This window comes from uncultured Desulfovibrio sp., assembly GCF_944324525.1.
Classification (GTDB): domain Bacteria; phylum Desulfobacterota; class Desulfovibrionia; order Desulfovibrionales; family Desulfovibrionaceae; genus Desulfovibrio.
This window is the reverse complement of record NZ_CALUWS010000003.1, coordinates 1-114,830: the sequence shown is the minus strand read 5'-3', so window position 1 is coordinate 114,830 and position 114,830 is coordinate 1. Positions and strand designations below refer to the sequence as shown.

Sequence of the window (114,830 nt, the reverse complement as noted above, 5' to 3'; positions counted from 1 at the left end):
ACCACCACTTCGATGCCGCCGGTGACCAGATTGGGATTGGTCATGCCTTCGGGACGGGGACGCACGCGGCCCTTGATGGCGAGCACGTATTCCGCGCGCAGGATATGGGCATCCTCATGGGCCTTGGGGGCGATCTCGGGGCTGAACACCACCTGGGTCAGGCCTTCGCGGTCGCGCAGGTCCACGAAGATGAGACCGCCGTGGTCGCGGCGGTACTGCGCCCAGCCCATGAGGCAGACCTCAGCGCCGTCGTCGGCTTCGGTCAGCTGGCCGCAGGAATGCGTACGGGTCCAGTCGCCCACTTCCTCGATATATTTCTGGTGCTCCTGCTGGAGATCCTGGGATTGGGTCTGCTCACTCATGCTCAATACCGCCGGGGGTCGAGGCCAGATGTTCCACCACTGCGGACTGCGGCACGGCCTGCTGTTCGCCGCTGTCCATGTTTTTCACCATAACCGTGTCGGAAGCCGCTTCGTCCTCACCCACGATGAGGCAGTAGCGGGCCCCGGATTTGCCGGCCTGACGCATGCTGCTCTTGAAACCGCCGTCGCCGGTGTGCACTTCGCCCGTAAGACCGGCCTCGCGCAGCCGCTGGGCCAGCGAAAAACAGACGTCGCGCCCGGCCTCGTTCATGCCCACGGCATAGAAATCCAGCCGTGGCGCGGGACGTTCCGGCAGGAGCAGCGCCAGCCGTTCCATGCCGCAGGCAAAACCCACGCCCGGCACGTCCGGCCCGCCCAGACTCTTCACGAGACCATCATAACGACCGCCGCCCGCCACGGCGGACTGCGAACCGATGTTCCCGCTTACCACCTCGAAGGTCGTACGGCAATAGTAATCAAGCCCGCGCACCAGGCGGTGATCCAGTTCATAGGGGATCTTCTCCGCCTCCAGCAGACGTACCACGGTGTCGAAGTGGGCGCGGCAGTCCGGGCAGTTATAGTCCAGCAGACGCGGCGCGGCGTCCGTCAGACGGCGGCAGCCTTCCTGCTTGCAGTCCAGCACGCGCAGGGGATTGGTCTGCATGCGGCGCGTGCAGTCCTCGCACAGGCCGCCCTCTCCGGCAAGCCCCTTCAGGTAGTCCACCAGCGCTTCCTTGAAGCGCGGACGGCAGCTGGCGCAGCCCAGGGAATTGAGCTTGAGCGTCAGCTCCGTAAGTCCCGCTTCCCGCAGGAAGCGCATGAGCATGATGATCATGTCCGCATCGGCATAGGGGCTGTGCGAACCGAGGCATTCGCAATTGAGCTGATGGAACTGCCGCATGCGTCCCTTCTGGGGCCGCTCGTAACGGAACATGGGGCCGGTGGTGAAGAGGCGGCTCACGCTTTCGCGGGTATGCCGGGCGTCTTCGATATAGGCGCGCATGACGCCGGCCGTGGCTTCGGGCCGCATGGTCATGAGACGGTCGTTCCTGTCCGGGAAGGTGAACATCTCCTTCTGCACCACATCGGTCTCTTCACCGATGGAGCGCCGGAAGAGGTCGGTATATTCCAGGACAGGCGTCCGCAATTCCACAAAGCCGCAACGCGAAAAGATGCGCCGCGCCGTTTCTTCCAGGAAGAGGAAGGCGTCGGAATCCGGCGGAAACATGTCCGCAAAGCCTTTGATGCGTGTAACGTGAGCTGCCATGATGACCTCAGGAGTTGACCGCCGCGCAGGGCTGTTCGAGTCTGTGCTTGCCCGCCTCCCGGCAGGGAACGGGATAATCGCCATTGAAACAGGCAAGGCAGTAGCTGTCGGAGTGCATGACCGAACGCAACAGCCCGTCTATGGAAAGATAGTGCAGGGAATCCACATCCAGCTCACGCACGATTTCCGGCAGATCGAGGGAAGCCGCGATGAGCTCGCCGCGCGAGGCGAAGTCGATGCCGTAATAGCAGGGGAATTTCACCGGCGGGCAGCTGATGCGGATATGCACTTCCTTCGCCCCCAGTTCGCGCAGCTTCTTCACGCGGGTGCGCATGGTCGTGCCGCGCACGATGGAGTCGTCCACGATGCAGATTTTCTTGCCTTCGATCATGGAACGCACGGGATTGATCTTCACCCGCACGCCGAAGTTGCGCATGCTCTGGGTGGGCTGGATGAAGGTACGGCCCACATAGTGGTTGCGGATCATGGCGTGTTCATAGGGCAGCTCGGCGCACTGGGCGAAACCCACGGCCGAATAGACGCCGGAATCGGGGAACGGCATGATGAAATCCACATCCGGCGTGGACTCGTGGGCCAGCTGCCAGCCCATCTGCTTGCGGCACTGGTAGACCTGCTCGCCGAAGACGAAGGAGTCCGGCCGGGCGAAATACACCAGCTCGAAGATGCACTGGCGCGGCTTGTCCGGCAGCGGGCCGTGCAGCTGTTCGCTGCGTTCGCCCTGCTCGTCCACGATGTACATCTCGCCGGGAGCGATACTGCGTTCATAGTCGGCTTCCATGAGGTCGAAAGCGCAGGTCTCCGAGGCGAATACCGGGCTGTTGTCCAGACGGCCCAGCGCCAGCGGATGGAATCCGTGCGGGTCGCGTACCGCCACGAGGGTATTGCCGCTCATGACCAGCAGGCAGTACGCGCCGCGCACGCGCGAACAGGTGTCGCGCACGGCCTCCACCAGCGTCTTGGTGCGCAGGGCCCGCGCCAAAAGATGCATGAACACTTCCGTATCATTGGTCGTGCTGAAAATGGAGCCGTCGCTTTCCAGCTCCTCGCGCAGCTCCGCCGTGTTGACGAGGTTCCCGTTATGGGCCACGGCGATGTCCTGCCCGCGGAAGTGGGCCACGAAGGGCTGGGCATTGCGCATATGCGAGCGTCCGGTCGTGGAGTAGCGCACATGCCCGATGGCCGTATTCCCCGAAAGCGTACCGAGCGCCGCTTCCGAAAAGACGTCGGGAACGAGGCCCATGCCCTTGTATTCGTACATGGCGCCGCCGTCCCAGGTCACAATGCCCGCGCTTTCCTGTCCGCGGTGCTGCTGCGCGTAGAGGCCGAAGTAGGTCAGCCGCGCCGCGTCTTCATGGCCGTAAATGCCGAAAAGTCCACACTCGTGACGAATCATGCCAAACTCCTCATGCCGTCCGCACGTCCCGCCGCCCGCCGCTGCGTGCAGGCAGGGACACGCCCGGACGCCCTATTTCCTTTCCGCCGCCCTCGCCTGACGGCGGGAGGGATTCTTCATCTTTTTTTTCAAATACGCAATGCGATTTTCCACCACATCGGTATTGGGATACGTTTCCCGGCAAAGCTCGAACTGGGCCAGCGCCTCGTCCTGGCGGTCGAGCTGCTCCAGCGCATCCCCCAGCAGAAAAAGCGTCAGCGCGCGCAGGCGCTCGCCGGGCTCGCTGTCCAGGATCTGTTGCGAGAGGTCGGCCGCTTCCTGCCAGCGTTCCCGGGCAGCGCTCTGGTCCGCCAGATCATACATGCAGTTGAGCTTGGCCTTCTCGTTGACCGGCAGGGCCAGACACTGCTGCAGGGCATCTTCCGCGGCCTCGTAGCGATGGAGACGGAAGTTCATGGCCGCCAGATGGCGGTAGCCCTCCACGCTGTCCTGTGGGCTGAGCCCTTCCAGATCCAGATAGGCGCTCCAGATATCCACCGCGCGCTCATGGCGGCGCTGGCGCTCCATAAGCTGCCCCATGCGCCAGAGGATGTCCTTGCAACGGGCGTCGCTGTCCGCGAATTCCTCAAGCATGGTATCCAGATAGTCCAGCCGTACCCGCGTGGTGACCCCCGTGGCATTGGCCACGGTCAGCAGGAGCTGCCAGGCCTCCCAGCGCTTGTCGGACTCCGAGGATTCCCGCAGGAAACGCTCAAGCAGTCGCTCGGCCCGCGTCCATTCATGGGCGGCCACCGCGCTTCTCGCCTCGCTGAGGTCGTCCCCCAGCGGCGAACGTTCGCAGCCCGGCAGGCTGAAGGCCAGCAGACAGCAGAGCAGCAGGCCGCCTGCGCGCCTGCCGCCCCGCCGTCCCCATTGGCGGCAAACATCTCGCCCCAGGCGGAAGGCCCAGCGCATTACGCTTCTCCGTTCTCCTCGGAGGGCGCTTCCGGCGGCGTGCCGTCCGGGCTTTCCTCCGTCGCGGCTTCACCGCCGGCATCCTGGGGAGCTCCATTTTCGACGGACGGATCGTCCGCCTCTTCCTCATCCAGCCTGCGGCCGCTCTGTCCGCCTTCATCCACGCGGTCGAAGCCCACCACGCGGGCGCCCTCGTCCAGACGTACCAGCATGACGCCCATGGTGGCCCGGCCCTTGCTCCGCACGTCGTCCACGCCGATGCGCACGATCTTGTTGGCCGAGGTCAGCAGCACGAGGCCGTCATTGTCCCGTACGGGCATGGCGCCCACCACATGGCCCGTCTTGCCCGTCACCTTGAAGTTGATGATGCCCTTGCCGCCGCGCGTCTGGAGGCGGTAGAGGTCCACCCGCGTACGCTTGCCGAAGCCGTTGGCCGAAATGGACATGATCTCCGTGGTCTGGTCATCTTCCTTGAGGATGACCCCGGCCACCACCACGTCCTGCCGCCGCAGGGCGATGCCCTTGACCCCGGTGGCCACGCGGCCCATGGGCCGCACGTCCTTGCAGGAGAAACGGATGGAATAGCCGTCCGCCGTGGCCAGCACGATGTGGGTATCGTCCCGGATGGGACGCACCACCACGAGCTCGTCGTCCTCACGCAGGCCCACGGCCATGAGGCCGCTCTTGCGGCAACGGGCATAGAGCGAGGCCGAGGAACGCTTGACCATGCCGCGCCGGGTCACGAAGAGGAAATACTTGTCCTCCGCGAATTCGCGCAGGGCCAGCACCGTGGTCACCCATTCGCCCTCTTCCAGCGGCAGCAGATTGTTGATGTGCACGCCCTTGGCCGTGCGGCTGCCCTCGGGGACCTGATGCACCTTGAGCTGATGCATGCGACCCTTGTTGGTGAAGAGGCAAAGGTACTGGTGATTGGTGGTGGTCAGAAACTCCTGCACATAGTCGTCCTCCGCCGTGTGCAGGGCCGCGATGCCCTTGCCGCCGCGCTTCTGCTGCTGGTAGTTCTCCAGATTGGTGCGCTTCATGTAGCCGCGGCGGGACAAGGTGATGACCACCTCGTCATCGGGGATGAGATCCTCGATGTCTATGCCGGACAGGGCGTCCGTCACCACTTCCGTACGGCGCGGGGTGGCGAAGGTCTCGCGGATCTCCGCGATCTCCCGCTTGAGTTCGCCGCGCAGCACTTCGGCATTCTCCAGGATCGAGGTATAGAACTGGATCTTCTGGAGCAGATCGCGATATTCGGCAAGCAGTTCCTCACGCTGCAGGCCGGTCAGGCGCTGCAGACGCATGTCGAGGATGGCGCGGGCCTGGACTTCCGACAGCTCGAAGCGGGCCATGAGGCCGGCACGGGCCTCGTCCGGGCTGGCGGACGCCCGGATGAGGGCCACCACCTCGTCGATGTTGTCGATGGCGATGCGCAGGCCCTCAAGGATATGGGCGCGGGCTTCGGCCTTGGCCAGATCGTAGCGCGTGCGGCGGATGACCACCTCCCGCCGGTGATCCACAAAGCAAGCCAGCGCGGTCTTGAGGTTGAGCAGCACGGGCCGGTTGTCCACCACGGCCAGCATGTTGATGCCGAAGCTGGTCTCCAGCGGCGTATACTTGTACAGACCGTTGATGACGATGTCCGGGATGGTGCCGCGCTTGAGGTCGATGACGATGCGTATGCCCTTCCGGTCGGATTCGTCCCGCAAGTCCGCAATGCCGTCTATCTTGTGGTCATTGATGAGAGCGGCGATCTTCTCCACCAGGGCGGACTTGTTGAGCCCGAAGGGGATCTCCCGGATGACCACGGCCTGCAGGCCCTTCTTCCGCTCTTCCACTTCCACGCGGCCGCGCACCTTCACCGTGCCGCGCCCGGTATGGTAGGCGTCATAGAGGCCCTTGCCGGCGTAGACGAAGCCGCGCGTGGGGAAGTCCGGCCCCTTGACCACCTCCATGAGGTCGTCCACGCTGGCCTGCGGATTGTCCAGCAGGATCTGCAGAGCGTCGCAGAGCTCGCCCAGGTTGTGCGGCGGAATGTTGGTGGCCATGCCCACGGCGATGCCCGAGGAGCCGTTGAGCAGCAGATTGGGCACCTTGGTGGGCAGGACGGACGGTTCCTGCAGGGTGTTGTCGTAGTTGGGACGAAAGTCCACGGTCTCCTTGTCCAGATCGGCCAGGAATTCCCCGGCCAGCCGGGACATGCGCACTTCGGTGTAACGCATGGCGGCCGGCGAGTCCCCGTCGATGGAGCCGAAGTTGCCCTGCCCGTCCACCAGCGGGTCCCGCATGGAGAAGTCCTGCGCCATGCGCACCAGCGCGTCATACACGGCGGAGTCGCCATGCGGATGATACTTACCGATGACGTCACCCACGATGCGCGCGGACTTCTTGTGCGGACGGTTGTAGGTATTGGCCAGTTCCGACTGCGCGAAGAGTATGCGCCGGTGCACGGGCTTCAGACCGTCGCGCGCATCGGGGATGGCGCGGCCGATGATGACCGACAGCGAATATTCCAGATAGGATTTCCGCAGTTCGTGCTCAATACTGATTTTCGGTTGCTCGGACACGTTTTCCTCGTTGCTTGGGTAGCAGGGAGGCCCCCGCCAGCTAGATATCCAGATCCTGCACGCTCAGGGCATTGCGTTCGATGAACTCGCGGCGCGGGGCCACCCGGTCGCCCATGAGTTCCTCGAAGGCGTCGGAAGCCTCGTTGGCATCCTCCACGGAGACCTGGAGGAGCACGCGGTTCTCGGGATTCATGGTCGTCACCCAGAGCTGTTCGGGATTCATTTCCCCAAGGCCCTTGTAACGCTGGATGTTGATGCCGCGGCGGGCTTCTTCCAGCGTCAGGCGCAGCAGGCTGAACACATCGTCCACGCTCTGCTCGCCGTCTTTGCGGCGCAGGCTGAAGCCGAAGCCGCCGCACTGCTCCCGCAGTTCGTCGAAGAGCTGCCGCGTCTGCCGGTAGAGGCGGGACGCGAAGAACTCCATGCCGCGCCGGGTATGGTGGCTCCCGGTATTCTCGAAGACCGCAAAGACGCGTTCCTCGCCGTCCTCGTCGGCCTCGCGGGAAAGGGTCAGCAGATAGCCGCGCTCATTGAGCCAGGCGAGCAGCGCCTCGTCCCCGGACTGGATGAGGTCCGCGTCCACGAAGCGCGGATAGGTCGTCAGCGCCAGGAAGAGGTCGCGGGCCATGCCCGTGCTCTCGGCGTCCGTCACGCGGCTTTCCAGCTTCTCGATGTGCCGCATGAGCTCCAGCAGCTTCGCGCCCGTGTATTCCGTGCCGTTCTCGGCGACGATGGTCACGTCTTCGCTCACGCGATTGAGCAAAAAGTCGTTGAGTTCCGCGTCGTCCTTGATGAACTTCTCGAAACGGGCGTTATGCGCGCGGTAGAGCGGCGGCTGCGCGATGTAGACGTAGCCCTTTTCCACCATTTCCTGATACTGACGGAAAAAGAAGGTCAGCAGCAGGGTGCGGATATGCGCGCCGTCCACATCGGCGTCGGTCATGATGATGATCTTGTGGTAGCGCAGCTTGTCGAGGTCCATATCCCCCTCGCCGATGCCCGCGCCCATGGCCGTGATGAGGTTTTTCACTTCCTTGTTGGCCAGCATTTTGTCGAAGCGCGTGCGCTCGGTATTGAGGATCTTGCCGCGCAGGGGCAAAATGGCCTGATTGCGAGGATTGCGCCCCTGCTTGGCCGAACCGCCTGCCGAATCGCCCTCCACGATGAAAAGCTCGGACTCGGCCGGGTCCTTGCTCTGGCAGTCGGCCAGCTTGCCCGGCAGGGCATTGTCCGACAGCGCCCCCTTGCGGCGCACCAGCTCCTTGGCCCGCCGGGCGGCATCCCGCGCGCGGGCGGCATCCATCGCTTTTTCCACGATGGTACGGATGTCCTTGGGGTTCTCCTCGAAATATTCGTTGAGCTTGTCGTAGACGACGCCCGCCACGATGCCCGCCACCTCGCTGTTGCCCAGCTTGGTCTTGGTCTGGCCCTCGAACTGCGGTTGCGGCAGCTTGACGCTGATGATGGCCGTCAGGCCTTCGCGCACGTCGTCGCCGGAAAGCACCGTGCCCTTGAGCTTCTTGGTCAGGTCCGGCTGGTTCTTCACATAGCCGTTGATGGCGCGGGTGAGCGCCGTACGGAAGCCCACCAGATGCGTGCCGCCCTCGGCCGTGCGGATGTTGTTGGCAAAGGTGTGGATGTTCTCCTTGTAGGCCGTGGTGTACTGCATGGCAAAGTCCACGGTCACGTTGTCCTGGAGCCCTTCGCAGTCGATGACCGGATGCAGGGGCGTTTCCCCCTCGTTGAGGTCGGTCACGAACTGGCGGATGCCGCCCTCGGCATGGAAGATGTGCTCCTGCCCCGTGCGCTCGTCGATGCACTCGATGGTCAGGCCCCGGTTGAGGTAGGCCAGTTCCTCGAAACGCTTCTTCAACGTCTCGTAGGAGAATTCCAGCACCTCGAAGATCTCCTCGTCCGGCTTGAAGGTCACGGTGGTTCCGTGACCGTCCACGCTTTCGCCGATGACGGTCAGCTCGTCCTGCGGCACGCCGCGTGCATAGTGCTGGCGGTAACGCTTGCCGTCGCGCCGCACGGTCACGGTGAGCGATTCGGAAAGAGCGTTGACGCAGGAGACGCCCACCCCGTGCAGGCCGCCGGAGACCTTGTAGCTCGTGTTGTCGAACTTGCCGCCGGCGTGCAGCTTGGTCATGACCACCTGGACGGCGGGCACGCCTTCCTTGGGATGGATATCCACCGGGATGCCGCGGCCGTCGTCGCGCACGGTGACGGAATTGTCCGCATGCAGGATGACGGTGATGGACGTGCAGTAGCCCGCCATGGCCTCGTCGATGGAGTTGTCCACCACTTCATAGACGAGGTGATGCAGGCCGCGAACGTCCGTGGAACCGATGTACATGGCCGGACGCTTGCGTACGGCCGAAAGGCCCTCGAGAATGGTGATGGATGCGGCATTGTAGCCGCCGGCATTTTCGGGAGCCATTAGACGTCTTCCTCGCTGTAATAGGTCGTTTCGGAAACCTTCATGGGCATGATGATCACCGTGTAGTCCGGGTCTTCCTCGCCACGGATGCCGCAGGCCCCTTCCGCGCCGGTCATGGTCATGGTCACCGAGGCCGAGACGAAGTGCCCCAGCACGTCCATGAGATTGCGCGTGGGGAAGGCGATGCGCTCTATGTCGCCCTCATAAGTCACTTCCAGGCTCTCGCTGGCCGAGCCGATCTCCTGTCCCTGCGCATGGAGCACGGCTTCCTGCGCCGAGAGGTCGAGGTAGGTGCAGCGGTCGCTCTCGGTATTGAAGATGAGGATGCGGCCCAGCGCTTCCATGGCGTCCTTGCGGGTCAGGGTAAGGCGGCTCGCGCCCTCTCCTTCCAGACGGCTCAGGAAGACATTGTAATCAGGATACTGATGTCCGGCGCGCGGCAGGCTCAGACTTTCCGCGCCGTCCAGCGTGCGCAGATACAGGCGCTTGTCCGTGATGTCCAATTCTATCTCATCCACGCCCAGCCATTTCTTGAGGTCCTGCAGGTACTTCTTCTGGATGAGCACCCCTTCCTGCGGCAGGCGGCCGGCCAGTTCGTCATGGGTGAAGGAGACCAGCGCGAACTGATGGCCGTTGAGGCCGCAGACGTCGATGCGCCCATTGCCCGTGGGCTTCATGTAGAGGCAGGCGATGGCGTCCATGGAGTCGTCGTCGCTGATGCAGAAGACCACCCTGTCCAGCACGTCCTGCAGGAAATCGCCGGACCAGGTGACGGCGTTCCCCTGCGGGAAGGCCGAGAAGTTCTGGAAGAGCTCTTCGCCGTTCACAGGCAGCTTGTAGCTGCGGCGTCCCTGTTCGAGCAGCAGGGTCTTGCCGCCGGCGTCCAGACTGAGCCGCAGAGGCCCGTTGGGGAGCTGCCGTACCAGATCCACAAAGGAACGCCCCTGCACGCCCACCAGACCGGACTGCTGCACCTCGGCTTCATAGCGTCCGGTAAATTCGATGTTGGCGTCCGTGGCCATGATGGAGAGGTGTCCCTCTTCCGCCCGGAGCCAGATGGAACGAAGGTAGGCCGCGCCGGCCTTGGCGGGGATGATGGCCGCCGCCTTGAGCAGGCCGTCGATGATGCGCTCTTTGTTTACGGTAAGTTTCATACAAGAAATCCTCGTGGTAATAGGCAATCACGTTTTGTTGCCAACTAGCATAACCTGCGGAGATGTCTTGAAATATTTTCGACATCGGCAGGCGCTTCCCGGGAACGTCAGGCACGTTTTCCGTTCCGTGTCCGGGGAGCATGTTCCTCATGGCGCGCTTTTTTCCAGGGCGGCGACCACGTTCTGCACATCTTTGTTACTTTCCAGCATTTGTTTAATCTTTTTCACGGCATGGACGACCGTACTATGATCGCGCCCACCGAACATGCGCCCCAGTTCGGGATAGGAGAGGCCCAGACGGCGGCGGCAGACGTACATGGCGATCTGCCGGGCCAGCACAAGTTGCGGGCGTCTGCCGTTGCCGAGCACTTCCTCGGGGCGCAGCGCATAGAGGCGGCAGATCTCTTCCACGATCTCCCGATGACCGATGGCCGGTTCCGTGCCGCCGGTACGGGCGATATTTTCAATATCTTCCCTGCTCAGACTGCCCTGCCGCATCTCGGCAAAGGCGGCCGCCTTGAGCAGCATGCCCTGCAGCAGCCGGAACTGCCGGCAGCGTCGGGCCAGAAAAAGCTGTTCCTCGCGCGAAAGCGGCAGCTGCCGCTGACGGCAGATCTCCTGCAGGTAGCGCAGGCGGATCTCCAGATCCGGTTCCAGCAGCTCCGTCACCAGTCCGCTTTCCAGCCGGCCGACCAGCCGGCTTTGCAGCCGCTTGAAGGTCTGGGCCGTGCCGGTCAGAGCAAAGATGGCCTGCCGCTGCGGCGGGCAGTGATCCAGCAGGGAGACAAGGTAGCCCTGACACTGTTCCTGCCCGATGATCTCCTGAAGATCGTCCAGCATGAGCACATCGACCATCTGCCAGAAGCGTTCCGGCAAACGTGCCCAGCCATCCGCCTGACGGCAGAAGCGCGCCGCCGGCAGCGCCAGCACACGCAGGCCCTGCCGGGCATAACCGGCGCCCACGGCCGAGAGCAGATGGCTTTTGCCCGTGCCGCTTGCCCCGTAGAGGAGCAGCGGCTGAAAAATGGCTCCGGGCGCATGGCGGGCAATGCGCCGCATGGCTTCCAGCGGAAAGGCGTTCTTGGCGTTGCAGAGAAAATCATCCAGCGTCTTGTGCGGATCGGGCAGGGGCGGCAGCGCTCCTGCGGCCGGCGGGACGCTTCCCGGCTGTTCCGGCGGGACGTTCCCGCGGGCATCCCTCCGCGGGCGGGAAATGGCGGCCGTACGGTAGCGCACAGACGTTCCCGGCGGGAGGCATTGCCGGAGCGCCGTCTCGAAGACCTGGCGGTACGGGGAAAAGAAGCGCTCATACAGGGCATGCGGAAAAATGATCTCCACCGTTCCGCCATCTTCCAGCACGTCGAGACCGTGCAGCCAGGGACGCGGCACATGCGGGAGACTGCGCTCCAGCGCCTCGTCCGTGCGGCGCAGCAGGTCTGAGGGGGAAGGTGGTGTGTGCCTGTTGCTCAAGGTGCTTTCCCGACCGCGCGATTCCGCGCGAAGCAAAGGAAGAATATAGGCGATTTTTCCCGTTGAAACAAGTGTGGAAAAGCCCCCTCCCACGGCCGGAGCCCGCCTGCGGCAAAAGGGGAAAAGCGGACGTCGGGCGGGAAAAGCGGGACAGCCCGGGAAAGCTGGACAGAAATATGGCGGCGGGGTATATGTTGCGTCGGGAGAGATAACGGAAAATTATATGAAACGTATCTGGTTCATCCTGGTCGTCCTGCTGGTGTTCATCGGCATTGTCAGTGCGGTGCAGCTTGGTATTTCCGGCGGGCAGGAGCAGCGTCCGCCCTCGCAGGCTCCTGAACCGCTCCGGCAGGAAACGGGGACGGCCTCCTCGGGGACGCCCGTCGCGCCGGAAGCGGAACAGGAGGGGAAAAAGCCCTCCGCCGGGGGGGAAACTCTCCCTGATCCTGAAACCGTGGCCGGAGGAGATGCCAAGGATCCTCTGCTGGCTCCCGAGGCACGCACGGAAGCCGAGCCTCCCGCCGGAGAGGCCGTCAAGCACGGCACCGTGGAAAAGGGGGATACCCTCAGCACCGTGCTGGAAAGCGTCAGTACGGAAGGATCTTTTGAATACGCCAATGCCGTCAAAGAGGTCTTTTCCCTGCGGGCGTTTCGTGCCGGACAACCCTATGTGGTGGTGACCGACAACGCCACCGGGCGCGTCAAACGCTTTGAATACGAGATCGACGGGAACAGCCGCCTTGTGGTGGAAGGCATGGAAGATCCCGTCGCCCGCGTGGAGCGCATCGAATATGTGATCCTGCTGGAGACCATCAAGGCCGATATCCAGGACAATCTTTTCCAGGCCGTGGCCGATATGGGGGAAGGCCCGCAGATCGCCATCCTGCTGGCCGAGCTCTTCGGTTCGGAGATCAACTTCATCCGCGACCTGCAGCCCGGCGACAGCTTCAGCGTCCTTGTGGAGAAGCGGTATCGCGACGGCGAATACAAGGGCTACGGGCGCATCCTTGCCGCCACGTTCACCAATCAGGGCAAGACCTTCGAGGCCTTCTACTTCAAGGACGGCAAGGAACGTCCGCAGTACTACAACCGAAAGGGCGAGAACCTGCGCAAGACCCTCTTGCAGGCTCCTCTGTCCTTCACGCGCATCACCTCGCGCTTCAGCCATAACCGCAAGCACCCTGTTCTGGGTTACAGCCGTCCGCATCTTGGCGTGGACTACGGCGCTCCCACAGGGACGCCCGTCAAGGCGGTGGGGGACGGCGTGGTCATCAAGCGCGGCTGGGCCGGCGGCTACGGCAATCAGATCATCCTCAAACACGAAGCCGGGCTGGAATCATGGTATGCCCATCTTTCCGGCTATGCGCGGGGCCTGAAAAAAGGCCAGCGCGTCCGTCAGGGCCAGGTCATCGGTTTCGTGGGCAGTACGGGGCTCTCCACGGGCCCGCATCTGGACTTCCGGCTCAAGCAGAACGGCAAGTTCATCAATCCGGTCAAGGCCATCAATCCGCGCGGCAAGCCTGTTTCCAAGGGAGGCATGAAGCGCTTCAACGAGATCATGAAGCTGGAGAGCGCCTATCTCAATGGGGAGAAAAGCCTGTCCGACTATACGGTGGACAGCATCGTCAGCCTTGCGCCTGCCTCCTCGCCCGGCGTTCGGGAAGAGGGAGAAGACAAGGCGGAGGATGATACGAAGAGCAGGCGTCGCCGGCAGCGCTGACACGCGCGTTTCCGTCAGGAACTGCCGTGCGATGCCTGAGAGCAGCTTTTTTTGCGGGAGGGAATCATGTTGCTTGTGGATCCTGTGAAGCAGTTGAGCGGCGTGTGGCAGCGCGTGGTCGGCGGGCAGATCCTGGTGGTCAGCGGGGCTCCCGAGAGGGCGTCCGACCCGGTGGCCGCAAGCAGTCCGCTGGCCGTGCGGTCCGACAGTTCCTTTTTTCTGGGGCCGGACTGGCTGGCCATCGCGGCCAGCATGGAAGGTTCGGGCTCAGTCATCAATGTCGTGCTGTAGACGGGACGGCAAACGGAGTCCCTGTCCCGCAGCAGACGCGGGGATGCGGCAGGCAAACAGGACGGCGCCTCAGCGATGAGGTGCCGTTTTTTGCTGCCCGGAACACAGTGAGGAAGAAAACGGGATGGTAGTCATCATCACAGGCGCTACGCATACGGGGAAGACCCTGCTGGCGCAAAAGCTTCTGGAAAAATATCATTATCCGTACCTGTCCATCGATCATATGAAAATGGGCCTGATACGGAGCGGGCATACGTCGCTCACGCCCTCTGACGACAAGGAACTGGAAGCCTTCCTCTGGCCCATCGTCCGCGAGATGATAAAGACCGCTGTTGAAAACGGGCAGAATCTCATTATTGAAGGAGGCTATATACCCCCTGACTGGAAAGATGCTTTTGATGCGGCATATAGCCGTGAGATACGATTCATCTGCCTTGTCATGAGCAGGGGATATATCGAAAAAAATTTCTCACGCATACAGCAGTATGAAAATGTCATCGAGCAGCGCATCGAGGATGGATCATGCACGCTGGCATATCTTATTGAAGAAAATGCCAGATACAAGGATATGTGCGACACATATGGCTATCCCTATGTGTGGATAGAGGATGAGTATACGCTGCCTGTTACGTTGTGACGGCAGATGATTTGCCGCGAGAAGGAACATGCGTCCGTGCTGTCCGAGCGACTGGACGGCATGTTCCCCCTTCATGAGCCTTTTTCGTTGGAAACACTGTGCGTTTCCGACCACGTGCCCTCTCGTTTCGCGGGGAAAACACGATGTTCCCGCTTGGTTTGGGACGGGCGGCGCCGTACCGCCGTCTCGCGTTTTGCCTTTTTCAAAAGCAAAACGCTCTGGGTACAGGTTCATGTGGGGCTCTCCCCCGTCTAAAATGGGTGATGATGCCCTATCCCAGGAAGAGAGGCCCCCTCTCTCCCCTTTTTCTTTGTTCCAACGTCTTTTTTATGTAGGCGGACGGCCTTTCCATGTCGGGGTTCGTATGGAGCCTCGCTACTGTTCCTTTTGTGTGCTTTTTTGGGAGAATAGACGGGAAGATTTTGTGAATTATGATATAACATATTATTTTTACAATATTTTTTTTGATTACTCTATGGATGGAGAAAAGATATGCCTTTGTGTTTCCTTTGTGAAAAATACGGTGTCAGTTTTGCGGATAAGTGTCATAATATCTTGAATAAACAATGATTTTTAGGAGAAAAACAAAAGATGCCCTTTGCTGGCCATGCACGGCACAGAGGGGGAGATCCGCTGTGCTCACTTCCTCAAGCGGATAGTCTTCCGTGCTGTGCGTAACTATGCGGTAGTTTTGTGTGCAAGAGAGCAAGTTGTTTGATATTATTAGCAAAAATATGCGTATTTCCGGCGGGAAGGGAATCAGGAGGGGATTCCTGCCTGTTGAGGAACCGCAGCGGCGGGCGAGATTGACCGTCTTGGTTCAACAGCCCGGCAAACCTCTTGAAAAGAGCAGGAGCATACTGTGAGTAAGTATCATAATATGCTAAAATACAAAGAGTTATTTTAAACAGCGCTCTGTGCGTAATGTACCGTGGAGCTGCCGGATCAGAGAGCAGCCGGAGTAAAGGTTACTGGAGGCAGGCGGCGTGAGAGCGGATTTTCCTTGAAAAAGGCACAATGCGAGGCGGAGCCAGCGCCGTCCGGCCCAAACCCGGCGAGAAAACGCATTTTTTCCGCGAAACGACAGGCCGTGTGTTTGAAAAAGCAGCATCTAAGCGAAATTACTGTACAAACTTCGCTTTTCTTTGGGGAGGCGGCGAGCCTCGTGCCCTCGGCTCTCCTCACGGTAAAAGCGCGCTGGGGAAGGGATGGGGAGCTTGGGGGGAAGGGGAACCCCTCCAGCGCCGGCAGCGACCCGACGGGCGGCCCTTGGGCCGTGCCCGTTAGGCGACGCAGGAGCCTTACGGGCATCGACAGCAGAGCGAGGGGTTCCCCTTCCCCCAAAACAGACAGCGAATAGTCTTACCGGGCCCTAAGGCAGAGCAAGGAAACAGGAGAAACAGAGGAACGAGGCTGCGGTGGTTCTGGCTTGCGTCAGACGTGGGGATGGTCCGGCATTTGCCGGGGATGCGCAGGGGCTGCCCCATATAGCAGGAAGAAGCTGTGCGGCGGAGAGGACAAAAAAAGCCCCGGCAGCCGGCGGACTGTCGGGGCGGAAAGGTGCGTGAGCCAAGCGCCTATCCGGCGGACTGGGCGTCACCGTCAGCGCCGTTCGCCGCTTGCACCATCTTGGCGGCAAAGGCGGCCGCGCCGAAACCGTTGTCGATATTCACCACCGCCACGCCCGGGACGCAGGAACAGAGCATGGTGGAGAGAGCGGCCCTGCCGCCCGCGCCGACGCCGTACCCTACCGATGTGGGGACAGCCAGCAAGGGGCAGCGCAGCAATCCGGCCAGAACGGAGGGCAGCGCCCCTTCCATGCCCGCCACGGCGATGACGCAGCGGGCGGCGCGCAGGGCCGGGAGATGCGGCGTGAGGCGGTGCAGGCCGGCAACGCCCACATCGGTGATGAGGCCGCAGCTGCGGCCCCAGAAGCGGAGCGCGCCGTAAGCTTCCGCCGCCACGGGGATGTCGGCGGCGCCGGCGGTGACGACCAGGATGTCCCCCTGCTGCGGCCAGGGGGGGCCAAGCTCCAGCGGGGCGGCGCTGCTCCCGTCCGGCAGGCGCTGGGGCAAGAGGAAAAGGCGGGTCATGGGCCAGTAGCGGCCCTGGGGAAAGCTTTGCGTCAGCAGTTCCCCCTGTTCCGGGCTGACCCGCGTGGCAAGCACCGGGCTGCCGTCCTGATGCAGGCCGGACACCGCGCCGAGCAGGGCCTCATTGCTCTTGCTCTGGGCAAAGACCACTTCGCCGAGGCCGGTACGCATGGCCCGCTGGGTATCGAGGGTAAGCCCGCTGAGACTGTCTTCAAGGGTGGACTGGGCAAGCTGCCGGACAGCCAGGGACGGACTGATGTCTCCCCGGGCCACAGCGGAAAGGAGCGTTTCAAGATGCTGTTGTTCCATGCGGATTTTTGTACGGAAATCCTCCCGGAATGTCACCCCCGGGCAAGGCTGGCGTGTTGCAAAGTAGGCCGCAACGGGTTACATACCCTTGGTTATGTCAACGCGGCGTTTGCTGTTTCTTGCTCCAGCGCAGGCCATAACGGCCATTTTTCCACCCTTGCGCGATGCCGGTTTCGAGCTGGGCATTGCGGAGAATCTCAAGGGAGCCTCGGTCTTTATCCGCAAGTCAGGGCCGGACATCATCTTTGCCCGTCCGAGCCTGCCGGGTTTCAAGGTCGAGGATCTGCTGGCCGTGGGCGCGGACGATCCGCAGTTTCCCCCGGTCATCGTCATCACCGATAAGGGCAGCCCGCAGGAAGCCGAACGCCTGATGCACCTCGGGGCCCGTGATTACTGGCTGGAACCGCTGGACGTGGAGCGCATACAGGCCGTGGCCCGTGCCCCGCAGCGTTCCGCGCCTGTCCCGGCCAGCAGCACGTTGGGCGGTCACAAGCCGCAGTACGGCGAACCCGGCAGCGGGCCGCGCATCGTGGGGCATAATCCGGCTATCGCGCGCGTGCTCAAGCTGGCGCGTCAGGTCGCCGGTTCGCGGGCGACGGTGCTCATCTCCGGCGAATCCGGGACCGGTAAGGAAATGTTCGCCCGTTATCTGCATGCCATGAGCAAGCGACGCGGCCCATTCGTGGCGGTCAACTGCGCGGCCCTGCCGGAACATCTGCTGGAGAGCGAACTGTTCGGTCACGAAAAGGGCGCGTTTACCGGGGCCATTTCCCGCAAGCTGGGCAAGTTCGAGCTGGCGGACGGCGGCACCATCCTGCTGGACGAAATCTCCGAAATGGATCTGGCGCTGCAGGCCAAGCTCCTGCGCGTGCTTCAGGAAAGCGAGGTCGACCGTGTGGGCGGCACGGAGACCATCCATGTGGATGTTCGCGTCCTTGCGACCACCAACAGAAATCTCGAGGATTGGGTCAAACAGGGGAAATTCCGGCAGGACCTCTATTTCCGTCTGAACGTCATCCCCTTGCGGCTGCCTTCGCTGCGGGAACGTGGCGACGACGTGCTGGAGCTGGCCCGCTTTTTCATGGATATGTACGTGCGGGAGTACCAGCTGCCGCCCAGCTCCCTTTCCGAAGCGGCCGTAGACTGGCTCTCCACCTATGATTTTCCCGGCAACGTGCGCGAACTGCAAAACCTCATGGAACGCGCCGTTCTGCTGGCCAACGGCCGGCCCATAGAGCCCTGTCACTTCCTGCTGGAAGAAGACAGCTGGCCCCTCTTCGAGGAAGAGACTGAAACCGCCGCCCAGCCCGAGAGGGAAACGCTTGCCCCCGGCAGCGACGTAGCCTCTCAGGAAGGGGCGGAACCCGCCATGCTCCCGTCCGCGCCCGTCACGCCCGCCTCTGGCGGACAGGCTCCCGCCGCAGGCGCTTTTTCCGGCTCGGTCATCCCGCTCCACGAGATGGAGCGCCTTATGATCATCAAGGGCCTGGAAGCCACGGCCGGCAACCGGACTCAGGCCGCCGAGCTGCTGGGCATCTCCGTTCGGACCCTGCGCAACAAGCTCAACGAATACCGGGCGGCCGGCCATCCCATCGATTAGGGCGTTTTGCCATTCTGGCTGATAAAGGGATTAAGTTATGAGTGAAAAACCTGTTGCGCGCCTTGGTGACATTGGTAGCCATGGTGGAACAATTGCAATTGTCTCATCCAGCATTATGGTGAATGCTCGTCCTATAGCTAGAGTTGGAGATATATATTTGTGTCCTGAACATGGCCCTAATCCCATTATAAGTGGAGTAAAAAGTGTTTTTGGAGAAGGAAAATTAGTTGCTCATGTGGGTTCTAAAACAGCCTGTGGAGCAATAATTACTACTGGTTCTCCTGATACTTTTGTTGATGATCAGCGGCAATATATAAATTCTTTTGCTTGGGATATTCTTGAGGAAAAAACTTACATTGAATTTCAGTTAGTTGATTCTGATAGTGTTCCTATTCCAAATGAAAAATTTAAGTTGGTATTGCCAGATAATTCTGTTGTTTATGGAAAACTTGACTCTAATGGTTTTATTCATGTAGATAATGTTCCACGAGGAGTGTGTAGCATATATTTCCCAGGTTTATCTCAGGAAGAGTTGCTTGATTATGCCTAATGTTAAATATAGCACTATAAACAAAGCTCGGAAAAAAGGCAATAAGGGGACGACATCTAGAAAAACAGTAATAAAAGTTTCTGCTAATTTTATAGAAGTACTAATAGGCGGTTATTATCCGGGACATGTATTAGGACACTCCGCTTTAAGAGTTGTAACTACTAATAAGGATTATGTATACGATTTTGGACGTTATAGAGAGGTTGGGGGGGTGTTTAATGAAAAAGGAGAGGGGGTTTTGAATGTATGGAAAAATTTTAATTCATATATTGAAGCAGAAAATAATTTAGGTCGAAAAACTATTGGATATGTTTATTATTTAAAGGAAGATGAAATAAACTCAATAGTGGAATATTTTAATGGTATTTTAAAAAAGCGACTTAGGTATATAGAGTATAAAAATAGAATACAATATATTCTGCAGAAAGAATATAATTTGTTTAATCATAATTGTGCAACAGTTACAGTGGATGGTATAAAGCAGTCTGGAAAAAATATTATATCTTCTGAATTTTTTAATATTGGTGGAGGTTTTTTTTTCTCCCAAGATATTATATGATATATTAGAGGAAAATACAGAGGTGAAGTATGATAAGAAAAATATATACAAAAAATAGCGTACTTTTGTTAATAATATTAGCAGTATTACTACTGTTCACACAGTATATCTATAAGAGGTGTCAGATGAAGGTGTATAGAACAAAAGAACCTTTGCTTATTTCATATAGAGAAATTGAGGGAAACCCTTTTTATGTATTACCGCCTGGTACAGTGCTGTATCTTGATGAAGTTATGCCAGAAGGTTTTTGCAGATTTATGATTTATGCCAATTTTAGAGGAATACCCAATTCAGAAGAAATTTCCATGAAGCCAGAGTGGGGTGGGAATTATATAGCGCCAGTCTGGCTGGATAAAATCACCAAAGACGAACTCAAGGAGATGATGCAACACTTTCCCTTATCAAAAGGCGATGTGCTGGAAATAATAAAATCAAATGAACTTACACGAGATGACCTGGCGGATATCGTACGACAGCTGCCTGAAAATCAATAAGTTACAATTTTTTTATCGTGTCAAAATATCTGTTGAAGTGTCGTGTAAAATGAGGGCCGCTTTATCGCAGGCAGGAGAGAAAAACCTGGATCCGTCATTCAGGCAGGCTGACTCCGAGTCCTCTCCCCGCCCCTCTGCGGCCCGGCGCGCTTGAGTTTCCGGGCCGATGCGGCTAAACTGCAATTTTACGGCGCGCTATCGGCGTCAGGACGTCATTTCGGAGTAGCCATGCTGGACTTTATTCGTTCCAATGCCCAATCCATGGGCGTCAAACTGATTTTTGGCCTGATCATCCTCGTCTTCGTCTTCTGGGGCGTGGGCAGCATCACCGATACGAGCGGCGGCAGCGTCGTGGCTGTGGTCAACGGCGACGGCATTTCCGCAAGTACATTCCATCGGGCCTACCAGCAGCAGGTGGAGGCCATCCAGCGCAGCAATCCCGGCATCACGCGCGAGCAGCTTGCGCAGCAGAATATCGGGGACAGGGTCCTCAATGCCCTGATCATGCAGAAGCTGCTGGAGCAGGAAGCCGCCCGCATGGGCATCAGCGTTTCCGCGCAGGAAATGCGGCAGGCCGTGGAAGAGGTGGACGTGTTCAAGAACAGCGACGGGGTCTTCGATGCCGAGATCTTCCGCCGCATGGCCGAAAACAGCTACGGCAGCGTGGCGGCCTTCGAGCAGAAATTGCGTGAAGACCTGCTTGCGGGCAAGATGGAGGCCCTCGTCCGGGCGGGCATCTGGAGCAACAGCGACGAATCCCGCGCCTTTTTCCAGTATCTGCGCCAGAAGCGCAGCATATCCTACGCCTTTGTGCCCGCCTCCCGCTTCGCGGCCGAGGTGAAGCTCACGGACAAGGAGATTGCAGATTATTACGCCTCCCACAAGCAGGACTTTGCCGTCCCCGCCAAGGTGGTGGCGGAATACATCAAGGTCTCTCCTCTGCTGCTGGTGAAGCCGGAAAGCGTCAGCGCGGCGGATGTGGAGGCGGAATACACGAAAAACGCTTCCCGCTATGAAACCCCGGAAATGGTCAAGGCCGCCCATATCCTTGTGCCGCTGGCGGAAAAGGCCACGGCCGAAGAGGTGAAGAAGGCCGAGGAAAGCATGGCCGCCATCCGCAAGGAACTTGCGGACGGCAAGACCTTTGCCCAGGTGGCTGATGCTCACAACGGTCCCAATGCCGCCGGGCCCGGCGGGGAACTGGGCTGGATCCAGCGCGGACAGACGGTGCAGCCCTTTGAGGAAGCGGTCTTTGCGCTGGAGCCCGGCAAGCTTTCCGAGACCGTCCGCACGCCCTTCGGCCTGCATCTGATCCTCGTCAGCGAAAAGAAGGCCGCCGGTACGCGGCCGCTCAGCGAAGTGGAAGGCGAGATCCGGGCCGAACTGGCGCGGCAGCGTGGCGTGGAAAAGCTCAATGACGCGCTGGACGGCCTTGTGGAGGACAATATCCTCAAGAAGCCCCTTGCCGAAAGCGCGGCCCGTTTCGGCCTGAGTGCGGAAAAGACGGCGCTGCTCTCCGCGCCTGAGCTTGAAAAGGCCCTCGGCCTTTCCGCGGAAAATGCGGCCCTCATCATGGGGGCGGGCAGCGGCAATCCGGTGGATACGGCGCTGGAAGCCGGCGAAAACTATCTGGTGGTGCGTGTGGACAAGTCCGAAGCCGCCCATACGTCTGAACTGACCGCCGTGCGCGGCGAGATCGAAAAGCGCCTCAAGGACGAAAAGATGCTTTCATCCGCCCTCTCGGCCGCGGCCGAAGAGCTGAAGCAGGCGCAGGACGGCAAGGAGCTCAAGCTCGGTACGGCTTCCGTTGAGCGTGACGGCGTGCTGTCCGGCTTTGCGGCCAGCACGGAATTCTCTCAGGCCGTTTTTGCCGCGCCCCTGAAGAAGTGGCTGCCGCGCGCCTTCCGCCTCGAGAGCGAAAAGGAAGGCCCCGGCGCGCTCATCTGCCGGGTGGACGGCGTGCAGGAAGCCGATCCGGCCGAATGGGAAACCATGCAGGAGAGTTTCGACGGCCTGCTGCGCAATCGCCGTGGCGAAGAGCTTTTCCTGCTCTTCCTGGGCGGATTGCAGCGCAAGGCGGAGATCAGGCAGAATCCCGAACTGATCAGGCAGATCGTCAACTAGCCTGCCTGGCATCACCCACAACAGACCTTCCCTGCCCTCGTCTTCGGACGGGGACAGGGTTTTTTGCAGGAGCAAGAGCATGTGCGGCATTATTGGTTATACCGGGCATCGGCCGGGCGTCCCCGTGGTCGTGGAGGGGCTGCGCCGTCTGGAGTACCGCGGTTACGATTCCGCGGGCGTGGCCTTCGGCCTCAAGGGGGAGCTGGCCGTCATCCGGGCCAAGGGCAAACTGGCGGCGCTGGAAGAGAAGCTAGCCCATGAACCCGTGACCTTCGCCACCACGGCGATGGGGCATACCCGCTGGGCGACGCATGGCGAACCGGCGGAACGCAACGCCCACCCCCACCGCAGCAATGACGGCAGCCTTGCCATCGTGCATAACGGCATCATCGAGAATTTTCAGGAGATCAAGGCGGAGCTGCTGGGAAAGGGCTATGTCTTCCATTCGGAGACGGATACCGAAGTGCTGGTCAATCTCATCGCCGAATGTCGCAAGAGCGAGCCGGATCTGCTCAAGGCCTTTGCCGCCGCCCTGCGGCAGGCGCACGGGGCCTATGCCGTCTGCCTCATGGACAGGGACGATCCCGAGACCCTGCTGGCGGCCCGCATGTCCGCGCCGCTCATTTTCGGCATCGGCACGGGTGAGCATTTCGTGGCCTCGGATATCCCGGCCTTTCTGCCCTACACCCGGCAGGTCGTCTTTCTGGAAGACGGCGACATCGTGCGCTGCAACGCCGGCGGCTACGCCATCATGCGGCTGGAAGACCTTGCCCCGGTGCGGCATCCGGTGCAGACCATCACCTGGGACATGCAGGCCGCGCAGAAGGGCGGTTACCGGCATTTCATGCTCAAGGAGATCTTCGAGCAGCCCCGCGTCATCACCGACGGTCTGAGCGGCCGGATGCAGGAAGGTTCGGTGTGCCTGCCGGAGCTGGACGCCCTGCCCGTGCCGGAACGCCTGCATATCGTCGCCTGCGGCACGTCCTACCATTCCGGTCTGTGGGGGCGGCATCTGCTGGAAAACTGGGCGCGGATCCCGGTGCAGGTGGAGATCGCCTCGGAATTCCGCTATCGGGACAGCCTGCTGCTGGGCAAGGGAGACATGGTGCTGGTCATCAGCCAGAGCGGCGAAACGGCGGATACGCTGGCCGCCCTGCGCATCGCGCGCGAAAAGGGCGTGCCGGTGCTGGGTCTGTGCAATGTGGTGGGCTCCTCCATCGCCCGCGAGGCCTCGGCCGTCATCCTGACCCAGGCCGGGCCGGAGATCAGCGTGGCCTCCACCAAGGCCATGTGCAGTCAGATGCTCATGCTTGCCCTCATGGCGCTTTACTGGGGACAGCGCAACCACGCCGACATGGCGGAGAGCCGGGCGCAGCATCTTTCCCTGCTGGAGAGCCTGCCGCAGTTGCTGGGCGAAGCCCTGCCCGCCATGCATGAACGGGCCCGCGAGCTTTCGCGCAAGTACGCGCAGGCCCGCAACTTCTTTTATCTGGGACGCGGGCACTGCTTCCCGCTGGCGCTGGAGGGGGCGCTCAAGCTCAAGGAACTTTCCTATATCCATGCCGAGGGCTACGCCGCCGGGGAGATGAAACACGGCCCCATAGCCCTCATCGATCCGGCTTTCCCCTCGCTGGTGTTGGCGCTGGACGATGACCTCTATCCGAAGGTCGTCTCCAATATGGTGGAAGTGAAGGCCCGTCAGGGCAAGGTCATCGCCTTGTGCAATGCCGGGCGCGAACCCGACGCCGACGACATCTGGCGCATCCCCGCCCTGCCCGCGCCGCTGGCCGGCTTCCTGGCCCTGCCCGCTCTCCAGCTCTTCAGTTACGAAATGGCCGATTATCTGGGCAAGGACGTGGATCAGCCGCGCAATCTGGCCAAGAGCGTCACCGTGGAATGACGGCGCTCCCCAGCCGCATGCAGGACCGCCCCCTTGTTGGGGCGGTCTTTTTCGTTTCAGAGCCTGTTAGAGCATTTCCGACTTGGCGTTTCGCGGAAAAAACGCGGTTTTTCCGCTTGGTTTCGGCCGGGCGGCGCTGTGCCCCCACCTCGCGTTTCACCTTTTTCAAAAGTGAAACGCTCCAACACTCTTTGTTGTCTGTTGGGGGAAGGGGGGGCTTCCCCCTCAAAAAAGCGTAATGAATCCTGAGTCTAGCGGGCGGGCTTTTCGTCGTCACGGCGCAGGACAAGCGAATCCATGACCATGTCCAGACACTGGGGATAGCGCTTGCGCGGGTCGCTGACGGTCAGCAGCAGGTAGCTGCGCGCATCATGGAGGAAAAGCGCCGTGGTCCGCACGCCATCACGCATGAATTCAAAAAGATAGGCATCATCATTGCGCTGTTGCGGTTCGCTGCCTGAAAAATAGCGGACATATTCCTCAAGCACCTCTTTGGCCGGGCGTTTTTCCGGCAGTGTGGCGTAGATGATGACGGCTGCGGCGTCGCCGTCAGGGGCACGGAGGATGAGCATGTCCTCCGGCTGTTCCTCCACAGTCCAGCCCTGCGGGACGAGGACGCCGAAGTGAGGGAAATCCTGCGCGTGGAGCGGAACGGCCGCCAGCACGAGCAGCAGGCAGAGCACGGCAGTCAGGTAGCGGGAAACCGACCTTGCCGTGACGTGCGGACGTGGAGCCGGACGGGCGGGGACGCCGGGGAACGCCGTCCTGTGGTACGGGGGCCGCAGCAGGCGTGCGCTCATGGCGTTTCGTTCGTCCGGTCGGGTCATGGAGTCCGCAAAGGCTGCCGGAAGGCGGGACAAGGCTTATTTTTCCTTGAGGCTTTTGAGCATGGCCTCGATGGTCTCCTGGTGCCTGCCCGCCTCGTCGTTGACGGTGATCAGCAGAAAATGATCTTTCCGGGCGCGGAAGATGGAGCGATGGCTGATGCCGTTGCGGACATACTGGAAGCTGTATTCGTCGTCAGCCGTTTTCTGCGGTTCGCCGGCTCCGAGTTCCTTGGCGAAGATGCGTACGACTTCCTCGGGGCTGAGATCTTCCAGCTTTTCGATGGCGATGGTGACGGCGGCTTCGTTTTTGGGAGCTATGACGGCAACGGTGCCTTCCTCCCCGGTGGAGGCGGTCCAGCCCTGGGGAACATCCATGCTGAACCTGCTGAAATCCTGAGCAGCCACGGGGCTGGACAAGGCAAGGAGCAGAGCAAGGGCAGGGAAGCAGCGACGAATGTTCACGTGATCCTCCTGATGGCGAGGGTTGGGGATGTGCCTCCCCTATCTACATGAAGGAAAAGCCGCTTGGCAATCCCCCGTTGCGCCGCGCCGCGCAACGGCAATGCGCCGCACGGCAGCGGGCCGGAGCGCATTTTTCCTTGCGTGGCGCGGTCGGCCCGCGTATCATACGCCGGAATTGTCATTGGAGCTGCTTTCTGTCCGCGCGTGCCGCCGTGTACAGTCTGAAAAGACTGCGTGCATGACAGAACAGCCTGCCCGTCCCGGCGCCGGGCCGGGATATTACCAGCAAGGTTTCAGAGAAGCAGATGAGCAAGGAACAGATCACGGTCAAAGGCTATGTGACCGCCGTACCGCGCGGTACGGATGCACGTCAGGCGCGTGTGGCCATCGTACAGGACGATGTGGAATACCGCATCATCCCGCGCGGGGCCGGGGTGGACCTGGATGATGAGGTGAGCGTGCCGGTGGAAGTCACGGGCCTGCTGGAAGTGGCCGACGAGGTCTCCTATCTGATGGTCCGCGGCTATACCGTGCTGGAAGACGACTCATGGCTTGAAGAACAGTAATCGTTTCGCGGCCGTACGCGGGTCGCGTCCATATCAGGGGAAAGGCTCGCCCTTTCGTAAAATGCTCCGCCGGATGTCGTCCGACATCCGGCAGGGGCATTTTTCATTTCTTGCCGGTCATCCCCCTCCGACGGCAGGGCGCAGGTATCCCGCCTTCGCTTGCGGTCCGTCCCCGTGCCTGTCTCAGAACAGGGAGAGATGTTCCTGCGTCTGGCGGGTGCGCGCCTTGAGCGTGGACTGATGGAAGGCATCTTCCACCAGACTGAGGAAGGGCGAGGCAGGCAGGCGCAAGCTGTGCCCGTAAAAGCTGCGTTGCGCGCAGCGGCTGGCGTAGACGCCCTGCGCGGCGCGGGTAAGCGCCACATAAAGCAGGCGGCGCTCCTCTTCCAGCAGCTCTTGCGGTATTGCGCTCTCCACGTGCTGTCCCATGAGGACTTCCCGGCGCAGAGGCAGCAGGCCGTCCTCCAGACCGGGGAGGAAGACCGCACGGAACTCAAGCCCCTTGGAAGCGTGCATGGTCATGATCTGCACATGCTCCGTGCGGGCACGCAGGGATTCGGCTTCCTCCTCCCAGACCAGAAGGCGCAACAGTTCCGCCCAGCCGCCGCTTTGCCGCCAGAGACGGCAGAGCTGCCGCCAGGCCGGTTGCCGCAGCAAAAGGCCGCCGCGGGTGCTGTCCAGCTTCAGGAGGTTGCAGAGCCGTTTGCCCGCGGCATCGGGCGGCAGGGCGTTTCCTTCGGGCGCGGCCAGGGCCCGCATCAGCTCCTCGCAGGTCAGACGGCTCCCCTCCCCGCTCAGGCGGCTCGCGGCCTCGCTCCATGAGGACGGCACGCATCCCGCCATGCCTTCGGCCTGCGCGGCGGCAAGGAGGACGGCACGGCAGAAATCGTCCCGGCCGCAACTTTCCTCGGCGGGAGCGCGGCAGGGGATGCCCGCGGCCTCAAGGGCTTCCCGGATGACCGGGATCTGCGCCCTGATGCGTACGAGCACCGCCATATCGCCGGGAGAAAGCGTGCCGTCCAGCACATTGCCCGTGGCGTCCCCCTCTCGGTGCAGGGTAAGGGAGGACCCGCCCAGCAGCCGTACCATATGCCCGGCGATCCAGCGGGCCTCGGCCTGCGGCGTGGGCGCGGCAAAAAGATGCAGACTGCTGGCCAGCGGACGAACGGCATGCAGCGCGCCGCACTGACCGCGCTGGCGCAGGATGCGGCGTGCGGCATCCAGGACGCCCTGCCCCGCCCGATAGCTGCGGGCAAGGTGGAAGACTCGCAGTGCGGGCCAGATGGCGCGAATGCTTTCTTCATCCTGCCCCTGAGCGCCACGGAAGCCGTAAATGGCTTGATCGGGGTCGCCGATGCCGAAAAAGCCGCAGCCGTCTTCCGGCAGGAGCGCGCGTACGATGGCGAGCTGCTTGGGGGAAAGGTCCTGGATCTCGTCCACCAGCACCTGTTGCCGGGCAGGCGCTTCCCCGCGTTTGACGGCCAGCAGGAAGTCGTCCAGCAGATCGGCGTAGTCATAGAGACGCGGCGTATGCCGCTGTTTGGCGGCGTCATAGGCGCAGGCGGCGGCATGCCACGGCTGCGAAGGCGCGCCCAGCAACGGCAGCTCTCCGGCATCGGGAGGCAGGCGGCGGCCGTGCAGTTCCTTTTCCCGCCAGAGGGCATAGGCCTCGAAATGGGCGCGGGCCTCCTCGCGACTCAGTGCCGGACTGGCCATGTGGAAAAGATCGCGTGCCGCCTCATCCGAAAGCAGGACGGCGTGTGGGTCCTGCTGCTGCAGGTGGCCCCAGGCCAGCGCGTGCAGCGTATCGCAGGCGGGAAGGACGTCTTCCGGCCCGGCATGGTCCGCAGTCAGACGTTCACGCATCTCCGCCGCGGCCCGCCGGGTGAAGGTGATGGCCAGCAGTTCGCGGGGAGCGATGCCCTGCCGCAGCAAATGGCGCAGGCGGCCCACCAGCACGCGCGTCTTGCCCGCGCCCGGCCCGGCGAGCACAAGCACGGGCTCCGGTCTTGCCGTGAGGGCCGTCAGCTGTTCCTCGGAAAAGACAGGGCCGCTTTCCTCATCCGTCTCCGGCGTGGCCTGCGCGTCCAGGTCTTGCCGGAAATGGCGGATGTCTTCCGCCGGAGAGGCGGCAGGCTGCTCCGGCGTCCCCGCGCCGCTTTCCAGCAGGGGCAGAGCGGGAGCGGCGGTTTTCCTGCGTGCCGCAGCGGCTTTGCGCCGGCTGGGCTGGCCGTGCAGCTCGGCGGCCTCTTCGGGCGTAAAGACGCGCACGACGCCGTATTCGCCGTCATAGCCGCCCTCTCTGTGCACCTCGCCGCGCCGCATGCGGCCCACGGCCTCGGCCAGTGCATCCCAGCAGGTGGCGATGTCGGACAGCGGCAGATGGCAGAGGATGTCCATATCCGAGCCCAGCGTGCGCAGGAGCCGGGCATATCGCTGCTGCACCTTGCGGGAGCCCGCGCCCGCGCCCAGCAGTTCTCCCACCAGTTCCGGCAGGGGGATAAGCGGATGCACGTCCGGTTCGTGGGCAAGCCGGGCGGGCTCTTCCCTGTCCGCCAGTTCCCAGACGCGATGCAAGACGCCGATGGTGAGCGGCTTGCCGCAGACCGGGCAGATATTGTTGCAGGCCAGGGCCTCGCGCGGCGTCATGACGACCTGACAGGCGCGATGTCCGTCCAGATGGTACTTGCCCTCTTCGGGATAGAATTCCAGGGTGCCGAGGAAACGGCAGTCCTGCCCGTCCTGCGCTTCGCGGCGGGCCGCGCGTCGCAGGGCCGAAAACAGGCCTTCATAGCTGGGAGCGCCCGCGAAAAGGTTGGCCTCGCGGCCGAGGTTGGCCCCGGAGTGGGCGTCGGAATTGGAAATGAGCGCGTAGCCGTCCAGCGCGCTGACCAGACGGTTCATGGCCGGATCGGACGAAAGGCCCGTCTCCAGCGCAAAAATATGGGAGGAAAGGTCCCCGAAGCAGTCCTCCAGCCGGTCGAATCCCGATTTGGAACCGAAAAGGGCGAACCACGGCGTCCAGACATGGGCGGGTACGAGGACCGATGCCGGGCAGACCTCAAGACAGATCTCCAACAGGTCGCGGGAGTCCAGTCCCAGGATGGGACGGCCGTCCGAGGCGAGGTTGCCGATGCTTTCCAGACGGCGGGAAAGCTTGTCCGCATCTTCCAGCGTGGGCACGAAGACCAGATTGTGTACCTTGCGCACCTTACCGTGGCGCTTGTAGATGGAGCTTATCTCCGTCTGCAGGATGAAACGCGGCTCGGCATCGTGCAGCAGGCCGCCGTCCCCTTCCAGGAAATCGGGCGTTTCCGTTTGCCCCTGCCGCAGGCGGTACAAACCGCTGTCCGCATCCTCCACGAGCTGATCACGCAGTTCCTGCCGCCACTGGGGATGGGTGAAGTCGCCGGTACCCAGCAGGTCGATGCCCTTGCAGCGGGCCCAGGCCGCCAGATGGGCGGGGGTAAGCTGCCTGCTGGTGGCGCGGGAAAAGCGCGAATGTATGTGCAGGTCGGCAATAAAAGACATGGTGATGCTCCTGAGCGCAGGCGATGGCCGGACGCCCGTCCGGCGGGACGTCCCCCCAATGTGCCCGGATACGCGCCGCATGTCATCTGTTTTCGGGCGGAGGCCGCCGCAGGCCGGAAAGGAAAGCGGCGGAGGAGGATATCCCCTCTCCGCCGCTGCTCATGGCGTTTTTGCCGACCGGACTGCGGGTGCGGCCCGCCCGGCGGGAAGATGTCCGGGAATGCGGGGCTTATGGTTCCACATAGCGCAGATTGCCCACCGGCATCTCCGATACCCAGTCCACCAGCGGGGCCATGCGCTTGAGCACGAAGGTGCCGTTGCCTGCGGGCTGGGCCAGTTCACGGAAGCTGCCGCCGACCACATAGACCCGCCAGTCCCCGCACGGCAGGCGGTGACTGCTGATCTCTTCAAGAACGTAGTCCCGGGCCTGATCGGCCGTGCAGAACAGGTGGAAGTCGTGCACCAGCGGATCCAGCACCACTTCCGAGCCGCCGGCGATCTCGATGATATAGTTGCCGGGCGCGAAGGTATAAGTCTTTTCGCAGTCTTTGGGAAAGAGCGTGTCCTCCTGCTTCTGCCGGGCGCCGCAGGCCGCGAGCGCAAGGCAGCAGAGGCAAAGAAGGGCGGGAAGGAAGCTCGGACGGATCATGGTGGCTCCTTTGCGGCGCACGGCCGTTAGCTGTACTGGCCCGTGCGGTTCATGTCGACAAGACGCTGGATACGTTCCTCGATGGGCGGATGCGTGCTGAAGAGATTGTTCATGCTGCCGCCGAAACCAAAGACCGGCTTGACGATGAACATCTGCTCGGTGCAGGCGTTGCCGCTGTGCAGCGGCAGGGCCCCGGCGGCTCCGCTGAGCTTGTGCAGGGCCCCGGCCAGCGCCAGCGGCTGTCCGCAGAGCCGGGCGCCGGTCTCATCGGCAAGGTATTCCCGAGAGCGGGAGATGGCCATCTGAATGAGGCTCGCGGCGATGGGCGCCAGGATGGCCAGCACGATGGCCGCCAGAGGGCTCGTGCCGCCGTTCTCGCCGTCGCTGTTGCGGTTGCCGCCGAAAATGGCGGTGAATTGCAGCATGTTGGCCAGCATGACGATGACCGAACCCATGACCCCGGCAATGGTTTGTATGAGGATGTCCCGGTTGGCGATGTGCGCCATCTCATGGGCAAGGACGCCCCGCAGCTCCTCCGGCGAAAGGATGCGCAGGATGCCGTCGGTCACCGCAACCACGCCATGTTCCGGATCGCGGCCGGTGGCGAAGGCGTTGGGGGCTTCTTCGGGGATGCTGCAGATGCGCGGCTTGGGGACTCCGGCCCGCCGGGCCAGATCTTCCACGATCTGATGCAGCCAGGGGGCTTCCGAGGGACTCAGCTCTCGTGCGCCGTACATGCGCAGGACGATGGAATCGGAGAACCAGTAGCTCCCGATATTCATGACAAGGGCCAGGCCGCAGGCGATCACAAGGCCGGTGCGTCCTCCCACGAGGCCGCCCATGCCGATGATGACGGCGGAAAGCAGGCCGAGCAGAAGGATCGTTTTTATTTGACTGGTCATGCAGACTCCTTGGAACGGTTACGCCGCCAGGGCGTTTCCTTTCCACTATAAACACTGCCCAGAGAGCCCGCAAGTCCTGACGGCGGCCCAATTATGTAACAGCATGGCAACATGCGGCGGGCACGGACGGCCGCCCCGTCTATGTCCCCCGGTTCTGGCGGCGCTGCGCCTCCAGCCAGAGCTGCAGCACGAGCAGCGTCCAGAGCGGCTTGCGCATGTCGGCCCGGCCGCTGAAGTGCGCCTCCATGAGGGCGCGTACGGCCTGCGGCGCGAAGATGCCCTGCTGCCGCAGCCGGGATTCGCCGAGCATCTCCTCCAGCAGCGGCCGCATGCGTCCGCGCAGCCAGGCGGCCACGGGGATCTGGAAACCCCGCTTGTTGCGGTGCAGGATCTCGGGCGGCAGCACGTCGGCAAAGGCCCGTTTGAGCAGATACTTGCGCTTGAAGCCGCGCAGCTTGTGACGTATGGGCAGGCGCGCCACGAATTCCGCGGCGTCCCTGTCCAGGAAGGGGGCCCGAACTTCCAGGGAATGCAGCATGGAGCAGCGATCCACCTTGACCAGGATGTCGTCCAGCAGATACTGCCGGGCGTAGACGTGGAAGGCGCGGGCCAGCGGGGCGGGCCCGGCGGGCCAGTGCTCGAAGTGCTCCCGGGTGGGGGCGAAGAGGCGTTCCTCCGTCAGGAAGGCCGTATCGGGATGGGCCAGCAGCTCACGCTGCGCCGCGGGGTCGAGGGCCGTCAGCAGGGTCTGCACGCGGAGCCAGTCCGGCGCATGTGCCCCGCGCAGGAAGGTCTGCACCGCAAGGCGCGGATTGATATAGCCGGAGGAGGACGGCAGCAGGCGGCAAAGCGGTTCGAGGATCCCCCGCCGCAGGCAGCCGGGCAGCGCGTTGTACCAGGTGGCGACCTTGTAGCCGATATAATGCTCGTAGCCGGCCCAAAGCTCGTCGGCCCCGTCGCCGCCCAGGGCCACGGTGACCTTTTCGCGGGTCACGCCGGAGAGCAGCCAGGTGGGGGCCACCGAGGCATCCGCCATGGGCACGTCCATGCGGCTGATGATCTGCGGCAGATGTTCGGCGCACTCCTCGGCGGAAAGGATGCGCTCATGGTGATCGGTGTTCCAGCGCCGGGCCACGATGCGGGCATAGCGGCTCTCGTCGTAGCTGGCTTCCTGAAAGCCGATGGAAAAGGTCTTGATGGGCGTGGATGACTGACCGGCCATGAGCCCGGCCACGATGGACGAATCTATGCCGCCGGAAAGGAAGACCCCCAGCGGGACGTCGCTGATCATGCGGCGGCGGACGGCGCGGGCCAGCAGTTCGTGATAGGCCGCGCAGATCTCTTCCTCGCCGCGGGCATCCTGCTCGTCAGGAAAGGGGAGTTCCCAGTAGCGTTCCAGCCGCAGCCTGCCCTCGTGGATCTCCAGCCAGTGTGAAGGCGGCAGGGAGGCCGCTTCCGCATACATGGTCTGCGGCGTCGGCACATACTCGTAGGCCAGATAGCGCATGAGGGCTTCGGGCGAGAGCGTGAAGGTCAGCTCCGGGAGCGTGGTGAGCGCGGTCAGCTCGGAGGCGAAGAAAAAGCGGCCCTGCTGGAGCGTATAGAAGAAGGGCTTCTTGCCGAAGCGGTCCCGGGCGCAGAAGAGGCGCTTTTCCTGCGCATCCCAGAGAGCAAAGGCGAACATGCCGTCGAAGTGACGCAGGCAGTCGTGGCCCCAGACCTGCCAGCCGGCAAGGATGATCTCCGTATCCGACGTGGTACGGAACCGCTGCCCCCGCGCTTCCAATTCCTTGCGCAGTTCCGGGAAGTTGTAGATTTCGCCGTTGAAGGTCACATGGTAGCGGCCGTCGGCGCTGTGCATGGGCTGCGCGCCGCCGGCAAGGTCGATGATGGACAAGCGGCGATGCCCCAGACACACGCCGTCGCCGCTCCAGACGCCCTGACCGTCAGGCCCGCGATGCCGCATGGCGCGGCACATGGCGTCCACCTGGGCGGCGGCGTTTTCCGCAAGGCCCGTACCGCCGCAGAGGCATATGCCCGCAATGCCGCACATCAGGCCTTTCTCCCGGCATGGTGCGCGGCGAAGATCTCCGCCAGCCTGCGGCTGTTGGCCTCGGGATCGAACATCTTTCTGGCCAGTTCCTGCCCCTGTCTGCCCAGCCGGCGGGCCTCGTCGGGATGCTCCATGCACCACTGGATGGCGTCGGCAAGAGCTTCGGGGTCATTGGGCGGGACGGTCAGGCCGGTCTCGCCGTTGCGGACGACTTCCGGCAGGGCATGGATGTTGCTGCTGACCACCGGCATGCCGCAGGAAAGGGCCTCGATGACCGTATTGGGTATGCCGTCCCGCCTGCCGGAAGGATGGATGACGCAGGGCGCCACGAAGATGTCATGGGCCATGAGCAGCCGGGGCAGTTCGTTGTGGCTGACGAGACCGGGGAACTGGACGCGGTTTTCCAGACCGAGCTGCGAGCGCAGGGTCTGCAGGCGCTTTTCCTCCCGGCCGAGGCCGAAGCGGTGTCCGCCGCCGGCCAGCGTCAGCGTGAACTGCCGGCCGCGCTGGGCCAGGATGTCGCAGGCCCGGAGCAGCACGTCAAATCCCTTGGTCACGTCAAAAAGGCCCAGGGCCAGCAGTCGTACGGGCATCCGCAGCGGGGCCGGGCATGTCGCCTCGCCGCGCAGGGTCAGGCAGTTGTAGACGAGTTCCGTCTTGTCCCGCGCCACACCGCCGGCAAAGGCTTCGGCGCGTTCCTTGTCGGCGGCGTTGTTGACGCGGACGAAGAGCGCCTCCCGCAGCTTGTCCGCCAGATCGGGATCGGCCGGGGCCAGATCGCCGCCGCGTACGGCGACGGCGTAGGGGATGCCGGCAAGCTGTGCCGCCACACGGGCGGCGGTGGCCGTGCCGCGCGGCCACGGCGCGTAGATCATGTCCATACCGTCTTCCCGCAAGCGTCGCGCCAGAAGAAGGCCGGCAAAAAAGGCCCAGCAGTTTTCGCCCAGTGCCTCCCAGGACGGCCAGCGGCGGAAGAGCGCCTGCCGGAACAGGCGGAACAGGCGCCGCGGATGGGTGCAGAGCTGGGCGGCCAGCTCCCGGAAAATCTGCGGCAGGGCGCGGATGCCGAGCGTACGGGTCCGTGCGACGGAGTCAAGCATCTCGCTGGAGCAGTATTGCCGGCTGGGGCCATACAGGCTGTAGACCGTCAGCGGCAGATGACGGCGCAGCTGCTCCACCTCGCGGAAAATGAAGGGCTGAGTGAACAGCGGATACCAGAGGAGGACGACCGCCACATGCGGCAGACCGGCAGGCAGAGGGCTATTTTCAGCAGCAGGGATCATGTTCATGCAAACTCCTGGACACTGGGCGGGACGACGCAGTTTGTTTCGCCGGGAAGGACGCTTCACTCCGCGCCTGTCGGTAGCGGGCGGACTGAGATGGAGAGACCCCTCTCTTCCTTATCAATGCTGGCAGCCAAGAGCTGCGGTCGGCCCATGTCGTTCTAGTCGTCCTGCGGCGGCAGACCGCGGGTAAAGAGCCAGACATCCGGACGCGAGGCCCGCCAGTCGGCATACTGCTCGGCGTAGAGCTCCGCCAGCTGCCGGATGTTTTTTGCGCTGTCGAACATCTCCAGCACCCGTTCGCGTCCGGCTTCGGCCATGCGCCGCGCAGCCTCCCGGTCGGAGAGCATGCGGCGCACGGCGTCGGCAAGAGCGGCGGGATCCCGCTGGGGAACCAGCAGGCCGGTCACGCCGTCCTCGATGACTTCCCGTATGCCGCAAACGTCGGTGGCCACCACCGGCATGCGGCAGGAGAGCGCCTCCATGATGACGTTGGGGATGCCGTCCCGGTCGCCGTTGGTGTGCACCACGCTGGGCACCACCAGCATGTCATGACTGCGCATGTATTCCCGTATGCGGTCGTTGGGCACGAAGCCCGGCATGTCCACCACGCCCTCCAGCGCCAGACGGCGGCGCAGGGCATGGAGCTTGCGCCGCCAGCCGCCGTCACCGACCAGCGTGAGCTGCACGGGGACGCCTTCCCGGCGCAGGCGGGCCATCATGGTCAGCAGTTCGGGGAAGCCCTTGGTGCGGCAGAAGCGGCCCACCGCCAGAAGTCGGAAGGGCGGCGTGAAGGGCATCTCGCATTCCGTACGCTGCCCTAGGGTCAGGCCGTTGTACACGGCATGCACCTTGTCCTGCTCGTCCGGCGGGCAGAAGCTCTGCAGCCACGGCACATTGGCCATGTTGTTGGTGCGGATGAAGAGAGCATCACGGCATTTTTCGCGCAGGATGCCGTCCTGCGGGTAGATGTCGCCCGCCCGCCCGGTAAAGGCGAAGGGGATGCCCGATATGCGCGAAGCCACCCAGACGGCCGTGGCGCAGCCGTTGCCCCAGGCCGAGTGCAGCAGCTCCACCTTGTCGCGCCGGGCCTGCTCCGCCAACAGGAAGCCGGCCAGGAAGCACCAGACGTTTTCCCCCAGCGCCTCCAGATTGCGCATGCGCCGGAAAAGCCCTTCGCGCATGAGCCGCCAGACCGCGCCGGGATCGCACCTCAGCGCCCGGAAGAAGGCGCCGAGGATGCGGGCTGTGCCCTTCACTCCCAGGCGCAGGATGGGCAGGGGACATTGCCGCATCTCCTCGCTGCTGCCCTTGAGCCGCGTGCCGTACATGGTGTAGACGCGCAGCGGCATGCCCAGGGCGGCAAGGCGCTGCACTTCGCGGAAGATGAAAGTCTCGGACGACAGCGGGAACCAGAGCAGCACATAGGCCGTCCGCGGCAACCGTTTCGCGAGGTCGGGGTCCGGTGAAACGGGAAAAGACGTGGCGGGATCCGTGGACATGGCGACTCCTGAGCGGTATTGGCCGGAAAAAGAGGAAGGGCCGGAGCGGCGACGCCCGGCCCCGACAGCTAGAGCTTTTTCAGTTCGGAACGCAACGCGTTTCAAACCATACGGCCTGTGGTTTTGCGGAAAACCTCTTGTTTTTCCGCCTACGTTAGGCCGGGCGGCGCTGTGCCGCCGTCTCGCGCTTTGCCTTTTTCAATGGCAAAACGCTCTAGTCGTCCGCGGGATCCTCGAGATGTTCCCGCTTGTAGGTGGCGATGATCTCCCGGGCCTTGGGCAGCTCTTCCGTCACGGCGTCCAGCGCCTGCCGTATCTGTTCTTCGGAATGCGCGGCGGAAAGGAAGAAGCGCAGCCGCGCTTCGCCTTCCTTGACGGCCGGGAAGGTGATGGGCATGACGTAGAGCCCGCGCTTGAAGAGCAGGTTGGCCAGGACCCCGGCGGCCATGGAGTCCCCCACCATGACGGGCACGATGGCGTATCCCTGGGCCGCGCCGGTATCCAGCCCCTTGCTCTGGGCATATTCAAGAAAATACTGGCTGATGCGCTGCAGCTTGTGGACGCGTTCAGGCTCGCGCAGCATGAGCTCCAGAGCCTTGTTGCAGGCCGCGGCCACGATGGGCGGCATGCCGACGCTGAACACGAAGCCCGGCGAGCCGTAGCGGAGAAATTCCACTATCTCGCTGCTGCCCGCGATGAAGCCGCCGCAGCCGCACATACTCTTGCTGAGGGTGCTCATCCACATGTCCACTTCATTGGCGTCGATGCCGAAATATTCGTGAGCGCCGCGACCGGTGGCGCCGAGCACGCCGAAGGAGTGGGCCTCATCCACGAGCAGCATGCAGTCATACTGTTTCTTCAGGCGGATGAGGCGGGGCAGATCCGGGATGTTCCCGTCCATGCTGAACAGGCCTTCGGTCACGATGACGGCGCGCTTGTGCTTCTCGCGGTGGGCCTTGAGCAGGTTCTCCAGCGCATCGCAGTCATTGTGGGTGTAGGAATAGCGCTCCGCTCCGGAAAGGCGCGCCCCCTGCATGAGCGAATTGTGGGCCAGCCCGTCGTAAAAGATGGCGTCGCGGGGGCCGAACATGAAGCCCAGGGTGGAGACGTTGGTGGCATGCCCGCTCACATAGGCGATGCAGTCCTCCACACCGTAGAGCCGGGCAACGGCCTGTTCCAGCTGTCGGTGCGGGGGGCGCTCGCCGCCCACGAGGCGGCTGGCCCCGGCGGAGGAGCCGAACAGGCGGGCGGCCTCGGTGACGGCCTCGGTGATCTCCGGGTGCGTATTGAGATCCAGATAGTCGTAGGTGGAAAAGTTGAGATATTCCTTGCCGTCTATCTGGGCCGTGGCTTTGGCGGCACGGTCATGGCAGAGAAAGAGGGGGTTTTCCAGCCCCATCTTGGCGCCCATTTCCACAAGACGGGCAAATGAAAGTTTGGAGCGCATGCGGTTGAAGCCGGATGCGGCGCTTTCAGATGCGGCGGCCTGGGAGGTTTGCGGGTCTTTCATGCTGTCATATCCTCAAAAAAATAGGTGTGGGGACGGTGAGGTACGAGCGGCTTTTCCGCCCCTTGCTGCAAATTTGTATCAATTCAGCGTAACTTATGTGACGGCACATGGCAAGTGAATTGCCGGGATGCCCGTCTGGCCGGAAAATTTCCCGCGGCAGCATTCTGGACTAAGGACCCCGTTCTTGGCATACTGAAGGAAGAATCCTCTTTTTCCCAGTAAATCAGCATGAAACAGATCGTCGCTCTGCCTGTGTCGCTTGTTCTGGTGGCGGCTCGTACCCTTTCGTCCGCGCAAGGGGATGTGCCGGCCTGTCTTTCCGCCCTGCTCGAGGAGGCCGCCGCTTTTCGGGAAAGCCTCGCGCACAGGGACATCTGGTGGTGCGTGTCCGTGCCTTCAGCGGAGAGCGAACGCCTCCGGGAAGAGCTCACGGCAGCCTGCACGGCCGCCGGACTGCCCCAGCCCCAGACCCGGCAGCTCAGCGCCGGGAGCCGTGAGGTGACGGAACAGCTGGGCGAACTCTCCGAAGCCCTGTCCGAAAGCCTGGCCGGATGCGTCTTTTTCCACCTTGAACAGGACGGGCAGCCGGCCATCTGGCTGCTGGGCAGAGGCACGGACACCCGGCGGGCCCGCGCGCTGGCCGCCCTGACGCCGTTCACGGTGGAGGGCGTCATCTCCGCGGAACTTGAGGAGGGCGACGTCATCCGCCGGCTGGGGGCCTGCCGTCCCGACTGGCGGGAATCTCTGCTCGCCGTGGGACGCGCGCCCTTTGCCGCCGATACGCAGGTACGGCAGGCGGCCCTGCGCGAACTGGCCCAGCGGGGCGTCTGGCTGGGCAGCGGCGAGGCCGCGCCGCTGGCGGTCATGTGCTGCGGCCAGGGCAGCGTCTGGCCGGGCATGGGACGCGAGCTCTACGATCAGTTCCCGGCCGCCCGGGCGGCCATGGACCGTCTGGCCGCCGTGGCCGACTGGGACGTCCTTTCCCTGCTGGACGAGCGGGACGAGGAAAAGATCGGCCTCACCCGCTGGCAGCAGCCCTATCTCTTTCTGCTGGAATACGCCCAGTGGAGCCATCTGGCCTCGCTGGGGCTCAGACCGTCCCTGATGTGCGGGCACAGTCTCGGCGAGCTCATCGCCCTTTGCCTTGCCGGGGTCTACGAGCCGGAAACGGCCTGGTACATCCTCGACACCCGCGCGCAGCACATGGCGGAACTGGAAGCCCGCGCCACGCGGGAAACGGGCATGATGGCCGTGCATGCCGAGGCGCAGCTCATCGAGGAGGCGCGCCGCCTCTGGCCCGCCCTCTACGTCTCCAACTACAATACGCCCAGGCAGTATATCGTCAGCGGCCCGCGGGACATGCTCATGGAAGCCCGCAAGCATTTTCGCAAGCAGCGCCTGCCGGCCATCATGCTCAACGTCAGTCTGGCGTTCCATCATCCGGGCATGCGCGTTCTGCGCGACATGTCCCTGCGGCGGCTCAACGCGCTGGCCATGCAGGCCCCGCAGCTCCCCCTGCTGAGTTGCGTCACCACCGGCTTTTATCCGCAGCGGCAGCGGGAGATCTGCGAGCATATCGCCGATCTTGACGAGAACGCCGTGCGCTGGGTGGAATGCGTCCGGCAAATGTGGGAGCGGGACGGCATACGGCATTTCGTGGAACTGGGCCCGCAGGATACCCTGTGCGGCCTCGTGACGGATATCGAAGCGCGCAGCCTGTGCCTTTCGGCATCCCGCAAGGGCAACGAGGCCGAGGGGCTGCGCCGGACGTGCGCCCAGCTCCACGCGCTGGGACATCTCTCCGCCGCGGGGCTGAAAGCGCATGCGGCCCGCTGGGAAGGCTCGGCCGCTCCGGTCGCCGCGCACGCCTCCCCCACTCCGCAGGCGGCCGCCGCCATGCCGCCGCTGGGGCCGCTGGCGCGCCGCATCATCGCCCTGCTCGAGGAAACGGCGGGCCTGCCCGCCGGCAGCGTGACGCCGCAGTGGGATCTGCGCTACGACCTTTCCCTGCGTTCCAGTCGCTTTCCCCTGCTGGTGCAGCAGCTGGAAGAGGTGCTGGGCCGCAGCGTCTCCTTTGAGGCGCTCATGGGCGTGCTGACGGTGGGCGATCTGCTGGCCGCCGTCGGTCTGGCCGCTCCCGTAGCAACGGCTGAGGGACAGGCTCCGGCGGAGACCGGCCCCACGGATGCCCTCGATAGGCGTCCCTTCCTGCGCTATGCCGTGGACGGGGAAGGGCATTGGCATCCGGCGGCCTGGGATCCCGTATCGCAGGGGCCGGGCGTCCGACCCGGCGGGGCGGTGCTGGTCTGGAGCGATGACGGGGAGCCTGCCGCCCGGCTGCTGGAAGGCCTGGCCGCACTGGGGCAGACGCTGGTCATCCCGCCTGCCTGCGAGACGGCCTGCCGCCGTCTGGAACGGCTGGGCTGCGCGGTGCGCTGTCCCGCCCCGGCGGGAGAGGCCGCGTGCGCCTCCCCGGAAGGATTTTTGCGGGCCGGGCTGGCCCTGCTGTCGGAGACGGAGACGCCGCTTTCCGGCTGCCTGCTGCTGGATCTGACCGATACGGAGGCGGAAGCGCAGGCGCTGAGCGTGCTGCGGGAGCACGGGGGAGCGGACTTCTGGATCCGGCGTGTCCGCAGCCTTCGGCCCGAAGAACTGGAGACCTTTACCGCCGCCGCTGTACGGAAGGCGGCGGAGGAGCCGCCCATGCTGGGCATGCTCGAGGACGGCCTGCCCCCTCTCGCGCAGGAATGGGGCGACATGTTCGCGCGGGAGGTCCTGCTTGCCGGGGAGCCCGTCGTCCTGTGGGCACGGGCTGAGTGTCTCGGCAGCCTCTTGCCGCAGGGAGCGCAGGAGGCCGCGCTGCGGCTGCAGCCCTGGCGCGAGCGGCCCGAAGTCTTTCCGGGCCTGTTCGCCCGGCAGCAGCCGCCCCGGACGGCATCAGGACGGGATTTCCTGCTGAGCGGCGAGTTTTCGCGCTATGCCCGAACGTGGCTGGCCACCTGCGGCGGCAAGCCCGGAACGGATCTGCCCTGCCTGCCCGCGAGCCAGGCCCTGCGGTCTTTGCTCGACGGGGCGCGCATGGCCTTCCCGTGGCTGTGCCCCAACGGCCTGTGCGACGTGCGCCTTGGGGAACCGCTGCCGCTGCCGCCGGGGATCACGCGGGAGACGCGTCTCGATATCCGCGCCCGGAGCTGGCTGCGGCAGGACGGCGTCATGACGCGCATGTGCCACTGCCGGCTGGAAGCCTGCGACCTCACCGCCAACGGGCGGCATACGGACCGCTGGCTGCCCGTCATGGAAGGCATGGCCCTGCTGGGGCGCGCGGCCGCCGCCCTGCCCGCGCTCTGGAAAAGCGGCAGCGGGGCCGACACTGCCGGGGCGGACGGGACGCGGACGGAACAGGATGGCGGACTTGCCGGTTTTTATGAGCGCCGCGCGACGGGCGCGCCTTCCCGCCTGCTTGAGCGGATGCTGCCGGACGGGGAAGGCTTCACCGCCGGCGGGGACGGCGACGCGGCCCAGCCGACGCTGCGCTTTGCCCTGCACAAGGATGCCGTTGCCCCGGAAGGCTTTTCTGGATATACAAGCCTCCTGCGGCTGGTGGATGCCGTGGAACAGGGGGCGTGGCTCGCGCAGGAGATGCTGTTCGATGCCGATGCCTCGAACTGGAAGCTGACCGGGATCGGTTTCATCCGCTTTGCCGGGGCCGGCGGCGGTCCGGCGGTGCTGGAACTGCGCTGCGGCTGGCGGACCGGCCAGCTGCGGCGTTTTGACGCTCAGGTATGCGATGACGTGGGCGTGCCGCTGCTGACGCTCAATCAGATGGAATTTGAACGGATATTGCCGGCCTAGATGGCCGTGGCGTGCGTGGCCGGAGAGTTAGGCCTTTTCCGGCGCAAGGAGTGAGGGGAGCAATGAAGAAAGCAAGTCGCCTGTTGGCTGTTGCCCTGCTGTGCCTGGGGACCGGGCTGACAGCCTGCGCGTCCAGCAAGGCCGGCATGGATGCGCCGGAGCTGCCCGCGCGGCACTGGCTGGAGGAAACGCCCGGCGTTCCTGTGGAAAAAAAGGACAAGCTTGATGCCGCGGTGACCAATCTGTACGACCCGGCCAAGAAGTTCACCTTTGAGGACTGCGTGTTCCTGACCATCCAGCAGTCTCCCCTGCTGGTGAACAGCGCGGTCAATCTGGAGATCAAGCGGCTGGCGCTGACGGATGCCGTCTGGAAATACCTGCCGGAGCCGCGCATGTCTCTGGCCGTCACCAACAACCTTACTTCTTTTAACAAGAACGAGCCCGACATCCCCGGCGACTACGCGCGTACCAAGCTGCGCGTGGGATTTTCCGCGGCCTTCCCCAATCCGGTAGCCACCTACTTTGAGCATCAGGTGCAGAAGCTCATGGTCAACCTGGCCATCTCCACGCACCGCAAGGCCGTGGGCGAAGCCATCTACAAGATCGCCAGCGCCTACATGCGTCTGCATGCCCAGCGGCTCATCCTTGCCGAGCAGCAGAAGCTCCAGCCCGTGGCCAAGGAACTCACCGCCTTCTGGAAACAGCTTGAAAGCGTGGACGGACGTCAGGGCGTTTCCCTCAACCTGGCCACCCAGCATGAGCGGGAGCTGGAACTCCGGCTGGAAAAGGCCAAGATGCAGGAAGTGATCCAGCTGACGGAGCTGAAGATCCTGGCCGGCGTGGATCCGCAGCAGAAGCTCAATGTGGACACCCAGTCCGCCGAACACATCCTCAGGGGCTTTGACGGCCGCAAGCTCAAGTGGGAAGACCGCTGGGCAAAAAGTGAGGATGATCTCCTGCTGCGCAGCCAGATCAAGCTGGCGGACTACAACATCATGGTGGCCTGGGCCGCTTATGTGCCGGACATGCGCATCGACATCAACAACGTCCCGCCGGCCGGTCAGGCTCAGCCCACGGGCGGTACGGACGATACCTTCCTGCACCTGACCTTTGATTTCCCGCTCATCGACTGGGGACGGCGCTATCGCGGCGTGCAGACGGCCCGCATGCAGAAAGCGCAGGCCTACAACCAGCAGGCCCGCAAGCGGACGGACTATTCCAATACCTGGCTGCAGGCCGAACAGCGCGTATCTCTGGCCGAGACCAATCTGCGTCTGGCCCGTCTCAATCAGGAGACCGCCAAGATGCAGTATACGGAAGCCAAAGTTTCCTTTGAGCAGGGCCTGACCGAGCTCCCGGAAGTGGCGAGCCGGCAGGAGGCCCTGATCCAGTCGCAGATCGCGCTCATAGAGGCGGAGCTCGAATACCGCCTCGCCAACCTTGAATGGATGTACGTGGCAAGCCTGCTGCAGGAAAACTTCCTCGGGCTGCCCGGTGGAGAATAAGCCATGCATCATACGCTGCGTTCCGGCTTGCTGGCCGTCATCATGGCATTGTGCTTCGTTCAGACCGTCCCGGCGGCTGAGATACGCCTGACCGGCAAGGTGGTCACCACGGTGACCCGCGCCGCTCCCATGCCTTTCAACGGCATTGTGGACGAGGTGCTCGTGCGACCCGGCGATGCCGTGGAGCAGGGAGCGCCCCTGCTGCGCTACCATCTGCAGGAAGAAGCGGCCCGTATGCTGCAGCGCGAGCTGATCACCGGCGCGGCGACCGAGGAGGAGCGCGGCCAGATCCTGAGCCTGCGCCAGCAGCAGACCGAGATCGAGGCCCAGCGCAACAAGGCGCGGCAGCTAGTGGCTTCCGGGCTGGGGTCGCGGCAAGCCTCCTCGCGTCTGGAGGCCAGCTACGAAAGCATCCAGAACCGCATCGAACTGCTCAAGATCGCCATCGACAAGCGGGAAAAGACCTTTGCCGCCCGGCTCAAAGAGCTGGAAGGCTACTTCGGCCAGAAGCTCGATCCTCGTGGCGATCTGCCGGAGACGCTGACCCTCACCTCCCCCATCAACGGATACGTCCTTGCCGTGACGGCGGAAACGAGCCCCGGTTCCCTGCTCAGTCAGGGCAGCATGCCCGTCAGCGTGGGGCAGCTCAATCCGGTGATCATCCGCGTTCCCGTCTATGAGGCGGACGTCAACAGCATTGCCGTGGACGATGTGGCCACCGTGCAGATCCCTTCTCTCAAGGACAAGGAATTCATGGCCACGGTGAGTGAGATCTCCTGGGCGTCCACGGACATGAACGTCGGCAATCCCTCCTACTATACCGTGGAGCTTACGGTTCCCAATCCGACGCTTGAGCTGAAGCCCGGCTTCAAGGCCATCGTCCTGTTCAACAAGTAGGGCATGAAGCTTACCCGACTCACCCGGCAACTGGGGTATATCCTTGGCGCGCAGTGGACGCGGGATCTCTCGTGGACCATCTTCACCATCCTGCTTGCCCGGTACAGCAAGGATATGATGGGCATGCTCAGCACGGCGCTGTCTGCCGGCTATCTGGTCAAGACCGCCGCTGATGTGGGACTCAATGACTTTCTGCTCTCGTCCTTTGCCCGCCGGGAAGGCCGCCCCCGTGAGCTGCTGGGACAGGCCACCTGGCTCAAGTGCTGTGCGCTGTTCATTGCGCTTGCGGTCACCTGGGTTCTGGTGCTGCCCAGGCCGCCGGAACAGCAGATTGTGATGCTGCTCATTGCGGCGGGCTTCGGGCTGGACGGCGTCACGGATTCCTTTTTTGCGCTCTGCCAGGCGCGTGGACGGCAGGATGTGGAGATGCGTATCCGCATCCCGTCGGCTCTTATCGGCATAGGCTACGGGATTGTGTGCGTCGTTTTTCAGCTCCCCATGCTGGCCATTGCGCTGTACAAGCCCATTGAATCCGTCTGCTGTGCCGGGCTGGCCGTCTGTGCGCTGGGGCACAATCCCCTGCGGCGGCTGACCCTGGCCGCACTCAAGGATTTGGCCCGCAAGATGAAAGGCGGCGTCATTTTCACGCTCATGGCCGCCTGCACCATGTGCTACAACAAGATCAACGTCTTTTTTCTTGTGGATTCGTACTCCACGGCTAAAGTCGCCTCCTACAGCGTTGCCTGGGAAACCGTGGACGGTCTTTCCGTGCTGGTATCCAGCGCCCTGCTCGGCAAGGTCATCTTCCCCCTGCTGGCCCGCTACTGGCGGGAAAACCGCGAGGCTTTCCGTCATCTTGCCGGTCAGACCGCCCGTTCGCTCTGGGCGGCGTCCCTGCCGGTGATTTTTCTTATCTGTGTGGAGAGCGACCGCTTCCTGCCCCTTGTCTACGGGCCGGAATATGCGGACGCCGTTACGGCGCAGCGCCTGCTGACGCCCTGTCTTGCCACGGCCTTTCTGCACAATCTGGCGGCCTATGCCATGATCGGCATGCGCAAGCACAAGCTGTTGCTGTACTTTTACCTGAGCGGTCTGGCCGTCAACATCATCTGCTGCCTGACGCTCATCCCCGCTCTGGCGGTAGACGGAACCGCGCTGACCCTGACCATTACCAAGGTCTGGGTGGCCATTCTGACGGTGGGGTATTTTCAATGGGTGGCCCGCCCCATGAGCTTGCGGCAGTGGGGGCTCATGCTGCTTTCCATCGGCGCATGCCTCGCGCTCTGGTACGGCATTTCCCAGGTGGCCAGACGGGAGGTGGCCGAGCTTGCCGGTCTTGTCCCCCTGCTCTTGCTGTTCTGGCGCTGGCGGCCGCCGCCGCCCTTCGAGCGGACGCAAGCCCAGACAAGCGCGCAGGCCTGACGCCTCCTGCCGAAAAAAACAACTGCCGGGGAAAGCTCGTACGCGACGAGACCTATTCCCGGCAGTCCTTTTTTCTGTGCAAGCAAGACCGGCATTTTGCCTTTGAAAAGGGCAAAACGCCAAGCATTTCAAAACATGCGGCCTGGCTTACCCTTTTCAAGGGGAAAGCGAACTAATGTAATTTTTGTAAATAATTTCAATAGATAAGTAAAATAAGCCGTATACGCTTCGCTTGCCTTTGGAGGAGGGGCAGCTCGTGTACCCAACTCTTCTATCGGCAAAAGCGCGCTGGGGAGGGAAGGGGGGGAAGGGGAACACCTCCCGCGCCGGCGGCGACCGAAAGGCGGCCCGCAGGGCCGTGCCTGTTAGGCCGCAAGGCCTTACAGGCATCGACAGCAGAGCGCGACCGAAAGGCGGCCCGTAGGGCCGTGCCTGTTAGGCCGTAAGGCCTTACAGGCATCGACAGCAGAGCGAGGGGTTCCCCTTCCCCAAAAACAGGCAATAAAGAGTCTTAACAGGCCCTAGCCGCCCTCCTCGTCCCGGAAGCGTCCGACGATGCAGTCGTCCAGATCGCGCTTGGGTACGTAGTGGATGCCTTCCGCATCCCGCCAGTAGCTGACGGAACCGTCTTCAGGCAGGGGGACGACGCGCCGTTCCTCCCTGGCCACGCCCAGTCCGAGCATGAGCTCGATCCTGTAGCCTGCGGGGACGGCAAGCAGCTCCTGCAGGCGGCTTTTCTGGAAACTGGCGATGATGCAGCAGCCCCAGCCGCGCGAGGTGGCCGCGAGCTGTATGGTCTGGGCGGCGATGCCCGCGTCGATGAAAGTCAGCTCGCGCGCTTCATCGGGGACCAGCAGGGCCATGAAGCCGGTGGGCCGTTCGCCGGGATGCGGGCCGCCCCAGTCCTTGAGCGCGCCCGCCCAGACGGTCAGCGGCAGGATGTCGCCAACCATGCGCCCGCTGACCAGCACATAGCGCAGGACCTGCGCATTACGCGCGGACGGGGTGAGGCGGGCGCAGTCCGCCAGCCATTCCAGATCGCTCATGTGCAGGGGGCTGTCTTCCACAAAGCGGCGGCAAGTGCGTGCCGCGGTGACCAGAGCCTTGAAATCCATGCGGGTCTCCTTGCGGTAAGGTGTCGTGAACCGTCGGCGATGCCGGCAGCCAGCGGAACCCGCGCGAGGCGGGCGGCTACAGCAGCGCCAGCAGGAACCAGAGCTGCGTCAGCTCGATGTCCGCGCCCAGAAAATCCCCGGAAAGGCCGCCGTGGGCAAGCGCCGTCCGGCGCAGCCGGCCCTGCAGCGGGAAGTGTCCCGCCAGCAGGAGGAGGCACTGCCACAGGGGCGTCCCCGCCAGCCAGGCCAGCAGCAGCATGCCGCACAGCCAGGCACGCTGCTGCCGCACGAGGCGCGGCGTCATGGCCGAACAGACGAGGCGGCCGAGGCTGCCGCCTCCTTGCGGCGGGGCCGATGCCGCCAGCAGCAGAGAGCAGGCGCGCCCCCAGCCCGGCGCCAGCACGAGCAGCAGCCAGTTGCCCTGGGCCGCATGGGCCGCGGCCAGCAGGAGAGCCCCGGCAAGCCCGGAACAGACGGCCAGCGCGCCAAAGGCCCCCAGCCGACTGTCCCGCATGATCTGCCAGAAGCGCTCCCCGGCGGCGCCGCTGCCGCAGGCGTCAGCCAGATCGGCCACGCCGTCCCAGTGCAGGGCACGCGTGGTCCAGAGCAGGGCCAGCATCCAGAGCCAGCCGGCCACGAGCGGACAAAGCGCAGGCGGGACCTGGGCCACGTCCGCAAAACGCAGGGCCGCGAAGGCCAGCCCGGCCCAGAGCAGGCCCAGCGTCAGACCGGCGGGAGCGAAGCCTGAAAGACAGGCCTGGAAACGGCCTTCCGTCTGTCCCGGCCGTACGACGAGACGGCTGAGGAAGGACAGAGCATCCAGATAGCGTGCCGCCGGGCCGTGGGCCTGGCGGCGGCAGGGATCAGGCATGTTCCTGCCGGTGCTTGAAGGCCAGCGAATAGAGGTGGTGAAAAAAGTCCACATATTCGACGGTGACGTGATCAGGAACCTTGATGCGGGCCGGAGCGAAATTGAGGATGCTGGTGAGGCCGGCGTCCATGAGATGCTGGGCCGCGCGCTGGGCCCGCTCCGGCGGCGTGGTGATGATGCCGATCTCGATATGCTGCTCGGTGACGATGCTGCGCAGGTCCTTGGTGCAATGCACTTCGAGGCCGTGCACGATCTCCCCGATCTTGAAGGGATCGCAGTCGAATATGCCGACGATGTTGAAGCCGCGGGCGCGGAACTCGCCGTGGTTGAGGATGGCCTTGCCCAGGTTGCCCACGCCGACCAGCGCCATGCGCCACTCCCTGTCCACTCCCAGCGCCGACGTGATGGAAGCGATGAGCGAGGTCACATGATAGCCCACGCCGCGTATGCCGAACTCCCCGAAGTAGGCAAGATCCTTGCGGACCTGCGAGCCGTTGACGCCGCAGGCCTCGGCCAGGGGATTGGACGAAATGACCTCCACCCCGTCGCGGGAAAGGTTTTCCAGCACCTGCACATAGGTGGCAAGGCGCTGGATGGTGGCACGGGGGATATGTTTGCTTTTGGGCTGGTTGACCATGAACGTGTCCTGTGGGAGAGCCGCCTGCTCTGTTGTGAAATAAAGTTTTTGCAACCGTACTGCAATTTTTTTCACCGTGCAAGCAAAGAGCTGCGGGCAAATATGAAAAAGATATTCATTGCCGCAGACTAGGCCTGTTAACGCTATCCGGTGACTGTTTTGGGGGAACTGTCGGGGACACGAGCCAAGCCAGCCCCAAAGACATGTGGAGCATGAATGGCGTATCTGTCTTATATATTGAAAGTATTTGCAAAGTTTGAATTGGCAGGCCTGGTGGAGGACGGCTGCGGCCTGCAGGCGTGTCGGGCATAAAAAAAGGGGGGCCGAAGCCCCCCGGGACACGTCGTGGCGGTCAGCGTTTACGCATAGGGGTTGGCGTACAGCAGGATGAAGCTGATGACCAGCGCGTAAATGGCCAGCGATTCGATGAAGGCGAAGGCCAGGATCATGGTACCGGTCACCTTGCCGCTGGCATCGGGATTGCGGGAGATGCCTTCGGTGGCGCCTTTCAGACCGAGACCCATGCCGATGGCGCAGCCGAAAGCGGCGATGCCGATGCCCAGGGCGGCGGCCAGGCAGGCCGTGCCGAGGGAGGCGGAGTCGAGCTGGTTGGCGGCAAAGGCCATGCTGGCCATGCCGAGCAGAGCCACCGTATTCAGCAGGGTGAGAAGAAGTTTGCGCATCGTGAACTCCTTGAACGGTTTATTGTTGGGTCGCAAGCGACCATTCCCCACAGAAGGACGGGTCTAATGTTCCGGGGCTTCCAGAGCGCCCTTGATGTACACCATCGTCAGGATGAAGAAGACGAAGGCCTGCATGGTCTTGCCGAGCAGGAAGAGGGCGTAGATCGGGATGGTCCCCAGGATGGGCGCCATGACGAAGAAAAGGATCATGACGATCTCTTCGCCGCGGATGTTGCCGAAAAGACGGAGAGACAGCGAGACCGGCCGCGAGAGGTGCGACACGATCTCCAGCGGGAACATGAGCGGCACGAGGAACTTGGAAGGGCCGGTGAAGTGATGGACATAGTGGGCCTTCCACTTCCAGAGGCCGACGGCATTGTAGAAGACCAGCACGAAGAGAGCCATGCAGACCGTGGTGTTCAGATTGGCCGTGGGCGCGTCGAGGCCCGGGATGAGGCCCATGATGTTCATGGAAAAGATGTAGATGAAGATGCCCGCCAGCAGGGGGACGAACTTGCGTCCCGTCTCGCCCATGCTGCCGCAGACGAAATTCTCTATGGTGTCGACGATGGCCTCGAAGACGTTCTGCAGGCGGCCCGGCACCAGCGTAAGGCGGCGGCGGACGATGAGGGCCAGGACGAAGAGGACGGCCATGCAGACCCAGGAATAGAAGACATGCTTGAATTCCACCGCCTGGCCATTGATGATCACTTCATCCATGTCCAGAAAGGTGGAGAGCAGTACCGGATGCGGCAAACCACCAGCCATAGGAGCCTCCTCTTGTGCGTCGTTCCTGCCGGGCGACGCCGGTATGGGTTCAGCGCCGCGCGGCGCGAACGTAACTTGCAAGGGCAATGACTTCGGCAAGCACCAGACCGGCCACGAAGGCCATTGGCGAGGCCCTGCCCACGACGAGGACCAGATAGACCACACCGGCCCCGACGATCAGGCGCAGCCCCCAGCGCATCAGCAGCAGGGGCAGCACCGCCATGCCGTTCTCACCCAGGGAGCGGCGGAGAAAGAAGCGCGCCAGCTCCCAAAAAATCCATGTCATCAGCGCACAACCGGTCCCGGCCCAGAACACGGCCTCTCCCAACCCCGCGATGACGAGCGCGCCGCCGGTCAGCAGCAGCAGCGCGGACGCCAGAAGGAGGTTGCGCAACAGCGGCAGGATCTGCAAATGACAGATGCCGCGCCGCCATAACCAGCCGTCCAGCCGGGGCAGGATGCCGCACACGGCCTCAGGCGTCTTCATGCTTCCGCTCCGCCGCCGTGGCGGGCTGTGCCGGCGAGGCGGCCTCCTCCGCGGGCGGCTGCGCATCGGCGGAAAGCGGCGCATCGGGCTGAAGTCCCTTGCGCCGGGCGTCCTCACGGGCCATGCGGTCCAGCAGGCGGCGGCTGTCCCGATAGACGTTGAGAAAACCCGCCCCGACGCCCACGAGCAGAAAGATCAGCTTGCACCAGGGGCCGGTCTCCAGCCAGACGTCCAGTCCGTAGCCGATGGCCACGCCCACCAGCGGCCCGCTGACCATATGCAATCCGATGACCCCGACATTCCCCATGAATTCGAGGCCACGCTGCTGTTGCCGCAAAATTTCTCTGAAGGACATGCAAACCCTGTGTCTGTCGTCCGGCGGCCTGTGCCGCACCTGCCAATGGTCGCCTGATACCCTACCAGCGGCAAGGAAAATCGTCAATGTGCATTGCGCGGCGTGCCTTGGGGCCTTGTCAGGGCCGTGCCTGTTGGACTGTAAGACCTTGCAGGCACGGTCTAAGGAGTAGTGCTGCCTCTAAGGCTTTTTAACATAAACTGTATGAATAATTTCAGCGGATAATCAGAATATGCCGTGCATGCCCCGCGTGCCTTATGGGGGCGAGCTTGCCCCGTGTCCCTGACTCTTCCCACGGTAAAAGCGCGCTGGGGAAGGGATGGGGGGCTTGGGGGGAAGGGGAACCCCTCCCGCGCGAGGCGAGGGGGTCCCCTTCCCCTCAAACAAGCAGCAAAGAGTGCTTACAGGCCCTGACGGCGACGCCAGAGGCTGACGGATTCCAGATGCGGCGTATGCGGAAAGAGATCCACGGGCCGGATGGCCAGCGGTTCGTAGTCCTGCGCCAGACAGGCGGCGTCCCGCGCCAGCGTGGCGGGATTGCAGGAAACGAGCAGGATATGCGGCGGCCGCAGGCGCAGCAGGTGCTCCCGCACGGCGGCATCCATCCCGGCTCGCGGCGGGTCCACCAGCGCGGCGTCGAAACTGCCGGGCGCATCCGCCCTCTCGTTCAGGAGCTTCCCGGCGTCCCCCGCCTGCCAGACGCCCCGGCAGCCCAGAGCCTCCGCATTACGACGGGCCAGACGGATGGCGCGCGCATCGTATTCGATCCCGCAGGTCTCGGCGACATGCGGCCCCAGCAGCAGGCCGGGCGCACCCACACCGCAATAGAGATCCAGCAGCCTGGCCCCGGCGGGCCGTCCCCCTCCAAGGGCGGGCTGGAGCTGCTCCAGCGCCTCGCGGGCCAGCAGCTGGGCCGCATCCGTATTGACCTGGAAAAAGGAAGCCGCATCCAGCGTGAACCACTGTCCGCCCAGCGGCAGACGGAGCAGCGCGGCCTCCTCTCCGTCCCTGCCGGAGGCGTCCAGACAGATGACGCGCCGCTCACCCTGAGCAAGGGCATCATCCCGGGTCCGTTCTTCATGGATGAAGGCCGCCAGATGCGGATGGAGGGCCAGCAGGCGTTCCCCCAGCCTGCGAACCATGCGGCGTTGCCGGGCATCTCCGGGACTGGTCAGGCAGATGGCCCAGGCGCGCCAGTCCTGCGGCCTGTCGAGGGCCTGTCGCGGCGTGAGTCCGCCGTGCGGCGTCAGGCCACGCCGAAGAGTAAGGAAGCGCCAGAAGCCCCTGTCCCCGTCCTGCCGTGAACGCTTCCGCCCGCTGCGCGGGGTGCGTGGGGCCGGCGTATGGGCGGTCAGGCGCGGGTCGATGCCGGAAAGTTCCCGGACCAGATCTTCCGCGGATCGGACCACGGCCAGCGTTTCCGGCGGCAGGAGGCGGCAGTCGGGAACAGGCGTGACCGCAAGTCCGCCGCGCTGCCGCAGGCCGAGGCGGAGGCGGTCGTCCTGAGGCGTGGTCTCGGCCGCCATGCCGAAGGCGAATTCCATCTTGTTGCGGAAATGCGTTTCCTGAGGGGCGGCAAGGATGGGGAGCAGCGGGCTGTCCGCCAGCTTGCCGATGCGCTGCAGGGCGTCCCGCAGCAGCCGCTCCTTCCAGCGGAGCTGGGCCGGGCGGGACAGGCGCTGCCAGGCGCAGCCGCCGCATGCCGCCTGATGCGGACAAAGCGGGGGCCGGTCGTCGGGCCCGGCCTGCACGAGTTCCACCGGGCAGGCTTCGGCAAAGCTGGCCTTGCGCCGCAGCAGACGGGCCCTGACCGTCTGGCCCGGCAGGCTGTCGGACACGAAGACGACGCCGTCCGGCGTGCGGGCGATGCCGCGTCCGTCGTGGGCCAGCGCCTCGATAGCAAGAAGAAGGGTGTCTGCCATGCCTCCTTGTACGGTTTTCATGGCGGGGCCGCAAGCCGCGGAGCGGAGAAAATAAGGAAGGGACGCGCCTTTTGCTTGCCATGCCGCGCAAATCGTGCTAAGAGCCAGCGGCGACAAAACGGAAAAGCCGCATTGACATTCAGTGAATAATGAGGCAAAAAAGCCTTTCTCTTTTCGGAGGTCGAGCATGTACGCTATTATTGAAACCGGCGGTAAGCAGTACCGCGTGGAAGAAGGTTCCAAAGTGGTTGTGGAAAAGCTGTCCGCGCAGGCCGGCAGCGAGATCACGCTGGACAAGGTGCTGATGATCGGCGGCGGTCAGTGCAAGGTGGGTGCCCCCTACGTTGCCAATGCCGCTGTTACCGCCGAAGTGGTGGAACACGGCCGCGGCGCCAAGGTGATGGTCTTCAAGCGCTGGCGTCGCAATGACTCGCGCAAGCTGCGCGGTCACCGTCAGGACTACACCACCATTCGCGTCAAGAGCATCAACGGCTAGCCGCGCCCCGGCGCGCAAGCAAGGAGTAAATCATGGCTCATAAGAAAGCAGGCGGCTCTTCGCGCAACGGCCGCGACAGTGCGGGCCAAAGACGCGGCGTCAAGCGTTTTGGCGGGCAGCAGGTGCTGGCGGGCAACATCCTCGTGCGTCAGCTTGGGACCCGGATCTATCCCGGTGAGAACGTGGGCATGGGCAGGGACTACACCCTGTTCGCCAAGATCGACGGCGTGGTGCGCTATGAAAAGTACACCCGCAAGCGCCGCGTGCTGACCCGCGTCCACGTGGAAGTTCCCGCCGCCGACTAGTCCGGTCGCGGCAGGAGGCAATTTTTCGGGGAAGAGGCCGCAGGGCTTCTTCCCTTTTGCTGTTTGCGCAGCATGAACATTTTTTACCGCCGTTACCCGTAACGGCACGGAGCCCGCATGAGATTTGTGGATGAAGCCCGCATCCAGGTACGCGCCGGCAAGGGGGGACATGGCTGCGTGTCCTTCCGCCGCGAGAAATTTGTGCCGCGCGGCGGCCCCAATGGCGGCAACGGCGGCAATGGCGGTTCGGTCATCCTGCGGGCCGAGCCTCGCCTGCTCTCCCTCTATGACTTCCGCCTCAAGCGCCTGTACGAGGCCCGCAACGGCCAGCCCGGCATGGGCAGCCAGTGCGACGGCAAGAACGGCGAGGATCTGGTGCTCGACCTGCCGGTGGGCACGCTGGCCTATGCCGTGGATGAGGACGGCGAACGTCTGCTGGCCGACCTGAGCGAAGCCGGACAGGAAGTGCTGGTGGCGCAGGGCGGCCGTGGCGGCAAGGGCAATGAGCATTTCAAGACCTCCACCATGCGCGCGCCGCGTTTCGCCCAGCCCGGCGAGCCCGGCGAGGTGGTGGACCTGCGCCTCGAACTCAAGATCCTGGCCGATGCCGGTCTGCTGGGCCTGCCCAATGCCGGCAAGTCCACCTTCATTTCCCAGGTCTCGGCCGCCCGGCCCAAGATCGCCGCGTATCCCTTTACCACGCTGACGCCCAATCTGGGCGTCATGATCGACGAGTACGACCCCGACCGGCGCATGGTCATCGCCGACATCCCCGGCCTTATCGAAGGCGCGCACGAGGGGCAGGGCCTGGGGCACCGCTTCCTCAAGCATGTGGAACGCACGCGCTTCCTCGTGCACATCCTGAGCATCGAAGACGTGAACGATGACGACCCGTGGGCCGGTTTCGAGCTCATCAACGAGGAGTTGCGGCGCTTCAGCGAAGAACTCGGCCAGCGGCGACAGATCGAGGTGGTGAACAAGATCGACCTTGTGACGCCCGAGCGGGTGGACGCCCTGCGGGAGCGGGCCGCCGCCGACGGGCGGCAGGTCTTTTTCATCTCCGCGCGTGAGGGCGAGGGGCTGGAGCCGCTGGTGGCCGAACTCTGGCGCATGCGCGACAGTCTGGAGACGCACGACCCGCTGCACCGCGCCTGGGATGCTCCCGACGCGGAAGAGGACGACTTCGAGGACATCGAGGTCATCTACACCAGAGAATGATTGGCCTGGCTCCGGCCGGAGGACATATGAAGACCCGCCCTGTGGACTGGCGAGAGGAAAAGCGCGCGGCACTGGCGCATGCCCGCCTTGTGATCATCAAGATAGGCAGTGCCGTGCTGACGGATCCGTCCGGCCTCTGCGCGGCGGTGCTGGAAAATATCGCGGCCCAGATGGCCGCCCTGCGCGGCGGGCTCGGTATGCCGGATGCCCCGGGCGGCGATGGCCCGGCCCGGCGGCTCATCCTCGTCTCCTCGGCGGCCGTGGCGGCGGGGCGCGCCACCCTTGCCCGGCACGAACGCCATTTTGACGTGGTGGGCCTTGCGGCCCGACAGGCCGCCGCCGCCGTCGGGCAGGGCCAGCTCATGCGGGCCTGGGACAAGGCCTTTGCCCCGCACGGGCTGCCCACGGCGCAGGTGCTGCTTACCCGCGACGACCTGCGGGCCCGGCAGCGTTTCCTCAATGCGCGCAATACCTTTGCCGAACTGCTGCAATGGGATGTCCTGCCCATCGTCAACGAGAACGATACCGTTTCCGTCGCGGAATTGAAGTTCGGGGACAATGACTGTCTTTCCAGCCTGCTGGTCAACCTGACCGGCGCGGATCTCTTCATCAACCTCACCTCGGCCCCCGGCGTGCTGGCCGGCAATCCGCAGGAAGACCCCGACGTCGGCGTCATGCCCTGCGTGGAGAACGTGGGTGAGCTGGACCTCGGCAAGCTCTGCGGCGGCAAGACCACCGTCGGCACCGGCGGCATGTATTCCAAGCTCACCGCGGCCCGGCGCGCCGCCCAGCTCGGCGTGCCCACGCTCATCCTGCCCGGCCGTCAGCCGGACGTCATGTGCCGGGCCTTTGCCGGGGAGGAGGTGGGCACCTGGGTACGCCCGGCCGAGCACGCCATCTCCCGCCGGAAGTTCTGGCTTGCCTACCAGTCCGATCCCACAGGCACGGTCTTTGTGGATTCCGGCGCGGCGGAGGCCCTGCAAAACCGGGGCGGCAGCCTGCTGCCCGGCGGCGTGCGGCAGGTGGAGGGCAACTTCCAGCAAGGGGCGCTGGTGCGCATCGCCCGTCTGGATGCGGACGGCGGGAGCGCCACCCTCGGCGTGGGCCTGAGCAACTACAGCGCCCCGGACCTGCGGAAGATCATGGGCCTCAAACGCATCGAAGTAGCGGCCATCCTGGGCGATGCCCACTATCCCGAAGTCATCCACCGGGACAATATGCTGCTGGAGGCCGCCGTTTAGGCGCTGTTGCCAGTGGGGCGGCGTATTTTTGGGGGGAGGGGAACCCCCTCCGCCGGCGCGGGCGGGGGTTCCCCTCCCCCCAAGCCCCCCACCCTTCCCCCAGCGCGCTTTTTTCAGGGGGCAGTCTGTGAGGCGCCGGCATCCGCAACGGTATCTGCTTCATGAGAGCATTTTGCCTTTGAAAACGGCAAAGTGCGGGGCGGCCGCATAGCGCCGCCCGGCCGTATGGTTTGAAACGCAAAGCGTTTCAAACGGAAAATGCTCTAGGCGACACAAGCGTCTTACAGGCAGCGACAGAGGGAAGAAAGAGGTTCCCCTCCCCCAGTGACTTTTCTCAGGAAAGAGACATGGCGCGGACTTCAGGCGCAGATGCGGACGAGCAGGTAGCTGCCCCAGACAAGCGCAATGAGGAGCTGCGCGGTCAGCTGGGCGGCGCTGCCCATGTCCTTGGCTTTCTTGGCCAGAGGGTGCCAGTCCGGGGAGATGCGGTCCACCACGTTTTCGATGGCGCTGTTGCAGAGTTCCACCACAACGGCAAGCGCCAGCGGCAGTATGAGCAGGATGCCCTCCGCCCAGGTGCGGCAGAGCAGCCCGGCCAGGATGAGCCCCGGCCCGCACAGGCAGACGATCTGGCGGAAGGCCTGCTCGTCCTTCCAGGCGGCACGGTAGCCGCCCAGGGAGTAACGCAGGGCGTTGCGCAGGCGGACAAGGCCGGTGCGGCCCTTGAGATCGTTGCGGAAAGGGGCTGTGGGTTCGGACATGGGCGTACGTAAAAGGGGTGTGCGGCCGGAAAGCGTCCTGCCCTGCAGAGCGGCCGTCGTGCCGAGGGCTTTGGCGCAGGGCGGGAGCGCGCCGCTGCGGCCGTCGTGATGAAAGCGCTCAAGGTGTAGCATACGCGACTGCGGGGGACAAGAGCATGGCAGATCATGAAGAGCGTCTGACGCGGCTGGAAGAGAGCATGTACTTTCAGGAACAGCGCCTGGAGGCCCTGAACGAGGCGCTGGTGCAGCAGCAGCGCCAGCTTGACGATATGGAGCGCCGGCTTGCGGAAGCCTGTCAGCTCCTGCGCCTGTTGCGGGAACAGATGAGCGAACAGGGGAATGGCCCGGCAAACGAGCTGCCGCCGCACTATATGCCGGAGCGGTATTGAGTCTGACAGCGGCAGGAGCCTGCCCGTATATCTTTCGTGCAGTGCCGCAGCTGCCTGCGCACTGCGCTTGACGCCGGTGAGGCATGTTCTCTGGAAAAGGCGCTGCTCTTGCGTGCGGACTGACCGCTCAGGCTGGCGAAGGCTCCCGCGTGCGCCGGCCTCAGCTTTGCGAAGCTTCTTCCCCCTGCGTTGCTCCCGCAAGCCACGGGCAGAATTCGAGGGCTTCCGGCGTCCATTCCGGGCCGTTGTCCCGTTCTTGCGCGTGCAAGAAAAGCGGCGGCAGCAGGCGGCAGTCCGAGGCCGCATCCCGGCGGGCTTCCGCCAGCAGGCGGATCGCCGGGCCTTGCCGGTCAGGATGGACGGGCAGCAGACGCCGCAGGCCCAGTCGGGCCGCGGACAGGGCCGACAGCAGACGGCTGATGTCCCCGGCCGGGAAGATGACATAAAAACGGCCATGATGGGTCAGGAGGCGTGAGGCGGCCCGACAGAATACGTTCAGGGCGGACTGACCATCCTCTTTGCGGGCTGTCTCCGTATCCGAATGCGAGGTGGAACGCAGTGCCCGCTCCCTGAGCGGCGGCGTGGCCCGTCTGCCCGGCAGATCAAAGGGAGGATTGGTCAGTACCGCAGCAAAGGCGCGTTCGCCCATTTGCCGCAGCAAGGCGGCGTCCTCCACATCCCCTTCAAGAAAACGACAGCAGTCCAGTCCCAGCCGCGCCGCATTCAGGCAGGCGGCGGCGCAAAGTTCTTTCTTGTCGTCCACCCCCAACGCCTGCGACGGCGGCCGCGTCAGGGCCGGATGCAGCAGCAGCGCGAAAAGCGCCGCGCCGCAGCCGCTGCCCAGCTCCGTCACCGCCGCCGCGCCGCCGGCTTCGCCAAGACAGCGGGCGGCCCAGGCTCCCAGCAACAGGGCGTCCATGCCAAAACGATACGCGCCCGGCGGCTGTTCCAGACCACTGGGGAAGGCGGCGCGGGCCGCTTCGATGGAGACGGGGAGGCGGATGTCGGACATGGCGTGGGAAGAAAAAGGGGCGCTATGTGGTCGCTCCCCTTCCTCTCAAACAAGCAGTGAATAGGTCAACCAGCCCCAGGGTCTGTTATCCTTGAAACTCCGATAACGGGGGGGAGTTGACGAAGAAGACCATTTATCTGTTCGTTGAGTCCTTGTTCACCGGGACAGCCTGCATGACAAAAGTAACTTGCTGTTCTAAAATATGCATATATCTGCTTGAAATTTAAAAATCCTTCCCTTAGAGCCTTTTGTCTTTACAAAAGGCAAAAGGCGAGGTGGCTGTACAGCGCCGACCGGCCAAAAGTGAGCGAAAAAACACGTTTTTTCCGCAAAACGCCAGGCCATATGGTCTGAAATGCAATGCGTTTCAAACTAAAAATGCTCTAACTGTGTCGCAAAAAAGTTTTTTAATATTCTTTGGGCTGTAGCTGGACGCCTATCCATTTTCTTCATGGTGATATGTCGGCATCCTGTTCCTGGCTGCTCTGGCTAACTTTGCTATACGCTGCATTCGTAAATAAACATTTCGCATTCGTCGTTATTTGCCGGTTCTTTCTGGTAATTTGAATATGTCACTATACTTTTGAAGCCACAATTTTTTAAATATTCTTCCATTTCACCATAGTGATATAGATGTGTCTGAAAATCAATATTTTCGCTTCGCAACAATTCAGTGTTGTTATAGAGCTCATAAATAGATGGAGAAAACTGTGTCTGGCTGTTTTTATCATAGTAATTTTTCATTTTTAAAGTTAAATAATGTCCTTCTTTTGTTTTTACAGAGGCGCGTACTTTGTATGTATTATCCTCATCGCACCTTCCAAAAACGGTATCAACGGCAAATACGAATTTCCCGCCAACAGTCAATAATTTTTTTATCTTTTCTAAGATTTTTTTGCACATACGCATATCTGTAAACAAGGAAATGAACCCTGAAGGAATAAAAATATAATCAAAATTTTCCTGTACAGTATATTTAGCAATATCCGCCTGTATCACCTGTGCGTTCGGTGCTTTCCGTCTTAGCTTGTCCAGCATTTCTTTTGATAAATCTATTCCGTAAATATCAAAGCCACGCTCCAAAAATGGAATCAAAAACCTTCCACTGCCGCACAAAGGTTCTAAAATTTTTTTCCCTTTTCTGCATAGGAGAGATAGAAATTAAGTTCGTCCTGCGGAGCCTGTTCATGTAATATTTCATACATGTCGGCACACAGGCTTCCGTAATAATTTTTCTTTACTTCATCCATTTCAAGTATTCCCATCAAAGTAAGTTGGTAATTCCAAAATGTAACTAAAATATTTTTTACTGCTATTGTGCTTTAAAAGAATATTGGTGTCCATGCCAATATTTTGCATAACATCACAACTTCGGGGATTATTTCTGTCATGTGTTGCTGTTATATGAGGCAGGCCGTCCTTAATCATGATGTTCATCAATTCCAGCCGCGGGGCAGGGCGGGAAGGTGGCAGCGACCGAAAGGCGGCCCGCAGACCGTGCCCGTTAGGCCTGTTAACATAAAATTTACAAATTATTCCGATAGATAAAGAAAAAACCGTACAAGATCTGCTTACCCTCCGGGGCGAGGCTGTCTCGTCCTTGGAGTCTTTCTCTGCTAAAAGCGCGCTGGGGAAGGGATAGGGGGCTTGGGGGGAAGGGGAACCCCTCCCGCGCCGGCGGAGGGGTTCCCCTTCCCCCCAAACAAGCAGTAAACAGTGTTAACAGGCCGTTAGGCGACGCAGGAGCCTTACGGGCATCGACAGCAGAGCGAGGGGTTCCCCTTCCCCCCAAAAAGATCTACAGCAAGGCGCCTTCCCAGTTGAAGAGACCGGGGCGGCGGGCTTCCGGCAGGCCTTGCGGCACGTGTTCCTCCAGCCGGGCAAAGAAGCTGTAGCCCGCAGCCTGCAGTTCCTGCCGCTGCTCGTTGAGGTCCAGCGGCCAGCCCGGATACAGCCAGATGTTGCCGCCGTAGTTGCGGGCCCAGAACACTTCTCCCTTGGGACTCATGAACGGCTCATTGGGCTTGACGCCCAGCAGGCCGAAACGGCTGATCCCCACGGGCCAGAAGCCGGAGATCACCATGCCCAGCGGCAGCGGGCTCTGCTTCGGCAGGGCGAGAAATTCTTCCCGCGAGAGCTCCGGACTGACGTAGGCCGCGGCAAAGCCCATGTCCCGCAAGACCGTAAGCGCCGCCGCATTGGCGGCATTGCAGAAAGGCCCGGCCACGAGGTCGAGCTCCTCGCCCCTGAGCTCGGACGGGAAAAGATCCTTCTGCCAGGGCGCGTTGCAGACGAAATGCCGTGCGCCTTCCCGGCAGAGCCGTTCGATGCGCCGCCGTACGCCCTCCTCTTCCTCAGGCCAGATGACGGGCGGCAGCCACCAGCTGATGCGCGGGGCCACCGTGCGGGAGATGTCCGCCGTACGCGGCGAAAGCCAGAGGCCGGTGATCTGCTGCCGGCTGCCGCGCGTTTCCCGTCCTTGCGGCAGACTGGGCCGCACCACCGTATCCGGCCGGGGCGAAGGCTTGACCGCCGGAGGGAAGACCGGCGCCTTTTCCACGGCGCGGCTTTCCCGCACGGGGAGCGCATCAAGGCGGCCCTGCCACTCCCGCAGCAGGTTCATGAGTTCCGGCTCCCGCCGGTCGATGAGGAAGACCGGCGTCCCGGCCTTGGGCGTCTTGTGCCGGGGCAGACGCAGGAGCAGCGTGCCGGCCTTGGGGATGCGCCGCGTCACCGGCAGGGTGGCGTGCCAGCGCTCGTCTTCCACGCCCACGCGCAGATAATCCTGCGGCAGGAGCTCAAAATGCGGCTTGAGGGTGACGCGGCCGTCCTGCTCGATGCGGATCTTGCCCGCCAGCAGGCCGGAACTCGTCATGCCCGAGGGGGACGTGGGGATGGTGTTGTCCTTCTGCGGCAGGAAGCGCGCCCGGGTGCCGGGCCGCCCCAGCGCCATTTCAAGGATCTCCTCGGCGTCCTTGCGGGCTTGCGCATCGCCGGGGTTGTCCCGCAGCATGCGGTAGGCCGTCACCACATGATAGACATAGTGCGGGCCTTTCTTGCGGCCTTCGATCTTCCACGACACGAGGTGCGGGATATGGAGCAGCGTCTTGGCCAGCACGTCCAGCGACAGGTCGAGACAGGAGAAGAAGCGCCCTTCCCTGCCCTTGCCCGGCGAGCGGCGCTGATCGCGCTCGCGTCCCTGCGGCTGCAGTTCCCGCAGCGGACGGCCCTTGCGGCGGGCCTCCTCCTGCGCGCTCTGCTGTTCGGCCTGCCGGAGCAGCGCCGCGGCGGCGGAACCTCCCTGCCGGTAGACGCGGCGGCAAGGCTGCACGCAGCGACCGCGCAGGCCGCTCTTGCCGCCCATGTAGCTGGACCAGTAGCAGCGTCCGGAAACGCAATAGCACAGCGCCCCGTGGATGAAGCATTCCAGATCCAGCCCGTCGGGACAGGCTTCGCCCATGAGGCGGATCTCGTCGATGGAAAGCTCACGCGGCAGGATGACGCGGCTCGCGCCCAGCGCCTTTGCGGTCAGCAGGCTTTGGGGACTGGTGAGGTTGGCCAGCGTGGAGAGGAAAAGCCCTCCCTCGAAACCGGCCTGCCGGGCGATGTCCACAAAGGCCAGGTCCTGCACGATGAGCCCGTCCGGCTTCACCTGCCGGGCCAGCCGGTGGATGAGGCGGTAAGCGGCTGCCGGTTCGCCGGGCTTGACCAGCGTATTCATGGCCACATAGACGCGGGCCTGCTCGCTGTGGGCAAGATCGGTCAGGCGGGACAGCTCGGTGAGGCTGAAGTTCTCCGCCTGCATGCGGGCGGAAAAATGCTTGAGTCCCAGATAGATGGCGTCCGCGCCGGCGGCAAGACCGGCCAGGAAGGAGGGCGTGTCCCCGGCCGGGGCCAGGATCTCGGGACGCTGCGGGGTGGGCAGGGGGATGTCATGCATAGTTGTAATATTCCTTGAACCAGCTCACGAATTTCGCCATGCCTTCCTTCAGCGGGGTCAGCGGCGCGAAACCCGTGGCGGCGGCAAGATCATCGATGTCGGCCCAGGTCGCCCGCACGTCGCCGGGCTGCATGGGCAAAAGTTCCCGCCGGGCCTTGCGGCCGAGGGCTTCCTCCAGCGCGGCGATGAAATCGTTGAGTTCCACCGTCCGGTTGTTGCCGATATTGTAGATGCGCCACGGCGCGCTGCTGGTGGCGGGGTCGGGCGCGCCGGCATCCCATTGCGGATCGGGCCGGGCCGCCAGCGGCAGCAGGCGCACCATCCCTTCCACGATGTCGTCGATGTAGGTGAAGTCCCGGCGCATGCGGCCTTCATTGAAGACCTTTATGGGCTCGTCCCGCATGATGGCATGGGCAAAGAGCTGGAGGGCCATGTCCGGCCTGCCCCACGGCCCGTACACCGTAAAGAAGCGCAGGCCCGTGCAGGGCAGCCCGTAGAGATGGGCGTAGGAGTGGGCCATGAGCTCGTTGCTTTTCTTGGTGGCGGCGTAGAGGCTCACCGGATGGTTGACGGCGGCATGTTCGGAATAGGGCTGATGCGTGTTCAGGCCGTACACCGACGAGGAGGAGGCAAAGACGAGGTGCTCCACCTTGTGGTGGCGGCAGCCCTCCAGCACGTTGCCGAAGCCCACCAGATTGGAGCTGATATAGGAGGCGGGGTTCTGCAGGCTGTAGCGTACCCCGGCCTGGGCGGCCAGGTTGACCACATGGCTGAAGCCCTCGGCCGCAAAAAGCTTTTCCATGCCCGCGCCGTCGGCCAGATCCGCTTCCACGAAACGGAAGCCGGGCAGGCCTTCCAGCCGGGCCAGACGGTCCCGCTTGAGCCGCACGTCATAGTAATCGTTGCAATTGTCCAGCCCCACGACGCTGTGACCGTCCGTCACGAGCCGTTGCGCGAGGTGGTAGCCGATGAAGCCGGCAGCGCCGGTAACAAGCACATGCATGGTCTTGCTCCTCCCCGCAGACAGTATGCTAGAAGATGCGCAGGAGCAAGCGGCTTTCTACGCCGCCTTGTCGCTTGCAGGGATTTCTGTTACAGGCTGATACATGAAAAAAACCGTATCTTCCGACGCATCCAAGGCCTCCCACTGGGCGGAAAGCCGTCACAAGGACATCATCATCTACCTGCTCGTGGCCATCTTCCTGCTGGAGCTGGCCGTGGGCGGAGCCTCCGCCATCTACGGCATCATGCATGCCGAGCCCGTCGAGCCCGGCGGCCCGCCGCTGCCGCGTTTTCCCTGGCTGGGCTGGGGGCTGGCCGCCCTGCTGCTGCCCGTGGGCCTCTTGCTGATCCTGCATCTTTCCGGCCTGCTGGTGGCCCGGACGCTGGAACGCCCCGCCGGGGGCGAGTCCCCGGCCGAAGGGCAAAGCGCCGGACAGGCTGCCGCAACCTCTCTGCCGCCGCATGTGGAGCGCTTCTACAGCATGGTGCGCCATGCGCCCACGGTGGTCATCCTGCTTTCCCTGCTGTTTTTCGGCGGCCTGCTGCTCTTCGTGGACGGACTGGTGGACATGCTCGGCCGTCTGGGCGGCGCGCTGCTGATCTATCTGCCTTGGATCGTGGGCGGGCTCGTCATCTTCCTTACCGTTTGCTATGTGACCCGGCAGTTCTTCCTTTACCGGCATCATCAGATGGAGCGGGAATACGCCTTCCGGCAGGCCGTGCTGGAGCGTACCGGCATCATCCTGCTGCCTGACGGCAAGACGCCGCTGGAAGTCCCGCCCTCGGCCCTGAATGCCCTGCCCGCCGCGGATGACGCGGCCCAGCCCGCCGCCCCGGTCGCGGCGATCGCTTCGGATGTGCCCCCCGCCCGGCCTTCCGGCCCGGATGCGGCGGACGATGGAGCGGACGATATCGTGGATGCCGACATTTCCCCTGCCGCTCCCCCTGCGGATACCGACAAAACATCCTGAGCGCCGGACGGAGCCAACGTCCATGATGCAGCGGGCCGATACTCCGAATGACAGCGAGCGGAACATGAACATCTAGACGGCAAGGAAGGAGCGACATGCCGCAAAAAGACGTTACCTCGACGCAACGCACGGAAAAGGGCGGCACGCTGTCCTTACGGAGGGGCCTTGCGGCCGCCGCCGCGCTTCCCCGTGCCGTCCTCAGTTGCAGATCCTTCTTCAAATCGCTTTTCAGCAAGGGAGAGGACAGACCTCTGCCTCAGCGCACGCTGCTGGCGGCGGCCATATGCCTCCCCCTTGCCGCCATCTGCCTCAGCACCGTTACCGAAAACGTGCTTTTCATCCTGTGGGAGGAGCGCGTTCGCGGGATGGACAAGGCCTATTTCTCCAATGCGGCCGACAAGGGCAGAGGTTCTACCGAGTATCAGGTGGGGATCATGCTTTCCAGGGGCGAAGGCGTCAGCAGGGATATGGAGAAGGCGCTTTTCTGGCTGCGCGAGGCCGCCTCGCAGGGCCATGTCGATGCCCAGATCGCTCTGGGCACGCTGTATGCCGAAGGGGAGGGGGGGACCCCGCAGGACAAGGCCGAGGCGGTAAACTGGCTGCTCGCGCTCGCCGGACAGGGCAATACCGATGCTCAGGCCGTTTTGAAAGAGCTTGAAAAGGATATGGCGACCGATACGCTGCCGGAGGAGGAGCTGCTTGCCCGGGCATACGCCAGCCTCGAAGGCAAGGGCGTGCCGCAGGACAAGACCGAAGCGGCGCGCTGGTTCCGCAAGGCCGCCATGAAACACAATATCGATGCACAGTGGCAGCTCGCCACGCTGTGCGATGAAGGCGACGGCGTGCCGCTGGACAAGGCCGAAGCCGCCTACTGGTTTCGCAAGGCGGCCGAACAGGGAGAAGCCGATGCCCAGTACAGGCTGGGCATCATGTATGCCGATGGCGACGGCCTGCCACAGGATACGGCACAGGCGCTGGAATGGCTGCGCAAGGCCGGGGAACAGGGCGTAGCCGAAGCCTGGTACAGGCTGAGCGTCATGTACAATACCGGCCTGGGGCTGCCGCAAAAAAAAGAGCTGTCGCGGGACAGCCTGCGTGAGACCATCAGAGAGCGAAAAGCCGTGGCCGCCTATGATGCGGGCATAAGCAAATACAAGGGGCGGGGCACGCTTCTGGATCCGGAGGGGGGGCTCCGTCTGCTGCGGGTAGCGGCAAGACTGGGACACCCCAAGGCCCCGGAGATACTGGTGGAAGCCGCTCTTTTCCGCGCCTGGGACGTTGCGAAGTACGGGGATGCTGAGGCCAAGTACCGGCTGGCGTCTCGTTTTTTTCTGGGGAAGGACATGCCCGCCGACAAGGGGAAGGCTTTTGACTGGTACAGCCAGGCGGCGGAGCTGGGATACGCCGCCGCACAGTACCTTCTGGGCGTCGCTTTTTATGAGGGTGTCGACCTTGCCAAAGATCTGGTGAGGGCGCGCTACTGGCTGGAGAAGGCGGCCTGTCAGGGGTATGCCGGCGCCGACGCCGCGCTGGAGAGGTTCAGGCTGGAGTACCCGCGGGAATATGAAGAAGCGGCGAAATTCCGCAGAATTCTTGGATCATATTACCAGCTCGTGCAGCAGGCCAGGAACGGCGACAAGCAGGCTCGGCGTCTCCTTGAACGCTTCTCCTTCCGGTAAGCCGCCCGGTGGGTTGCTGCCTGTTGACGCGCAAGCATTTTCCGTTTGCAACGTAATGCGTTGCAAGCGAAACCTGCTCCAGGATGGGAAACGCTGATGTTCGCAAGGAAAAGCGATCTGTCCGCACGAAGAGGACGGCCGGCCGAACGCCGCATATCGACGGATCGAAGTCGGAATGTGTGGGAGCGGCCGCTGCCGATCACTTTCGTTGTTGTCATTTTGTTGGCCGTCCTGGCGTTCAAAAGCGGCATCATCGATCAGATCGTCACCAATATGGACACCCATGCAAGCCTCAGGCGGGGCTACTCGTTCTACAGCGAGAGCGGCGGCGACCCCGCCAAGGGGGCAAAAGCGGTCGCCTGGTTCCGCAAGGCGGCCGAGCGGGGAAATAGCGAAGCGCAACGCAAACTGGGCGAGATATACGGCGCCGGCGACCTCGTGCCGCAGGACAAGGAACAGGCCGCCTACTGGTACCGCAAGGCGGCGGAACAGGGGAGCGTCGACTTCAAATACAATCTGGCCCTCATGTTCAGTCGTGGCGACCATGTGCCGCAGGACAAGGCACAGGCGGCCGAATGGCTGCGCAAGGCGGCGGAACAGGGGTATGGCCCGGCCCAGTACAGGCTGGGGCTTGCGTATCATGAAGGCCGGGGCGTGCCGCAGGACGGGGCGCAGGCCGTCGAATGGTATCGCAAGGCGGCGGAACACGGTGTCGTCGAAGCCGTTTTCAAACTGGGCTGCGCCTATTATGAGGGTGAGGGCGTGCCGCAGGACAAGCGCGAGGCGGCGGCCCTTTTCCTCGAGGCGGCTGAGCTGGGGTTTGTCGAGGCGCAACTCAAGCTGGCGGCCATGCTGGATCGAGGCGACGGCATCGAGGAAGACGCGGTGGAGGCTTTTTTCTGGTATTACCGTCTGGCCAACCAGAAAGTCGTCTCGGCGCAATACCGAGTGGGGCTCATGTCGGAACAGGGCAGGGGAACCTACTGGGACGAACAGTGGGCAGTCCACTGGTTCAGCAAGGCGGCGCACGGCGGTCACGCCGAGGCGGCGCTGAATCTGGCGCAACGCTTCGCTCGCGGCAGGGGCGTCCCGAAAGATCCCGTCGACGCCTATACGTACTTGCTGATGTACATGGGCCTTCTCCCCGAAGGGCAGGAGCCGGCCGCCGAAGCGGTCAAGCTGAAAACGGAGCTTGAACGGCAGATGCGGCCCACGTCCAGGGCGGCAGCCCAAGAGGCCGCCGCCAGGTTCCTCAAGGAAAGGCCGCAAGCGGGTCGCTAGGAGCTGTTGACACTATTTGCGGTCTGTTTGGGGGGAACCCCTCGCTCTGCTGTCGATGCCCGTAAGGCTCCTGCGTCGCCTAACGGGCACGGCCTGCGGCCGCCATTTGGTCGCGCTCTGCTGTCGATGTCCGTAAGGCTCCTGCGTCGCCCAACGGGCACGGCCTGCGGCCGCCATTTGGTCGCCGCCGGCGCGGGAGGGCCCAGCCTTTTTGCAGCGGAGCGAGAAAAGGCGTTTTCGTCGCCCTTCCCCCCAGGCCCCCATTCCTTCCCCAGTGCGCTTTTACCGGGGGAAGGGGCAGAGACACGAGGCGACCCCGCCTCTATGGCAAGCGGAACGTGTACGGGGTAATACTTATCTATTGAAATTATTTGTAAAATTAGTGTTGATGTTCTACGCCTGGAGCATTTTCCGTTTAAAACGCTTCGCGGTTCAAACCCTGCGGCCTGGCGTTTTGCCGTTCCCAATGGCAACGCTCTTGTTTCGAAAAGGGCGCGAAACAACAAAAAAAGGCCCATGCCGAAGCATGGGCCTTACCTTCCTCATGGTGCCGAGGGACAGAATTGAACTGCCGACACGGGGATTTTCAGTCCCCTGCTCTACCAACTGAGCTACCTCGGCCCTGACGGCGAACCGTCGTGACAGGAATGCTTGTACGCCAGAGCGGCACATTTGGCAAGTCTTTTTTTCATCTTTTTCCCCGGCCCTTGAATTCTCCCCGTTCCGGCGGCATACTCCCCCGCCGCGGGGGCGGGGCGCTTGCCCGCCGCCGGCCATCCCAGCAACGAGGATCGTGCATGAACCATCGCCATCCGCTGCCCCTCTTCCTGCGGGAAGCGCAACACCTCCAGCGTCTCGGAGCCTGGCGGCTCTGCGGGCAGGCCCTGCTGACGGGCCTCATCGCCGGGGGCATCATCGGTCTCTTTCGCCGGCTGTACGACACGTTCCGTCTGTACGCGTCCTACTGGCTGCAGCTGTATGCCGCGGACACCCCGTGGGCCTGGGCCTACATCCTCGGCGGGCTGGCCCTGCTGGCCATGATCGCTCACCTCCTGCTGCGGCAGGAACCGCTCATCAGCGGCAGCGGCATCCCGCAGGTGGAACTCATGGCGGCCGGTCTTTTGCCGCCCATGCGCTGGCGGCGCGTGCTCTGGCGCAAGTTCGTGGCCACGCTGGCGGCCCTGAGCGCCGGGCTTTCCGTGGGGCGCGAGGGCCCGTGCATCCAGATGGGGGCCTGTGTGGGGGCGGGCGTCGGGCGGCTCTGGCACAGCCCGGAGGAGCAGTATTCGCGTTTCCTCGTGGGCGGCAGCGTGGCCGGGCTGACGGCGGCCTTCGGCGCGCCCGTGGCGGGCATGCTCTTCGCCTTCGAGGAGATGCGCAGCCCGCTGGGCCTGCCGCTGTTCTTCTTTGCGGCCTTCTCGGCCATCGGCGCCTGGGTGGCGCTCTTCCTCTTTTTCGACTTCGGGCCGGTCTTCCCCTTTGCCGTCTGGAAGGATGCGGGACTGCCGCAATACGGACTTGCGCTCGGTGTGGGCCTGTTGAGCGGGCTGGCCGGCCTGCTCTATAATGCCGTGATCATCCGTCTGACCCTCTGGCAGGACGCGTTGCCGTGGCTGCCGCCGTGGCTGCGCTCGGCCTTCCCCTTCGGCGTGAGCGCCCTGCTGCTGGCCGTGGCGCCCCGGCTCGTGGGCGGCGTGGGCGTCGAGACGCTGGATCTGGCCTCCCCGGTGCTGCTGGGCAACGGGCTGGGCTTCCTGCTCTGCCTGCTGCTCGGCAAGATCGCCTTTTCCGGCCTGAGCTTCGCCTCCGGCGTGGCCGGGGGGCTGCTCATGCCCATGCTGCTGGCCGGGAGCCTGCTGGGGGCCTGCGTGGCCTCTCCGCTGCTGGAACAGGGCTGGCTGCATGCCGACGAGATCCCCCTGCTGCTGGTGCTGGGCATGGGGGGGATGTTCGCCGCCACGGTGCGCGCGCCGCTCACCGGCACGGCGCTGGTGGTGGAGATGGCGCGCTGTCCTTTCTCCGCGCCCGCCGTCCTCCTGACGGCCCTGACGGCCTCGCTGGTGGCCTCGCGTCTGGGCGGCGAGCCGGTCTATGATGGTCTCAAGCGCCGCATCCTGCGCCGCCGCGCTTTGCAGGCAGGGGCGGCATCTGTTGAAAGTGCTAAATAATATGTTGAAATAATTGCATTTTAAAAAAAGTTCTTGCAAAATCCATAGCAATTGGCTAACAGAATGCACTCTCCAAAAACCTTGACAAGGTGAAGCCATGACCCGCAAAGACCGCACCGAAGGCATTTACAGCCGCCGCGAAGTGCTCGACGAAAGCGAGCGCCGCCAGTACTGCCTGATTCAGCTCAAGGAACTGCTTTCCTACGCCTACCGCTATTCGGAAGACGTCAAAAAGCGTTTTGACCGTGCGCAATTCAATGTGGAGAAGTTCAAGACCCTCTCCGACATCAAGCATATCCCCATCCTCAAGAAAAAAGAGCTCATCTTCCTCCAGTCCATGGGGCCGCGTCTGGGCGGCCTGCTCACCAAGGACATCGGGGATCTGAAGCGTATCTTCCTGTCGCCCGGCCCCATCTTCGACCCCGAGGATCGCGCCGAGGACTACTGGGGCTATACCGAGGCCTTTTATTCCGTGGGGTTCCGGCCCGGCGACGCCGTGCAGAACACCTTCAATTATCAACTGACGCCCGCGGGCCTCATGTTTGAGGAGCCGCTGCGCAATCTGGGCTGTGCGGTCATCCCGGCCGGCCCGTCGGACGCCACCACTCAGCTGGACGTCATGCAGAAGCTGCGTGTTTGCGGTTATGTGGGCACGCCGAGCTTCCTCATGCACCTTGCCCAGAAGGCCGAGGAAAAGGGCCTCAACCTGCGCAAGGATCTTTTCCTCGAAGTGGCTTTCGTCACCGGCGAGCGTCTTTCCGAAAAGATGCGCTCCCAGATGGAAAAGAAGTACGACCTCATCATGCGTCAGGGCTACGGCACGGCGGACGTGGGCTGCATCGGCTACGAATGCTTCCACAAGACCGGCCTGCATATCGCCAACCGCTGTTATGTGGAGATCTGCCATCCTGACACGGGCATCCCGCTCAAGGACGGCGAAGTGGGCGAGATCGTGGTGACGGCCTTCAACAAGACCTATCCGCTCATCCGCCTGGCCACGGGCGACCTGTCCTACATCGACCGCAGCCCCTGCGCCTGCGGCCGCACCAGCCCGCGCCTGGGCAGCATCGTGGGCCGCGTGGACACCACGGCCCGCATCATGGGCATGTTCGTGTATCCGCATCAGGTGGAACAGGTCATGAGCCGCTTCGAGGAAGTGAAGCGTTGGCAGATCGAGGTCACCAACCCCGGCGGCATCGACGAGATGACGCTCTTCATCGAGACCAGCGGCTTCAAGCGCGAGGAAGAGCTGCTTCACCAGTTCCGCGAAAAGATCAAGCTGCGTCCCGAGCTGAAGATCCTTGCGCCCGGCAGCCTGCCGCCGCAGATCCGTCCCATCGAGGACAAGCGTCACTGGGATTAACGCCTTTCCGCCTCCTGACGGAGGCGGTACCTGCACTGCGGAAGGGGCGCACGGCCGGGACTCGACCTCCTTTCGGCCTGCGTCCCTTTCGCCCATCTGGAGGAATCCTTATGTCTGCAACCCCCTGCGCCGCCCTGCGGGAATGGCTCGAACAGCGCCATGCCGCCGTCATGGCAGCCGAAAACCGGGCGCTGGCCTGCCTGGAGAAGGGCGATCTGCCCGGCCATGCCGAGGGCATGCGCGAAAAGGCCGGCCTGCTGGCCGCCATACGGGAGGATGTCGCCCCCCTGCTGGCCGCCCTGCCCGCGGACATGGACGCTCAGGAGCGCGAACGCCTGCGGCACCGTCTGCACTGCTTCTCGGCCAGCGCCAATAACGCCCTGCGCCTGAACTCGCTCTTCTACATGTCCGCCCTGCTTTATCCTGAGGATCACAAGCCCGGCCAGCCGGACGACATGCAGGTCTTCATCGCCTCGCTGTCCGCCTGAGCCGCTCCCCTTTCCCCCCATTGACCGGGCCGCGTCCCGGACTGGAGTCCAACATGAGATATGTCCCCTTTGCCATGACCGCCTGCGCCGCCCTGTGCGCTCTTGCCCTTTCTTTCCCCTCCTCCGCGCTTGCCATGCCGGGCATGGAATCCGGCCACGGCGCGGCGGCGGAGAAATTCGCCAAGATGGATACGGACAAGGACGGCAAGGTCAGCGAAAAGGAATTCTTCGCCGCCTATCCCAATATGCAGAAAGCCGCCTTTGCCGCCATCGACACGGACAAGGACGGCAGCATCAGCGAGAAGGAATGGTTCGGCTTTGCTGTGGATCACGCCAAGGGCCGCGCGGGCATGCCCGCTCCCGCCCAGAAGGAGGCCGCCCCCGCCGCTCCCGCGGGCGAGGACGTGCCGCTGGTCATGCCGCCTGCGAAGTAGCCGGATAAGGATGCCCGCCTATGCCGCGTAACGTCCCCTTTCCCCAGCCCGGCCGCCGGGCTGCCTGTCCCGGCGTCGATCTTGCCGCCGCGCCCGAGGCCCCGGCCAAGGCCGTCGTGGCGAAGCGCACGCCCTTCGGCGCGCCGCAACCGGCATTCCTGCCCATGAGCCGGCAGGAGATGGACGCGCTGGGCTGGGACGAGCTGGATGTGCTTCTCGTCAGCGGGGACGCCTATGTGGACCATTACGCCATGGGCAGCGTGCTGCTGGGCCGCTGGCTGGTGGCCCACGGCTTCCGGGCCGGGCTGGTCTGCCAACCCCGCTGGGAAAGCCCGGACGATCTGCTGGTCATGGGCAGGCCGCGCCTGTTCGCCGGCATCAGCGCCGGTGCGCTGGATTCCCTGCTGGCCCATTACACGGCCTTCCGCAAAAAACGTCACGATGACGCCTACACGCCCGGCGGGCGGGCCGGAGCCCGCCCCAACCGGGCGTGCATCGTTTACGCCAATCTGGCGCGGCAGGCCTTCCCCGGCCTGCCGGTCATCCTGGGCGGCATCGAGGCCTCCCTGCGGCGGGTCAGCCATTACGACTTCTGGACGGACAGCCTGCGGCGCTCCATCCTCATGGACGCCAAGGCGGATCTGCTGCTCTACGGCATGGGCGAGCGCGCCGTGCTGGAATGCGCCCGCCGCCTGCAGGAGGGCAAGGACATTCGCGGCATCGACGGTTCGGTCTGGATGGACAGTCTGGATGCGGACGGCCTGCCCGCCGATCTGCCGCCGGAACTGGCCGGCAGCACGGGCATCCTCCTGCCCTCGCATGAGCAGCTCAAGGAGGAACCCGCCCAGCTCCTGCGTCAAACGCGCCTGCTGGAACAGCAGGTGCACGGTCTCGACCGCTGGGCCTTCGAGCCGGTGGGCGGCAATCGCGCCGTGGTGCTGGCCCGTCCGGCCGCGCCCCTGACGACGGAAGAGATGGACGCCCTCTACAGCCTGCCCTTTACCCGCAAGGCCCATCCCGCCTATGCCGAGCCTGTCCCGGCCGAGGAGATGCTCCGTACCAGCATCACCAGTCATCGGGGCTGCGGCGGCGGCTGTTCTTTTTGTTCGCTGGCCCTGCACCAGGGGCGGCGTATCTCCTCCCGCTCGCAGGACTCCATCCTTGCCGAGGCGGCGGAGCTTGCGCAAAACAGCAACTCGCGCCGTGGCGGTCTTGCCATTTCCGACGTGGGCGGCCCCACGGCCAATATGTGGCAGGGCCATTGCGCCCTGGACAGCGAACGCCTGGCCGACGGGAGCCGTCCGCGCTGCCGCCGCGCCAGCTGCTGTTTCCCCACGGTCTGCCGTTCCTTCATCACGCCGCAGATACGCCATGTGGAGCTGTTGCGGGCCGTACAGCGTCTGCCCGGCATACGGCAGGTGCGCGTGGCCAGCGGAGTGCGGGCGGATCTTGCCCTGCGCGAGCCTGACGCGCTGGCCGCCTATACCGGCGAATTCACCGGCGGGCAGCTCAAGGTGGCCCCGGAACATTGCGTGCCGCGGGTGCTGGAACGCATGCGCAAGCCTCCCCTCGAGGTCTTTGAGGCCTTTTTGCAAAGCTTCGTGCGCCAGAGCCGCCGTCTGGGCCGGGAACAATACGTCATCCCCTACCTTATGAGCGGCTTTCCCGGCTGTACGGACGAGGACATGCGCGAACTGGCCCAGTGGCTGGCCCGCCGTCACTGGAGCCCGCAGCAGACGCAATGTTTCATCCCCACGCCGGGCAGTCTGGCCACGGCCATGTTCTACGCCGGGTGCGACGAAAGCGGCGAGCCGCTCTATGTGGCCCGCAGCGACGCCGAGCGCCTGCGCCAGCACCGCATCCTCATGCCGCATTTCGGACGGCCCGACGCGGGCCGCGGCAACGTGCGCGCCGCTTCCCCGGACGAGGGGAACAAAAGGCGCTCAGACGTCCGGCGGCGTCCCGCCCCTGACGGCGAGGCCCGTACGCCCTGGCCCTTCCGCCCCGGCCGCAAGGCCGTAAAGGACGGCGGCGGCCGCTAGATTCGCCCCGGCAGACGGCCGCTTTCAAAGCTAGAGCATTTTTAGTTTGAAACGCGTTGCGTTTCAAACCATACGGTCTGGCGTTTCGCGGAAAAAACGCGGTTTTCCGTGTGTTCGGTTGCGGGGAGTCTCTCTCGTGACTACCGAGCAATCCACATTTTCAATGTGGAATTGCTCTAAAACGCTTTAGGGGCTGTCAGTGAAAATTTTACAAATAATTTAAATAAAGTAAAAAAACTGCATACGCTCCGCTTGCCTTTGGAGACGGAGCCTCAGCGTGTCCCTATTTTCCCCTCGGTAAAAGCGCGCTGGGGAAGGGATGGGGGTTTGGGGGAAGGGGAACCCCTCCCGCGCCGGCGGAGGGGTTCCCCTTCCCCCAAAAACAAACAGCAAAGAGGGATAACAGGCCCTAGCCGTCGTCGCGGGCGTCGCCGTCCAGCAGGAGGACATGGGCGTAACGGCCGCTCTTGCGGGCCGCGTCGGCCTCGTTTTCCGCCACGCGCCGGCAGTGTTCGCAGGCCTGACGCGGCAAAAGCAGGCACAGGGAGCGGCGCACGCGCTCGGAGCTTGTTTCAAAACGCCCCAGTCCGGTGCAGTGCGGGCAGATGCGCCAGCTTTCCCGCTGCTGTTCACGCAGCATGTCCGTATCATAGAAGATATGCTTGCTCCGGCTCCACCACACGCCGTCGGCACGGCGTTCCTCCGCGCCTTCGTCGGGGCAGGACGGGGGATTGCGGTAGCCGTTCACCACGGCCTCGCAGAGCCCGGCGATATAGTCGGTGACGCGGGCGCTTTGTCGTTCGCTCTGCGGCGTCCATTGCGGTTCGCGGATGTCGTCGGCGGGCAGGCCCGCCAGCGCCAGACAGATGCCCATATTGACGTAGGGCAGCGCGCCGCGGATGGCGTAGCCGCCTTCCAGCACCGCGATGTCGGGATTGAGCGCCGTATTGAGGGCCGCGTAGCCCTGAGCGGACAGCTTCATGTTGGCCAGCGGATCGGTGAAGTGATTGTCCTGCCCGGCGGAATTGATGATGAGATCCGGCTTGAATTCCTCCAGAATGGGCAGCACCGCATGCCGGATGGCATAGAGATAGCCGGAATCCGCCGTTTCGGGCGGCAGGGGGATATTGACGGTGCGTCCCAGCGCCGCCGGGCCGCCGCATTCGGTGAGGAAGCCCGTGCCCGGATAGAGGGTGCGGCCGTCCTGATGCAGGGAAATGAAGAGCGTGTACGGGTCGTTCCAGAAAATGTCCTGTGTGCCGTCGCCGTGATGCACGTCCGTATCCACGATGGCGATGCGCAGGGGGCGGCCGTCGGGATGCGGATAGTGGTCGCGGATATACTCCACCATCACGGCTTCATTGTTGATGTTGCAGAAGCCGCGGTTGCCGTGCACCACACGCATGGCGTGATGTCCCGGCGGGCGCACGAGCGCGAAGGCCTTGTCTTCCTTCTTTTCCATGACCAGCCGGGCGGCGGTGATGGCCCCGCCCGCCGAGGCCAGGTGCGAGTCCGTGCACACGGCCCGTACCGAGGGCAGACAGAAGTGCGCGCGCTCCAGCTGGCGGTACGCGGCCATGTCCAGCCGGTGTTCCGTGATGCCGGGGATATCGAAAAGCCCTTCTTCCAGCAGTTGATCCCGGGTGTAGAGCAGGCGCTCCTCCCGTTCGGGATGCGTGGGCGAGATGGCCCAGTCGAAGGCCGGGAAAAAGATGACGCCCAGACGCCGCGAGGCTTTAAAGTTCGTCATCGTCATCGTCGTCGGCTCCGTTTTCAAAGATGTCCGCCGCATAGCGGGCTTCGGAGACCATGGGGCCGAACAGTCCCAGGCCCAGCGCGTAGGCCAGATTGCTTTCCGCTACCACGGCCATGAGCAGCCCGCCGCCGTCCCCCAGCAAAAAGCAGCCGCCCGAGCCTTCTTCCCGGCGGCAGACGGCGCAATGCAGCAGTTCGGGATCCCCCAGACGGTTGACGAGCACATGTCCTGCCGGCAGCTCTCCCGCAGCGAGCGTCTGCTCCAGTTCGGGGTCGTGGCGGGGCTGATAGGTCATGTTGCCGTTATCGAGCATGGTAAGCGTATACAGTTCCATCATATGACAGGCTCCGTGCGGGACGTGCGCGTGTTCGGGAAGGGGGGACGGCCGGGCGTTCCCGGCCCAGCATTCAGGGTCTCAGGCTGAGGCCGCTGCGGCCAAGATAGTCTTCCACGGCGGAAAGGCTCTGCATGAGCACGTCCTCCGGCCGCTGTTCGGCGTTGATGCAGGCGATGCGCTGCGGTTCTTCCTCGGCCAGGGCAAGGTAACCCTGCCGTACCCGTTCATGGAAGTCCATGCTTTCGGCGTCAAAGCGGCCTTCCGAGAGTACGGTGCCCTGCCGCTGATTGCGCAGCCCGGCGCGCTCCAGCCCCAGCCCCACGGGCAGATCCATAAGCAGCGTCAGGTCCGGGACAAGGCCGCCCGTGGCCATCTCATTGATGCGGCGCAGCTTTTCCGGGTCGAGCCCTCGCCCGTAGCCCTGATAGGCCAGGGTGGAATCCGTGTAGCGGTCGCAGAGGACGATCTGACCGGCTTCCAGCGCCGGGCGGATGACCTCGGCCACATGCTGGGCCCGATCCGCCAGGAAGAGGTAGAGCTCGGCCCGCATGTTGAGGCAGCGCGTGCGCGCATCCAGCAGGATGGGGCGGATGGCGCGCCCCAGACCGCAGCCGCCGGGCTCGCGGGTACGCAGCACGTCGAAGCCGCGGCGTTCGAGCTCCTGCGCCAGCAGGGTCAGGGAGGTGGACTTGCCGGAACCTTCTATGCCTTCAAAGGTAATGAACATGGCCGGCCTCACAGCAGGGAAAGAAGATTGTCGTCCGCCGGACGCTGACGGCTCTTGCGCGGCTCCTTTTCCGTGGGGGAGGCCTGCGGCGTGCGCGGCCCCCGGAACAGAGCCCGGCTCAGGGTCGCCTGATAGGGCGTCCAGCCCTCTTCCGCCTCAAGCGCGGCGAACAGGCCGCGGCACTGCGCCATCTTGGCGTCGATATTGTCCGCATAGTGCAGGACGAGGGCCTCGGCCGTCTGCGGCAGACGCACCGCGCCAAAGGCCGGTTCGCCATGATGGCTCAGGATGAGGTGCTTGAGATGGCGTACAAGCCCCTCCTCCAGTCCGGCCTTCTGCCAGAAGGGAGCAAGCATCTCGATGCCGAGCTCAAGATGCCCGATGAGGCGGCCTTCGTCGGTATAATCATTGACGAGACCGCCGGAAAATTCCCGTATCTTGCCGATGTCATGGAAGATGGCCCCGGCCAGCAGCGTCTGGCGGTCCAGTTCCGCATACTGGTCGGCCAGACGGCGGCAGAGCTTGAAAACGCCGAGGCTGTGCTCCAGCAGGCCGCCCACATAGGCGTGGTGCACGCTCTTGGCCGCCGGGCAGACCCGGAAGGCCGCGGCCAGCTCCGCATCCCGGAAAACGCCCTGGACGAACTTGCGCCACGGCTTGTGGACGAATTCCTTGCCGATGAGGTCGTGCAGCTCCGCCATCATCTCGTCCAGATCATAGGGACTGGCGGGCATGAAGTCGGCCGGCGGCAGCGCGGCGGCCTCCTCGTCGGAGAGCACGCGCAGCCGCTCGACGGTCAGCTGCGTCTGCTCGCGGAACAGCGCCGCCCTGCCCTGCACTTCCACGAGGCTGCCCACGGGGATCTCGGCGAATTCCGCGCTGAGCGGGGACCATATTTTGGCCTCCAGCGTCCCCGTGGCGTCACTGAGCGCAAGCCGCCAGTAGGGCCCGTTGCGGGATTGCGCAAGCGAGGCCTGCGAAACGGCGAACACGCCCTGCGCCTCGCAGGGGGGCGTTATCTCTTTGACGTGGTGACCTTTTTCCATATAGTACCCTTGGCGGCCCGCCGCAGCGGGCATGTTGCCTCACATTTCCTTGTTTCCGGGGGATTGTCAAATGGATGTTCTCTTGACCAATGACGACGGCATCCGCGCGCCGGGCCTGCGCGCCCTGTATGCGGCGCTCCGCGAGGCCGGCCATACGGTGCATGTGGTGGCCCCCATGCGCCAGCAGTCCGGCGTCGGCCATTCGCTGACCGTGTTCGATCCTCTGCGGGCCGAGCACATAGAGGAAGGAGATTTTGCGGGCACAGGCCTGTACGGCACGCCCACGGACTGCGTTAAGCTCGCCCTTGCCTGCCTGCTGCCCCGGCGGCCGGATCTGGTCATGTCCGGCATCAACGCCGGAGCCAACGTGGGCCCGGACATCCTCTATTCCGGCACGGTGGGCGCGGCCACCGAGGCCGCGCATGAGGCATTGCCCACGCTGGCCGTTTCCTGCGACGTGGCCTCGCCGCATGACGACCTCCTGCCGCAGGCCCGCCATGCCGTGGCGCTGGCGGCGCGCATCGACTGGAGCCGGCTTGCCCCCCGCCGGGTCGTCAACGTGAACTATCCCCGCTGTCCGCTGCATGAGGCCCGGGGGGTGCGGGTCTGCCCGCAGACGGGGGCTGTCTGGAAAAACGCCTATCTGGAACGCAAGGACCCGCGCGGCGAGCCCTACTGGTGGCTGGTGGGCGAGATCCCCCCGCAGACCATCAACGCCGGTTCGGACAAGGACCTGCTGAACCGGGGCTATATCACCGTGACGCCCTTGCGTTTCGACTTTACCGATCAGGAAGGGATGACCGCCCTCGCGGGCATGTTGGAGGCGAGCGAAAGGCCGTAGGCGGTCGATGCGGCAGGCGGACGCGGCAGGGCGCGGCTGGACGCGTGGAGCATGGGTAAAATGCGTCGCAAAAAAAGCGTGCTCACGAAAAAAATGACGCTAACCTCCAGAAAGGATAGGTCTATTTGATGGGAAGGGAGTACTTCTTTGAGTGGCGAACACGCGGTCGTGCTTGCAGAGTCGGCATCTGCCGTGTATGAAAAAATATAACCTGCGGGTGACCCCGGTTTTTGCCGAAGGGGCGGTCTCGTCCCCTACGCAGGAGATATCTTCGACCCTTCCGCCGTCATTAGACGGAAGAAAGGGAATCGGTGCGGTTCTGTTATGAAACAACGCTTTCCCCTGAGCCGGTTTTTCATGACGTTCTGTCTGTTGTTCCTGCTGGCCTTTTTCGGCGACAGCGTTCCTGAAGCTCACGCCGGAAAGGATCTGAGTGTGGCTGTCCTGCAGAACTATCCTCCTTTTTCGTATACGGATGAACACGGAAACCTGGTTGGTTTCGACGTCGAGTTTGCCGAAGCGCTTTGCGGCCAGCTGCATGCGCAGTGCCGCACGGTCGCTCTGCCGTTGCGCGCCATCGTGGCGGGGCTGGCCTCGCAGTCGCTGGACATTGCTGTGGCCGGCCTTGGCGTGACGGAAGAGCGCGGGCGCATCATGCTCTTTTCCAACAGCTATTACCGCTCGCATTCCTTTTATATCGGCAGGCCCGGCATCCGCCTCGATGAAGAAGGACTTGAAGGCAAGATCCTGGCCGCCCAGCACAATTCCGTGCAGCTTATCGCGCTGCACAGGATCTGGCAGGGCAAGGCCGTGGTGGTGAGTTTCGAATCCCATCAGGGCCTTCTGGACGCGCTGGTCAGGGGCAGGGTGGATGTGGTGCTCATCGACGGCTTCCCGGGGATGGAGTTTCTCAAGTCGCCCGAGGGGGCGGGTTTCGTCATGCTCGGCAATCCCATCCTCCCGCGGGAGAATCCCAGCGGCTCCTGCATCGCCGTCAGCAAGGAGCATCCCGAACTGGTGGGCCGCATCAATCAGGCCATCCTCACGCTTCGCGTCACCGGGGAGTATGGGCGCATCATGCGCAAGTACTTTTCCTTCAGCATTTATTGAACAGGCTGGCTGGCCATGCGCATCGGCATCAGAACTTTTGGCCTGAGCATCATGAGCGTCATGTTCGTGCTGTTCGTTTTTCAGGTCTACATGCTCAGCACCTTGCAGCGCATCGAAAGCATGGCCAATGCCGCAGCCCATCAGTATCTGCCCAATATCCTGCAACGGCAGCAGTTTTTGCTCAACATCGAGCACATGCGCCTCAATGCCTCGCAAATGCGTTATGCGGCCAATACCCGGCAGCTGCAGCAGGCGTCCGCCTCCCTGCGCATGCTGCTGGCGGATGCCGGTTTCGGCAATATCGGTTTCAAGCCCGTGCTGGATAAGGTCTATCCGCTGCTGGATGAGCTGATGGAGCTGCGGCTTGCGCTTTTTAAACTGGTGGAGGATGTGCGGCGGCAGGAGTGGCGTTTTCTGTTGACGCTTGGTCGGCTGGCCGAGCATGTCAGCTGGAATGAAGAGCAATTCCCGCTTCTTGCGGAGCCCTTGCCGGAACAGCCGCACTATTTGTCGCTCATAACGGGATCCTACGCCTTTATGTCCGACTCCGTAAACCAGCTTTTTACCGCTTGCCGTAAGCATGGAGAAAATGATCCGGAAACGCGTACGGCGTGCGTCGACCTCGAACGTGTCTGGAAAAACATTGGCGACAAGCAGCGGGAGATCGGCCGTTATCAGGAGCATTTCGACCTGCTGGTCAAAGATATCGATCAGGTGCTGGTGGGGCTGAGCGTGGAGGCTTCTTCCGTGGAGGCCCGCGGCATCTATGAGGGTATGGAAGCCATCGATGACGAGACCCGGCAGATCCGCAACATCTTTACGGTCCTTGGCATCGGCAACGCCCTCTTCCTGCTGCTGCTCTTCGTCGCCCTCCAGCAGCAGATCTTTTTGCCGCTGCGCCGCACCACGGAGATCCTGCGCGACATGCGCGGCGGGCAGGGGATGGCGCGGCTGCCGAAGACCTGCATCGAGGAGTTTTCCGACATCATTGATACCCTGCCGAGCCTCAATGCCTATCTCAATGACCTGCATCAGCGTTCCGGTCAGCTGGAACAGGAGCGGGAGCGCTTTGCCGGTCTGAGCCTTACGGATGACCTGACCGGCCTCGGCAACCGGCGCGCGCTGGACCAGGCCATCCAGCGAGACCGCCAGACCAGCGCCCTTGCCGTCCTGATGGTGGATGTGGACAACTTCAAACTGTACAACGACACGCTTGGCCATCTGGCCGGGGACGTGGCCTTGCAGACCGTGGCCCGCATGGTCAAGCAGAATTGCGCCCGCGCCTCGGACAAGACGTTCCGCTATGGCGGCGAGGAATTCGTGGGCCTGCTCATCGCCACGGGGCGCGAAGGGGCCATGTCCGTTGCCGAAAGCCTGCGGGATTCCGTGGAGAAGCTGCATATCCCCCATCCCGGGCTGGAGACGGGCGTATTGACCATCAGCGTGGGCGTGGCCTCGCGTGAACAGGGAGAGACGACGCATGTGGAAGAGTTGCTGGCACATGCCGACATCGCCCTGTATGCGGCCAAGAATTCCGGACGGAACCGGGTTTGCCACTACGCCAAGGAACAGCCGCCCGTGGAGGCGCATCCCGCATGATCTGTCCGCTGCGCGTTCCGGCAGGTCGGGCGGTCTCAGCGGGCGTTTTTCTGCGGCGGGGAGCGCAGCCGCCGGGGCGTGCTCTGCGCGGCAGGCATGCCGCAACATGCCGTCCACCTCTGCGCCGCGCCGGCACGATCATCCTGTTTCGGCTCCCTGCCCCTCCTGCGGCGGGGATTTTCTTTTTTTCACAAATGGGCTATGCTGGCGATACGCAAGAGTGTCGGACATGGCGTCATGGTCATGTCGATCCATATACCCTTTCAGGAGGAAATCATGCCGCTTATCGGGCCGAAAGAAATGTTCGCGGCCGCCTACAAGGGCCAGTACGCCGTGGGCGCTTTCAACGTCAACAACATGGAAATTGTCCAGGGCATCATGCAGGCCGCCGCCGAGGAGAAATCCCCGGTGATCCTCCAGGTTTCCGCCGGAGCCCGCAAATATGCCGGACAGACCTATATCATGAAGCTGGTGGAAGCCGCGCTGGCCGAAGACCCCTCCGTGCCGGTGGTGGTGCATCTTGACCACGGCCCGGACTTTGAGATGTGCGCCGCCTGCATCGACGGCGGCTTCACGTCCGTGATGATCGACGGCTCCCACCTGCCCTATGAGGACAATGTGGCGCTGACCCGTAAAGTGGTGGAATATGCCCATCCCCGCGGCGTCTGGGTGGAAGCCGAGCTCGGCAAGCTCGCCGGGGTGGAGGAGCATGTGAGCTCCGCCGAGCATGTCTATACCGATCCGGCGCAGGCCGTGGACTTTGTGGAGCGCACCGGCTGCGACTCGCTGGCCATCGCCATCGGCACGAGCCACGGCGCGTACAAGTTCAAGGGCGAAGCCAAACTGGACTTCGGCCGCCTTGAGGAGATCAGCCGCCGTCTGCCGGAATATCCGCTGGTGTTGCACGGCGCTTCCAGCGTGCCGCAGGAATTCGTCGAACTGTGCAATCAGTTCGGCGGCAAGGTCGGCGGCGCCAAGGGCGTGCCGGAAGAGATGCTGCGCCGCGCCGCCTCGCTCGGCGTCTGCAAGATCAACGTGGATACGGATATCCGCCTGGCGCTGACTGCTTCCATCCGCCGCCATCTGGTGGAACATCCCGAAGACTTCGACCCGCGCGCCTACCTGAAGCCCGCGCGTGAGGCCGTCAAGAAGATGGTCGCGCACAAGATCCGCAATGTCATGGGCTCTTCCGGCAAGGCCTAACCCGTTCTTCAGACAGACTACAAGAGGAGTTCACAATGGCCGTCAAACTTGGTGTCAATGGTTTTGGTCGCATTGGTCGTTACCTGCTGCGTCTCATGGCGGACTCGCAGGACGTGGTCATCACCGCCATCAATGCCCGCGCGGACAACGCGGCCCTGGCGCATCTGTTCAAATATGACTCCGTTTACGGCACGTTTGCCGGTACCGTCGGACATGACGAGAACGGCATCATCGTCAACGGGCGTCACATCACCGTGACCCGCTGCAAGACCGGCGAATGGCAGTGGAAGGAGCTGGGGATCGACTTCGTGGTGGAGACCACCGGCACCGCCAAGAAGCGCGATGACGCCGCGCTGCATCTGGCCTGCGGCGCCAAGAAGGTCGTGGTCTCGGCTCCCTGCAAGGAAGCTGACGCCACCATCGTCATGGGCGTCAACGACGGCGTGTATGATGCCGCCGCCCACAGCGTCATCTCCGCCGCCTCCTGCACGACCAACTGTCTTGCGCCCGCGGCCAAGGTCATCAATGACGTGTTCGGCATCAAGCATGGTCTCATGACCACCATCCACTCCTATACTATGAGCCAGCGCATCCTTGACGGTTCGCACAAGGATCTGCGCCGCGCCCGCGCGGCCGCGGTGTCCATGATCCCCACCTCTACCGGCGCGGCCAAGGCCACCGCGCTCGTGATCCCGGCCCTCAAGGGCAAGCTGGACGGCATGGCCGTACGCGTGCCCACGCCCGACATCTCGCTGGTGGACCTCACCTGCGAGCTGGAAAAGAGCACCACGGTCGAGGAAGTGAACGCCGCCCTCAAGGCCGCCTGTGAAGGGCCGCTCAAGGACAACCTCGGCTTCTGCGAAGAGCCGCTGGTCTCCATCGACTTCAAGGCCGACACGCACGGCGGCGTGGTGGACGCCCTGACCACCCAGGTCATGGACGGCACCCTGCTCAAGCTCATCGTCTGGTACGACAACGAAGCCGGCTTCACCAACCAGCTGGTGCGCCTGCTGCGTCTGGTCGGCGCTTCCTGCTAAGCTGTCGTCTCCGACAGCGTGAACGGCTGAAATGATGCGTGCGGTCGGTTCTGCCGGCCGCACGCATTTTTTTTCCGCAAAAAAATGTATTTCGTCCCTAATGGCTCAGCCGCGGGGGTCGATAAGCTAGGTAACAGGCTATGCCCGCATGGATGCGGGATGCGTATCAACTCCCATACAGACATTCATGGAGGAATGTTATGTATATCAATCACAACGGAATGGCTACCAACGTTGCCAACACTCTGACCGGCCACTACGGCAACCTGCAGACCTCTACCCAGCGCCTGTCCTCCGGCATGCGCATCAACAGCGCCGCTGACGACGCCGCCGGTCTCGCCATCAGCGAACTCATGCGCGCCGACGTTGCCGCCCTTAATCAGGGCGTCCGCAACGCCAACGACGGTATTTCCCTTATCCAGACCGCTGACGGCGCTCTGGGCGTTATCGACGAAAAGCTGATCCGCATGAAGGAACTTGCGGAACAGGCCGCCACCGGTACCTACGACTCCACGCAGCGTCTGATGATCGAATCCGAATACCAGCAGATGGCTTCGGAAATCACCCGTATCGCCAACGCCACGGACTTCAACGGCATCAAGCTGCTTGACGGTACCCTGTCCGCCATGAACAATGCCGACGGCACCATCCATGACGGTTCCGGTCTGACCAGCCTGGGCGCCCTGAAGGTTCACTTCGGTACGGCCAACGACTCCGCTGAAGACTACTACTACATCGAGATCGGCAACTGCACCGCCTCCGCTCTGGGCGTGGGCAACGCTGCCCGTGCGGGTTCCGCCGGCAGCACCATCTCCACGCAGCAGGCCGCTCAGGAAGCTCTGGTGGCCATCAACAACGCCATCGTGTCCAAGGACAAGATCCGTGCTCACCTCGGCGCCATGCAGAACCGTCTGGAAAACACGGTTACCAACCTGACCGTGCAGTCCGAAAACCTGCAGGCCGCCGAATCCCGCATCCGCGACGTGGACGTGGCCACCGAAATGACCAACTTCGTCCGCAACCAGGTGCTCACGCAGTCTGCCGTGGCCATGCTCTCGCAGGCCAACAGCATGCCGCAGATGGCTCTGCAGCTCATCGGCTAACCAGACTGTTGTGGTGGAGGGAGAAAAGCGCAAGCCTGGGGGCGAGTGCTGGGGAGCCTCGCCCCACCAACGGGTTATGCAGGGGATGCCTTCGGGCATCCCCTTTTTTATGGCCTATGCACAGAGCCATAAGCATCTTCCATTGGAAACGCTTTGTTGCGGTTCAAGACATGCGGCCTGTCGTTTTGCGGAAAAACGCGGTGTCTCCCCTGGTTCAGACCGGTCGGCATGGTGTGCCGCCTCGCGTTCCGCCTTTTCAAAGACAAAACGCTCATGCGCCAGGGGGGCGCAAAAAAGCGAGCCATCCGTCTGCGGGTGGTTTTTGCGTATTTGGCGAACTGGGGGGGCGCGGGCTGCCATGCGCGCCGCGGAGAAGCCCCCGCTGCAAAGCGGTGCGGCGCTGATCGCCTGTCAGTCCAATGCGGCCGACCGGATACGAAAAAGCCGGCGGAACAGCATCCCCTCCGGCTTTGAAGAAGAAAAAAAGGACTTCTTGCGAAGTCCCTGTATTTTCTGGTGGAGCTGGGGAGAATTGAACTCCCGACCTCTTGAATGCCATTCAAGCGCTCTCCCAACTGAGCTACAACCCCTTGGACAAGTCCGTATATTGCCTCAAACATCCCACGTTGTCAACAGCCGCATGCGGTGTTGCGGGACTTTTCGTCTATCTTGCCGTGGTCAGGCATGCACCTCACGCTACACGCTTTCCGTTTTTCATCCCTCGGCTTATCCGCCCTTCGGCTGCCGACGCAAAAAAGCCGCTTGAAATAACGGTCCAAGCGGCTTTGGATACAGAAAAGGGGACTTCTTGCGAAGTCCCCGTACTTTCTGGTGGAGCTGGGGAGAATTGAACTCCCGACCTCTTGAATGCCATTCAAGCGCTCTCCCAACTGAGCTACAACCCCTTCGGACAAGGTGGATATTGCCGAAAACGCCCCTCGTTGTCAACGAAAAAAATTCAATCTCTCGAAAAAATTTTTCCGGGCGTCATATCCTTTGGAACCAGCGGGTTACTTTTCCGCCGCCAGCTTCGCCATGACCTTTCCGCTGGCTTCCAGCGCCTTGGCCAGCACATCGTCGGCCACGGCATAGGAGAAGCGGATGCAGTTGTCGTCCCCGAAGGCCGCGCCCGGCACCAGCGCCACATGGGCCTCATCCAGCAGGCGCGTGCACAGTTCCGTGGAGTTCTTCACGCTGCCGCCGTAGCAGCCGCTCACGTCCACGAACAGATAGAAGGCCCCGTCAGGCTGCGGGCAGACGGCCCAGGGCCAGCTGCGGATGACCTGCATGGCCATGTCCCGCCGCCGCTGGAAGGCTTCCAGCATGGGCGTGAGGCAGTCCAGCGGGCCGTTGAGCGCCGCCACGGCCGCCTTTTGCGCGATGGAGCAGATGTTGGAGGTGCTGTGTCCCTGCATGCTGGAGATCTTCTTGATGAGATCGGGATGGGCCACCAGGTAACCCACACGCCAGCCGGTCATGGCGAAGCTCTTGGAAAGGCCGCCCAGGATGGCGATTTCTTCCGGGCGGCGCACGAAGTGGTGGATGGCGCTGGCCATCTTGGCCGGCGCAAAGACGAGCTGATCGTAGATCTCGTCACAGAGCACGAAGACGCCGTGCGCATGCGCCCATTCCAGCAGGGCGTCCAGTTCGGCGGCGGTGTAGACCGCGCCGGTGGGGTTGCTGGGCGAATTGAGGATGAGCAGCCGGGTGCGGCTGGTGACGTGCTTGTCCAGCATGGCCGGAGTGATCTTGAAGCCCTGGGCCGCGGAGGCCTGCACGATGACGGGCGTCCCGCCGGCAAGGCAGACGATGTCAGGATAGCTCAGCCAATACGGCGCGGGGATGAGCACCTCGTCGCCGGGGTTGATGGTGGCCTGCACGAAATTGTAGAGCGCGTGCTTGCCCCCGGCGGAGATGATGGTATTCTCGGCCTTGATGTCGGCGTCATAAACCTTTTTGAAGTAGCCAGCCACGGCCTGCCGCAGTTCGGCGATGCCGGGCACGGGGGTGTAGCGGCAGAAGTTGTCGTCGATGGCGGCCTTGGCCGCTTCACAGATATGTTTGGGCGTGGGGAAATCCGGCTCGCCCACGGCAAGGCTGATGACCTGCACCCCCTGTTCGCGCAATTCCATGGCGCGGGTGTTGACACTGAGGGTCAGGGAAGGTTTGATGGTGCGCAACCGTTCGGAAATCTGCATGTGGGACTCCTTGCAAGCTTGAGTGTCCCGCAGGGCGGCCCATCCGTCAGCAGGGACAACGGTCAACGGTAGCAATTTCCCCCAACGCTGTAAATTGACGCCGCCCCGGCGGACAAGGATAGCCCATGCCTGAGACTTCCCCTCCCGCTCCGCTTTTGCCCCATGCCCGGCCCTGCCTCTGCGGCATGTTCCTGCGCCGCCACAAGCGCTTCAGCGTGGAGATGCGCCTTGACGGAAAGGATGTCTGGGTGCACAGCAACAACTCCGGCAGCATGCTGGGTCTGACCCGTCCCGGCAGCCCCATGCTGGCCAGCCCCGCCGCCAATCCCGCCCGCAAGCTGCCCTATACGCAGGAAGCCATCTGGCTGGGCGAAGTCCTCCCGGACGGTCGCGGCGGCGTCCTGCCCGGCGGCAGGGGCTTCTGGGTCGGCGTCAATACCGCCGTGCCCAATCGCCTGCTGGAGGCCGCCTTCCATGCCGGCAGGCTCCCCTTTGCCGCGGGCTACGCGCAATGCCGCCGGGAGGCCGTGCGCGGGCAGAGCCGGCTGGATGCCTGCTTCACCGCGCCGGACAGGCCGCCGCTCTGGGTGGAATGCAAGAACGTCACCATGACCGAGGACGATGCGGCCTGTTTCCCCGATGCGGCCACGGAGCGCGGCCGCAAGCATTTGCGGGAACTCATGGATATCGTGCGTTGCGGCGAACGGGCAGCCATGTTTTATCTGGTGCAGCGGGCGGACGGCCGATGTTTCGCGCCGGCGGACTTCATCGACCCCGAATACGCGGATCTGCTGTACGCGGCCGTGGCGGCCGGGGTGGAGATCTATCCTTATCGGGCAGACATCTCCGCACAGGGCGTCGATCTGGGCGAGCAGCTCCCCCTGCGGCCCCAGGGAGCGGCGTGACCGCCATCGAGCCGGGCGTGCCGCCGTTCCGTAAAAAAACGCCTCCTCTCGCGAGGCGACAGACAGGGAGACTATCATGGTGGAATTTTTGGCTCTGCTCGTCATGAGCGCCGTGGCCGTGGCGGGTCTTGCCGCCGGCATCAGCTTCTTCGCCCAGATCGAACGCCGGCCGGCACTGGGCTGGGCCGCCTTTCTGGTGGGCTGTTTCCTGCTCTTCTGGGTGCTCGGCCTCTGGGAGGGGGCGGGCATGCACGCCTGGGGCGTGCTCGGCATCGCTTTCGTCCTGCTGCTGGCGGGGGCCTACGTCCTCCTGAAGCTGGCCCGGCGCTTCTGGCGGCAACGGCAGGAACGCCGGGCCGGTCAGGAGCGCGGCGGCAGATAGGCCCGCTTTCCCGCGTCCGGTCTCGTCCGTTGGCCGCATGACCGCAAAAGGGGAGGAAAGAGCGCAGATCGCGGCCGGCCCTCTTGCGGTGGAGGCGGGAAACGCGCACAATCCCTGCGGCGGACGGCGGCTCCGCCCGGCCCGAGTCAGGCGGAAAAACCGCGTTTTTCTCGCGAAACGACAGGCCGTAGGGTTTGAAACGCAGAGCGTATCAAACAGAAATTGCTCTAAAAGAGGTGTTCGGCATGGCATACCGTTTCCTTCCCCGGTATTCGGCGGATGAACTGGCCCGCATCCAGCTTGACGGCTTGCGCTTCACCGTGGCGCAGGCCCTGCGTTCCCCCCAGTATCGGGAAAAGCTCGCCGCCTGCGGCGTCGAGCCCGGCGACATCCGCAGTCTGGATGATCTGCGCCGCCTGCCCACGGTGGACGTGGACGATCTGCGGGCGGGCTATCCCCTGCCCCTCCGCTGCGTGCCGGAAGAGGAGATCGTCCGCATCCACGCCTCCAGCGGCACCACGGGCAAGCGCAAGATCCTTGCCTATACGCAGAAGGACATCGAGACCTTCAGCCTCCAGATGGCCCGCTGCTACGAGCTGGCGGGGCTGACCCCGGCCGACCGCATGCAGGTGGCCGTGGGTTACGGCCTCTGGACGGCGGGCGCGGGCTTCCAGCTCGGCAGCGAGAAGCTGGGCATGCTGACCATCCCCGTGGGGCCGGGCAATCTGGACATGCATCTGCAGCTGCTGCGCGATCTGGGGGCCACCTGCTTCGGGGCCACGGCGTCCATGGCCCTGCTCATGGCCGAAGAAGTGGAGCGGGCGGGCATCCGCGACGAGCTGAAGCTGAAAAAAGTCATCTGCGGCTCGGAGACCCGCAGCGAAAAGATGCGCCTTGCCATCGAAAGCAAACTGGGGCTTGAGGCCAGCTACGACATCGCGGGCATGACCGAGATGTACGGGCCGGGCACGGCCATGGACTGCGACGCCCACGAGGGCCTGCACTACTGGGCGGACCTCTTCATCATCGAGGTGGTCGATCCCGAGACGCTCCAGCCCCTGCCCGTGGGCGAGGTGGGCGAGATGGTGGTGACCAGCCTGCGCAAGGAAGCCGTGCCCCTGCTGCGTTACCGCACCCACGACCTTTCCCGCCTTTTGCCCGGAGAATGTTCCTGCGGCCTGAGCATGCCCCGTCATGACCGCATCCTCGGCCGCTCGGACGATATGATCATCTTCCGCGGGGTCAACATCTATCCGGGGCAGATCATGGACGTCATCGGCGGTTATCCCGAGCTGGGCGGCGAGTATCAGGTGGAGCTGCGCCGGGACGAGCGGGCGCTCGATCACATGACGCTCACCGTGGAGCGAGGCCCGCAGGCCTCCGCCGACGGCGACGCCGCCCTGGCCGAGAGTCTTTCCCGCCGCCTGCACAAGGCCATCCTGGCCCGTGTGGACGTGCACATCTGCGATCCGGGCAGCCTGCCGCGCACCTTCAGCAAGTCCAAGCGCGTGGTGGATCTGCGGCAGTAGGCCGCTCGAGCGGGCGGATGCGGCCTAAGCCGTCCGTCCCGCTTGACAGAGAGGCTTTCCTCACATAGGCAGAGAACAGCATATCGCGGGGAATTCCGTGCGAATCGGAAACAGTCGCGCTGCGGTAAGAGGGTACGGAGCTTCACGGACAGCAGTCTGTCCGGACAGCCAGTCGCGCAAGCGGTGAAGGCGAAGCAAAGGCCGGCGGCGGAGGCCGCCCTACTCCCTCAAGTCCGAAACCCGCTCATTATCCACACCTTAACGCGTCATTGAGGAGGATCCATGTCGCACATCCAGCATTTCCCCCGTTTTTTTGTCCTGCTGCTTGCCCTCTGGCTCGTCGGCCTTCCCCTTGCCGCTCAGGCGGAGACAGGGCCGCGTGAGGGCCTGCTCATCGTGGCCTTCGGCACCAGCGTGCCCGAAGCCGTGCCCGCTCTGAAAGCTCTTGATGCCGATTTCCGGGCGGCCTTCCCCAAGGCTGCCGTGGAGTGGGCCTACACTTCCCAGATCATCCGCAAGAAGCTGGCCGAACGGGGAACGCCCGTGGGCGGCATCAGCGAAGGGCTGGCGGCCCTTGCCCGCAAGGGCGTGAAGGTCGTCCGCGTCCAGTCCCTGCACGTCATGGCCGGGGAAGAATTCAGCGCGCTGGAGCGTGCCGTCCTGCTGGACGTCAAGGCGCATCCCGGCCGCTTCGATGCCGTCTATCTGGGCCGGCCCCTGCTGGAGTCCCGGCGCGACGCCCGCGAGGTGGCCGCCGCCGTGCTGGAGAGCTGCGGCGGACGGGCTCCCGGCGAGGGGCTGGTGCTCATGGGGCACGGACAGGCGCACGGCCGGGCGGATCTGGTCTTTGAAGGCATGCGCCGGGCCTTTGTCGAGGCGGACGGCCTGACCTTCATGGCCTCGGTGGAAGGTTCGCGCACCTTCGATGACCTGGTGCGGGAGCTTGCCGTCCGCAAGCTGGAAACGCTCTGGCTGCAGCCCTTCATGATCGTGGCCGGCGACCATGCCCGCAACGACCTTGCCGGCGAGGACGCGGACAGCTGGGCTTCCCAACTGCGCAAGCGGGGCTATCAGGTGAAGACCAACCTGCTGGGCATGGGCGAGATCGCCGGCGTCCGGGCCGTGCTCATCCGGCATGCCCGCGAAACGAAGGATGACCTCACGCGGGAACCGGTCAAGCCGTAACCGCGCATCCGGCGTCATGCATCAAGAACGGACGGTCTCCGCCTGCCCCGGCGAGACCGTCCGTTCGTCATTGGGAGCCGGGAAATACGTCTGGACAGGGGCGGGAAGCCAATGGTAAGAACATCCTTTGTTTGTTAAGGAAAAGATCCGCTATGCCGCTGTCCGGCAGTACCGATGGGGATGCTATGCCACAAGCCCGCCGCATAGGCGTGACCATGCGCGTCGTTCGTTCCGACTATGGCGAAACGCGTGATGCGCTGGCCCGTGACTGGCCTGTCCTGTTTGAAAGGCTGGGGCGTTGGGGCGGCTATGCGCCGGACTGGCTCATGCTGCCCAATACGGGGGAAGACTGCGTGGCTTTTGCCCGGCGGCAGGGCGTCCGGGGGCTGCTCCTGACCGGCGGCGACGACATCGGCGCGACGCCCGACCGGGACGCGACGGAAACTGCCCTGCTCCGCTGGGCCGAACAGGAAGGCCTGCCGGTAATGGGCGTCTGCCGGGGGGCGCAGCTGCTGGCCTGTCAGGCCGGCGCGCGGCTTGTTCCCCTTGCGCCGGCGCGGCATGTGGCCGCCCGGCATGCCGTCGTTCGGCTGACGGCGGCGGGAAGCGCCGTCGGACTTCCGCCCGCCGGGGAGAGGGGCGAGGTCAATTCCTATCACGCCTGGGGGCTGGAGGTCGCCGGTCTGCCCGCCTGTCTGATCCCGCAGGCCGTCTGCCCGGATGACGGCAGCGTGGAGGCATTCGCTCATGCTGCTCTGCCGTGGCGGGGCATCCTCTGGCATCCCGAACGCGAGGCGGTCCCCGCTCCCTGTGATCTGGCCCTGTTGCATGCCCTTTTTACCACAGACCGAGACATCCGCACGCCATGACCCCGTCCTCCGCATCCACCACTCCCGCACCCGGCACCAAGGCGGAAACGCTGGCCCTGCTGCATGCCCACGCCTTCCCGGTGCCGCCACTGCTCTACTTTACCCGCGCCCGCTGGACGGCCGAGCCGGAGGCCGTCCTTGCCGAGATCGCGACGCGTTTTCCCGCCGTCTCGCTGGCCGTGCGGTCGTCCGCCCGCGGGGAGGACAGCGGCACGGCGTCCCTGGCGGGCGCTTTCGACAGCGTGCTGCATGTGCCCTCGCAGGATGCCGCGGCCCTGCGGGACGCCATCATGAAGGTGGTCTCCCGTTACAGTCATGACGAGGATCAGGTGCTCGTCCAGCCCATGATCCCCCATGTGGCCATGAGCGGCGTGGTCATGACCCGCACGCTGGATGACGGCTCCCCCTACTATGTCATCAACTATGACGATATCTCAGGACGTACGGACACCATCACCAGCGGCAGCGGCATCAGCAAGACGGTCTACATCTACCGGGGGGTAAGGGCGGAATATTTCGATTCGCCCCGTCTGCGCGCCGTGCTGGATCTGGTGCGGCGGCTGGAAAGCTTCTTCGACGGTCTGCCGCTGGACGTGGAGTTCGTGGTGGATACGCAGGCTGCGGTGCATCTGCTCCAGGCCCGGCCCATCGCGGCCGCGCGGCACTGGCGCGCCCAGGTGGCGGAGGCGGTCTCCCGGCATATCCGCCATGTGGAGACCTATGCCCGCGACATCATGGCCCCGCGCCCAGGGCTGGCGGGCAGGCGGAGCATGCTCGGCGTCATGCCGGACTGGAACCCGGCGGAGATCATCGGCGTCACGCCGCGTCCGCTGGCCATGAGCCTCTACCGTGACATCATCACCCGGCAGGTCTGGCGTCTGGCCCGCCGTCAGATGGGCTACCGGGCCCTGCCGCCGGTGGAACTCATGCTCTCGCTCGCCGGACGGCCCTATATCGACGTGCGCGCCAGCTTCAATTCCTTCTTGCCGGACGGCGTGCCCGATCCGGTGGCCGAACGGCTGGTGGACGCCTGGACGGACCGCCTCGATGCGCATCCGGAGCTGCACGACAAGATCGAATTCGCCATCGTGCCCACCGTGCTGGACTTCGACTTTGACGAGACCTTCCGGGAGCGCTACCCGGAAACGCTCTCCGTCACGGAACGTCTGGCCTACAAGGCCGCCCTGCGCCGCCTGACCAACCGGGCCCTGCGGCCCGCCGGGCAGACGCCCGCTCCCGGCAGTCTGGAAAGGGCCCTGCAGGACGCCCGCGAACTGGAGGCGCGTCAGCAGGGGCTTACGCTCTCTGCCCTGCCGTCGGGGACGCCGTTTTCGCTGGCGGCGTCGCTCATCTCCCTGCTGGAAGAGTGCAAGGAATGGGGCACCCTGCCTTTTTCCGTGGCTGCCCGGCATGCCTTCATGGCGGAAAGCCTGTTGCGTTCCGCCGTTCGTCGCGGAGCCCTGAGCGAGGAACGGTTGGCCGCCTTCAAGCGGACCATCCGTACGGTCTCCGGCGAGCTTTCGCACGATTTTGCCGAGGCGGTGCGTCATCCCGAGCGGCGTCCCGCCTTCATGGAGCGCTACGGCCATCTGCGGCCCGGCACCTACGACATCCTGACGCCCTGTTACGCCCGGCGCGACCTCTTCAGCGGAGCGGCGCAGTCGCCTGAACCGCCGCAGCCCGCGGCCTTTGCCCTGACGCCCGCCGAGCATGAGGCGCTCAGCCTGCTGCTGGATGAGGCCGGGCTCGACTGCACGCCCGACCGTCTGCTGGACTATGCCCGGCAGGCCATCGCGGGGCGCGAGCGCGTCAAGTTCATCTTCTCGCGCCATGTCTGCGCCGTGCTGGAGACCATCGCCGCCTGGGGCGAACGGCTGGATCTCGACCGCGAGGCCTGCGCCATGCTGCCGCTGGACGTCATCACCGGCAGCCTGCACGCCCCCCTGCCGGACGAGGCCCGTCCCTACTATCTTTCCGTCATCGCGGAACAGCGCCGCCAGCATGAGCTGGCCCGTTCGTTGCGGCTCGCGCCCCTCATCCGTTCGGAGCGGGACGTCTATGTGGCGGCTCAGCAGCGCAGCGAGCCCAATTTCATCACCCGTTGCCGCGTGGAAGCGCCGGTGACGGTGCTGGACGGCGGCGAGGCCGGCGCCGGGGAACTGGAAGGCCGCATCGTCTGCATCGAGAGCGCGGACCCCGGCTACGACTGGCTGTTTACCCGCCACATCGCGGGCCTCGTCACCTGCTACGGCGGGGCCAATTCCCACATGGCCATCCGCTGTGCGGAGTACGGCCTGCCCGCCGCCATCGGTTGCGGCGGCATCCTTTACGAGCGCGCCGGCAAGGCGGGGCTGCTGTTGCTGGACTGCGCGGGAAAACGTATAACGCCCCTGCATGCCGAGGTATGAATGAAAGCGCTGATCCTTGCCGCCGGACGCGGGTCCCGGCTGCGCGAACTGACCGACGACAGGCCCAAATGTCTGGTATCCCTTGCGGGCAAGCCGCTGCTGCGCTGGCAATATGACGCCTTGTGCGCCGCGGGCGCGAAGGAGGTGCTGGTGGTGCGCGGCTATCTGGCGGAGCGCCTCGTGCCCGAGGCCGCCGGTCTGCCGTCCGGGGCCTTTGCCACGGTGGACAATCCGCGTTGGGCGCACTGCAATATGCTGGCCTCCCTGCTTTGTGCGGCCCCGTGGCTGGACGCGGCTTTCGGCGGCGGCGAGACGGAAGTGGTCGTCAGCTATGCGGATATCGTCTATCCGGCGGAGCATGTGCGGGCCCTGTGTGCCGGGGGCGGCAGCCATCCCGTATCCCTCACCTACGATACGCGGTGGGAAGCCCTCTGGCGCATCCGCTTTGCCGATCCTCTGTCCGATGCCGAGAGCTTCGCCTGTCGGGACGGCCTGCTGTGCGACATCGGCCGCAAGCCCTGCGGCATGGACGATATCCACGGCCAGTACATGGGCCTCCTGCGGCTGACGGCGCAGGGCTGGCGGACCGTTGCCGCCGTCTGCCGGGAGCTTGGCGACGCGGTGGATCGCACCGACATGACGAGTTTCCTTCGCCTGCTCCTGGAGCGCCAGATCCCTGTGGCGGCCGTTCCCGTGGAGGGGCGCTGGTGCGAGGTGGACGATCAGGACGATCTGCGCGCCTACGAGAGCCGTCTTGCGCAGGGCGGCTGGGAACATGACTGGCGCTGAGGAGGCGCGGCCTTTGAGCATGCGCGCACAGGGCTTTCTCGAAGCTGGAGGATCCGGAGGCATCCCGCATGAAACATGGTGACTTTACGGCGCTGGCGGAAAAGTATGCCGACTATCGCCCCGGCTATGCGCCCCTGATCGCCGAGGTCTTCGTCCGCCTGAGCGGACAGGCGCAGCCCCGCTGCGTGGACGCCGGCGCGGGCACGGGCATCTGGTCGCGGCAGCTGGCGGCGGCCGGCGCGCGGGTGGACGCCGTGGAGCCCAATGACGCCATGCGCGAGGCCGGGCAGCGGCAGAGCGGCGTGTACGCCATCAGCTGGCATGCGGGCTCGGCCGAAGATTCCGGGCTGGAGGGCGGCGTCTTCGATCTGGCCTGCATGGCCTCCTCCTTCCACTGGCCGGATTTTGACGCCGCCGTGCGGGAGTTCCACCGTCTGCTCAAGCCGGGAGGGTATTTCATGGCCCTCTGGAATACCCGTTACTATGAATCCAATCCGCTGCTGGTGGAGATCGAAGAGCATCTGCGCAGTCTGGCCCCCGACATGCAGCGCGTCTCTTCCGGCCGTTCGGCCTTCTGCAACCAGCTGACGGAACGCCTTGCCGCCTGCCGCGAGTTCGATGAGGTCATTTATCTTGAAGGTCGCCATATCGAACATCAGACTCCCCAGCGGTATCTGGGACTGTGGGAGTCCGTCAACGACGTGCGCGTGCAGCTTGGCGAAGAGAAGTTCGCCGCTTTCCTTGCCTATGTCCGGGAAAAGACGGCGGAGCTCCATGACATCGAAGCCGAATACCTGACGCGGGCCTGGATCGCCCGCCGGGCGAAGTAACCAAAACACCATTACCAGGGAGGGCGCTTTGGCGGATGCCGGGGTGTCCCCCGCTCATCGGAGGATCTCATGAAGACAGCCTGGGATTACACCACGCTGGCCCAAAGCTACCTCAAGCGTCCGGATTATGCCCCGTCCGCTCTGGAGGACATTTTCCGCATCGCCGGACTGAAGGCGGACGATCTGGTGTGCGACATCGGCGCGGGCGTCGCCCACTTCACCCTGCCGCTCGTCCGTTTCGGCTGCCGGGTGGACGCCGTGGAGCCCAATGACGCCATGCGGGCGCTGGGCACGCAGCGCACGGCGGACTTCCCCACGGTGCACTGGTATGAAGGCACGGGCGAGCACACCGGCCGGCCGGCCGGGGCGTACGACTTCGTTTCCTTCGGGTCCTCCTTCAATGTCTGCGATCGCGCCGCCGCCCTTGCCGAGACCCACCGTCTGCTCAAGCCCGGCAAATGGTTCGTCTGCCTCTGGAACCACAGGGATCTGCAGGATCCCGTGCAGCAGAGCATCGAGGACATCATCAGGAAGGCCATCCCCGAATACGGCTACGGGACGCGCCGCGAGGATCAGACCGACGTCATCCGCGCGTCCGGCCTGTTCACGGACATCACCTCCGTTCAGGGAAAAGTGGAGCACGCCCAGAGCCCGGCGGAGATCGTGGAGGCCTGGCGCTCGCACTCCACCCTGCACCGGCAGGCGGGCGACAAGTTCGCGTCCATCATCGCGGAGATCGAACAGTATCTTGCCGGGCTCGGCCGGGACAGCATCGCCATCCCCTATACGACGCGGGCCTGGCTTGCCCGCCGCGCGGACTAAGACGCCATGAGCGCACAAGGGCGCGTTTTCTGGATCACCGGGCTTTCCGGCGCGGGCAAGAGCACGCTGGCCCGTGCCCTGCAGGCCCGCCTGCCGCAGTCCGTCCTGCTTGACGGCGACGAGCTGCGCGCCGTGCTGGGCGCGACGCGCTCCGGTTTCGACCGGGAAAGCCGTCTGGAGTTGGCCGCCACCTATGCCCGGCTCTGCAAGCTGCTGGCCGGACAGGGGCAGACGGTCATCATCGCCACCATTTCCCTGTTCCACGAGATCCACGCCTGGAACCGGGAAAATCTGCCCGGCTATCTGGAGATCTTTCTGGATGTGCCGGAGGAGGTCCGCCGTCAGCGGGATCCCAAGGGGCTGTATGCCGCGGAGCAGACCGGCGTCGTGCGCCAGATGGCCGGAGCGGGAACGCCGGTCGATCTGCCGCGGGCCCCGCATCTGGTGCTGCCCACGGCACGCCTTTCGCTGGAAGAGTGCGTGGAGGCCGTCCTTCGTCTGGCGGAGGAACGCGCCTGAGCCCGCGTGGTTGGGACGGAACACGAGGCGGCGGCACAGCGCCGCCCGGCCCGAGTGAGCGGAAGTCCCGCGTTTTTTCCGCGAAACGACAGGCCGTATGGTTTGGGATGCACAGCGTTCCAAACGGAAAATGCTCTGGAACAATTCCACATTGAAAATGTGGATTGCTCTGGTAGTCGCGAGAGCGGCTACCCGCAACCGAACACACGGAAAAACCACGCTTTTTCCGTCGTGTGAGGGCAGCGTCAGCAGGGAAATGGGACACGATTTCCCTGCGAATCCGCTTTAACGAAAAGCCGGGCCGCCCTGTCGGGACGGCCCGGCTTTTTGCATTGCGGGGCGGTTCACCGGCGGCGGCGCGGCAAGTGCGGCAGATGGGGCAGGTGCAGCATGGGGCCCACGGCGATGCCCAACGCCCCCAGGACCACGACGCACGCCCCCAGCAGACTGATCAGCCCGATGCTGTCCAGCGGGTAGGCCGTAGGCCACAGGCTGTGCAGCAGGGACTCCAGCGCCAGCGAGAAGAGCGGCGTGGTCGCCACCACGGCGCTGACCTTGGCCGCATGCCAGATGCTCATGGCTTTGGTGAAGGAACCGTAGGCCACCAGCGTATTGATGCAGGCAAAGATCAGACAGACGAGCTGCACGGCGTCCACGCGCAGGATGTCCGTGGGCGTGGCCAGCGGCGCAAGGGCTACGGCGCAGCAGGGATAGATGACCCGCAGGATGCGGGTAGGCGTAAGGTGGCGCAGCAGCACCTTCTGGGCGAGACCGTAGGTGGCCCAGACCAGCGCGGCGGATCCCCCCAGCAGCATGCCGAAGGCAAAATCGCTGTCGCCGCCCCAGAGCAGCCCCAGCCGGGTGTTGAAGAACAGCAGCAGGCCGGACAGCAGCAGGCCGACGCCCACCGCCTGCACGGGCAGGAAGGCTTCCCGCAGGATGAAGACCCCGCCCAGCAGGAGCAGCACCGGGCCCGCCTGCGCCAGGATCTGACAGGCCGAGGCGCTGAGGTAGGCCACGGAGGAATTGAAGAACACGAAATTGGCCCCCAGCCCGGCCGAGGCCACTGCCAGCAGCAGCCAGGTGCGCCGCCGGGAGAGCGCCGCCGGGGCGGGAGAAGATGCCGGAGCGGCCGCCGGTTGCTGCCCGCGTGAGGCACGCATGGCCGGGGCGCACCATATCCAGACCGCCGCCACGCAGAAGCGCAGCCACACCAGCGTCACCGCATCCATGACCGGCAGCACATGTTTCACCGCCAGCGGCAGTGCTCCCCAGAACAGCGCCGTCAAAAGCGCCAGCAGCAAACCCGCGCCATTGTTCCCCAACCTCATGCGGAAGCCTCCGTCGGATAGTCCCTGTAGAGCGTTTTGTCCTTGAAAAGGGCGGAACGCGAGGCGGCGGCACAGCGCCGCCCGGCCCAAACCAAGCGGAAAAACCGCGTTTTTTTCGCGAAACGCCAGGCCGTAAGGTTTGAAACGCTTCGTGTTTCAAACGGAAAATGTTCTAAAGGATGCGGACTGCGCCCGGCCCCGGCAGCTGACTGCGCCATGCCTGCGGCGGCAGTCCGTTTCAGGGGTAGGAAATAGACGGCGCAAGGTCAAGTCCGGTGGGAAAAGGCGGCATGGACAGCAAATGCGGACAAAAGTCAAGAGGCATTCTCGCTTGACTGTTTGACCGAACAGGAATCAAATACGGACTGCGGTCGCAGCGCATACCGCGACCGCAAAGGGTAATCATCTATGTCTCGAATCGTATTTCTGGAAGAGCGCTGCAAGGGCTGCCGTTTGTGCATGGAAGCCTGTCCGGCGCAGATCATCCGCCCCGCCGGGAGGTTCAACCGGCAGGGCTACGAAGTGATGGAAACGGAAGGCCGCTGCACGGGGTGCGCCTCCTGCGCCCTCATGTGCCCTGATACGGCCATTCGCGTGTTCCGCGACAAAAGCGGAGGCAAGACGGCATGAATGACGGACGCATCCTCATCAAGGGCAACGAGGCTGTGGCCTATGGCGCGCTGGATGCCGGCTGCCGCTGCTATTTCGGCTATCCCATTACCCCGCAGAACGAGATCCCCGAAGCCATGAGCCGTCTGCTGCCGGAAAACGGCGGGCAGTTCGTGCAGGCCGAGAGCGAGCTTGCCGCCAGCGCCATGCTGCTGGGCGCGGGCTCCTGCGGCATCCCGGCCATGACGTCCTCCTCAAGCTGCGGCATCGCGCTCATGCAGGAATCGCTTTCCTACATGGCGGGCAGCCAGATCCCCGGCGTCATCGTCAACATGATGCGCGGCGGGCCGGGCCTCGGGGACATCGGCCCCTCCCAGGGGGACTACTTCCAGGCGGTCAAGGGCGGCGGCAACGGCGACCACCGCAATTTCGTGCTCGCTCCGTCCACGGCGCAGGAATGCTATGACTTCATGTTCCGCGCCTTCCGGCTGGCCTTCACCTTTGCCAATCCCGTCATGGTGCTCGGGGACGCCATCGTGGCCCAGATCAAGGAAGGCGTGCGGCGGCAGCCGCCCGCCGATGCCCTGACGGCCGACGGCTACGCCGCCCTGTCCGCCCCCTGGCGGCTGGAAGGCTACGGCAAACGCGGGCCGGGCGCAGGGCCGCGCCTGCTCAAGTCGGTCTATCTGGCCGAGGGCGCGCTGGCCGAGCGCAATGTGCTGCTCATGCGCAAGTACGAGGCTATGCGTGCCCATGTGGCCTGGGAGGAATGGCAGTGCGAGGACGCCGAGCTCATCGTGGTGGCCTTCGGTTCCGTGGCCCGCATCGCCCGCAGCGCCGTCCGGCAGCTGCGTGAACAGGGCTGCCGCGTGGGCCTGTTCCGTCCCGTCACGCTCTTTCCCTTCCCGGAGGCGGCGTTGCGCCGCGTGGCGCGCGACCGTCGCCTGCTGGTCATGGAGCAGAACACCGGCCAGATGGTGGAGGACGTGCGCCTGGCGCTGGACGTGCTGGCCCGCCGTTCCACGGTCAGCTGGCACGGCATCATGCCCGGCATGTTCATCGGCGCGGACGACCTTGTGGATCCCATTCTCACCGCACTCAGGGAGGACTGACATGCAGGACGCGACTTCGGACGAACGCCTGCGCCCCGGCGCGGGCGAGGAACTGGTCTTCGACGCCACGCCGACCCTGGCGCACAAGCCGACGCACTACTGCCCCGGCTGTCATCACGGCATCGCTCACCGTCTGGTGAGCGAAGTGCTGGATGAACTGGGCCTGGCGGAGCGGGCCATCCTTGTGGCCTCGGTAGGCTGCTCGGCCTTCAGCTACGATTATTTCAACGTGGACGCCGTGGAGTCCCCGCACGGACGCGCCTGCGCCGTGGCCACCGGCATCCGCCGTGCCCGGCCGGAAAGCATCGTCTTCACCTATCAGGGGGACGGGGACATGGCGGCCATCGGGCTGGCGGAGTCCGTGCATGCCGCCAATCGCGGCGAGAACATCACGGCGGTCTTCATCAACAATACGGTGTACGGCATGACCGGCGGCCAGATGGCCCCCACCACCCTGCTGGGCCAGAAGACCACCACCACCCCGCTGGGCCGTCACCTGCTGGGCGAGGGCGGCCCCATCCACATGAGCGAGATCATGGGCGGGCTGGCCGGTGTGGCCTATGCCGAGCGTTGCGCCCTCGACAGCGTGAAGCACATCCGGCAGGCCAAAAAGGCCTTGCGTACGGCCTTCAGCTGTCAGATGCAGGGGCTGGGCTTCAGCTTCGTGGAACTGCTGGCCGGCTGTCCGACCAACTGGCATCTGGATCCCCTGAAAGCCAATCGCCGCATCAGCGAAGAGATGATCCCCGTCTTCCCGCTGGGGGTCTTCCGGGACGTGCGGGAAGAGCGCAAACAGAGCGAGGTGCAGGCATGAGCGGCTATCAGGACGTCATCATGGCCGGTTTCGGCGGGCAGGGGGTCATGCTCATCGGCAACCTGCTGGCCCAGGCCGGACTGGAACAGGGGCTGGAAGTGAGCTTCATCCCCGTGTACGGCGCGGAGATGCGCGGCGGCACCGCCAACTGCACCGTTGTGCTGGATACGCACCCCGTGGGCTCGCCGCTGGTCAACCGGCCCATGTCCGCCATCATCCTCAACGAGCCTTCTTTGCACAAGTTTCAGCCGCGGCTGCGGGAGGACGGCGTGCAGATCGTCAATGCCTCGCTGGTTTCCCGCGAGCTGCTGGATGGACGCAAAAGGACGGTCTACATCCCGGTCAACGACATGGCCCATGAGCTGGGCAACGTGAAGATGGCCAATGTGGTCGCCCTGGGCGCGTGGCTGCGGGCGACCGGGGCGCTGGACCCGGAAGCGGTCAAGCAGGCCATGCACAGCGTGGTCAACGCGCATTACGCCAAGCTCATCCCCGCCAACATCAAGGCGCTGGAAGCGGGCTACACCTTTGCGGCCTGACGGCCGTCATGCCCGCTGTCCGCCGGGACAGGCAGGAGGCCGTCCGCAGGGGCGGCCTTCCGCGTCATGGGCTCGCCATCCGCGGCGGACGTCCAGCCCCGGCCGCCTGGAGCGGCCCCTCGACATTGCGGAGCACCTTTGGCATGCTGGACGAAGCGCCGCCATCGGCGCGCCATGCACCGTCAACTTACGGGAGACCTGCCATGCGTTTTCTCCTTCTGCCCCTGCTGCTCGTCTGCGGCCTGCTGTGCAGTGCCCGCCTTGCCCATGCGCTGGATATCGAAGCCAACAACAATTCCCGCTCCGTGGTCGCCATGGCCGTGCATTATCTGCGTCCCACAGGACACTGGTCGACCGACGGCTGGTACAGCATCCAGCCCGGCAAGACCTTTCATCTCAAGGTGGACAGCAAGAATACGGTCTTTTACGTCCATGCCGTGCGCGTCAAGGACGGCATGGTCTATACCCTTGGCGACACCATCGACCGCTGGGTCTGCGACCAGCCGTTCACGCTGACCGACAACGCCCAGCCCGCCGCCGGCGGACGCATGGCGCTCTTCAGTCAGTATGAGGCTCCCAATCTCAAGATCGCCGTCAATTTCAACTGATCCCGCGTCCCGTCGCGTGACGAGGCAAGCTGTCGGGACGGCGGCTATTGTCTATTTCGGGCAAGTGCTGCATGATATGAAAGACGTGATGCACACATATTATGGCGATAGAAGATAAAATGTACATGGAAAAGCCGATTCTGAGAGATGCCTTTTGGGGGACTTGTCTCTGAGCGTGTCGTTGTGGCGCATCTCACGCGAAAAAACAAGACGGGAAAGAGCGCATCACGTGTGTGCAATGTGGTGTCTTTGTCGAAAGGGCTGATCGTGGAAGTTCGGATGCTCCTGTTTTGCTTGGCATGTTGCTGCAACATCAAGAATGCATGAGGCTAATCCCGATACTGAAATTCGTGGGCAAAATACGGAGTTGCGGCATTGAATATATCGAAAAGATGGGCTAGAATTTTTAGGTCAACCTTTCTAGAAGGTAATTTTTGAAGGCTGTGAGTAATCTCCGAGGTCAGTCAGTTTGTGCTCTTAGATGAGCGATCTGATTTTTTCAACAATAAAATTTATATTGGAGCCAATATGTCTATCGTTAAGGGGTTTTTGGGGATAGTAATTTTTTCTTGGCTGGTGTATTTGCCCATATACATACTTTTCTTTGATAGCGAAGAGTCTGCCATAAAATCCATATCTCTTGCTGATGCTATTGCGTTTTCTCTTGAAACGAAGCTGGATTCAAAAGAAGATATAGAAAATATAAAAGATGCTATCGACAATCTTGCGGAGAAGATTGAAGATGATATAGACATAGATATTAGAGATTCTATTTATGATGCGTTGAAAGATAATGAAAAAGTTTCTGATGTCGAGTTGGAAAAAGTTAATGCTTTTATCGATGCTTCGCACTATGTTATTCGTTTTAAATATGAAGGAAAATATATTAATATACCTTTTGTTGTTTCTCCGCCATCCTTGTTTGATGTTCGGGAAGCAAAGGCGATGCTGCTTGCTGATCCAAAAATGATTGGAGCGTTAGGATTATTGTATGGAATGTCAGAAAAAGATGCTCAAAATTTAATGAGAGTATCTATGTCTTCAATTCCTAAATAAAGCTCCACCGTATCCTTTCTACAAGGTAAGGTGGCGAGTCGGGCTGTGCCCCAAGGATGTGCATATGAGCGGAATCTGTGGTGTCCTGACCTCGGAAGTTGTGAGGGATGAAGAACGTGCGGCCCTTGCGGCCATGCTGGACGCATTGTCCCACCGAGGGAAGAATCCTCCCCGGCAGGGCCATCTCGGCGATAAGGCCATCATGGGCTACTGCGGCAGCGAGGCGGAGGACGACGGCGGCAAACGTCCCTTCGTCAGTCCCTGCGGGCGTTACCTCGTCGTGCTGGACGGCCGGCTCTACAATGGGCCGCAACTGCGCGAAGAGATAGAGAAAAGCGGCCATGTCTTCCGCAGCAAGCAGGACGAGGAGATCCTCTCCTATCTTTTCCTTTCGCAGGGGCCGCAATGCCTGCCCCGGCTCAACGGCATGTTCGCCTTTGCCATGTGGGACCTGCGGGACCAGAAGCTTTACCTCGTCCGTGACCGTTTCGGGCAGAAGCCCCTCTACTACGCCTCCTCCGGCAAGGGCATCCTCTTTTCCTCCGAGGTCATGTCCCTGCTGAAGCATCCGGCCCTTGAGCGCCGCCCCAACTACAATGCGCTCTTCCACTACCTCACCTTCATGATGCCGCCCGCGCCGCTGACGGCCTTTGAAGGGATCCACAAGCTGGAACCGGCTAGCTGGCTGGAATGGCAGCCCGGCCGCGCGGCCTTCTTCCTGCGCTACTGGAATGTGGACGGCAGCCGCAAATTCGAGGGGAGCGACGAGGACGCCATCGACGAGCTCGACGCTCTCATGGACCGGATGGCGCGGCGGCATGTTACGCCCGGGACGGGGCTCTTCCTTTCCGGGGGGCTGGACTCCTCGCTTTTCGCCGGCAAGGCGGCCCGTCAGACGGGCGACATGCTGAGCCTCTCGCTGGCTTATGTGGATGCCGACCACGGGGTCAACAGTCAGGCTGCCCAGGCTGCGGAGATCTGCGGCACGCGCCATGTCAGCGGCGAGCTGGACGTCAGCGTCACGGAAGAATTGCCGGATATCGTCGCCCACATGGGCGAGCCCTTCGCCGACCCGACGCTGCTCACCTCCTGGCGGCTTGCCCGCATGGCCAGTCAGCATGTGGGGGCCGCGGTGACCACCAGCGGCACGGACAACATCTTCGGCGGCTATGCCCGCTATCTTGCGCCCTTCCTCTACGATACGCCGGATCTGCCGCCCGAGGTGCGCAAGGTGCATACCGAGTTGACCAAGACCGTGCCTCATGCCTACGGGGGCAAGAGTCTGCTCGGCGAGATGGACCCCTGCGCCAGCTATTATTACAGCCAGTTTGCCCTGTTCTTCGGCAACCGCAAGGAAAGCCTCTGCTGCATGGACTTGCGCGGGGCCGCCGACCCGCAGCTGACCATCATGCTCATGTTGCGGGCCTTTGCCCGCTGCCCGCGCGCCACCTGGCTGGACAAGATCCAGTTCTTCGAGCTGGACCACTTCCTTGCCGGACGCCTGCTGCCGCGGATCGACATGGTGGCCGGCGCGCATACGCTGGATGTCCGCATGCCCATGCTGGATAACGAGGTCGTGGATTTTGCCCTGACCCTGCCGGTGGGGATGCGCGTCAGACGCATGCCGGACAGACGGCCCGGCAGTACCGGCAAGGGCTATGAGACCAAGTGGCTGGTCAAGATGGTCGGCCTGCGCCACCTCCCGCATGATCTGGTCTTCCGGCGGCGGCACAACAATACGGTGCCGCTGGAGAGCTGGCTGCGCGGCCCGCTGCGCACGCTGGTGCTGGATGCGCTCATGAGCACGCAATGCACCATCCGGGACTGGGTCAATCAGTCCGAGATCCGGCGGCTCGTGGCCCAGCATATGGACGGGACGGCCAATAACACCATTGAGCTCTGGGCGCTGCTCATGCTGGAACTTTGGGCCCGGCACTGCCTCAGACGTTGAGCGGCGGCATCCCTGCCGCCAGCCCGCTGTCGTTCGGGGAAGGCTGCCGTTGAGGCGGCCTTCCCCGTCGTTTTGTCGTGGTCTTCGGCCGAGCGGCGCATGCCGGCAGATCCGGCCTCTCTTTGATGGAGAAAAAAACTAAATAACTACTTTTTTAGTTGACAAGATGTAGCCGCTTTTCTAGGGTGTTCTTGACAGCCACATTCCCGCCGTCTACACAGGGGCTATGAACACTCATTATATTACTGCCCTGCCGGACGACTGGAAGCGTGTGGCGCAGGTCTTTTCCGCCATGGGGGATGCCACGCGCCAGAAGATACTTCTGCTTTTTGAGCCGGGGGAACGCATCAGCCTGAGCACGCTGGTGAGCATCGTGGGCATGAGCCGCACAGCCGTCAGCCATCATGTCAACGTGCTGGTACGCGCCGGACTGCTGGTCCCGCAGCGGACAGGCAAGGAAGTGTTCTACAGGCGGGACCTCCCCTTCACGCTTGAGATGCTCGACCGGGTCCGGGATTACGCCCTTGCGGAGCTGGCCGTGGAAGAAGACGGCCCCCGATGAGCAGCATGGCAGACGCTGTTCCGGCGCGCGGCCGTCGGACGGCGCGGATCTGACGCCATACGCATGTTGCCGCAAGGAGCGCGCGTATGCAGAAGAACCTTACCCGCCAGGCCATGAGTCTGGGGCTCAGCTACACGCTGGGCACCTTCAACGACAATTTTTTCAAGCAGGCTGTGCTGCTGCTGGCCGTGAGTCTGCAGCTCGCCAGCGTGCAGGCCTGGGGCACGGTGCTCTTTTCGCTGCCGTTCGTGCTCTTTTCGGCCTGGGCCGGCTGGCTGGCGGATCGCTTTCCCAAGCGACATGTGGTGCTGGCGGCCAAGTTGCTGGAAGTTGCCGCCATGCTGGCCGGCGCCTGGGGGCTGCTTACCCTGAACTGGGGCGGCATGCTGGCCATGCTCTTTTTCATGGGCGCAAGTGCGGCGCTGTTCAGTCCGGCGCTCAACGGCTCGCTGCCCGAGATCTTCCCGCAGGAGCAGGTGCCGCGCGCCAATGCTCTGCTCAAGCTCTCCACCACGCTTGCCATCCTGCTGGGCATCGTTCTGGCGGGAGCCGCCCTTGAGAGCGCGTGGTTCGCCACCCGCATCCCCTTCGGGCGCTGGCTGGTCGCCCTGACCGTTCTGGGCGTCGCTCTCTTGGGCCTGTGCTCCGTGGCCTTCGTCCCCTTTCGTCCCGCCGCGGCCCGGCCGGAGGACCTCCCCCCCTTCCCGCTCTTCGGCGCCTGGAATTCGGCCGTCGAACTCCTGCGGCTGCGGGCCAGGCAGGACATCTTCCTCTGCCTGTGCGCGGATGCCTTCTTTTACAGCCTGTCCGTCCTCGTCCTGCTGGAGATCAATGCCTTCGGCCTCGGACAACTGGGGCTCAGCGCGACACTGACCAGCCTGCTGCCCGGTGCGCTCATGATCGGCATCTGCGGCGGCGCGCTGCTCTCGGCCCGGCGGCAGCAGCAGAGCTGGCAGCGCACCGTCCCCGCGGCATCGGCCGCCATCGGCGTCCTGCTGCTGCTCGTGTCCTGCGTCCCGCAGGCGCCGACGGCATGGCACTTCCCGCTGCTTTGCGCCTGCTATGCGGCCATCGGCGCCTGCGGCAGCCTCTACATCGTCCCGGTATCCAGCTATCTGCAAGTACGGCCGGCGGCCGGGGAAAAGGGGCGCATCCTCGGTCTTTGCAACTTCTTTTCCTTTTTGGCCATGCTGCTTGCCGGGGCCGCGTACTATCCGCTGTCGCTGCTCACGCCCGCGGCGGGACAGGCGCTGCTCGGCGCGCTTAGCCTGCTGACGGCCGTCCTGTTTGCCATCCGGATCGCCCGCCTGCCCCAGCGTCCGGAAACCTGCGGCCCTGTCCTCAAGATCCTGCAGCGTGCGCTGGGCGTCGTCCTCCGGGCGTTGCTTTCCCTGCGCTACCGGGTCCGGCTCGAGGGGCAGGACTGCCTGCGCCAGGCCACGGCGGAAGCCGAAAAGCGCGGCAGCGGCCTGCTGCTGCTGCCCAATCATCCCGCCTACATGGACCCGGTCATCCTCTGCGCCTGGCTTGCGCCGTGGTCGCCGCGTCCGCTGGCGGACAGACACCAGATAGGGCGTTTCTGGCTGCGTCCGCTGGCCGCCGCCATGCGCTGCATCCCCCTGCCCGACCTGCGCAGGGAGGGCATCGCCGCGCGCAAGCAGGTGCAGGCGAGCCTTGCCCGCTGCACCGCCGCGCTGGAACAGGGAGAGACCCTGCTCGTCTATCCCGCCGGCAGCCTGAGCCATGACGGGCAGACGCATCTTGGCGGCAACAGCGGGGCGTACCGCCTGCTGCGGGCCGTACCGGACTGCGTGCCCGTCGTCATCCGCACCCACGGGCTCTGGGGCTCTTCCTTCAGCTGGGCCGACGGCGCGCCGTCGCTGGGCCGCTCCCTGGGGCGGGCGCTGTTGGCGCTGTTGCGCAACGGCATCTTTTTTCTCCGCCGTCGCGAGGTGCGCATCACCTTTGTTCGTCCTCAGCCTCTGTCACGCATGGAAGACGGCGTGACGGCGCTCAATGCCCTGCTGGAGGCCTGCTACGCCGACGAGCCGGACGTGTTGCGCCGAGTGCCGTTCTCACGCCGGGAGCCGGAAGTGCCGGATCAGCCGCTGGCCGTCCGTGAGAACCGGAACGAGTGCCCGCCTCCCGCCGGTCTGGGCGAGAAGGAGTACCAGAGCGTGATCCGTCTGCTGGCCGATCTTTCGCCTCTTGAGCCGCGTCCGGAAGATCTGCGGCCGGGGCAGCGGCTGGACAGCGATCTGGGGCTGGACAGTCTCGCCATCGTCGATCTGAGCCTGCAGCTGGCCACCCTTTCCGGACAGGAGGCCGTCGAGCCGGGCGATCTGCAGACGGTCAATGACTGTCTTCTGGCCGTGTGCGGACAGCTTGGCCCGCAGTCCCCGACAGGGGAAGAGGCCCTCCGGGAGCTGGCCGGACGCTGGCAGGCCAGCCTGCGGAGTCTGCCCAGACAGCCGCTGATCCTGCCGCAGGCCCCCAATCTGGCGCTGACCATCCTGCGCCAGATCCGCCGCATGCCGTCCCGTCCGATACTGGCCGACAGCGGGCAGATGCTGACCGGGGCCGCCTTCTGGACGCGCGCCGTGGTGCTTTCCCTTTTCCTGCGCCGTCGCGTCGGCAGCGGGCAGTCGCTCGGCATCATGCTGCCCGCCTCCCCGGCGGCGGCGATCTGCTGGCTGGCGGTGCTGCTGTCCGGCAATACTCCGGTCATGCTCAACTGGACGACCGGCGTGCGCAATCTGCGGCACGCGCTTTCCCTGACCCATGTACACCATCTGATCAGCGCTCGTGCGCTGCTGCGCCGTCTTGACGAGCATGCGCTCGAGAAGGCTGTTTCCGAAAGCGGGGTCTGCTGGCTGCTGCTGGAAGAAGAGACGGCCGCCCTGCCCTTCTCCCTGCGGCTGGCGGGGGCCTTGCGGGCCCGCCTGTCGCTGCTCGGCTGGGAAGGCTGCGCCGTCAGCCGGGCCATATCGCCGCGGGCCGCCGTGCTTTTTACCTCCGGTTCCTCCTCTTCGCCCAAGGGGGTGCCGCTGACGCACGACAACATCCTGGCCAATTGCCGGGATGTGGCCGCCGTCCTGGCCCTGGACACGCATGACGTCATGCTGGCCATGCTGCCGCCTTTCCATTCCCTGGGCCTGACGGGCAATATCGTGCTGCCGCTCTGCTTCGGCATGCCTGTGGTCTACCACGCCAACCCTGCCGAGGGCGGACGGCTGGCCGCGCTTTGCCGGCGCTGGCGTCCCACCCTGCTGGTCACGCCGCCGACCTTCCTTGACGGCCTGTTGCGGCAGGCCCGCCCCGGGGATCTGGAGTCCCTGCGCCTGGGCTTTGTGGGGGCGGAGGCCTGCCCCCAGCGCATCTATGAGGAATTTGCCCGCCAGACCGGCGGAGGGCAGCTCTGCGAGGGCTATGGCGTGACCGAATGCTCCCCTGTGGTCAGCGTCAACCTGCCGGAGGAGGCGCGTCCCTGCACCATCGGGCGTCCCCTGCCGTCCGTGGAGGTGGCCGTCGTGTCCCCCCATCCGCCCTACCGCCGCCTCGAGCCGGGACAGACCGGTCTGCTGCTGGTGCGCGGCCCCAACGTCTTTGATGGTTACCTGCCGTCGGAGAGCGGCGATCCCGCCGTGCCCTTCGTCACGCTGGAGGGGCAACGCTGGTACGATACCGGCGATCTTGTGCAGGCTGACGAGGCCGGTCGGATGACCTTTGCCGGGCGGCGGGAGCGCTTCATCAAGCTGGGCGGAGAAATGATCTCGCTGCCGCAGCTGGAGGAGGTGCTGCGCCGGCACTTTGCCGCCGGACAGACGGAGGGCGGCCCCTGTCTGGCCGTGGACGCCGTCTATGCGGAAGAGCAGCCGCAACTGACGCTGTACACCACCCTGCCCGTGAGCTGCGCGCAAGCCAATGCCGTTTTGCGGGCGGAGGGCTTTTCCGGCCTGCAGATGCTGCGCCATGTCCGCCGCCTTGCCGCCTTGCCCCTGCTGGGCTCCGGCAAGATCGACTACAGGCGTCTCCATGTGGAGGGAGATGCCCGACAGGGGGGGTGAACGTCCCCGGAAGGGCCCTTCGCCTGCCCGGCCTATAGCCTGCGCGATTTATGCCGTTAAGATATGAGGAAATTTGTTAACACGTGGTCGCAGGCCGACCGGCGGCAGGAGGGCGAATGAGCATAAAACTGCGTATTATCCTGGGCTTTTTCCTGACCATTTTACTCACGGCAAGCGGCGGCATCTTTATTGCCGGCATGCAGATGCGTGATGATGCGGACAGCGAGTTCGCGCAGTCGTCGGGAAGGCAGCTGAACCTCCTTGACGACTATCTGGAGAACTTTCTGCGCACGGCGCAGATCAATGCCTCCCTGGTGGCCAGTATGGCCGACCTGACCGAACTGGCCGACAGCATGCCCAATTTCAGCGCCGCCACCAAGGACAGCGAATATACATCCGCCGTCACCAGCCCGGAAGTCCGTGCCGCTCTTGTGCCGCTGCAAAATATCAACAGCAAGAATGTCGACTACCTTGAAGTGTATGTCGGTTATCCCAATGGGGCCTACGCCACCGGGCTTGCCGAAATGAAGGTCCCTGCCGGCTTCGATACCAGCAAGCGGCCGTGGTATGCCGCTACGGCCGCTTCCGCGCAGGACGGTCTGCTGTCCGAAGCCTATGTCTCGCTTACCGGGGACATCGTTTTTGCCGTGACCCAAAAGATGAAAGGGGCGGACAATAAGCTGGCCGGCATTGTGGGCATCGACGTTTCCCTCAAGAGCTTTTCCGCCATGCTGACCGGTCTCAAGTTCGGCCAGACCGGGCATTTCCTGGTTCTGGAAGGAACGGGCCGCGTCCTCTGCGATCCGATCACGCCCGGCAATGTGGGCAAACTCCTCGGCAAGGAGCTGCCCGACCCCGGCTATGCGGCCATTTTGCGGACGAATGCTTCCGTCATCGAGACGACCATCGGCGGCAAGGCCGTGCGGGCCAATGTCCTGACCACGTCCAACGGCTGGAAGCTTGCCGCCGTGCAGGAGGTGGAAGAGATCTATGCCCATTGCAATGAAGCCGTCATGCGGTTGCTCATGCTTACGGGGCTCATCACCATCATCGCGCTGGCCATTGCCCTGTTCATCGTGCGCAGCATCACCCGTCCGCTCGGCATCATGCTGACGGCGGCCGAGGCCGTGTCCGCCGGCGACTTCAGCGCCATCCCCGACAGCAAGATCTTCTATGGCGAGCTGCTCAAGCTGCATATGAGCCTTGGCGGCATGGTGCAGAATCTGAGCAACAGCATCGAAGACGCCAAGAACAAGGCGCGCGAAGCCGAGGAGCAGACCGCCCGCGCCAAGGACGCTACGGAAGCGGCCACAAAGGCCTTCCAGCGGGCGGAAGTGGCCAAGCGGGAAGGTGTCCTGCATGCCGCCGCGCAGCTGGAAGGCGCGACCAACGTCATCTCCTCGGCGGCCACCGAGCTCTCCGCTCAGGTGCAGCTCTCCGCCGAAGGTGCGCAGCAGCAGGCGGACCGTGCCGCGGAAACGGCGACGGCCATGAACGAGATGAATGCCACCGTCATGGAAGTGGCCCGCAGCGCGGGCAGCGCCGCGGAGGTCTCCAATACCATGCGGCTCAAGGCCGAAGACGGAGCCAAGATCGTCCGCAAGGTGGTCAGCAGCATCGAGGGCGTGCACCAGCTTTCGCTTGTGCTCAAGGACGACATGGGCAAGTTGGGCGACAGCGCCGCCTCCATCGGCCAGATCATGGGCGTCATTTCCGACATCGCCGATCAGACGAACCTGCTGGCCCTCAATGCCGCCATCGAAGCGGCCCGCGCCGGGGAAGCCGGCCGCGGCTTTGCCGTGGTGGCCGACGAAGTCCGCAAGCTGGCCGAGAAGACCATGGCCTCCACATCCGAAGTGGGACAGGCCATCCGCAGCATCCAGCAGAGCGCGGACGAGTCCATCCGTCAGGTGGAAGTGGCCGTCAACGGCATCAATGAAGCGACGGATCTGGCCAATACGTCCGGTACGGCGCTTGAAGAGATCGTGCAGCTTGCCGAAAGCGCCGCGGATCAGGTGCGCGCCATTGCGGCCGCCAGCGAGGAACAGTCCGCCGCCAGTGAAGAGATCAACCGTTCCATTTCCGACATCAACAAGGTCGCCAATGAGAACGCCTCGGCCATGGAACAGGCGGCACAGGCGGTCAATGATCTTGCCCACGAGACCAGCACGCTCAATACCATCGTCCAGGACATGAAGGCGGCCCCGTAAACGCCGCACGCTGCGGGGCAATGCCCCAGGAGAGGAGAACAGACCGAGTCGAAGTGGACGTACGGAGGGTATGTCCACTTTTTTCTGGCCGTCGGTCTTGCCAGCCGCTTGCGGGGGCGCCCCGTCCGTCGCATGCCGATGTCCGGCCATCGGGCACAGGGCCAAAGCTGGCCAGCGGATACGCTTGACGGCAGGGGGAACCGGCCTGTATTTTTTAAAAGTTTTGCGTGCCGGCGAAAAGCGCCGCCTGCGGGCGGGAGACGACCGTTTTTGCCGGCTGCCTGCTGGTGCGGCGTCCTCGTGGAGGAGCTTCGGCCCGAAACAGACCTGCGCTTGCGGAGCGTTCCGTCCGCAGGGGGCTCGTGTGCCGGGCTTCGTGGCGGCAGAGGAAAAGGAGATCCCCAATGCCCGGTTATGTGCTCAATGGAGAAAAGATGCTCTGCGACGTCATTGACGGCATTGCGCTCGTCATCGATACGCAAATCTCCACATATTATGGCCTGAACGCATGGGGGACAGCGGTCCTTGAGTGTCTTCTGCGAGGAGCCGCAACGGAAGACGTTTGCGACCGTCTCACGGCCATACCCGATGCCCCCGCCAATATGGCGGACAGGCTGGACGCCTTTGTGGAGAGGCTGCTTGCCTTCGAGATCCTTGTGGAGGGCGGCGCGACAGCCGCTGACGTCACGCTTGATCCGGAGCTGGGCCGGCGGGAAGGTTTCCGGCTTATGGTGGACTGTTATTCCGATGTCACGGCCAGCCCTCTGCCGGCTCCGGCGGCAGCGGTCTCGGCCTGAGCGCGAGTTGGCCTTGCGACTGAGGGTGCGAGGCGGGCTGCGCGGCTCTTGCGGATGGGGTGCAGGCCACATTTACGCAGAGGCTTTGAAGGATAGTTGCGGGAAAAGAGCGCAGCGCCGCGGCGTTGCGGAAATCATGGCGGAACGGGGAAGCGCCGGGCGTCTGTCCCCGATCCCTTAACCGGCGGGTGGATCGAGCATGTGCGGAATTTGCGGTTTTTATCAGCCTGGCAAGACATCGGACGTTTTTGAGGAGCCACGGGCCGTCCTGCAACGGATGTCGGCGCGGCTGATCCATCGCGGCCCTGACGGCAACGGGATCTGGCAGGATGAGGCGGCCGGGCTCGGTCTGGCGCATCAGCGGCTTTCCATCCGGGATACGTCTTCCGCCGGAGCGCAGCCCATGCGCTCTTCCTGCGGGCGCTACGTCATTTGTTACAATGGCGAGCTCTACAATGGCGACGAGCTGCGGGAAGAGATCGCCCGCGCGACCGGCAAGTCGCCCCGTCTGCAGGGACATTGCGATACCGAGATACTGCTTGAGGCTTGCGCGGCCCTTGGCGTCGAAAGGACCCTGTCCCTGACCATCGGCATGTTCGCCTTTGCCCTGTGGGACAGCCGGGAGCGCAAACTGACGGTGGCGCGTGACCGTTTTGGGGTGAAACCCCTGTACTGGACGCGGCAGAACGGCCTGTTTGCCTTCGCCTCTGAGCTCAAGGCGCTCAGGGAACTCCCCGGCTGCGCATTTTCGCTGGATCGGAACAATCTTGCGGCCTTCTTTCGTTGCAACTATCTGCCGGATCCGTTGACCATCTTCAGCGAGATCAAGAAATTGCGTCCCGGCTGGATGATGACCGTCGCCGCGGACGGAAGCGTCAGCGAAACGCAGTGGTGGAGCGCTCTTGATGTGGCGCTGGCCGGGATGGCCGACAGGGTGACCTCCCATCGGGATGCTCTGGAAGAGTTGCACCGGTTGCTGCGGGATGCGGTCAGACGGCGTATGATCGCCGACGTGCCGCTGGGGGCCTTTTTGTCCGGCGGGGTGGACTCCTCGCTGGTGGTGGCGCTGATGCAGGAAGCCTCCCTTGCGCCTGTCAGGACGTTCTGCATCGGCTTTGCGCAATCCGAGTTCAATGAAGCGCCGTACGCAAAAGCCGTTGCCGAGGCCCTGGGCACGGAGCATACCGAGCATTATGTGACGGCCGACGAGGCGCTGGCGGTCATCCCCCGCCTGCCGGTCATCTATGACGATCTCTTTGCCGATTCTTCGCAAATCCCGACCTATCTGCTCTGCAAGTTGGCGCGTGAGAGCGTGACCGTTGTGCTGACCGGCGACGGGGGCGATGAGCTCTTTGCGGGGTACTGGCAGAACAATCATCCCATTCCCTTTGCCCGGCATCTGCCGTTGAGCCGCTCCCTGTTGCATCAGCGTAAACATTTCGGCCGCTGGGCCGGCAGAAATCCGGTCATCGGCGGTTCCGTCCCGCGTGAGTATTTCGTGCAGGGCATTACCGACGACATGTTCCCCGCGGATCAGGAACTGACCCAGTATATCGACACCATGCATTACCTGCCGGGGGACATCTTGACCAAGGTCGACCGGGCGTCCATGGCGGTCTCGCTCGAGGCCCGGCCTCCGTTGCTGGATCATCGGCTATACGCCTTTGCCTGGCGAATGCCGCCCACGTTGCGGCGCGCATGCGGCAAGGGGAAATGGCCTCTGCGTCACCTGCTCGACGGATATGTTTCGCCGGAGCTTACCGAACGCCCCAAGCAGGGCTTCGCGCCGCCGCTGACCTATTGGCTGCAGCATGAATTGCGGGAATGGGTGGAAGATCTGCTGGATCCGGTGAAGATGCGGCAGGCAGGCTGGCTGGATGCCGCCACGGTGCAAAAGATGTGGAAGGATGTGCAGGAGGGGCGGCAGAAAACACATCCCATATGGGCGGTGCTCATGTTCCAACAATGGATATCTTGCTGAATCTGCGGTGAAGCATGCCGCAGGGGGAGGCTCCTCTGAACATCGTCTCCCCCAAAACGGCAGGCGGCGAGTGGAACAAGAGAGTTTTTCCGAGATCTGCCGGAAGAAGGGAACATATTCCGGCGGACGCCGTAGCGCGGCCAGCCTCTTTTTCTGAAACATAGGCGGGTCAGCCTGGCAAGGTCGGGGCGGCGGGCTTGCGGCGGTCTCGCCTGCTTTTTTGATGCCTTCCGGCAGCATAGATCCCGCGCGTTTTCTCCCAAGTGCGGCATCCTGGCGGCAAGGTTCAAAGCGGCAAGGTTCAAACCACCCACCATACCATGTGGGTGGTTTTTTGTCTCATGCCCTGGGCACTCAACGGGCGACAAGCATAAAAAAGGGCAGCCCTTGCGGGCTGCCCATGAAAGGCCGGTTGCTGATCTGGCGCTTAGCCGATGAGCTGCAGAGCCATCTGCGGCATGCTGTTGGCCTGCGAGAGCATGGCCACGGCAGACTGCGTGAGCACCTGGTTGCGGACGAAGTTGGTCATTTCGGTGGCCACGTCCACGTCGCGGATGCGGGATTCGGCGGCCTGCAGGTTTTCGGACTGCACGGTCAGGTTGGTAACCGTGTTTTCCAGACGGTTCTGCATGGCGCCGAGGTGAGCACGGATCTTGTCCTTGGACACGATGGCGTTGTTGATGGCCACCAGAGCTTCCTGAGCGGCCTGCTGCGTGGAGATGGTGCTGCCGGCGGAACCCGCACGGGCAGCGTTGCCCACGCCCAGAGCGGAGGCGGTGCAGTTGCCGATCTCGATGTAGTAGTAGTCTTCAGCGGAGTCGTTGGCCGTACCGAAGTGAACCTTCAGGGCGCCCAGGCTGGTCAGACCGGAACCGTCATGGATGGTGCCGTCGGCATTGTTCATGGCGGACAGGGTACCGTCAAGCAGCTTGATGCCGTTGAAGTCCGTGGCGTTGGCGATACGGGTGATTTCCGAAGCCATCTGCTGGTATTCGGATTCGATCATCAGACGCTGCGTGGAGTCGTAGGTACCGGTGGCGGCCTGTTCCGCAAGTTCCTTCATGCGGATCAGCTTTTCGTCGATAACGCCCAGAGCGCCGTCAGCGGTCTGGATAAGGGAAATACCGTCGTTGGCGTTGCGGACGCCCTGATTAAGGGCGGCAACGTCGGCGCGCATGAGTTCGCTGATGGCGAGACCGGCGGCGTCGTCAGCGGCGCTGTTGATGCGCATGCCGGAGGACAGGCGCTGGGTGGAGGTCTGCAGGTTGCCGTAGTGGCCGGTCAGAGTGTTGGCAACGTTGGTCGCCATTCCGTTGTGATTGATATACATAACATTCCTCCATGAATGTCTGTACGAGGTGAATAACAGCCTGCTTCCCTGCAGGCGACTGCCCTTTTTATCGGCGTAAATGGAGCGGGGTTTAGATAGTGTCGTCAAATTATGTTTGCCCACAAAGATATGCATCTAATTTGAACGGCGGCAAGAAAAGAGGCGCAT

The 114,830-nt window shown here is 63.6% G+C and carries 93 protein-coding genes, 3 tRNA genes and 1 riboswitch (1 of these 97 running past the window's edge); of the genes, 55 read left to right on the top strand and 41 right to left on the bottom strand.

Annotated elements, in window-relative coordinates; all coding sequences use genetic code 11:
* The 8 genes from aspS to Q0K12_RS01905 all read right to left on the bottom strand — a co-directional run.
* A protein-coding gene (gene aspS / locus Q0K12_RS01940) for an aspartate--tRNA ligase (RefSeq protein WP_297259901.1) crosses the window boundary here: on the bottom strand, window positions 1-362 show its 5' end (the start). Its footprint begins 1,486 nt before the window's first position; 362 of the gene's 1,848 nt are visible here — the first part of the coding sequence; its start codon is at window positions 360-362; its stop codon lies beyond the left edge, outside the window.
* Entirely contained in the window at window positions 355-1,629 is a 1,275-nt protein-coding gene (gene hisS, locus Q0K12_RS01935; protein WP_297259899.1) for a histidine--tRNA ligase, read from the bottom strand. The genes aspS and hisS overlap by 8 nt, the downstream gene beginning before the upstream one ends.
* A 7-nt stretch (window positions 1,630-1,636) precedes the next feature.
* Entirely contained in the window at window positions 1,637-3,043 is a 1,407-nt protein-coding gene (gene purF, locus Q0K12_RS01930) for an amidophosphoribosyltransferase (RefSeq protein ID WP_297259897.1), read from the bottom strand.
* 72 nt (window positions 3,044-3,115) lie between these two features.
* A complete protein-coding gene (locus Q0K12_RS01925; protein WP_297259895.1) occupies window positions 3,116-3,997 on the bottom strand; it encodes a tetratricopeptide repeat protein in 882 nt (293 codons plus the stop codon).
* Entirely contained in the window at window positions 3,997-6,570 is a 2,574-nt protein-coding gene (gene gyrA, locus Q0K12_RS01920) for a DNA gyrase subunit A (protein WP_297259893.1), read from the bottom strand. The genes Q0K12_RS01925 and gyrA overlap by 1 nt, the downstream gene beginning before the upstream one ends.
* A 40-nt stretch (window positions 6,571-6,610) precedes the next feature.
* Window positions 6,611-9,010, bottom strand: coding sequence for a DNA topoisomerase (ATP-hydrolyzing) subunit B (gyrB, locus tag Q0K12_RS01915; protein ID WP_297259891.1), 2,400 nt, complete (start codon window positions 9,008-9,010; stop codon window positions 6,611-6,613).
* The gene (gene dnaN, locus Q0K12_RS01910; RefSeq protein WP_297259889.1) at window positions 9,010-10,164 is read right to left on the bottom strand and encodes a DNA polymerase III subunit beta; all 1,155 of its coding nucleotides are present in this window, start codon (window positions 10,162-10,164) and stop codon (window positions 9,010-9,012) included. The genes gyrB and dnaN overlap by 1 nt, the downstream gene beginning before the upstream one ends.
* 147 nt (window positions 10,165-10,311) lie before the next feature.
* On the bottom strand, window positions 10,312-11,634 hold the full coding sequence (locus Q0K12_RS01905) for a DnaA/Hda family protein (protein WP_297259888.1): 1,323 nt from the start codon (window positions 11,632-11,634) through the stop codon (window positions 10,312-10,314).
* Window positions 11,635-11,857: 223 nt separating this feature from the next.
* Between Q0K12_RS01905 and Q0K12_RS01900 the strand changes: the two genes are divergently transcribed.
* From Q0K12_RS01900 to Q0K12_RS01890, 3 genes are all read left to right on the top strand, one after another.
* Window positions 11,858-13,354: a M23 family metallopeptidase gene (locus Q0K12_RS01900; protein WP_297259885.1), complete on the top strand. Its 1,497-nt coding sequence runs from the start codon at window positions 11,858-11,860 to the stop codon at window positions 13,352-13,354.
* Window positions 13,355-13,420: 66 nt separating this feature from the next.
* Window positions 13,421-13,645, top strand: coding sequence for a hypothetical protein (locus tag Q0K12_RS01895; RefSeq protein ID WP_297259884.1), 225 nt, complete (start codon window positions 13,421-13,423; stop codon window positions 13,643-13,645).
* Between the two features lie 124 nt (window positions 13,646-13,769).
* Window positions 13,770-14,282 carry an AAA family ATPase gene (locus Q0K12_RS01890; RefSeq protein ID WP_297259882.1) on the top strand — a complete coding sequence of 171 codons (513 nt, stop codon included), beginning with the start codon at window positions 13,770-13,772 and terminating at the stop codon, window positions 14,280-14,282.
* Window positions 14,283-15,859: 1,577 nt separating this feature from the next.
* Here the strand turns inward: Q0K12_RS01890 and larB are convergent.
* Window positions 15,860-16,684, bottom strand: coding sequence for a nickel pincer cofactor biosynthesis protein LarB (larB, locus tag Q0K12_RS01885; RefSeq protein WP_297259879.1), 825 nt, complete (start codon window positions 16,682-16,684; stop codon window positions 15,860-15,862).
* Between the two features lie 94 nt (window positions 16,685-16,778).
* Here larB and Q0K12_RS01880 point away from each other — a divergent pair, with 94 nt between their 5' ends.
* From Q0K12_RS01880 to glmS, 6 genes are all read left to right on the top strand, one after another.
* Window positions 16,779-18,284: a sigma-54 dependent transcriptional regulator gene (locus Q0K12_RS01880; RefSeq protein WP_297259877.1), complete on the top strand. Its 1,506-nt coding sequence runs from the start codon at window positions 16,779-16,781 to the stop codon at window positions 18,282-18,284.
* 37 nt (window positions 18,285-18,321) lie between these two features.
* Window positions 18,322-18,834: a PAAR domain-containing protein gene (locus Q0K12_RS01875; RefSeq protein WP_297259876.1), complete on the top strand. Its 513-nt coding sequence runs from the start codon at window positions 18,322-18,324 to the stop codon at window positions 18,832-18,834.
* The gene (locus Q0K12_RS01870) at window positions 18,821-19,393 is read left to right on the top strand and encodes a hypothetical protein (protein WP_297259874.1); all 573 of its coding nucleotides are present in this window, start codon (window positions 18,821-18,823) and stop codon (window positions 19,391-19,393) included. The genes Q0K12_RS01875 and Q0K12_RS01870 overlap by 14 nt, the downstream gene beginning before the upstream one ends.
* 125 nt (window positions 19,394-19,518) lie before the next feature.
* Window positions 19,519-19,887, top strand: a complete 369-nt coding sequence (locus Q0K12_RS01865) for a hypothetical protein (protein ID WP_297259872.1) — start codon at window positions 19,519-19,521, stop codon at window positions 19,885-19,887.
* Between the two features lie 228 nt (window positions 19,888-20,115).
* Window positions 20,116-22,011, top strand: coding sequence for a SurA N-terminal domain-containing protein (locus Q0K12_RS01860; protein WP_297259870.1), 1,896 nt, complete (start codon window positions 20,116-20,118; stop codon window positions 22,009-22,011).
* A 79-nt stretch (window positions 22,012-22,090) separates the two neighbouring features.
* A complete protein-coding gene (glmS, locus tag Q0K12_RS01855; protein WP_297259868.1) occupies window positions 22,091-23,911 on the top strand; it encodes a glutamine--fructose-6-phosphate transaminase (isomerizing) in 1,821 nt (606 codons plus the stop codon).
* 251 nt (window positions 23,912-24,162) lie between these two features.
* Here glmS and Q0K12_RS01850 read toward each other — a convergent pair whose 3' ends face one another.
* Window positions 24,163-24,711, bottom strand: coding sequence for a hypothetical protein (locus tag Q0K12_RS01850; RefSeq protein ID WP_297259866.1), 549 nt, complete (start codon window positions 24,709-24,711; stop codon window positions 24,163-24,165).
* Between the two features lie 63 nt (window positions 24,712-24,774).
* Window positions 24,775-25,200, bottom strand: a complete 426-nt coding sequence (locus Q0K12_RS01845) for a hypothetical protein (protein ID WP_297259864.1) — start codon at window positions 25,198-25,200, stop codon at window positions 24,775-24,777.
* Window positions 25,201-25,505: 305 nt separating this feature from the next.
* Between Q0K12_RS01845 and Q0K12_RS01840 the strand changes: the two genes are divergently transcribed.
* A complete protein-coding gene (locus Q0K12_RS01840) occupies window positions 25,506-25,766 on the top strand; it encodes a hypothetical protein (RefSeq protein WP_297259862.1) in 261 nt (86 codons plus the stop codon).
* A 183-nt stretch (window positions 25,767-25,949) separates the two neighbouring features.
* Here the strand turns inward: Q0K12_RS01840 and Q0K12_RS01835 are convergent, their stop codons facing one another.
* The 7 genes from Q0K12_RS01835 to Q0K12_RS01805 all read right to left on the bottom strand — a co-directional run bounded on the left by Q0K12_RS01835 (window position 25,950) and on the right by Q0K12_RS01805 (window position 37,196).
* Window positions 25,950-29,297, bottom strand: coding sequence for a UvrD-helicase domain-containing protein (locus tag Q0K12_RS01835; protein ID WP_297259859.1), 3,348 nt, complete (start codon window positions 29,295-29,297; stop codon window positions 25,950-25,952).
* Window positions 29,298-29,526: 229 nt separating this feature from the next.
* On the bottom strand, window positions 29,527-29,946 hold the full coding sequence (locus Q0K12_RS01830) for a DVU_2496 family lipoprotein (RefSeq protein ID WP_297259858.1): 420 nt from the start codon (window positions 29,944-29,946) through the stop codon (window positions 29,527-29,529).
* A 26-nt stretch (window positions 29,947-29,972) separates the two neighbouring features.
* On the bottom strand, window positions 29,973-30,848 hold the full coding sequence (locus Q0K12_RS01825) for a zinc metalloprotease HtpX (RefSeq protein ID WP_297259856.1): 876 nt from the start codon (window positions 30,846-30,848) through the stop codon (window positions 29,973-29,975).
* Between the two features lie 139 nt (window positions 30,849-30,987).
* Entirely contained in the window at window positions 30,988-32,901 is a 1,914-nt protein-coding gene (asnB, locus tag Q0K12_RS01820) for an asparagine synthase (glutamine-hydrolyzing) (protein ID WP_297259854.1), read from the bottom strand.
* Entirely contained in the window at window positions 32,901-34,190 is a 1,290-nt protein-coding gene (locus tag Q0K12_RS01815; RefSeq protein ID WP_297259851.1) for a glycosyltransferase family 4 protein, read from the bottom strand. Before Q0K12_RS01815 ends, asnB (Q0K12_RS01820) begins: the two co-directional genes overlap by 1 nt.
* 155 nt (window positions 34,191-34,345) lie before the next feature.
* Window positions 34,346-35,686 (bottom strand): glycosyltransferase family 4 protein, encoded by a 1,341-nt coding sequence (locus Q0K12_RS01810; RefSeq protein WP_297259850.1) that lies wholly within the window; start codon window positions 35,684-35,686, stop codon window positions 34,346-34,348.
* A 214-nt stretch (window positions 35,687-35,900) separates the two neighbouring features.
* Window positions 35,901-37,196 carry an aminotransferase class I/II-fold pyridoxal phosphate-dependent enzyme gene (locus Q0K12_RS01805; protein ID WP_297259848.1) on the bottom strand — a complete coding sequence of 432 codons (1,296 nt, stop codon included), beginning with the start codon at window positions 37,194-37,196 and terminating at the stop codon, window positions 35,901-35,903.
* Between the two features lie 228 nt (window positions 37,197-37,424).
* On the opposite strand from Q0K12_RS01805, the gene Q0K12_RS01800 reads away from it, so the two are divergent.
* The 4 genes from Q0K12_RS01800 (at window position 37,425) to Q0K12_RS01785 (ending at window position 44,872) form a co-directional block, all read left to right on the top strand.
* Window positions 37,425-41,048 (top strand): acyltransferase domain-containing protein, encoded by a 3,624-nt coding sequence (locus Q0K12_RS01800; RefSeq protein WP_297259847.1) that lies wholly within the window; start codon window positions 37,425-37,427, stop codon window positions 41,046-41,048.
* Between the two features lie 62 nt (window positions 41,049-41,110).
* Window positions 41,111-42,553 (top strand): TolC family protein, encoded by a 1,443-nt coding sequence (locus Q0K12_RS01795; protein WP_297259845.1) that lies wholly within the window; start codon window positions 41,111-41,113, stop codon window positions 42,551-42,553.
* A 3-nt stretch (window positions 42,554-42,556) separates the two neighbouring features.
* Window positions 42,557-43,450 carry an efflux RND transporter periplasmic adaptor subunit gene (locus Q0K12_RS01790; protein WP_297259843.1) on the top strand — a complete coding sequence of 298 codons (894 nt, stop codon included), beginning with the start codon at window positions 42,557-42,559 and terminating at the stop codon, window positions 43,448-43,450.
* A gap of 3 nt (window positions 43,451-43,453) precedes the next feature.
* Complete coding sequence (locus tag Q0K12_RS01785; RefSeq protein ID WP_297259841.1) at window positions 43,454-44,872, top strand: oligosaccharide flippase family protein; 1,419 nt, start codon at window positions 43,454-43,456, stop codon at window positions 44,870-44,872.
* A gap of 521 nt (window positions 44,873-45,393) precedes the next feature.
* On the opposite strand, the gene Q0K12_RS01780 is transcribed toward Q0K12_RS01785, so the two are convergent.
* From Q0K12_RS01780 to Q0K12_RS01745, 8 genes are all read right to left on the bottom strand, one after another.
* A complete protein-coding gene (locus Q0K12_RS01780) occupies window positions 45,394-45,987 on the bottom strand; it encodes a nitroreductase family protein (RefSeq protein ID WP_297259840.1) in 594 nt (197 codons plus the stop codon).
* A gap of 76 nt (window positions 45,988-46,063) precedes the next feature.
* Window positions 46,064-46,858 carry an adenosylcobinamide-GDP ribazoletransferase gene (locus Q0K12_RS01775; protein ID WP_297259838.1) on the bottom strand — a complete coding sequence of 265 codons (795 nt, stop codon included), beginning with the start codon at window positions 46,856-46,858 and terminating at the stop codon, window positions 46,064-46,066.
* Window positions 46,851-47,495, bottom strand: a complete 645-nt coding sequence (locus tag Q0K12_RS01770; protein ID WP_297259837.1) for a redox-sensing transcriptional repressor Rex — start codon at window positions 47,493-47,495, stop codon at window positions 46,851-46,853. The genes Q0K12_RS01775 and Q0K12_RS01770 overlap by 8 nt, the downstream gene beginning before the upstream one ends.
* A gap of 359 nt (window positions 47,496-47,854) precedes the next feature.
* Window positions 47,855-48,178 (bottom strand): ATP synthase F0 subunit C, encoded by a 324-nt coding sequence (atpE, locus tag Q0K12_RS01765; protein WP_297226851.1) that lies wholly within the window; start codon window positions 48,176-48,178, stop codon window positions 47,855-47,857.
* A 63-nt stretch (window positions 48,179-48,241) separates the two neighbouring features.
* A complete protein-coding gene (atpB, locus tag Q0K12_RS01760) occupies window positions 48,242-48,946 on the bottom strand; it encodes a F0F1 ATP synthase subunit A (RefSeq protein ID WP_297259835.1) in 705 nt (234 codons plus the stop codon).
* A 49-nt stretch (window positions 48,947-48,995) separates the two neighbouring features.
* Window positions 48,996-49,433, bottom strand: coding sequence for a hypothetical protein (locus Q0K12_RS01755; RefSeq protein WP_297259834.1), 438 nt, complete (start codon window positions 49,431-49,433; stop codon window positions 48,996-48,998).
* Window positions 49,420-49,788, bottom strand: coding sequence for an AtpZ/AtpI family protein (locus Q0K12_RS01750; RefSeq protein WP_297259832.1), 369 nt, complete (start codon window positions 49,786-49,788; stop codon window positions 49,420-49,422). Before Q0K12_RS01750 ends, Q0K12_RS01755 begins: the two co-directional genes overlap by 14 nt.
* 401 nt (window positions 49,789-50,189) lie before the next feature.
* Entirely contained in the window at window positions 50,190-51,710 is a 1,521-nt protein-coding gene (locus Q0K12_RS01745; protein WP_297259831.1) for a class I SAM-dependent RNA methyltransferase, read from the bottom strand.
* Window positions 51,711-51,897: 187 nt separating this feature from the next.
* Here Q0K12_RS01745 and rplU point away from each other — a divergent pair, with 187 nt between their 5' ends.
* The 4 genes from rplU to proB all read left to right on the top strand — a co-directional run bounded on the left by rplU (window position 51,898) and on the right by proB (window position 54,970).
* Complete coding sequence (rplU, locus tag Q0K12_RS01740; RefSeq protein ID WP_297226841.1) at window positions 51,898-52,206, top strand: 50S ribosomal protein L21; 309 nt, start codon at window positions 51,898-51,900, stop codon at window positions 52,204-52,206.
* A 32-nt stretch (window positions 52,207-52,238) separates the two neighbouring features.
* Entirely contained in the window at window positions 52,239-52,511 is a 273-nt protein-coding gene (rpmA, locus tag Q0K12_RS01735; RefSeq protein ID WP_297259829.1) for a 50S ribosomal protein L27, read from the top strand.
* 117 nt (window positions 52,512-52,628) lie between these two features.
* The gene (gene obgE / locus Q0K12_RS01730) at window positions 52,629-53,729 is read left to right on the top strand and encodes a GTPase ObgE (protein ID WP_297259827.1); all 1,101 of its coding nucleotides are present in this window, start codon (window positions 52,629-52,631) and stop codon (window positions 53,727-53,729) included.
* 41 nt (window positions 53,730-53,770) lie between these two features.
* Entirely contained in the window at window positions 53,771-54,970 is a 1,200-nt protein-coding gene (gene proB / locus Q0K12_RS01725) for a glutamate 5-kinase (protein WP_297259904.1), read from the top strand.
* Between the two features lie 359 nt (window positions 54,971-55,329).
* Here the strand turns inward: proB and Q0K12_RS01720 are convergent, their stop codons facing one another.
* Entirely contained in the window at window positions 55,330-55,731 is a 402-nt protein-coding gene (locus tag Q0K12_RS01720) for a diacylglycerol kinase (RefSeq protein WP_297259825.1), read from the bottom strand.
* 155 nt (window positions 55,732-55,886) lie between these two features.
* Here Q0K12_RS01720 and Q0K12_RS01715 point away from each other — a divergent pair, with 155 nt between their 5' ends.
* Window positions 55,887-56,120 carry a SlyX family protein gene (locus Q0K12_RS01715; RefSeq protein ID WP_297259824.1) on the top strand — a complete coding sequence of 78 codons (234 nt, stop codon included), beginning with the start codon at window positions 55,887-55,889 and terminating at the stop codon, window positions 56,118-56,120.
* 160 nt (window positions 56,121-56,280) lie between these two features.
* Here the strand turns inward: Q0K12_RS01715 and Q0K12_RS01710 are convergent, their stop codons facing one another.
* The 4 genes from Q0K12_RS01710 to Q0K12_RS01695 form a co-directional block, all read right to left on the bottom strand.
* The gene (locus Q0K12_RS01710) at window positions 56,281-57,132 is read right to left on the bottom strand and encodes a methyltransferase domain-containing protein (RefSeq protein ID WP_297259823.1); all 852 of its coding nucleotides are present in this window, start codon (window positions 57,130-57,132) and stop codon (window positions 56,281-56,283) included.
* 498 nt (window positions 57,133-57,630) lie between these two features.
* Window positions 57,631-58,227, bottom strand: coding sequence for a class I SAM-dependent methyltransferase (locus Q0K12_RS01705; RefSeq protein WP_363315611.1), 597 nt, complete (start codon window positions 58,225-58,227; stop codon window positions 57,631-57,633).
* A gap of 703 nt (window positions 58,228-58,930) precedes the next feature.
* Entirely contained in the window at window positions 58,931-61,072 is a 2,142-nt protein-coding gene (locus Q0K12_RS01700; RefSeq protein ID WP_297259822.1) for a U32 family peptidase, read from the bottom strand.
* On the bottom strand, window positions 61,065-62,075 hold the full coding sequence (locus Q0K12_RS01695; RefSeq protein WP_297259821.1) for an NAD-dependent epimerase: 1,011 nt from the start codon (window positions 62,073-62,075) through the stop codon (window positions 61,065-61,067). Before Q0K12_RS01695 ends, Q0K12_RS01700 begins: the two co-directional genes overlap by 8 nt.
* Window positions 62,076-62,178: 103 nt before the next feature.
* On the opposite strand from Q0K12_RS01695, the gene Q0K12_RS01690 reads away from it, so the two are divergent.
* From Q0K12_RS01690 to Q0K12_RS01680, 3 genes are all read left to right on the top strand, one after another.
* A complete protein-coding gene (locus Q0K12_RS01690; RefSeq protein ID WP_297259820.1) occupies window positions 62,179-63,045 on the top strand; it encodes a hypothetical protein in 867 nt (288 codons plus the stop codon).
* Window positions 63,046-63,140: 95 nt separating this feature from the next.
* Window positions 63,141-64,724, top strand: a complete 1,584-nt coding sequence (locus Q0K12_RS01685) for a tetratricopeptide repeat protein (protein ID WP_297259819.1) — start codon at window positions 63,141-63,143, stop codon at window positions 64,722-64,724.
* Between the two features lie 219 nt (window positions 64,725-64,943).
* Entirely contained in the window at window positions 64,944-66,005 is a 1,062-nt protein-coding gene (locus Q0K12_RS01680; protein ID WP_297259817.1) for a tetratricopeptide repeat protein, read from the top strand.
* Between the two features lie 545 nt (window positions 66,006-66,550).
* Here Q0K12_RS01680 and Q0K12_RS01675 read toward each other — a convergent pair.
* Window positions 66,551-66,626, bottom strand: a tRNA-Phe gene (locus tag Q0K12_RS01675).
* Window positions 66,627-66,802: 176 nt separating this feature from the next.
* Between Q0K12_RS01675 and Q0K12_RS01670 the strand changes: the two genes are divergently transcribed.
* The 5 genes from Q0K12_RS01670 (at window position 66,803) to Q0K12_RS01650 (ending at window position 72,500) form a co-directional block, all read left to right on the top strand.
* The gene (locus Q0K12_RS01670; RefSeq protein ID WP_297259816.1) at window positions 66,803-68,173 is read left to right on the top strand and encodes a chloride channel protein; all 1,371 of its coding nucleotides are present in this window, start codon (window positions 66,803-66,805) and stop codon (window positions 68,171-68,173) included.
* Between the two features lie 97 nt (window positions 68,174-68,270).
* A complete protein-coding gene (locus Q0K12_RS01665; protein ID WP_296304413.1) occupies window positions 68,271-69,536 on the top strand; it encodes an AMP-binding protein in 1,266 nt (421 codons plus the stop codon).
* Window positions 69,537-69,646: 110 nt separating this feature from the next.
* On the top strand, window positions 69,647-70,024 hold the full coding sequence (locus tag Q0K12_RS01660; protein ID WP_297259814.1) for a hypothetical protein: 378 nt from the start codon (window positions 69,647-69,649) through the stop codon (window positions 70,022-70,024).
* Between the two features lie 53 nt (window positions 70,025-70,077).
* Window positions 70,078-70,458, top strand: coding sequence for an EF-hand domain-containing protein (locus Q0K12_RS01655; protein ID WP_297259811.1), 381 nt, complete (start codon window positions 70,078-70,080; stop codon window positions 70,456-70,458).
* Window positions 70,459-70,622: 164 nt separating this feature from the next.
* Window positions 70,623-72,500, top strand: coding sequence for a YgiQ family radical SAM protein (locus Q0K12_RS01650; RefSeq protein WP_297259903.1), 1,878 nt, complete (start codon window positions 70,623-70,625; stop codon window positions 72,498-72,500).
* Window positions 72,501-72,909: 409 nt separating this feature from the next.
* Here the strand turns inward: Q0K12_RS01650 and Q0K12_RS01645 are convergent, their stop codons facing one another.
* From Q0K12_RS01645 to Q0K12_RS01630, 4 genes are all read right to left on the bottom strand, one after another.
* On the bottom strand, window positions 72,910-74,250 hold the full coding sequence (locus Q0K12_RS01645; protein ID WP_297259809.1) for a histone deacetylase: 1,341 nt from the start codon (window positions 74,248-74,250) through the stop codon (window positions 72,910-72,912).
* Window positions 74,237-74,593, bottom strand: coding sequence for a hypothetical protein (locus tag Q0K12_RS01640; RefSeq protein WP_297259807.1), 357 nt, complete (start codon window positions 74,591-74,593; stop codon window positions 74,237-74,239). Before Q0K12_RS01640 ends, Q0K12_RS01645 begins: the two co-directional genes overlap by 14 nt.
* A gap of 70 nt (window positions 74,594-74,663) precedes the next feature.
* Entirely contained in the window at window positions 74,664-75,320 is a 657-nt protein-coding gene (tmk, locus tag Q0K12_RS01635) for a dTMP kinase (protein ID WP_297259805.1), read from the bottom strand.
* Window positions 75,321-75,328: 8 nt separating this feature from the next.
* Window positions 75,329-76,366: an HD domain-containing protein gene (locus Q0K12_RS01630; protein ID WP_297259803.1), complete on the bottom strand. Its 1,038-nt coding sequence runs from the start codon at window positions 76,364-76,366 to the stop codon at window positions 75,329-75,331.
* A 70-nt stretch (window positions 76,367-76,436) separates the two neighbouring features.
* On the opposite strand from Q0K12_RS01630, the gene surE reads away from it, so the two are divergent.
* From surE to Q0K12_RS01600, 6 genes are all read left to right on the top strand, one after another.
* The gene (gene surE, locus Q0K12_RS01625; protein WP_297259802.1) at window positions 76,437-77,207 is read left to right on the top strand and encodes a 5'/3'-nucleotidase SurE; all 771 of its coding nucleotides are present in this window, start codon (window positions 76,437-76,439) and stop codon (window positions 77,205-77,207) included.
* Window positions 77,208-77,564: 357 nt separating this feature from the next.
* Window positions 77,565-78,317, top strand: a complete 753-nt coding sequence (locus Q0K12_RS01620) for a transporter substrate-binding domain-containing protein (RefSeq protein ID WP_297259800.1) — start codon at window positions 77,565-77,567, stop codon at window positions 78,315-78,317.
* 15 nt (window positions 78,318-78,332) lie between these two features.
* Window positions 78,333-79,916 carry a GGDEF domain-containing protein gene (locus Q0K12_RS01615; protein WP_297259798.1) on the top strand — a complete coding sequence of 528 codons (1,584 nt, stop codon included), beginning with the start codon at window positions 78,333-78,335 and terminating at the stop codon, window positions 79,914-79,916.
* 276 nt (window positions 79,917-80,192) lie between these two features.
* The gene (gene fba, locus Q0K12_RS01610) at window positions 80,193-81,119 is read left to right on the top strand and encodes a class II fructose-1,6-bisphosphate aldolase (protein ID WP_297259796.1); all 927 of its coding nucleotides are present in this window, start codon (window positions 80,193-80,195) and stop codon (window positions 81,117-81,119) included.
* A 35-nt stretch (window positions 81,120-81,154) separates the two neighbouring features.
* Window positions 81,155-82,156 carry a type I glyceraldehyde-3-phosphate dehydrogenase gene (gap, locus tag Q0K12_RS01605; RefSeq protein WP_297259795.1) on the top strand — a complete coding sequence of 334 codons (1,002 nt, stop codon included), beginning with the start codon at window positions 81,155-81,157 and terminating at the stop codon, window positions 82,154-82,156.
* A gap of 200 nt (window positions 82,157-82,356) precedes the next feature.
* Entirely contained in the window at window positions 82,357-83,259 is a 903-nt protein-coding gene (locus tag Q0K12_RS01600) for a flagellin (RefSeq protein ID WP_297259752.1), read from the top strand.
* A 514-nt stretch (window positions 83,260-83,773) separates the two neighbouring features.
* Here Q0K12_RS01600 and Q0K12_RS01595 read toward each other — a convergent pair.
* The 3 genes from Q0K12_RS01595 to Q0K12_RS01585 all read right to left on the bottom strand — a co-directional run bounded on the left by Q0K12_RS01595 (window position 83,774) and on the right by Q0K12_RS01585 (window position 85,457).
* Window positions 83,774-83,849: transfer RNA gene (locus Q0K12_RS01595), tRNA-Ala, on the bottom strand.
* Window positions 83,850-84,088: 239 nt separating this feature from the next.
* Window positions 84,089-84,164, bottom strand: a tRNA-Ala gene (locus Q0K12_RS01590).
* Between the two features lie 105 nt (window positions 84,165-84,269).
* Entirely contained in the window at window positions 84,270-85,457 is a 1,188-nt protein-coding gene (locus Q0K12_RS01585) for a pyridoxal phosphate-dependent aminotransferase (RefSeq protein ID WP_297259793.1), read from the bottom strand.
* Window positions 85,458-85,582: 125 nt separating this feature from the next.
* Here Q0K12_RS01585 and sfsA point away from each other — a divergent pair, with 125 nt between their 5' ends.
* The 10 genes from sfsA (at window position 85,583) to Q0K12_RS01535 (ending at window position 95,695) form a co-directional block, all read left to right on the top strand.
* Complete coding sequence (gene sfsA, locus Q0K12_RS01580; RefSeq protein WP_297259791.1) at window positions 85,583-86,362, top strand: DNA/RNA nuclease SfsA; 780 nt, start codon at window positions 85,583-85,585, stop codon at window positions 86,360-86,362.
* Between the two features lie 76 nt (window positions 86,363-86,438).
* The gene (locus tag Q0K12_RS01575; RefSeq protein WP_297259790.1) at window positions 86,439-86,744 is read left to right on the top strand and encodes a hypothetical protein; all 306 of its coding nucleotides are present in this window, start codon (window positions 86,439-86,441) and stop codon (window positions 86,742-86,744) included.
* 245 nt (window positions 86,745-86,989) lie between these two features.
* Window positions 86,990-88,273, top strand: coding sequence for a phenylacetate--CoA ligase (locus tag Q0K12_RS01570; protein WP_297259788.1), 1,284 nt, complete (start codon window positions 86,990-86,992; stop codon window positions 88,271-88,273).
* A 49-nt stretch (window positions 88,274-88,322) separates the two neighbouring features.
* Window positions 88,323-88,536, top strand: a riboswitch (cobalamin riboswitch).
* Window positions 88,537-88,555: 19 nt separating this feature from the next.
* Window positions 88,556-89,458, top strand: coding sequence for a sirohydrochlorin cobaltochelatase (locus tag Q0K12_RS01565; protein WP_297259786.1), 903 nt, complete (start codon window positions 88,556-88,558; stop codon window positions 89,456-89,458).
* Window positions 89,459-89,643: 185 nt separating this feature from the next.
* Window positions 89,644-90,327, top strand: coding sequence for a gamma-glutamyl-gamma-aminobutyrate hydrolase family protein (locus tag Q0K12_RS01560; RefSeq protein ID WP_297259784.1), 684 nt, complete (start codon window positions 89,644-89,646; stop codon window positions 90,325-90,327).
* Window positions 90,324-92,735 (top strand): PEP/pyruvate-binding domain-containing protein, encoded by a 2,412-nt coding sequence (locus Q0K12_RS01555; protein ID WP_297259782.1) that lies wholly within the window; start codon window positions 90,324-90,326, stop codon window positions 92,733-92,735. Before Q0K12_RS01560 ends, Q0K12_RS01555 begins: the two co-directional genes overlap by 4 nt.
* A complete protein-coding gene (locus Q0K12_RS01550) occupies window positions 92,736-93,524 on the top strand; it encodes a phosphocholine cytidylyltransferase family protein (RefSeq protein WP_297259780.1) in 789 nt (262 codons plus the stop codon).
* A 68-nt stretch (window positions 93,525-93,592) separates the two neighbouring features.
* Window positions 93,593-94,354 carry a class I SAM-dependent methyltransferase gene (locus Q0K12_RS01545; protein ID WP_297259778.1) on the top strand — a complete coding sequence of 254 codons (762 nt, stop codon included), beginning with the start codon at window positions 93,593-93,595 and terminating at the stop codon, window positions 94,352-94,354.
* A gap of 69 nt (window positions 94,355-94,423) precedes the next feature.
* Window positions 94,424-95,176, top strand: coding sequence for a class I SAM-dependent methyltransferase (locus tag Q0K12_RS01540; RefSeq protein WP_297259776.1), 753 nt, complete (start codon window positions 94,424-94,426; stop codon window positions 95,174-95,176).
* A gap of 6 nt (window positions 95,177-95,182) precedes the next feature.
* On the top strand, window positions 95,183-95,695 hold the full coding sequence (locus Q0K12_RS01535; RefSeq protein WP_297259774.1) for an adenylyl-sulfate kinase: 513 nt from the start codon (window positions 95,183-95,185) through the stop codon (window positions 95,693-95,695).
* Window positions 95,696-96,039: 344 nt separating this feature from the next.
* Here the strand turns inward: Q0K12_RS01535 and Q0K12_RS01530 are convergent, their stop codons facing one another.
* Window positions 96,040-97,026 (bottom strand): DMT family transporter, encoded by a 987-nt coding sequence (locus tag Q0K12_RS01530; RefSeq protein WP_297259773.1) that lies wholly within the window; start codon window positions 97,024-97,026, stop codon window positions 96,040-96,042.
* Between the two features lie 408 nt (window positions 97,027-97,434).
* Between Q0K12_RS01530 and Q0K12_RS01525 the strand changes: the two genes are divergently transcribed.
* The 12 genes from Q0K12_RS01525 (at window position 97,435) to asnB (Q0K12_RS01470) (ending at window position 113,332) form a co-directional block, all read left to right on the top strand.
* Window positions 97,435-97,656, top strand: a complete 222-nt coding sequence (locus Q0K12_RS01525) for a 4Fe-4S binding protein (RefSeq protein ID WP_297259771.1) — start codon at window positions 97,435-97,437, stop codon at window positions 97,654-97,656.
* Entirely contained in the window at window positions 97,653-98,747 is a 1,095-nt protein-coding gene (gene vorB / locus Q0K12_RS01520; RefSeq protein WP_297259769.1) for a 3-methyl-2-oxobutanoate dehydrogenase subunit VorB, read from the top strand. Before Q0K12_RS01525 ends, vorB begins: the two co-directional genes overlap by 4 nt.
* Before the next feature lies 1 nt (window position 98,748).
* Entirely contained in the window at window positions 98,749-99,561 is an 813-nt protein-coding gene (locus tag Q0K12_RS01515; protein WP_297259768.1) for a thiamine pyrophosphate-dependent enzyme, read from the top strand.
* Window positions 99,558-100,100, top strand: a complete 543-nt coding sequence (locus Q0K12_RS01510) for a 2-oxoacid:acceptor oxidoreductase family protein (protein WP_297259766.1) — start codon at window positions 99,558-99,560, stop codon at window positions 100,098-100,100. The genes Q0K12_RS01515 and Q0K12_RS01510 overlap by 4 nt, the downstream gene beginning before the upstream one ends.
* Before the next feature lie 203 nt (window positions 100,101-100,303).
* The gene (locus tag Q0K12_RS01505) at window positions 100,304-100,708 is read left to right on the top strand and encodes a DUF1036 domain-containing protein (RefSeq protein ID WP_297259764.1); all 405 of its coding nucleotides are present in this window, start codon (window positions 100,304-100,306) and stop codon (window positions 100,706-100,708) included.
* A 528-nt stretch (window positions 100,709-101,236) separates the two neighbouring features.
* A complete protein-coding gene (locus Q0K12_RS01500; protein ID WP_297259763.1) occupies window positions 101,237-101,764 on the top strand; it encodes a hypothetical protein in 528 nt (175 codons plus the stop codon).
* Window positions 101,765-101,828: 64 nt separating this feature from the next.
* Window positions 101,829-103,715, top strand: coding sequence for an asparagine synthase-related protein (locus Q0K12_RS01495; protein ID WP_297259761.1), 1,887 nt, complete (start codon window positions 101,829-101,831; stop codon window positions 103,713-103,715).
* Between the two features lie 226 nt (window positions 103,716-103,941).
* Window positions 103,942-104,277 carry a metalloregulator ArsR/SmtB family transcription factor gene (locus Q0K12_RS01490; protein ID WP_297259760.1) on the top strand — a complete coding sequence of 112 codons (336 nt, stop codon included), beginning with the start codon at window positions 103,942-103,944 and terminating at the stop codon, window positions 104,275-104,277.
* 86 nt (window positions 104,278-104,363) lie between these two features.
* Window positions 104,364-108,344 (top strand): MFS transporter, encoded by a 3,981-nt coding sequence (locus tag Q0K12_RS01485; protein ID WP_297259759.1) that lies wholly within the window; start codon window positions 104,364-104,366, stop codon window positions 108,342-108,344.
* A 116-nt stretch (window positions 108,345-108,460) separates the two neighbouring features.
* Window positions 108,461-110,554: a methyl-accepting chemotaxis protein gene (locus Q0K12_RS01480; RefSeq protein ID WP_297259757.1), complete on the top strand. Its 2,094-nt coding sequence runs from the start codon at window positions 108,461-108,463 to the stop codon at window positions 110,552-110,554.
* Between the two features lie 404 nt (window positions 110,555-110,958).
* On the top strand, window positions 110,959-111,351 hold the full coding sequence (locus tag Q0K12_RS01475; RefSeq protein ID WP_297259755.1) for a PqqD family protein: 393 nt from the start codon (window positions 110,959-110,961) through the stop codon (window positions 111,349-111,351).
* A gap of 199 nt (window positions 111,352-111,550) precedes the next feature.
* Entirely contained in the window at window positions 111,551-113,332 is a 1,782-nt protein-coding gene (asnB, locus tag Q0K12_RS01470; RefSeq protein ID WP_297259754.1) for an asparagine synthase (glutamine-hydrolyzing), read from the top strand.
* Window positions 113,333-113,759: 427 nt separating this feature from the next.
* On the opposite strand, the gene Q0K12_RS01465 is transcribed toward asnB (Q0K12_RS01470), so the two are convergent.
* Window positions 113,760-114,662: a flagellin gene (locus tag Q0K12_RS01465; RefSeq protein ID WP_297259752.1), complete on the bottom strand. Its 903-nt coding sequence runs from the start codon at window positions 114,660-114,662 to the stop codon at window positions 113,760-113,762.
* Window positions 114,663-114,830: the final 168 nt, after the last annotated feature.

What these genes read in the sequence shown, in the direction of transcription:
- Q0K12_RS01750 (WP_297259832.1), bottom strand. Translation starts at nt 49,788, where the DNA reads ATGTCCTTCAGAGAAATTTTGCGGCAACAGCAGCGTGGCCTCGAATTC.
- gyrB (WP_297259891.1), bottom strand. Translation starts at nt 9,010, where the DNA reads ATGGCTCCCGAAAATGCCGGCGGCTACAATGCCGCATCCATCACCATT.
- Q0K12_RS01615 (WP_297259798.1), top strand. Translation starts at nt 78,333, where the DNA reads ATGCGCATCGGCATCAGAACTTTTGGCCTGAGCATCATGAGCGTCATG.
- Q0K12_RS01700 (WP_297259822.1), bottom strand. Translation starts at nt 61,072, where the DNA reads ATGCATGACATCCCCCTGCCCACCCCGCAGCGTCCCGAGATCCTGGCC.
- Q0K12_RS01865 (WP_297259872.1), top strand. Translation starts at nt 19,519, where the DNA reads ATGAAGGTGTATAGAACAAAAGAACCTTTGCTTATTTCATATAGAGAA.
- hisS (WP_297259899.1), bottom strand. Translation starts at nt 1,629, where the DNA reads ATGGCAGCTCACGTTACACGCATCAAAGGCTTTGCGGACATGTTTCCG.
- Q0K12_RS01480 (WP_297259757.1), top strand. Translation starts at nt 108,461, where the DNA reads ATGAGCATAAAACTGCGTATTATCCTGGGCTTTTTCCTGACCATTTTA.
- Q0K12_RS01775 (WP_297259838.1), bottom strand. Translation starts at nt 46,858, where the DNA reads ATGCCTGATCCCTGCCGCCGCCAGGCCCACGGCCCGGCGGCACGCTAT.
- Q0K12_RS01515 (WP_297259768.1), top strand. Translation starts at nt 98,749, where the DNA reads ATGCAGGACGCGACTTCGGACGAACGCCTGCGCCCCGGCGCGGGCGAG.
- asnB (WP_297259854.1), bottom strand. Translation starts at nt 32,901, where the DNA reads ATGTGCGGCATTGCGGGCATATGCCTCTGCGGCGGTACGGGCCTTGCG.
- Q0K12_RS01660 (WP_297259814.1), top strand. Translation starts at nt 69,647, where the DNA reads ATGTCTGCAACCCCCTGCGCCGCCCTGCGGGAATGGCTCGAACAGCGC.
- Q0K12_RS01510 (WP_297259766.1), top strand. Translation starts at nt 99,558, where the DNA reads ATGAGCGGCTATCAGGACGTCATCATGGCCGGTTTCGGCGGGCAGGGG.
- Q0K12_RS01475 (WP_297259755.1), top strand. Translation starts at nt 110,959, where the DNA reads ATGCCCGGTTATGTGCTCAATGGAGAAAAGATGCTCTGCGACGTCATT.
- rpmA (WP_297259829.1), top strand. Translation starts at nt 52,239, where the DNA reads ATGGCTCATAAGAAAGCAGGCGGCTCTTCGCGCAACGGCCGCGACAGT.
- Q0K12_RS01690 (WP_297259820.1), top strand. Translation starts at nt 62,179, where the DNA reads ATGAAAAAAACCGTATCTTCCGACGCATCCAAGGCCTCCCACTGGGCG.
- Q0K12_RS01490 (WP_297259760.1), top strand. Translation starts at nt 103,942, where the DNA reads ATGAACACTCATTATATTACTGCCCTGCCGGACGACTGGAAGCGTGTG.
- larB (WP_297259879.1), bottom strand. Translation starts at nt 16,684, where the DNA reads ATGGAACAACAGCATCTTGAAACGCTCCTTTCCGCTGTGGCCCGGGGA.
- Q0K12_RS01880 (WP_297259877.1), top strand. Translation starts at nt 16,779, where the DNA reads ATGTCAACGCGGCGTTTGCTGTTTCTTGCTCCAGCGCAGGCCATAACG.
- Q0K12_RS01465 (WP_297259752.1), bottom strand. Translation starts at nt 114,662, where the DNA reads ATGTATATCAATCACAACGGAATGGCGACCAACGTTGCCAACACTCTG.
- Q0K12_RS01670 (WP_297259816.1), top strand. Translation starts at nt 66,803, where the DNA reads ATGAACCATCGCCATCCGCTGCCCCTCTTCCTGCGGGAAGCGCAACAC.
- Q0K12_RS01710 (WP_297259823.1), bottom strand. Translation starts at nt 57,132, where the DNA reads ATGTCCGACATCCGCCTCCCCGTCTCCATCGAAGCGGCCCGCGCCGCC.
- dnaN (WP_297259889.1), bottom strand. Translation starts at nt 10,164, where the DNA reads ATGAAACTTACCGTAAACAAAGAGCGCATCATCGACGGCCTGCTCAAG.
- Q0K12_RS01755 (WP_297259834.1), bottom strand. Translation starts at nt 49,433, where the DNA reads ATGAAGACGCCTGAGGCCGTGTGCGGCATCCTGCCCCGGCTGGACGGC.
- Q0K12_RS01895 (WP_297259884.1), top strand. Translation starts at nt 13,421, where the DNA reads ATGTTGCTTGTGGATCCTGTGAAGCAGTTGAGCGGCGTGTGGCAGCGC.
- Q0K12_RS01875 (WP_297259876.1), top strand. Translation starts at nt 18,322, where the DNA reads ATGAGTGAAAAACCTGTTGCGCGCCTTGGTGACATTGGTAGCCATGGT.
- Q0K12_RS01500 (WP_297259763.1), top strand. Translation starts at nt 101,237, where the DNA reads ATGTCTATCGTTAAGGGGTTTTTGGGGATAGTAATTTTTTCTTGGCTG.
- Q0K12_RS01650 (WP_297259903.1), top strand. Translation starts at nt 70,623, where the DNA reads ATGAGCCGGCAGGAGATGGACGCGCTGGGCTGGGACGAGCTGGATGTG.
- obgE (WP_297259827.1), top strand. Translation starts at nt 52,629, where the DNA reads ATGAGATTTGTGGATGAAGCCCGCATCCAGGTACGCGCCGGCAAGGGG.
- Q0K12_RS01530 (WP_297259773.1), bottom strand. Translation starts at nt 97,026, where the DNA reads ATGAGGTTGGGGAACAATGGCGCGGGTTTGCTGCTGGCGCTTTTGACG.
- Q0K12_RS01525 (WP_297259771.1), top strand. Translation starts at nt 97,435, where the DNA reads ATGTCTCGAATCGTATTTCTGGAAGAGCGCTGCAAGGGCTGCCGTTTG.
- Q0K12_RS01810 (WP_297259850.1), bottom strand. Translation starts at nt 35,686, where the DNA reads ATGTCCACGGATCCCGCCACGTCTTTTCCCGTTTCACCGGACCCCGAC.
- Q0K12_RS01575 (WP_297259790.1), top strand. Translation starts at nt 86,439, where the DNA reads ATGGTGGAATTTTTGGCTCTGCTCGTCATGAGCGCCGTGGCCGTGGCG.
- Q0K12_RS01890 (WP_297259882.1), top strand. Translation starts at nt 13,770, where the DNA reads ATGGTAGTCATCATCACAGGCGCTACGCATACGGGGAAGACCCTGCTG.
- Q0K12_RS01770 (WP_297259837.1), bottom strand. Translation starts at nt 47,495, where the DNA reads ATGGTCAACCAGCCCAAAAGCAAACATATCCCCCGTGCCACCATCCAG.
- Q0K12_RS01485 (WP_297259759.1), top strand. Translation starts at nt 104,364, where the DNA reads ATGCAGAAGAACCTTACCCGCCAGGCCATGAGTCTGGGGCTCAGCTAC.
- gap (WP_297259795.1), top strand. Translation starts at nt 81,155, where the DNA reads ATGGCCGTCAAACTTGGTGTCAATGGTTTTGGTCGCATTGGTCGTTAC.
- Q0K12_RS01780 (WP_297259840.1), bottom strand. Translation starts at nt 45,987, where the DNA reads ATGGATTTCAAGGCTCTGGTCACCGCGGCACGCACTTGCCGCCGCTTT.
- surE (WP_297259802.1), top strand. Translation starts at nt 76,437, where the DNA reads ATGGATGTTCTCTTGACCAATGACGACGGCATCCGCGCGCCGGGCCTG.
- Q0K12_RS01850 (WP_297259866.1), bottom strand. Translation starts at nt 24,711, where the DNA reads ATGAGCGCACGCCTGCTGCGGCCCCCGTACCACAGGACGGCGTTCCCC.
- Q0K12_RS01800 (WP_297259847.1), top strand. Translation starts at nt 37,425, where the DNA reads ATGAAACAGATCGTCGCTCTGCCTGTGTCGCTTGTTCTGGTGGCGGCT.
- atpB (WP_297259835.1), bottom strand. Translation starts at nt 48,946, where the DNA reads ATGGCTGGTGGTTTGCCGCATCCGGTACTGCTCTCCACCTTTCTGGAC.
- Q0K12_RS01860 (WP_297259870.1), top strand. Translation starts at nt 20,116, where the DNA reads ATGCTGGACTTTATTCGTTCCAATGCCCAATCCATGGGCGTCAAACTG.
- Q0K12_RS01645 (WP_297259809.1), bottom strand. Translation starts at nt 74,250, where the DNA reads ATGACGAACTTTAAAGCCTCGCGGCGTCTGGGCGTCATCTTTTTCCCG.
- Q0K12_RS01550 (WP_297259780.1), top strand. Translation starts at nt 92,736, where the DNA reads ATGAAAGCGCTGATCCTTGCCGCCGGACGCGGGTCCCGGCTGCGCGAA.
- Q0K12_RS01785 (WP_297259841.1), top strand. Translation starts at nt 43,454, where the DNA reads ATGAAGCTTACCCGACTCACCCGGCAACTGGGGTATATCCTTGGCGCG.
- rplU (WP_297226841.1), top strand. Translation starts at nt 51,898, where the DNA reads ATGTACGCTATTATTGAAACCGGCGGTAAGCAGTACCGCGTGGAAGAA.
- Q0K12_RS01545 (WP_297259778.1), top strand. Translation starts at nt 93,593, where the DNA reads ATGAAACATGGTGACTTTACGGCGCTGGCGGAAAAGTATGCCGACTAT.
- tmk (WP_297259805.1), bottom strand. Translation starts at nt 75,320, where the DNA reads ATGTTCATTACCTTTGAAGGCATAGAAGGTTCCGGCAAGTCCACCTCC.
- Q0K12_RS01535 (WP_297259774.1), top strand. Translation starts at nt 95,183, where the DNA reads ATGAGCGCACAAGGGCGCGTTTTCTGGATCACCGGGCTTTCCGGCGCG.
- Q0K12_RS01830 (WP_297259858.1), bottom strand. Translation starts at nt 29,946, where the DNA reads ATGATCCGTCCGAGCTTCCTTCCCGCCCTTCTTTGCCTCTGCTGCCTT.
- Q0K12_RS01745 (WP_297259831.1), bottom strand. Translation starts at nt 51,710, where the DNA reads ATGGCAGACACCCTTCTTCTTGCTATCGAGGCGCTGGCCCACGACGGA.
- sfsA (WP_297259791.1), top strand. Translation starts at nt 85,583, where the DNA reads ATGCCTGAGACTTCCCCTCCCGCTCCGCTTTTGCCCCATGCCCGGCCC.
- Q0K12_RS01925 (WP_297259895.1), bottom strand. Translation starts at nt 3,997, where the DNA reads ATGCGCTGGGCCTTCCGCCTGGGGCGAGATGTTTGCCGCCAATGGGGA.
- Q0K12_RS01585 (WP_297259793.1), bottom strand. Translation starts at nt 85,457, where the DNA reads ATGCAGATTTCCGAACGGTTGCGCACCATCAAACCTTCCCTGACCCTC.
- Q0K12_RS01640 (WP_297259807.1), bottom strand. Translation starts at nt 74,593, where the DNA reads ATGATGGAACTGTATACGCTTACCATGCTCGATAACGGCAACATGACC.
- Q0K12_RS01825 (WP_297259856.1), bottom strand. Translation starts at nt 30,848, where the DNA reads ATGACCAGTCAAATAAAAACGATCCTTCTGCTCGGCCTGCTTTCCGCC.
- Q0K12_RS01565 (WP_297259786.1), top strand. Translation starts at nt 88,556, where the DNA reads ATGTCGCACATCCAGCATTTCCCCCGTTTTTTTGTCCTGCTGCTTGCC.
- Q0K12_RS01815 (WP_297259851.1), bottom strand. Translation starts at nt 34,190, where the DNA reads ATGAACATGATCCCTGCTGCTGAAAATAGCCCTCTGCCTGCCGGTCTG.
- Q0K12_RS01715 (WP_297259824.1), top strand. Translation starts at nt 55,887, where the DNA reads ATGGCAGATCATGAAGAGCGTCTGACGCGGCTGGAAGAGAGCATGTAC.
- Q0K12_RS01835 (WP_297259859.1), bottom strand. Translation starts at nt 29,297, where the DNA reads ATGTCTTTTATTGCCGACCTGCACATACATTCGCGCTTTTCCCGCGCC.
- Q0K12_RS01600 (WP_297259752.1), top strand. Translation starts at nt 82,357, where the DNA reads ATGTATATCAATCACAACGGAATGGCTACCAACGTTGCCAACACTCTG.
- fba (WP_297259796.1), top strand. Translation starts at nt 80,193, where the DNA reads ATGCCGCTTATCGGGCCGAAAGAAATGTTCGCGGCCGCCTACAAGGGC.
- Q0K12_RS01555 (WP_297259782.1), top strand. Translation starts at nt 90,324, where the DNA reads ATGACCCCGTCCTCCGCATCCACCACTCCCGCACCCGGCACCAAGGCG.
- Q0K12_RS01795 (WP_297259845.1), top strand. Translation starts at nt 41,111, where the DNA reads ATGAAGAAAGCAAGTCGCCTGTTGGCTGTTGCCCTGCTGTGCCTGGGG.
- Q0K12_RS01790 (WP_297259843.1), top strand. Translation starts at nt 42,557, where the DNA reads ATGCATCATACGCTGCGTTCCGGCTTGCTGGCCGTCATCATGGCATTG.
- Q0K12_RS01900 (WP_297259885.1), top strand. Translation starts at nt 11,858, where the DNA reads ATGAAACGTATCTGGTTCATCCTGGTCGTCCTGCTGGTGTTCATCGGC.
- atpE (WP_297226851.1), bottom strand. Translation starts at nt 48,178, where the DNA reads ATGCGCAAACTTCTTCTCACCCTGCTGAATACGGTGGCTCTGCTCGGC.
- Q0K12_RS01840 (WP_297259862.1), top strand. Translation starts at nt 25,506, where the DNA reads ATGAGCAAGGAACAGATCACGGTCAAAGGCTATGTGACCGCCGTACCG.
- Q0K12_RS01630 (WP_297259803.1), bottom strand. Translation starts at nt 76,366, where the DNA reads ATGGAAAAAGGTCACCACGTCAAAGAGATAACGCCCCCCTGCGAGGCG.
- Q0K12_RS01560 (WP_297259784.1), top strand. Translation starts at nt 89,644, where the DNA reads ATGCCACAAGCCCGCCGCATAGGCGTGACCATGCGCGTCGTTCGTTCC.
- Q0K12_RS01495 (WP_297259761.1), top strand. Translation starts at nt 101,829, where the DNA reads ATGAGCGGAATCTGTGGTGTCCTGACCTCGGAAGTTGTGAGGGATGAA.
- Q0K12_RS01620 (WP_297259800.1), top strand. Translation starts at nt 77,565, where the DNA reads ATGACGTTCTGTCTGTTGTTCCTGCTGGCCTTTTTCGGCGACAGCGTT.
- vorB (WP_297259769.1), top strand. Translation starts at nt 97,653, where the DNA reads ATGAATGACGGACGCATCCTCATCAAGGGCAACGAGGCTGTGGCCTAT.
- Q0K12_RS01685 (WP_297259819.1), top strand. Translation starts at nt 63,141, where the DNA reads ATGCCGCAAAAAGACGTTACCTCGACGCAACGCACGGAAAAGGGCGGC.
- Q0K12_RS01570 (WP_297259788.1), top strand. Translation starts at nt 86,990, where the DNA reads ATGGCATACCGTTTCCTTCCCCGGTATTCGGCGGATGAACTGGCCCGC.
- purF (WP_297259897.1), bottom strand. Translation starts at nt 3,043, where the DNA reads ATGATTCGTCACGAGTGTGGACTTTTCGGCATTTACGGCCATGAAGAC.
- Q0K12_RS01805 (WP_297259848.1), bottom strand. Translation starts at nt 37,196, where the DNA reads ATGAAAGACCCGCAAACCTCCCAGGCCGCCGCATCTGAAAGCGCCGCA.
- Q0K12_RS01505 (WP_297259764.1), top strand. Translation starts at nt 100,304, where the DNA reads ATGCGTTTTCTCCTTCTGCCCCTGCTGCTCGTCTGCGGCCTGCTGTGC.
- Q0K12_RS01665 (WP_296304413.1), top strand. Translation starts at nt 68,271, where the DNA reads ATGACCCGCAAAGACCGCACCGAAGGCATTTACAGCCGCCGCGAAGTG.
- Q0K12_RS01720 (WP_297259825.1), bottom strand. Translation starts at nt 55,731, where the DNA reads ATGTCCGAACCCACAGCCCCTTTCCGCAACGATCTCAAGGGCCGCACC.
- Q0K12_RS01655 (WP_297259811.1), top strand. Translation starts at nt 70,078, where the DNA reads ATGAGATATGTCCCCTTTGCCATGACCGCCTGCGCCGCCCTGTGCGCT.
- glmS (WP_297259868.1), top strand. Translation starts at nt 22,091, where the DNA reads ATGTGCGGCATTATTGGTTATACCGGGCATCGGCCGGGCGTCCCCGTG.
- asnB (WP_297259754.1), top strand. Translation starts at nt 111,551, where the DNA reads ATGTGCGGAATTTGCGGTTTTTATCAGCCTGGCAAGACATCGGACGTT.
- Q0K12_RS01695 (WP_297259821.1), bottom strand. Translation starts at nt 62,075, where the DNA reads ATGCATGTGCTTGTTACCGGCGCTGCCGGCTTCATCGGCTACCACCTC.
- Q0K12_RS01540 (WP_297259776.1), top strand. Translation starts at nt 94,424, where the DNA reads ATGAAGACAGCCTGGGATTACACCACGCTGGCCCAAAGCTACCTCAAG.